The organism is Microbacterium sp. BLY (assembly GCF_017939615.1).
In the GTDB taxonomy this organism is placed as follows: domain Bacteria; phylum Actinomycetota; class Actinomycetes; order Actinomycetales; family Microbacteriaceae; genus Microbacterium.
Genome location: NZ_JAGKSR010000001.1, coordinates 2,639,069 through 2,751,136 on the forward strand (window position 1 = coordinate 2,639,069; position 112,068 = coordinate 2,751,136).

Consider the following 112,068-nt stretch of genomic DNA (forward strand, 5'->3'; position numbering starts at 1 on the left):
CCTGCGGCACGATCCCGAGGGCGACATCGGTGCCGACCAGAGCTTCGGCGACAGCGCGGATCGTGCCGTCGCCGCCGACGGCGATCACGAGGGCGCAGCCCTCCTCCACGACCTTCGCCGCGACTCCCCGACCGGGGTCATCCGGAGTGGTCTCCCCCCAGCGCACATCGGCTTCCTCACCGAAGGCGAGGGTCACGGCCTCCTCGAGGACGTCCCGGTCGGACTTCGTCGGGTTCCAGATCACGCCGATGCGAGGAGAGGTCATACGCTCACTCTGAGCGACGGACGACGATCGTGCAACTCGACCGGCCGTCTAGCCGTAGAAGAGCTGCTCGAAGGTTCTCCGGGCGCGCCGCGTGACGGCCAGATAGTCCTCCTCGAGCGGGGTGGCCGACCGGGGCGGATAGCCGAGAAGGCGCGCCAGGGCATCCAGTTGACGGCGGTCGGCGGGCAGGACGTCGCTCGTCTGCCCGGTGAGCAGCGTGATGCCCGAGCGGAGCCGGCTGGACAGCAGCCACGCCGCCCGGAGCCGGTCCGCGTCGTCCTCCTCGACGAGCGCGGCCTGGACCGCGGCGTCGAGCGCGTGCAGCGTGGATGTCGTGCGCAGCCCCGGAACGTCGGTCGCATGCTGCAGCTGGAGGAGCTGCACGAGCCACTCCACATCGCTGAGGGTCCCCGGTCCGAGCTTGAGGTGACGACGGGGGTCGGTGCCCTGCGGCAGCCGCTCCCCCTCCACACGGGCCTTGATCCGCTTGATCTCCCGGAGGCCCTGGAGATCGACCGTCTCCGGGTACCGGATGCTGTCCGCGAGCTCCATGAACCGTCCGATGAGCTTCGCGCTCCCGGCGACACCGCGCGCACGCAGCAGCGCCTGGGCCTCCCACGACAGCGACCAGCGGCGGTAATACGCCGCGTACGCGTCGATGGACCGCACGATCGGACCGTTGCGCCCCTCGGGCCGCAGACCCGCATCGAGGTCGAGAGGAAGGCGATGATCCGTCAGATGCTCGCGGAGTCCCGCCACGATCCTCGTCGCAAGCTTCTCGGCCCTGCCCGGGTCGACGCCGTTCGCGTCGTACACGTACAGGACGTCGGCGTCGGACCCGAACCCGAGTTCCGCACCCCCGAACCTCCCCATGCCGATGACGGCGAAGTCGAGCGCCGCGTCTTCGGACGGCACGACCTCGCGGAGGACGGCGCGGAGGCCGGCCTGGATCGTCGCATCGGTGATGTCGGTGAGCGCGGTGGCCACCTCCTCGATGGTGACGACGTCGAGGACGGCCGCCATCGCGGTGCGCAGGAGCTCGCGACGCCGCAGGGCCCGGACGGCCCGCAGCGCGTCGGCGACCGTCTCGTGGCGCGTCTGGATCGCGCGGGCCTCGTCGTCGAGCGCCTGCGCGCTCCGCGGACGCAGCCTCTCGGCGCTGTCCAGCCAGGCCACCGACTCCGGGATCCACTCGAGCAGCTCGCCGATGTACCGCGAGGACGACAGCAACCGGGTGAGGCTCTCCGCGGCGCCGGACGAATCCCGCAGCATGCGCAGGAACCACGAGGTGTCCCCCAGCCGCTCGCTGATGCGCCGGAATGCGAGGAGCCCGTAGTCGGGGTCGCTGCCATCCGCGAACCACCGCACCATGACGGGCATCAGGTGTCGCTGGATCGTCGCCTTGCGGCTGAGCCCGCGCGTCAGCGCGCCGATGTGCCGCAGCGCTCCGGCCGGGTCGCGGAAGCCGATCGCGGCGAGCCGGTCGTGCGCCTGCTCCGCCGACAGCGTGCGCTCCTCCTCCGGGAGCCCCGCCACCGCGCTGAGGAGCGGACGATAGAAGAGACGGGTGTGGATCTCCCGCACCTCCCGTCGCACGCTCTCCCAGCGCGCCCACACCCCATCGCCCGTGTCGGCCAGCCGCGAGCTCCGCGCCAGGATGCGCAGTCCCGCCGGGATCTTCGGCATGAGGTGGGTGCGACTGAGGTCACGAAGCTGCAGACGGTGCTCCATGAGTCGGAGCACGCGATAGTCGTCGGCGAAGGTGCCGGCATCGGCGCGGCCGATGTACCCGCCCGCGACGAGCGCGTCCAGGCTCTCCAACGTGCCGCGTGTGCGGAGGGACTCGTCGGTCAGGCCGTGCACGAGCTGCAGGAGCTGGACCGTGAACTCGATGTCGCGCAGTCCGCCCGCTCCGAGCTTGAGCTGATACGGCGCGTCCTCCGGATCGATGTGCTCCATCACCCGCTCGCGCATGCGCTGGACGCTCTCGACGAAGTCCTCCCGTGCCGCGCTCGACCACACCCGCGGCGCCACGGCATCGATGTACGCGGCCCCCAGCGCGGGATCCCCCGCGAGCGGACGTGCCTTCAGGAGCGCCTGGAACTCCCAGCTCTTCGCCCAGCGGTCGTAGTACGCCACGTGGGAGGCGAGCGAGCGCACCAGCGCGCCCTGCTTGCCTTCGGGACGCAGCGCCGCATCCACCTCCCAGAGCGGCGGCTCGACCTCGATGGCGCTGAGATTGCGCATGGTCTCCCTGGCCAGCCGGGTGGCGATGTCGATCGCCCGCGGTTCGGGCAGCACGTCCTCGTCGGCGGTGCCGCCGACGAAGATCACGTCGACATCACTGACGTAGTTGAGCTCCCGGGCCCCGGCCTTTCCCATGCCGATGACGGCCAGACGCACAGCGGCCACGACCTCGCGGGGTGCCGACGGCAACTGCCGGGTCCGCGCGATCGCCAGCGACGCCTCCAGCGCGGCGCCGGCGAGGTCCGCGAGAGCCGCCGCCACCTCCGCGACCACGTCGACGGGATGCACATGGCCGAGGTCATAGGCGGCGATCTCGGCCAGGTTCCGTCGGTAGGCCACCCGGAGGGCGACGATGGTGTCGTCGTCGGCCGCGGCCGCGAAGCCGTCCTCCGCGCCGACGGCGGCGAGGAGCCTTTCGCGCCAGACGTCCGCGCCGGGCAGGGCATCCACCGGTGCGGCGAGGACCGTCAGCTCATCGGGATGGCGCAGGAAGAACTCCGCCAGCCCCACCGAGGCGCCGAAGACGCGCCACACCCGACGCCGCGTGTCTCCGTCATCGACGAGAGCGCGCAGAGCGGACGGATCGCGCCGGGCCACGCGGAGCAGACCGCGGACGGCCGCGTCCGGGTCCGCCGCGACCGCCGCATCGAGCAGCGCCGCACGCGGCACGCCCAGGAGGGTCTCCAGTTCGGCCAGAGACTCCGCGGCCTCGCTCAGCTCGGCGAATCCGAGGCGGGCGAGAGCCGAGAGCGAGACGGAGGCGTCGGGGCGGGCCATGCCGCGCTCAGAGGAGCTCGAGGTTGTTCTTCAGCTCCAGGGGCGTGACCTGGCCGCGGTACGCCTCCCACTCCTTGCGCTTGTTGAGGAGCACGTAGTTGAACACCTGCTCGCCCAGCGTCTCGGCGACGAGCTCGGAGGCCTCCATGTACTCGAGAGCGTGATCCAGGCTCGCGGGCAGCGCCGAGTAGCCGAGCGCGCGGCGCTCCGCATCGCTCAGCGCCCAGACGTTGTCCTCGGCCTCCGGCGGAAGCTCGTAGCCCTCCTCGATGCCCTTGAGACCGGCTGCGAGCATGAGCGCGTAGGCCAGGTAGGGGTTCGCCGCCGAGTCGAGCGCGCGATACTCCACGCGCGAGGACTGGCCCTTGTTCGGCTTGTACATCGGGACGCGGACCAGGGCGGACCGGTTGTTGTGGCCCCACGTGATGAAGCTGGGCGCCTCGTCGCCGCCCCAGAGCCGCTTGTACGAGTTGACGAACTGGTTCGTCACGGCGGAGATCTCGTTGGCGTGCCGGAGCAGGCCCGCGATGAAGTGGCGTCCGGTCTTGGAGAGCTGGTACTTCGCGCCCTCCTCGTAGAACGCGTTCTGATCGCCCTCGAACAGCGACATGTGCGTGTGCATGCCGCTGCCCGGCTGCCCGCTGAGCGGCTTCGGCATGAACGTGGCGTAGACGCCCTGCTCGATCGCGACCTCCTTGATGACCGTGCGGAAGGTCATCACGTTGTCCGCGGTGGTCAAGGCGTCCGCATAGCGGAGATCGATCTCGTTCTGGCCGGGACCACCCTCGTGGTGGCTGAACTCCACCGAGATGCCGAGGTCCTCCAGCATGCGGACGGAGCGCCGACGGAAGTCGTGTGCGGTGCCGCCGGGGACGTTGTCGAAGTAGCCGGCGGAGTCGACCGGCACGGGGCCCTCGGGACCGAACGACGACGACTTCAGCAGGTAGAACTCGATCTCCGGGTGCGTGTAGAACGTGAAGCCCGCATCCGCGGCCTTCGCCAGCGTGCGCTTCAGCACATGCCGCGGATCGGCCACCGCGGGCTGCCCGTCGGGCGTGGTGAGGTCGCAGAACATGCGAGCGGTCGGGTCGATCTCCCCGCGCCACGGCAGCGTCTGGAACGTCGTCGGATCGGGCTGGGCCAGCAGATCGGACTCATAGGTGCGGGTGAGGCCCTCGATGGCGGAGCCGTCGAACCCGATGCCCTCGGCGAACGCACCCTCGACCTCGGCCGGCGCGATGGCCACCGACTTGAGCGTGCCGATCACGTCGGTGAACCACAGTCGCACGAACTTGACGCCGCGCTCCTCGATCGTCCGGAGGACGAAGTCCCTCTGCTTGTCCATGACTACTCTGCGCCCTGGCCCTTCTCCGCACCGAAGCCGCTGGACGGCTTCGCGTCCCAGCCCTGCTCCGCCGCTTCCTCCTCGGCCCAGGCCCGCGACCGCTCCTTGAGCACCTCGGGGGCGCGTCGCGCCTCGGCCTCGGTGTCGAAGGGCCCGATGCGGTCGATCGACGGCGACAGCATGCCGAACTCGACCTCGCCCGTGGCGGAGTTGTACCAGTACTTGTGATCGCCGTCGGTCATGGCTGCTCCTTCTTCCCGCGAGCGGTTGGGGTGATGTCATCGATCCTACTGGCGTGCACCGTGGTCGCTAAGCTATCGGCCATGGCAAAAGCGATCGGCGTCGACATCGGCGGCACGGGCATCAAAGCGGGAATCGTCGACCTCGAACACGGCACCATGGCCTCGGATCGGGTGCGGGTGCCCACGCCCGCCGGCGCGTCGCCCGAAGACGTCCTCGTCGCGGTGCAGACGGTCCTCAAGACGCTCGACGTGCACGAGTCGACCCTGCCGCTCGGCGTGGCGTTCCCCGCGATCGTCAAGCGCGGCAAGACCCTCTCGGCGGCGAACGTGTCGAAGGAGTGGATCGACTTCGATGCCGAGCGGTTCTTCCGTGACGGGCTCGGCCGCAACATCGTCTTCGTGAACGACGCCGACGCCGCCGGCGTCGCGGAGGCCCGCCACGGCGCGGCCCGCGACGTGCTCGGCTTCACGCTCCTCACAACCCTCGGCACCGGGATCGGTTCGGCCTTCATCTACGACGGCGTCCTCCTTCCCAACACCGAGCTCGGGCACCTGAACTTCCGCGAGCACGAATCGGTGGAGACGTGGGCGGCGACGTCGGCCCGGGAACGCGAGGGCCTGAGCTGGGCCGAGTGGGCCGAGCGTCTCCAGGCGTTCTACTCCCACATCGAGTTCCTGTTCAGCCCCGACCTGTTCGTCGTCGGCGGCGGCGTGTCGAAGAACGCGGGCGACTTCCTGCCCCTGCTCGACCTGAAGACGCCGATCGTCCCGGCGATCCACCGCAACAACTCGGGCATCATCGGGGCGGCCTCGCTCGCCGGCGACTGACCCTTCGACAGGCTCCCTTCGACAGGCTCAGGGACCCAGCGGGACGCTCAGGGCCCTTCGACAGGCTCAGGGACCCAAGGGAAGGCCCCGATGACGGGAATCATCGGGGCCTTCCTCGTTCGAGGCGAATGGGCCGACCTGTACGCCGGGTTCTGTTCCGGGGTTCTTCGCCCCTTCGACGGCCATCTCTCTCGGCGACACGTTGCCGTGCCGCTCCAGCGGTCTACCCGAGGACTCGGCGGGCCGCGTCATCATCCTCTGTCTGACCTTGCTCCGGGCGAGGTTTACCTGGCGGGCCGTGTCACCACGGCCCCCGGTGGTCTCTTACACCACCCTTTCACCCTTACCCCTCGCGGGGCGGTCTGCTCTCTGTGGCACTGTCTCGCGGATCACTCCGGGTGGGTGTTACCCACCGCCCTGCCCTGTGGAGCCCGGACGTTCCTCGGTGCGGTTGCCCGCCACGCGACCGTCCAGTCGACCCATTCGCCCCTCCAGTCTACGGGGCCTCACTTCTCCGCGGAGTCCGCGATGCGCAGGTCGAGGGGCACGTCGATCGGGAAGGTGCCGAACAAGCGGGTGGTGGCCACGGCGGCGGCATCGCGGACGGCGTCGGCGGCGGCCTCCGCATGCTCCTGCGGTGTATGCAGGATGACCTCGTCGTGCAGGAAGAACGCCAGGTGCGGCTCCCGCGCGAACGGCCCCGAGGCCTCCGCCGCGCCGAACACCTCGGGGAGCTGCGCCAGGCGGTGGCGGATCTCCGCGAGCCAGATCAGCGACCACTCCGCGGCCGTCCCCTGGACGACGAAGTTCCGCGTGAAGCGCCCCCATTCCCGTGCACGACGCCGCGCGAGCGCGACCACCGCAGGGTCGGCGTCGGCTCCCGTCGCGTCGGCCTGCAGCCGCATCCACTCCGTGGACGGACGCGGCGACGAGCGTCCCAGCCAGGTCGAGACGATGCCGCCGTCCTCGCCCACCCGTGCCGCATCGTCGACGAGCGCCATCGCCCGCGGGTAGACCTTCCGCAGGCGGGGAACGAGTCGTCCGCTGTCGCCGCTGGTGGCGCCGTACATCGCGCCGAGCACCGCGTACTTCGCCTCCTCGCGCGTCGCCACGGCCCCCGACGCCACGACGCCGGCATACAGATCGCCGCCGCGCGCCGCGGCCGCCATCGCCTCGTCGGCCGCCATGGCCGCGAGCATCCGCGGCTCGAGCTGAGCGACATCCGCGACGACCAGCGCCCAGCCGGGATCGGCGCGCACCGCGGGTCGCAGGTTCCGAGGCAGCTGCAGGGCACCGCCGCCCGCCGAGGCCCACCGACCGGTCACCACACCGCCGGGGATGTAGACCGGACGGAAGCGCCCGTCGTGCACCCACTCCGACAACCACGTCCAGCCGTTCGCGCTGAGCAACCGGGAGAGCTTCTTGTAGGCGAGGAGCGGCTCGATCACCGGATGCTCATGCGCGGAGAGCTCCCACTTGCTCGTCGACTCCACCGACACGCCCACGCGGTGCAGCGCACGCAGCAGCTTCGGCTGGCTGTCCAGGTGCAGCGTGGGGTCGTCGAGCAGGGCCCGCACCTCGTCGCCGCGCTCCACCATCCGTCGGGGCAGCCCGCCCGAGGCGGGACGAGCCCCCAAGGTCTCGGTGAGGATCGCGTCGTGCACCCCGGCGTCCCACGGGAGCCCCGCGACGCGCATCTCCTCGGCGATCAGCCCGCCGGCCGACTCTGCGGCGCACAGCAGCGTCAGACGTCCGTCGGCCGCCTCCGCCATCACGGTCCGCTGCGCGCGGTACTGCTCGAGTGCCGCGATGACCGCGTCCTCACCGGACTCCTCGTCGAGGACGTCGAACAGGGAGGGGGTGGTGTCGACCGGGTCGCGGCGCTCCCAGGCGGCGGCAGGGGCCAGCGGCGTGGACACCATGGCCGTGTCGCGGAGGATCGCATGACAGAGGACGAGGTCGTGGCTGCGCCCGATCCGGACGCCCTCGCTGAGCAGCAGAGCGTAGATCTCGGCCGCGCTGCGGATGATCCACCGCGGGGCGTCGGCGGCTTCGACCGCGGCCACCCATCCAGCGAGTTCCGCCGCGGGCAGGAGCGTACGCTGCTGCTCCCCGTCGTGTTCGTCGAGCTCGATCGCGGCGTACTCCCCCGCACCGAGGCCGACCAGCGCGAGGCGTCGCTCCGGGCCCGACGCCGGCGCCGTCACGGGCGGTGCAGGCCGGATGCGCTCACGAAGAGAGTCCCGACTCCTCGGTGCGCACGAGGATGCAGCCGCACTCGGGGCACGAGACGACCTCGTCCTCGGGCGCACGTCGGATCTCGTTGAGATCGGTGCCGGGGAGCATCATGCGGCAGCCTTCACAGGTCCCGCGGGTGAGGAGCGCGGCTCCGGCGCTGTTCGCGGCGCGGCGATCGTACTCCGCGAGAAGAGCCGCGGGAACGGTGGCGGCGACCGCCTCCCGGTCGCGGGCCAGCTGCGCGCCGAGCTCGGTCGCCGCAGCGACGTCGGCCTTGCCCTGCGCGGTGAGGGCACTCCCCTCTGCGGTCGTCGCATCCAGCAGCGCCTGCTGCGCGGCGACGGCGGCGTCGGCCTCCTCGACGCGCCCCATGACGTCGAGCTCCGCGTCCTCGAGGTCGCTCAGGCGCTTGGCGAGGCTGGCGAGCTCGTGCTCCAGGGCCTGCGCCTCCTTGGGGTTGGTGGCCGCCGCGAGGCGCTGGGCGTCACGATCGCGGCGCTGTTCGGCCAGCGCGACATCGGATTCCAGCCGCGAGAGCTCGGTGCGGGCGTCGTCCCTGGCGCCGGTGAGGACCGTGAGCTCACGCAGCTGCTCCTGACGGATGGCGACGAGCTCGGTGATCCGGCTCGCCTGGCTCGGCTGTGCGCGGGCCCGCTCCGCCTGCGCGAAGCGCCGGTCGAGGTCCGCGATGTCGAGCAGGGTGCGCTGGTTCTCCGGGGTGGCGTTCACGCCTTCAAATCTAGTCGCTGCCGGCTCGCCTCCCGCATCATCGGATCTCGCCATCGAGGTAGAACCACGTCCGGTCCTCGCGAACGAAGCGGCTGCGCTCGTGGAGGGAGCCGCGCGCGTCGCCCTGCCGCCAGAAGGCCTCGAACTCGACGACACCCTCCGAGTCGAAGGGTCCGCCGGCCACGCGGTCCAGGATCACCAGCCGCCGCCACTCCAGGTCGTCCTCGAAGGTGACCGTCTCCGGTCGCGTCTCCGGGTGCCAGGTGCGGAGCAGATGCGCCCCGTCCTCGCGAGCGAACGCCGTGTACCGGGAGCGCATCAGCCGCTCGGCGGTCGGCGCCGGAGCCCCGTCGAGGAGCGGGCCGCAGCACGCGGCGAACGTGTCGCCCGAGGCGCAGGGACAGCGGACGGGCTGCGTCATGAGAGCGCGACGATCGAGTTCATGCCTGTCAGCTTCCCGCGGTCGACGGCTCTGCGCCAACTCGCCCTACGCTGGAGGCACGCCGACGCCAGGAGCACCGATGACCACTGTCCCCACTTTCCGCGCCCACAACGGCTTCGCCCTGCCGGCTCTCGGACTCGGCACGTATCGGCTGAACGGCGACGCCGGAGCGGATGCCGTCGCCCAGGCGCTCCGTGCGGGATACCGACTCGTCGATTCGGCCTTCAACTACGAGAACGAGGGATCCGTCGGGCGCGGCGTCGCTGCCTCCGGCGTCCCCCGCTCCGAGGTCATCGTGACGACGAAGCTCCCCGGGCGGCACCATGCCCGCGCGACGGCGACCGCCAGCATCGAGGAGAGCCGCTCCCGCCTCGGCCTCGACGCGACCGACCTGCACCTCATCCACTGGCCGAACCCGAGCCAGGACGAATACGTCGAGGCCTGGGAGGCTCTCGTCGACGCCCAGTCGCGCGGCGTCGTCCGCCAGATCGGCGTCTCGAACTTCCTCCCCGAGCATCTCGTGCGCATCGAACGGGAGACCGGGGTCCGGCCGGTCGTGAACCAGATCGAGGTGCACCCGTACTTCCCGCAGGAGGAGCAGCTCGCCTCCCACCGAGAGCGCGGCATCCTCACCGAAGCGTGGAGCCCGCTGGGGCGGGCGGAGGCCGTCCTCGACGAGCCGGTTGTCCGCGAGGTCGCCGCCGCACACGGGATCACTCCCGCTCAGGCCGTCCTCGCCTGGCATGTGGCACGGGGAACCGTCGCGATCCCGAAGGCGTCGTCCGCCGAGCACCAGGCCGCGAACCTCGCCGCCGCCGCCGTGACCCTCGACGACGCGGAGGTCGCCGCGATCACGGGACTCGGACGCGCGGACGGGCGTCTGTTCGACGGCGATCCCGCCGTGCACGAGGAGTCCTGAGCGCGAGGGCTCAGACGCTCTGCGTGCCGAGCACGCGCAGGAACTCGAGCTTCCCGGCGGCCGCGCTCCCGGGCTGCGCCGTGAGGACGATGAGCGCCTGCGACTCGTCCTCGGTGAACAGTGCCTGGCAGTCCACCTCGATCTCGCCGAGTTCCGGATGCACGATCACCTTGTGCTGCTCGAAGCGACGGGCGACCTCGTGGGCCGCCCACAGCTCCACGAACTCCGCGCTGCGGTCGGAGAGGTCGGCGACGATCTCCCCCGCCCGTGACCGCGCGCCCATGGTGCCGTACGCGGCGCGCAACGCCGCCACCAGCGCCCGTGACTGTCGAGGGTGATCGGCCTCCCGGTATCGCCGCCGTTCCTCCTCCGGTCGCGCAAACCAGCGATAGATGCCGCTCCGGTCGAGCCCGGTCAGACCGCTCGCGTCGCCGATCAGCGCCCGCGAGGCGTCGTTCTGCACCAGCACCTCGTCGAGTGCCGAGACCACGAACGCCGGGGTGTCGTGCAGCCGGTCGAGCACCCGGAGGATGCCGGGACGGACGTAGTCGGTGATCACCGCGCGATCGGGAGCGCTGAGCCCGCTGAGCCGGTAGAGGTAGTCGCGCTCGTCCGAGGACAGCCGCAGCGCGCGGGCGAGAGCGGCGAGGATCTGGGCGCTCGGCTGCGGCCCACGGCGCTGCTCAAGACGCGTGTAGTAGTCCGTCGACATGGTCGCCAGCTGCGCGACCTCCTCCCGGCGCAGCCCGGCCGTCCGCCGACGCGGCCCCTCCGGCAGGCCCACATCGGCGGGACGGAGCGCCTCCCGACGGCGCAGGAGGAAGTCGGCCAGGGCATCGCGATCCATCCGTGCAGTATCCCCCGGACACGGGACCGGATCCAGGGACCGCCGATCCCCCGATCAGCCGTCTCTGGAACGGCGCGGACGCGGCGCCGAGGCTGGGGCCATGGACATCACCGGAAACACCGTCTTCATCCCCGGCGCGACGAGCGGGATCGGTTTGGCGCTGGCCCTCCGACTGCAGGAGCGCGGCAACACCGTGATCGTCGGCGGACGTCGCGAGGACCGACTGGCCGCGATCGCTGCCGCGCATCCCGAGCTCCACACCGTCCGCATCGACACCACTGATTCGACCAGCATCAGCGAGGCCACGGGCGCGGTCCTCGCCGCGCATCCGACGCTGAACGTGCTGATCACGATGGCGGGCATCATGCGCACGGAGGACTGGACGACGCCCGCGGGATTCCTCGCGACCGCCGAGGTGACCGTCACCACGAACATCCTCGGCCCGATCCGCCTCATCGCCGCCGTCATCGAGCACCTGCGTGCCCAGCCCGCGGCGACCATCATGACCGTCTCCTCCGGTCTCGCCTTCGCGCCCCTGAAGGTCACCCCCACCTACAACGCGAGCAAGGCGGCGATCCACATGCTCAGCGAGTCGCTGCGGTTGCAGCTCGCCGGTACGACCGTCGCGGTGCAGGAGCTCGAGCCGCCCGCCGTGCGCACGGATCTCATGCCCGGGCATGCGGAGAACGAGGCCGCTCTGCCCCTGGACGCCTTCGTCGACGAGGTCATGACCCTCCTCGAGACCCAGCCCGACGCGACCGAGATCCAGGTCGAGCGGGTGAAGTTCCTCCGCTACGGCGAGGCGCGAGGCGACTATGACGACGTCGTCGCGACCCTCAACCGCACGGACCCGCACGGACGGTGAACCCCGGTGGGGCGGAGCGCCGCCCCACCGCCGTCATCCCCGCAACGAGGCCGCGACCGTGGTGAGCGCGTCGGCCGACTGCCGCAGCAGGTCGAACTCCCGCTCCGAGAACGACGTCGCCCGGATCGGCGTCGCACCGGCGGCGCTCACGATCGACGGCACGGAGAGGGCCACCCCGTCCAGCCCGTGGAAGTCGCGGAGCACGGTGCTGACGGGCATCACCGCGTGCTCGTCGCGCAGGATCGCCTCCACGATGCGTGCGCTCGACAGCCCGATCGCGTAGTTCGTGGCGCCCTTGCCCTGGATCACCTTGTACGCGGCATCGCGGATGTCGACGGCGATCTCGTCGAGCTCCTCGAGAGTGAAGCGCGGATGGCCGGGGGCCTCCCAGTCGAGGATGGGCACGGTTCCGATCGTGGCCCGCGACCAGAGGGGGAACTCGGTGTCGCCGTGCTCGCCGATGATGTGCGCGTGCACGCTCGCCGTCGAGACCCCGGCGCGCTCCCCCAGCTTCCAGCGGAGCCGAGAGGTGTCGAGCACGGTGCCCGAGGCGAAGATGCGCTCCGGCGGCAGCCCCGTCTCCTGCTGCGCGATGACGGTGAGCACGTCGCAGGGGTTGGTGACGATGACGTAGACGGCGTTCGGCGCGACGGCGAGCAGCTCGGGCATCATGCGTCGGATGATGCCCGCATTGACGCCCGCCAGCTCCGTGCGCGTCTGACCGGGGTTCTGCTTGGCTCCCGCGGTGATCACGACCACGTGCGAACCGGCCGCCACGGAGATGTCGCTGCCGCCGATGATGTCGCTGCTGCCGGTGAACTGCGTGCCGTGTGCGAGGTCGAGCACCTCGGCCTCGACCTTCTCGGTCGCGATGTCGTACAGGGCGACGTGCCGCGCCGAGCCCCGGATGAGCGCCGCATAGGCGACGCTCGATCCGACGCTTCCGGCGCCGACGACGGTGAGCTTCGAGTTCTCGATGATCTCCATGCGCCCATCCTGACAGCGGAGGTCGCGGGACGGGAGGGGTGCAGCCGGGAGAATCGTCGCGCGGTCAGAGCGCCGCGGCCACGGCCGCGGTCGCCGTCGCGTGGGTGAAGCGGAATCCGGTCTGCTGCAGGACCTCCGGTCGGACGTCGGCATCGGGAAGCAGCAGCGAGTCCGCCGCGTCGCCGAGTGCGAGGCGCAGCGCCCAGCGGGGTGCCGCCACCCAGAAGGGACGGTGCATCCGCTCCGCGAGCGCACGGCCGATGTCATTCGCCGTGGCACGCGTCGGGCCCGTGAGGTTGACGGGCCCCGCGATCTTCGCGTCGAGCACGTGACGGATGGCACGGACCTCGTCGTCCAGGGAGATCCAGGGCCACACCTGCGTCCCCCGCCCGAGCGGGCCGGCGACGCCGAACTTCGTCAGCGTGATCATGGGACGCAAGACGCCCCGGCGGTGGATCACGGGAGCGGTGCGCAGCAGTGCGACGCGGGTGTGATCCTCGGCCCGCCGTGCCGCAGCCTCCCATCGGACGGTGAGGTCGGCCAGGAAGGTGCTGCCCGGGCCCGAGTGCTCGGTGAGCACCTCTCCGGGGGCCGACCCGTAGTACCCGACGGCCGACGCCGAGACGAGGGCGGGCGCGTCGGACCGGAGAGCGCGGAGAGCGGTGGTGAGGGTGTTGGTCGCGTCGAGTCGGGACTCGACGAGCTCCCGTCGATAGCTGCGCGTCCACGGCAGGCGGCCCACGCTCGCACCGCCGAGCGCGACGACGGCCTCGGCGCCCGCCACGGCGTCCGGATCGAGCACGGTCTCCCCCGGAGCCCACTCGATCTCGCCGTCGGCCTGCGGAGGGCGCCGCACGAGGGTGTTCACCTCGATGCCGTCCGCCCGCAGCGCCTCGGTGAGCGCGGAGCCGATGAGGCCCGAGGCCCCGCTGATGACGATGCGTCGCCCCATTGCCGCTCCCGTCCGTCGAGTCGAGTCTGCGCTCTACGGTACGCCCTGCCCGGGGTCCCCCTTGACGGGTCGGTTTCGATTCGACCGCCCGGTTAGGTTAGGGTGGCCTAAGTCCACGATCACCCTGTGGATCCCCCTCCCCGAAAGGCTCCGACGTGCCCGTACGCTCCCGCCGCCGCCCCGCCGCCCTGGCGCTCGCTCTGACCGCTTCCGCCGCGCTCCTGCTGACGGCCTGTGCGCCCGCTGGCGCCGACGCCGAGGCGGACACCGAGCCTACGGCGTCCAGCACCCACGCGGTCACCCACGCCCGGGGCACGACGGACGTCCCGGCGGAGGTCGAGCGCGTCGTCACCCTCGAGCCGCTGGAGCTCGACACGGCGGTCGCGGTCGGCATCACGCCGGTGGGGACCGCCGTCGCCTCCAACGTGACGGGCACCCCCGCCTATCTCGGCGCCGACGGCGTCGAGTCCGTGGGCACCGTGCCGGAACCGGACCTCGAGGCGATCGCGGCACTCAAGCCGGATCTCATCCTCGGCACGGAGGCCCGGCACTCCGCGCTCTATGAGCAGCTCTCCGCGATCGCGCCCACGGTCTTCATCGAGACGCAGGCCGACCCCTGGCGCGACAACGCACTGCTCATCGGAGACGCTCTGAACCGCAAGGACGAGGTCGCCGACCTGCTGGCAGACGTCGACGACCGCTGCGCGAGCCTCAGCGACCAGTACGACGTCTCCGGGCAGACGGCGCAGCTCATCCGCCCCCGCGATGAGACGACCCTCAGCCTCTACGGCCCGGTCTCCTTCGCGGGCAGCCTGCTGGAATGCGTCGGGTACACCATCCCGGACCAGGACTGGGCGGACGGCCTCCAGGCCGACATCTCGCCGGAGAACATCCTCGACGCGCAGGCGGATCACGTGTTCGTGACCGCGGCGGACGTCGCGGACGAGTCCGCCGTGCCGGCGGCGATCCGGCAGAACGCGGCGGCATTCCCGTCCGTCACCCTCGTCGACACCGCGACCTGGGTGTCCGGCGTGGGACCGAAGGGCGCGCAGTCGGTGCTCGACGACATCGAGACGCACCTCGAAGCGAGTCGATGACCACTGTCGTCGGAGCGGGGCCCTCCGCGGCCCCGCTCCCGCGCGCGCGGCGGCGGCTGCTCGGCGTCTCCGTGCTGGCCGTCGCCCTGATCGCGGCGGTGAGCCTGTCACTGCTGGTGGGCGCCAACCCGCTGTCCGTCGACGCCCTGCTCGACACTCTGGCGGGGAACGGCACACCGGAGACCGCCTACGTGCTGTACGACCTGCGTATCCCCCGGACGGCCGTGGGTCTGGCAGCCGGAGCCGCCCTGGGCATCGCGGGCGCCCTGATCCAGGCGTTCACCCGGAACCCGCTGGCGGATCCGGGAATCCTCGGAGTCAACGCCGGCGCCGCACTCGCCGTCGCGATCGGGGTCGCGTGGCTGGGCCTCCGTGACACGTCGGCATTCATCTGGCTCGCCTTCCTCGGCGCCCTGATCGTCACGGTCGCGGTGTACCTCGTCGGCTCCGCGGGCCGCGGCGCCGCCGACCCCCTCCGCCTCACGCTGGCGGGGGTCGCTCTGGGCGCCGTGCTCTCCGGGATCACCACCGGCCTCACCCTCACCGACCCGGAGGCGTTCGACACCCTCCGCAGCTGGAACGCCGGATCCCTCCTCGCCTCCGGACTCGACGATCTGGTCGCCGTCCTCCCCTTCCTGGGGGTCGGCGTCGTGATCGCCCTGGCAGCGACGGGCGGACTCAACGCCCTGGCCCTCGGCGAGGACGTCGCGCGCGCCCAGGGCGCGAACGTCGCGCTGCTGCGCACCGGTGTGATCGTCGCGGTCACCCTCCTGGCCGGCACGGCCACCGCCCTCGCCGGCCCGATCGCGTTCGTCGGACTCATGGTCCCCCACGTGATCCGCTGGACCTTCGGCGTCGATCAGCGCCTCATCGTCCCCCTGTCCGCCGTGCTCACCCCGGTGGTCGTCCTGCTGTCCGATGTCGTCGGCCGGGTGATCATCGCCCCCGCCGAGGTGCCGGTCGGCGTCGTGGCGGCTCTGGTCGGCGCGCCGGTGCTGATCGTCCTGGCCCGACGACGGAAGGCGAGCAGCCTGTGACCGCCGCCCCCTTCCCCACGCTCGACTCCGGCCCCCGCCGTGTCCTGCTGAGACTGGGCCCCCTGCAGGTGCCGGTGCGCGTCCGGAGCGTCGTCGTGGGCCTCACGATGACGTCCGCCGGGATCGTGCTGCTCATCCTCTCGCTCGGCCTCGGCTCGTTCCCGCTCGCACCGGCGGAGGTCGTGCGCATCCTCTTCGGCGGCGGCGACAGCATCGACCGCACCGTGGTGCTGGAGTGGCGGCTCCCCCGGGCCCTCGCCGCCCTCGCCGTCGGCGCGCTGCTCGCCGTTGCCGGTGCCCTCTTCCAGACCGTGACGAGGAATCCCCTCGCCAGCCCCGACATCCTCGGCCTCTCCAACGGCGCGTTCACGGGCATGCTCCTGTCCCTGCTCCTCGTGTCGTCGTCCCTCGCGGCGCGCACGACCGGCGCGCTCATCGGCGGGCTCGCGGTCGCGCTCGTGATCTGGCTCCTCTCCGCGCGCGGCGGCATCCAGGGATTCCGACTGATCGTGGTCGGCATCGGCGTCTCCGCGATGCTCGCCTCCCTCAACACCTGGATGCTCCTGCAGATCGAGCTGGAGACCGCGATGTTCGCCTCGGCGTGGGGAGCCGGCTCCCTGAACGGGGTGACCGCCGAGGCCCTCGGAGTCGCACTGGCCGCCGCCGCGCCGGTCGCCGGGACGGCCTTCCTCCTGAGCCCACGCCTTCGGCAGCTCGAACTCGGCGACGACGTGGCCGCCGCGACCGGTGCCCGACCGGGCATCGTCCGCACGGCCGCCCTCCTGATCGGCGTGGTGCTCGTCGCCGCCGCCACCACGGTCGCCGGCCCCGTGGCCTTCGTCGCGCTCGCCGCCCCGCAGATCGCCCGACTCCTCGCCCGCACGCCGTCCCTCTCGCTCGGACTCTCCGCGCTCGTCGGCGCCGTCCTGCTGCTCGCTTCCGACCTCATCGCGCAGCATGTGCTCCCGGTCCCGCTCCCCGTCGGCGTCGTCACCGTGTCCGTCGGGGGCGCCTACCTCGTCCTCATGATCATCCTGGAGATCCGTCGCCGTGCCTGAACCCGAGTCCCCCGCCCGCCTGCGCGCGCAGCGGCTCCGCCTGTCCTACGACCGACGGGACATCGTCCACGACCTCACGGTCGACATCCCGGACGGCTCCTTCACCGTCATCATCGGGGCCAACGCGTGCGGCAAGTCCACTCTGCTGCGCGGCCTGTCGCGCCTGCTGTCGCCGACCGGCGGAGACGTCGTGCTCGACGGACGATCGATCGCGTCCTACCCCGCGAAGGAGGTCGCCCGCCGGCTCGGCCTGCTCCCGCAGAGCGCCACCTCGCCGGACGGCATCACCGCCGGGGACCTCGTCGCCCGCGGACGTTATCCGCACCAGCGCCTGCTGCGGCAGTGGTCGCCCGCCGACGAGGACGCCGTGCAGCGTGCGCTCGCCGCGACCGGGACGACCGACCTGGCGGGGCGCGCCGTCGACGAGCTCTCCGGAGGACAGCGACAGCGTGTCTGGGTCGCCATGGTTCTCGCACAGGACACCGACCTGCTGCTGCTCGATGAGCCGACGACCTACCTCGACGTCGCACACCAGGTCGAGCTCATGGAGCTCTTCGCAGAGCTCAACGAGCAGGGCCGCACGGTCGTGGCCGTCCTGCACGACCTCAATCACGCCGCCCGGTACGCCTCCCACATCGTCGCCATGCGCGACGGGCGCATCGTGGCGGAGGGTTCCCCGTCGGAGGTCATCACGAGCGACCGGGTGCAGGAGGTCTTCGGGCTCGCCAACATGGTCATCGACGACCCGGTGACGGGCGGCCCTCTGGTCGTCCCGCTCCGCGGTGCCCGGGCGGTGTCCACATGAGCGCCGAGCGACCCTGGGCCTACAGCGCGTTCCCCGTCGAGGTGCGTGCGCGCCGAGTGCTCAGCGCGCACTTCGTCCGCCTGACGTTCGGGGGCGACGCCCTGGCGGCCTTCGCCCCGTGGGGTGTGGATCAGCGGATCAAGCTCGTGCTCCCCCTCCCCGACGGGTCGATCGCCGACTTCGGGCTCCTGGACGAGCCGACCCCGCACCCGTCGGAGTGGTACACGCGCTGGAAGGCCCTCCCCGAGGACGCCCGCAACGTCCTCCGCACGTACACGCCGGCCGAGATCCGCCCGGAGCAGCGGGAGATCGACATCGACTTCTATCTGCATGATCCGGCGGGCCCCGCATCAGCGTGGGCGGCCGCGGCGGCCGTCGGCGACACGGCGGTGATCAACGGCCCCGACCGACGCATGGGCTGGACCGGGTACGGCATCCACTGGCACCCGGGTCCGGCGCGGCGGTTCCTCCTCGTCGCGGACGAGACCGCGTTCCCCGCCGTCCGCGGGATCCTGCGAACGCTCGACGACACGCATCGGGTCGACGTGATCCTGGAGTGCACTGATCCGTCCGACGATGTCGTCTCCGCCGACGCACCGGCCTTCGCCCGTGTGATGCGGGTCGCCCGCGGCGACGGCCCCGAGACGGGCGCGGAACGCGCGGTGGCCGCGTGGAGCGCAGCCCACGGTGCAGAGGTGAGGAACGACGCGCACTTCTATGCCTGGGTGGCCGGGGAATCGGGCACGACCACGCGCATCCGGCGTCACCTCACGGCCCAGGTGGGGGTGGCGAAGGAGCAGGTGTCGTTCCTCGGCTACTGGCGCATCGGCGGACCGCTCGTCGGCTGATCGGCCGCGCGCACCCCGAGGATCCGCTGATGTGGGCCCTGCCGGGATCGAACCGACGACATCCACGGTGTAAACGTGGCGCTCTACCAGCTGAGCTAAAGGCCCTGGTGCGCTCAGTCTATCCGGGCGCGGATGCGCACCCGCGTCGTGGAAGAGGGATAGGCTGAGGTCGGCGCGCGTTGTGCACGGCCGACAAGGCTGCCCGTGTCGCTTCCCGTTTCCTTGGCATGACCTGCCAGCTTGACGAAAGGTTCCCCCGTGACCGTCCACGACCAGGATCCGTACTCTCAGGGCCCCCTCGACAGCGATCCGGAAGAGACCGGTGAGTGGCAGCAGTCGCTCGACGAGCTGGTGGACGCCAAGGGCCACGGCCGCGGGCGCGAGATCATGCTCAGCCTGCTCAAGCGCTCCAAGGAACTGCACCTGAACGTGCCGATGGTTCCGACCACCGACTACATCAACACCATCGCCCCGGAGAACGAGCCCGAGTTCCCCGGCGACGAGGAGATCGAGCGCCGCTACCGCGCCTGGATCCGCTGGAACGCCGCCATCACGGTGCACCGCGCCCAGCGCCCCGGCATCGGGGTCGGCGGTCACATCTCGACCTATGCGTCCTCGGCGGCGCTGTACGAGGTGGGCTTCAACCACTTCTTCAAGGGCGCGGACCACCCCGGTGGCGCCGACCAGATCTTCATCCAGGGCCACGCCTCCCCCGGCACCTACGCCCGCTCCTTCCTCGAGGGTCGCCTCACGGAGGACCAGCTCGACGGCTTCCGCCAGGAGAAGTCGCACGCGCCGAACGGCATCCCGTCGTACCCGCACCCGCGCCTGATGCCGGAGTACTGGCAGTTCCCGACGGTCTCGATGGGTCTCGGCCCGATCAACGCCATCTACCAGGCGATGTCGAACAAGTACCTCGAGAACCGCGGCATCAAGGACACCTCGCAGTCGCACGTCTGGGCCTTCCTCGGCGACGGCGAGATGGACGAGGTCGAGAGCCGCGGACAGCTCCAGGTCGCTGCGAACGAGGGCCTGGACAACCTGACCTTCGTCGTCAACTGCAACCTGCAGCGTCTCGACGGCCCGGTGCGCGGCAACGGAAAGATCGTCCAGGAGCTGGAGTCGTTCTTCCGCGGCGCGGGCTGGAACGTCATCAAGGTGGTCTGGGGTCGCGAGTGGGACGACCTGCTCGCCCGTGACACCGAGGGCGCGCTGCTCAACCTCATGAACGTCACCCCCGACGGTGACTACCAGACGTACAAGGCCGAGTCCGGCGCGTACATCCGCGAGCACTTCTTCGGCCGGGACGAGCGCGCCGCCGCGCTCGTCAAGGACTACTCCGACGACGACATCTGGAACCTCAAGCGGGGTGGCCACGACTACCGCAAGGTGTACGCCGCGTTCAAGGCCGCGACCGAGCACAAGGGCAAGCCGACCGTCATCCTCGCGAAGACCGTCAAGGGCTACGGGCTGGGCCCGCAGTTCGAGGGCCGCAACGCGACCCACCAGATGAAGAAGATGACGCTGGACAACCTCAAGACGTTCCGCGACGCGATGCACATCCCCATCACGGACGCGCAGCTCGAGGAGAACCCGTACCTGCCCCCGTACTACAACCCGGGACCGCAGGACGAGACGATCCAGTACATGCTCGAGCGCCGCAAGGCCCTCGGCGGCTTCCTCCCGGAGCGCCGCTCGACGCACGTCGGCCTCTCGCTCCCCGAGGAGAGCGCCTACGCGCTGCCGAAGAAGGGCTCGGGCACGCAGGAGATCGCCACCACCATGGCGTTCGTCCGCCTGCTGAAAGACCTGCTGCGCTCGAAGGAGTTCGGTCACCGCATCGTGCCGATCATCCCGGACGAAGCGCGCACGTTCGGCATGGACGCGTACTTCCCGACCGCGAAGATCTACAACCCCAACGGCCAGCACTACACCTCGGTCGACCGGGAGCTGCTGCTCGCCTACAAGGAGAGCCCGCAGGGCCAGATCGTCCACGTCGGCATCAACGAGGCGGGGGCCCTCGCGGCGTTCACCGCCGCGGGCACGTCGTACGCGACGCACGGCGAGCCGCTGATCCCGATCTACATCTTCTACTCGATGTTCGGCTTCCAGCGCACCGGCGACGCCCAGTGGGCGGCCGGCGACCAGATGGCCCGCGGGTTCATCATCGGCGCCACGGCCGGCCGCACCACCCTCACGGGTGAGGGGCTGCAGCACGCCGACGGGCACTCGCACCTGCTCTCCTCCACCAACCCGGCGACGGTCTCCTACGACCCGGCGTACGGCTACGAGATCGCGCACATCATGCGCTCCGGCCTCGAGCGGATGTACGGCGGTCAGCACGAAGACCCGAACGTCATGTACTACCTCACGGTGTACAACGAGCCGATGGTGCAGCCCGCCGAGCCGGCGGACGTGGACGTGGACGGCATCGTCCGCGGCATCCACCGCGTCTCCGTCGGCGAGGGCAACGGCCCCCGCGCCCAGCTCTTCGCCTCCGGCGTCGGTCTGCCGTGGGCCCTCGAGGCGCAGGAACTGCTGAAGAACGACTGGGGCGTCGTCGCCGACGTGTGGTCGGTCACCTCGTGGACCGAGCTGCGCCGCGACGGCCTCGCCGCCGACGAGCACAACTTCCTCCACCCGGAGCAGGAGCCGCGCACCGCGTACCTCACGCAGAAGCTCCAGGGCGCGGAGGGTCCCGTCGTCGCGGTCAGCGACTTCATGCACGCCGTGCAGGACCAGATCCGCCCGTGGGTCCCGAACCGTTTCGCCACGCTCGGCGCCGACGGCTTCGGATTCTCGGACACGCGCGCCGCGGCCCGCCGCTTCTTCAAGATCGACGGCCCGTCGATCGTCGTGCGCACGCTGCAGGCGCTGGCCGAGGAGGGCAAGGTCGACCGCGGCCTGTCCGCGCAGGCCATCGAGAAGTACCGCCTGCACGACGTGAACGCCGGCACCAGCGGCAACGCAGGCGGCGAAAGCTGAGCCCTCGGTGACAGCTGCCTCCGCCGCCGGCATGGACAAGGCCGCCACGCTCACCTGGTTGCGCCGGATCTCCGGTGACATCGCCACGGTGACGATCAAGCGGCTGGAGGACACCCTCCCCTGGTACGCCGACATGCCACCGGCCCGCCGCTCCGCGGTCGGGCTGGTGGCGCAGGCGGGCATCACCTCGTTCATCCAGTGGTACGACGACCCCACGTCCACCCCGTGGATCGCGGCCGACATCTTCGCCGCCGCTCCCCGGGAGCTGCTGCGGAGCGTGAGCCTGCAGCAGACGCTCCAGCTCATCCGCGTGACGGTCGAGGTCACCGAGGAGCGCGTGGCCGGGAAGGGCGAGCATCTCCGCGAGGCCATCCTGCTGTACTCGCGCGATGTCGCCTTCGCGGCGGCGGACGTCTACGCCCGTGCGGCGGAAGCCCGCGGGCTGTGGGACGCCCGCCTCGAGGCACTCGTCGTCGACTCGATCCTCACCGGCGAGGCCGATGAGGAGCTGCCGAGCCGTATTGCCGCGCTCGGCTGGCACGGACACGGCGAGGTCGCCGTCCTCGTAGGGACCACGCCCCCGCAGTTCGATGTCGACCTGGTGCGCCGCACCGCGCGGAAGCTCGCGGTCGACGTCCTCATCGGCGTGCAGGGCTCCCGGCTCGTCCTCGTGCTCGGACGTGCCAGGGGCGAAGGCCAGGAGGGCGAGGACGAGGAGCTCGGGTTCCAGGAGATCGCGACCCGTCTGGAGCCGTCGTTCGGCCCCGGCTTCGTCGTGCTGGGGCCGGAGGTCGCCGCCCTCGTCGACGCCAGCCAGAGCGCCCGTGCTGCGCTTGCGGGATTCGCCGTCGCCCGCGCCTGGCGGGGCGCACCGCGTCCCGTCGAGGCGGATGATCTGCTCCCCGAGCGCGCCCTCGCCGGTGACCCGCTCGCGAAGCAGACCCTCATCGAGCGCATCTACCGCCCGCTGCAGTCCCACTCGACCGATCTCGTCACGACGCTGTGGAGCTACCTCGACAACGGCCGTTCCCTCGAGGCCACGGCCAGGGAGCTCTTCGTGCACCCGAACACGGTCCGCTACCGCCTGAAGCGCGTCAGCGAGGTCATCGGCTGGGATGCGACGGGGCCGCGTGAGGCCCTCATCCTCCAGACCGCCCTGATCCTCGGCTCCATCGGAGCCGCGGATCAGGTGCGCCGTCGCCCGTCGGTGCGCCGCCCCCCGCGGTGATCCGCCGGCGCCCTCTGTGCGCCACACACAAGGGTTTCGCGCAATCTTGTGATGGATCATCCACCGTTCTGGCGTGATCGTTGGCAGACTGGGTGGGTGATTGTCGTCGTCTGCCCTGGACAGGGCTCGCAGACCCCCGGATTCCTCGCCCCCTGGCTCGAGCTCGACGGAGTGGAGGAGCGACTGGCCGCCTACTCGGAGGCCGCGGAGGTCGATCTCCGCGCCCACGGCACCGAGTCGGACGCGGACACCATCCGCGACACCCGTGTCGCGCAGCCGCTCATCGTCGCCGCCTCGCTTCTCGCGGGCGACGCCCTGGTGGCGGCCGCGGGCCGTCGCGCGGACGGCCTCGCCGGGCACTCGGTCGGCGAGATCGCCGCACTGGTGGGCAGCGGTGTCATCGACGCCACGACCGGCATGCGCCTCGTCGGCATCCGCGGACGGGCGATGGCCGACGCGGCCGCGCAGACCCCGACCGGGATGAGCGCGGTGCTCGGCGGCGACGAGGAGACTCTTCTCGCCCGCCTCGCCGAGCTCGGCCTCGCGCCGGCGAACTTCAACGGCGGCGGGCAGATCGTCGTCGCGGGTCCTCTCCCGGCCCTCGCCGCCCTCGCCGACGAGCCCGTCAAGGGCACCCGTGTGGTCCCGCTCCAGGTCGCCGGAGCCTTCCACACCGACTACATGGCTCCGGCTGTGGCCGCGCTCCGCGACGCCGTCGCCGACGTACGACCCCACGACCCCGAGATCACCCTCTGGACCAACCGCGACGGGTCCGCCGTCGCCGACGGCGGGACTGCACTCGACTACCTCGTCGACCAGGTCTCCTCCCCCGTCCGCTGGGATCTCTGCATGGCCTCCTTCGCTGACGCCGGCGTGACCGGCGTGATCGAACTCGCCCCCGCCGGTGCCCTCGTCGGCCTCGCCAAGCGCGGCCTCCGCGGCGTGCCGAGCGTCGCCGTCAAGACCCCCGAAGACCTCGATGCCGCCGTCGCGCTGCTGAACGGAGAAGCCGCATGACCGCCTCGCTCGCCCAGATCGCCGGGCCCGCCTACACCCGTATCTACGCCTTCGGTGCCGCGCGCGGCGAGAACGCCGTCCCGAACGAAGACCTCGTCGGACCGATCGACTCCAGTGACGAGTGGATCCGTCAGCGCACCGGCATCATCACCCGGGTGCGTGCCGACAAGGAGACCGACGCGATCGATCTCGCCGCCGACGCCGCCGCCGAGGCGATCGAGAAGTCCGGAGTCGCGGCCGACCAGGTCGATCTCGTCATCGTCGCGACGATCAGCAATCCGAAGCAGACGCCGTCCGTGTCGGCGATCGTCGCCGACCGCGTCGGCGCCAACCCGGCCGCGGCCTACGACATCAACGCCGCCTGCGCCGGCTACGCCTACGCCGTCGCACAGGCCGATGCCCTCATCAAGGCCGGTGCCGCCCGCTACGCCCTCGTCATCGGCACGGAGAAGCTGTCCGACGTGGTCGACCCGACCGACCGCAGCATCTCGTTCCTCCTCGGCGACGGCGCCGGCGCGGCGCTCATCGGTCCGAGCGACACGCCCGGAATCGCGCCGGCCGTCTGGGGCAGCGACGGGTCCAAGGCGGACGCCGTCGGCATGAACGGCACCCTCACCGACTTCCGCGACGGCGTGGTGCCGTGGCCGACGCTCCGCCAGGAGGGCCCGACGGTCTTCCGCTGGGCCGTCTGGGAGATGGCGAAGGTCGCACGCGAGGCGCTGGAGAAGGCCGGGATCCAGGCCTCCGACCTCGCCGCCTTCATCCCCCACCAGGCGAACATGCGCATCATCGACGAGTTCGCCAAGCAGCTCGGCCTGCCGGAGACGACCGTCATCGCACGCGACATCGAGACCACCGGTAACACGTCGGCCGCCTCGATCCCGCTCGCGAGCCACCGCCTCATGGCCGAGCATCCGGAGCTCTCCGGTGGCCTCGCCCTGCAGATCGGCTTCGGCGCCGGCCTCGTCTTCGCCGCCCAGGTCGTCGTCCTCCCCTGAAGACGCGCCGACCTTCCCTAGACTGTTCCACGGTTCCGAATACAACCCGTAAGAAAGAGGAAGACCACCATGGCTTTCACCAACGATGAGGTCCTCGCCGGCCTCGCAGAGCTGATCACCGACGAGACCGGCATCAACGCCAGCGAGGTCGCCCTGGAGAAGTCGTTCACGGACGACCTCGACATCGACTCGATCTCGATGATGACGATCGTCGTCAACGCCGAGGAGAAGTTCGGCGTCACCATCCCCGACGACGAGGTCAAGAACCTGAAGACCGTCGGCGACGCCGTCAACTTCATCGTCGCGGGCCAGGAGTAATCCCGGCAGGATGCCACCCTCGCACCTGCGAGGTGTGGCATCCTCCGGCCCTGCCCATCCCCCGCACGAACTCGTTTCGACAAGGAACCACACCCCATGACCAAGCGCATCGTCGTCACCGGCATCGGCGCCACCTCCGCCATCGGCGGGACGGCTCCGGAGAACTGGACCAATCTGCTCGCCGGTGCCTCCGGCGCCCGCACGATCGAACACGACTGGGTGCAGGAACACGACCTGCCCGTCACGTTCGCCGCCTCCGCGATCGTCCGCCCCGAAGAGGTCCTGCCGCGCCACGAGGCGAAGCGTCTCGATCCCTCCTCGCAGTTCGCGCTCATCGCGGCCCGCGAGGCCTGGGAGGACGCCGGATCGCCCGAGGTCGCCCCGGAGCGCCTGGGTGTCGACTTCGCGACCGGCATCGGCGGCCTGTGGACCCTGCTCGACGCCTGGGACACGCTGCGCGAGAAGGGCCCCCGCCGCGTCATGCCGCTGACAGTGCCGATGCTGATGCCGAACGCGGCCGCCGGCAACCTGTCGCTGCAGTTCGAGGCCCGCGCCTATGCGCAGACCGTGGTGAGCGCGTGCGCCTCCAGCACCGAATCCATCATCCACGCCTTCCACCACCTGCAGGAGGGCCTGGCCGACGTCGTCATCGCCGGTGGCACCGAGTCGGCGATCCACCCGATCACCATGGCCGCCTTCGCCTCCGCGCAGGCGCTGTCGCGCCGCAACGACGACCCGGCGCACGCGTCCCGGCCCGGGGCGATCGACCGCGACGGCTTCGTCATGGGCGAGGGCGCCGCGGCTCTCATCCTCGAGACGGAGGAGCACGCCAAGGCCCGCGGTGCCAAGATCTACGGCTACGTCCTCGGCGGCGGTGTGACGGCCGACGCCTACCACATCACCGGCAACGACCCCGAGGGCAAGGGGGCGGCGCGCGCCGTCGTCCAGGCGCTCGAAGAGGCCGGGATCACTCCCGAGCAGGTCACGCACATCAACGCGCACGCGACCTCGACCCCGGTCGGCGACCCGAACGAGTACGTCGCGCTCAAGAACGTCTTCGGCGACAGGATCGACGAGATCCCCGTCTCGGCCACGAAGGCGTCCACCGGACACCTGCTGGGCGGCACCGGGGCGCTGGAGGCCATCTTCTCGATCCTCGCTCTCCGCGACCGCGTGGCACCCCCGACCATCAACATGACCGAGCCCGACCCGGAGGTGCCGTTCCGTCTCTCCGGCGAGCCGGCTCCGCTCGGTGACGGCCCGCAGATCGCGATCAGCAACTCGTTCGGCTTCGGCGGCCACAACGCGGTGCTCGTGCTCGGCGGAGTCGACTGACCGACGCGGTACGCCGCAAGAAGGCCCCCGGGACGCGGTCCCGGGGGCCTTCCTCGTGCGCGGCGCGGGTCGCGCTCGCCCTTCGACAGGCTCAGGGAGCCAGGGGGGCGCGCGCCGACACGGCGAGACGCTGCGACCGCTCCCGGCGGCGGCGTTCGATGCGCGGGAGGAACACGCCGATCAGCGGGCCCACCCCGAAGGCGAACAGCACCGTGCCGACACCGACCGGGCCGCCGAGAAGGAAGCCGATGAGCAGGACGCTCCCCTCGATCACCGTGCGCGCCAGCCAGACCGGCCAGCCGGTCACGCGGACCAGCCCGGTCATCAGGCCGTCGCGCGGACCGGGACCGAAGTCCGCCGCGATGTAGAGCCCGGTCGCGAAGGCCAGCAGGACGAGGCCGAACAGGAACATGGGCGCGCCCACCCACACCGACGACGGCGCCGGGAGCAGGAGGAGCGTGAGGTCGGCGAACGGGCCGATGAGCAGGGCGTTGAGCAGCGTGCCGAGCCCGACCCGCTGGCGCAGCGGGATCCAGAGCACCAGGACCACGATCGAGATCAGCACCGTGACGACCCCGTAGCCGAGCCCCGTCCACCGGGCGACGCCGAGGGACAGGACGTCCCAGGGGGCGACGCCGATCCCTCCGCGCACCATGAACCCAAGGGCCACCCCGTAGAGGAAGAGGCCGCCCACCAGCTGCCCGAGGCGCTCGACGAGGTCACGGCGGCTGGTCGCGGTGAAGGGAAGGAAGACGGCACGCAACAGCATCCCTCCATCGTGGCCTGCGAGCCGCGTGGCCGAGGAGGACCAGTGCAGGAAAAGTGGCCTGCGCATCCGAGGCCACTTTGCGGCAGGCTGGACGCATGTCCTCACGACTCGTCACGCAGCTCGGCACGCAGGAGCACGGCGACGCCTCGGCGTCCGGCCTCGCCGACCGCATCCGGGCACTGATCCTCGACGGCCGGCTCACCGTTGGCGAGCGTCTCCCGAGCGAGCGTGCCCTCGCGCTCGAGCTGCGGCGCTCCCGCTCCACGATCACCCGCGCCTACGGCCTGCTGGAGGCCGGAGGCTACGTATCCCGACGCCAGGGCGGCAGCACCCGCGTCACCCTCCCGCACGGACCCGTCGTCGCCGGCCACGACCGGGACGACGATGCGATCGACCTGTCCATCGCCTCAATGGACTCGACCCCCGGCCTGTACGACGCCACCGTCCGGTCGCTCCCCCGACTGGCCGCCCTCCGCGGCACCAGCGGCTACTCCCTGCAGGGGCTCCCCGAGCTGCGTGCCGCCGTCGCCCGGCGGTTCACCGAACGAGGGGCGCCGACCACGGCGGAGGAGATCATGATCACGTCCGGCGCGCTCAACGCCGTGAACCTGATCCTGACGGCGATCGGCCGCCGCGGCGAGCGGGTGCTCGTCGAGCAGCCGACGTTCCCGCACGCCCTCGAAGCCCTGCACCGTCACGGATACCGCCTGCTGCCGACCCCGGTCGACACCGACGGCTGGGACGTCCGCCACCTCACCGACACGCTGCTGTCGGCCCGGCCGCACGTCGCGTACCTCATCCCCGATTTCCACAACCCCACCGGCGCGACCCTGCCGGACGGGGAGCGCTCCCGGGTCGCCACGACGGCCCGGAACACCGGCACGCACCTGATCGTGGACGAGACGACGGCGGAGCTGGACATCGACCGTGGCGCCGCACCGACGCCCCTCGCTGCGCACGGCCCCGGCGTCATCACCGTCGGGTCGATGTCGAAGATCGCGTGGGGCGGCATGCGCATCGGCTGGATCCGCGCCGAGCGGTCGATCATCGCCCGCCTCCTGGCCGTCCGCCCCTCCTTCGAACTGGGGACGGCACTGCTGGAGCAGTGCATCGCGGTGGAGCTGCTCGACGACGTCCCGGCGCTGACCCGGCACGTCCGGCGGCGTCTCACCGCAGGGCGGGAAGCGGTGGCAGAGGGGATCGCGGGGATCCCGGGGATGCGGATGCCGGAGACGCCCGGCGGTCTCTCCGCCTGGATCGATCTCGGCGCTCCCCTGTCGACGACCCTGTCGCTCGCCGCGCGGGAACGAGGACTCATCCTCCCGCCCGGACCGCGCTTCACGACCGGCGGCGTGCTGGAGCGCCGCCTCCGGGTTCCGATCACACTTCCGCCCGAGCGGGCGGCGGAGGCGATGACGCGCCTGGCACACGCCTGGGCGGACGTGCGCGGCGGTGGAGTGAACGCCGTCGACGACCTCGCCCACGCCGCCGTGATCTGACGGGCGCAGACGAAGACCCCGCCCGATCACCCGGGGCGGGGTCTTCGTCGAGCGGAGCGGGGATTCGTCTTCTCAGCGTCCGGGAGAAATCACCGGCCTCCGATACTCACGCCTCCCGCGCTCCCGGTCTCAGCGGTCGGTCATCCGACCTTGTGGAGCCAGACGACGCGCGCGTCGTCGCTGGCGTGGCGGAAGGGCTCGAGCTCCTCATCCCAGGCGGAGCCCAGGGCGATGTCGAGCTCGCGCTGCAGCTCGACGGCGTTGCCCGCGGCGATCTCCATCGCGTAGCGGATGCGGTCCTCGCCGATGACGATGTTGCCGGCGGCATCCGTCTGCGCGTAGTGGATGCCGAGATCCGGCGTGTGCAGCCACCGACCGCCGTCGCTGCGGGGCGTCGGGTCCTCGGTCACCTCGAACCGCAGGTGCTCCCACCCGCGGATCGCGGTCGCGAGAGCAGCGCCGGTACCGACCGGACCATCCCAGTAGAACTCGGCGCGGCGCGCGCCGGTCAGGACGGGCTGCTCGGTCCAGTCGAAATTCACCGCACGCCCGATAGCGCGACCCACCGCCCATTCCAGGTGCGGGCAGAGCGCGCGAGGCGCCGAGTGGATGAACACCACTCCGCGTGCGTAAGCCGTCGCCATGATCTCTCCGTTTCATCAGGTGCGTCTTCCCCTACGACCTGAACCACGAAGTGGCGAGAATATGCGGTTGTGCGCCCATTCTCGCGGAGATCCCAGGAAATCACAAGCGTGTGATTCCACGACGAAGGCCCCGGTCCGCGGACCGGGGCCTTCGGGCGCTTCGACGAGCTCAGCGACCCAGTATCGGGGCGCTCAGCGACCCAGCTCAGGCCTCGCTCATGGCCTGCTTGACCTGCTGGCCCTTCGCGGCGTAGTAGGCGGCACGAGCGGCGTCCTTGCGGGCCTGCTCCGCATAGCCGAACTCGAGCACGTCCTGTGGGACCTCGACGTTCGGGACGTCATCGGTGCCGTGGTACTTCTCGATGTAGGCGTCGAGCTCAGGACCGGAGGTCCACGAGGTGATGAGGCAGTAGCGCGGGTCGGTGCCGTTGTGGGTGGCCGCGTGCCACAGGCGCTGCGTGTCGACGATCAGCTGCGCACCGGCCGGCAGGGCGATGCGGTACTCGATGCTGGGGTCCGTGCGGTTCTCGCGCAGGACGAAGTAGCTGTCCTTGTCGTCCGTCAGGTTGAAGAAGCCGCGCACGACCCATCCGGTGCCGTCGGGGTTCAGTCGGTTGTTGTCGTCCTGGTGGAGGTTGTACAGGCAGTCGCCGTACGGGGTCGGCTGCAGCTCGATGATGCGGCAGCGTCCGACGTTCGCACCGGGCTCCTGCGCACGGCGCGTGAGGTTCGGGGCCTTGGCGGTCTGCTCGTCGATCCAGACGCCGTCCTTGTCGGTGCGCGGCGGCTTGTGGTTCCAGAAGCCGTTGCACTCGATGTCGCCGAAGGCGCTGGCGAGGGGCGCGAACCGGGTGTCGCCCGAGGACTTCCAGTCGACGTACTCGACGTCGAGCCATTCCTTGGGGTCGGCCTCCTGGTCGTAGCTGTCGAGGACGACGAAGCCCTTCTCCTCCAGCGCTGCGGACTTGATGTATCCCATGATCGAGTCATGATCCTTTCATCGGGGGCCAGCACGTTTTAACAGGCCCTGATAAGGCAAGCCTAACAGCGGGCCCTCCCGCTCCCCCGGAGGGTCGCCGTGGATATCCGAATAGACTGGGCGGGGCACCCGGCGCGTCCGCGGCGCCTGTCGCTACGGGAGGACGAGACACCAGCATGAGCACCGCGACCAACGTCGAGGCGACGGCAGTCAACACGATCGAATGGCTCGCGGCGGGACGCACGACGATCGTCGTCCCCGTCTACCAGCGCCAGTACCGGTGGGATATCGGCGGCTGCGAGCGTCTCCTCTCCGACGTCCGCGCGGTGGCGGCCGAGGACGACGCGCATCGCCACTTCATCGGCTCCATCCTGTCGGCCGAGGACGGCGCCGGTGCAGACGCCGACCTCATCCTCATCGACGGTCAGCAGCGCCTCACGACGCTCATGCTCCTGGTCGCGGCACTGCACCACTCCGTGCGCGACCGGAACCCGGAGCTGGCCGCTGACCTCGCCCGCGTGCTGGTCCGCGCCGACGACCCCGAGCGCACGAAGCTGCGTCCGCATGATGCCTGGGCCGACCTCTACGAGTCGGTCGTGCTCGACCGCCGCGATGACCTCGACCGCGAGTCGCGCTTCGACGACAACTACGCGTTCTTCCGCAGCCAGATCCATGCCGATGAGGTGCCGCTCATCTGGCAGGGACTGCAGCGCCTCGAACACGTGTCGATCACCCTCGGCGCGCAGGCGAACGCGCAGCAGATCTTCGAGAGCCTCAACTCCACGGGCGAGCCGCTGCGCGACCACGAGCTCATCCACAACTACATCCTCATGGGTCTCACCCACGCCGAGCAGCGGGACGTCGAGGAGCGCTTCTGGCTGCCCATCGAGCGGCACACCGGGGAGGCGATCGGGGCGTTCTGGCGCCACTACCTGGTCCTCGTGACGGGACGCGAGGTCGCCGCGAACGGCGAGCACGGCGTGTACAGCGCCTTCCGCCAGTCGTTCCCGCGCGTCGACGTCGCCCACCTCCAGGCCGACGCCGAGACGTGGCGGCACTATGCGGAGATCTACGGCATCCTCCTCGATCCGACGAAGGAGCAGGACCCCGAGATCGCGCGGCAGCTGCGGTACGTGAACACGTTCGGACGCTCCTCGTATCCGCTGGTCATGAGCGCCTACAGCGATCACGCACGCGGCCTCATCGACCGCGCTCAGCTCCTCGAGACGCTGGAGTGGCTGCAGGCGATGTTCCTGCGCCGTGCGCTCGTGAACCTTCCCGCCGAGCGGCTCATCGCTCGGCTCTGCCGCGCCCGTCGCGACGGACACGACGCGCTCGCCCGTGCCATCGCGCGCATCACCCCGTCGGACGAGCGGGTCAGCGCCGTGCTCAAGTACAGCGAGCTGCCGTATCCGGCCTACGTGCTCGGCCGGCTCGAGGGCGTCGACGATGTGGCCGGCTTCGACGTCGAGCACATCGTGCCCGCTGTCCCCGGGGACGCCTGGTCCGGAGACGGCCGGCGCCCCTGGAGCGAGTACTCGGAGGACGAGCAGAACAGCCATCGCGCCCTCGCTCCGACACTCGGCAACCTCACGCTCTTGGAGCAGGCGCTGACCGAGCGCGTGTTCGGCGCCTCGTTCCCGGTCAAGCGCGACGAAGCCTACGCATGCAGCGCCGTAGCGGCCACGCGCACCCTGGCGTCGGTGGAGGCCTGGGGCACCGCGGCGATCACCGCGCGGACGGTGACCCTGACCGCCGACCTCGTTCGCACCTGGGCGCGTCCCGCCCTGCCGGAGATCGATGACGACGGCCTCACGCCGATCCTGGACGCCGTCCGCCGCCGCGGCTGGCCGGCGGGGTGGGAGCGCGAGTTCGACTACGTCGAGTACCGCGGCGAGCGGTGGGAGGTCTACGACGTCAAGCACCTGTTCAACCGGGTGTTCCGCCGCGCCTGGACCGACACCACGGAGGCCGCCCTGGCGTACTGTGCGACGCACGGCGGACCGATCTACCGCGACAAGGCGTGGAAGGGGCAGTGGGACGACCTCGACGAGACGCACTTCCTCTACATGGGCTGGGATTCGAACTACATGATGACGGCCGTCCAGGGCGTCCTCGACGCGTCGGGGATCGCCGCCGAGGTCTTCGTGAAGTACTCCTACATCGGGAATGTGATGTGACCATGACCACCGTCATCCGCCGCCGCCTGCTCGACCTCGCGATCGAGGAGCACACGCTCACGGTCCCCCTCGTCTGGGACGACCCGACGGACACCCGCACGATCGACGTGTTCGCCCGCGTCGTCGCCCGGGAGGGAAGCGAGACCCTCCCCTATCTGGTGTTCCTGCAGGGCGGGCCGGGCCACGAGGCGCCGCGCCCCTTCCACTCCTCCACGGCTCCGGCCTGGCTCGACCAGGCGCTGGCGCACTACCGCCTCGTCCTCCTGGATCAGCGCGGCACCGGGCTCTCCTCCCCCGTCGGCGACGACGACCTCGCACGGGGCGCCGACGCGGTCGCCGAACATCTGACGCACCTGCGTGCCGATGCCATCGTGCGCGACTGCGAGGCGCTGCGGGAGCACCTGGGGGCGTCGACGTGGAGCGTCCTCGGGCAGTCCTTCGGCGGGTTCACGACTCTGGCCTACCTGTCGACCCATGCCGATTCGCTCGACGATGTCTTCATCACCGGAGGCCTCAGCACGGTCGAACGCGACCCGGACGAGGTCTACGCCCTCTGCTACGACAAGATGCGCGGGGCATCCGAGCGGTACTACCGGCGCTTCCCGGAGCACCGCGACGCCATGCGACGCCTGATCGATCTCGCGGACGCCGGTGAACTCGTCCTTCCCGACGGCGAGGTCGTGTCGCGTTCCCGCCTGCGCTCGGTCGGCTCCGCTCTCGGCACCGACGACGGCTGGCAGACGGTCTGGTCGCTGCTCGAACGCGACCCGGCATCCAACGCCTTCCGGCACGACCTCCAGCACGCGATGCCCTTCGGCGGCCGCAACCCGCTGTACTACGCCTTCCACGAGTCGAGCTACGCGAACGGACACGCCACGCGGTGGTCGGCGGAGCGCGTCGAGCCCTCGGACTTCCGCGAAGACCCGACCCTGTTCACGGGCGAGCACATCCGCCGCGAGTGGGCCGACACCGTCCCGGCGCTGCGGCCGTGGCGCGATGTCACCGCGATCCTGGCGGAGCACCCCTGGCCGCGGATCTACGACACCGCCGCCCTCGCCGATTCCCGAGCCACCGGCGCGGCCGCCGTCTACGTGAACGACGTGTACGTGCCTCTGGAGTTCTCGATGGAGACCGCCCGTCTCCTCCCCGGCGTGACGCCCTGGGTGACGAGCGAGCATGAGCACAACGGCCTGCGGACCGGACCCGTGCTGGAGCGGCTGATCGAGCTGGCCCACGGACGCCGCATCCGCTGACCTCCGCCGCGCGACGGGTGCCGCCGGCGCGCTCCGCGATCTATCCTGGTGCCATGGAGCATCTGCTCGGGTGGACCACGATCGTCCTCGTGCTCGGCACGGGGCCGGTGCTGTTCTTCGTGGGCATCCGGCATTCCCTCTCCCGTCGCCCGGTCGAGGAGAAGTACGAGCAGGCGGGGTCCGGAGGGCTGGTCGGTGTCTTCGACGCGGTGTGGTCGCCCACCGCACACGAGGCCGGCCAGGAGCGGGATCGGCAGACCCGGCGCACGGCCCCGGCGCCGACACCCGGGGATCCGCCGGGCCGCATCGAGCGCGGACGCATCGTCATCGACGTCTGAGCGACTCGTCCAGCCCGGACATGACGAAGGCCCCGCACTCCGAGGAGTGCGGGGCCTTCGTGGGCGGTCTTACTTGGAGGAGCCGCCGAAGCCCTTGAAGCGCTGGTTGAACTTCTCGACGCGGCCGGCCGAGTCCATGATGCGCTGCTTACCCGTGTAGAAGGGGTGCGAGGCCGAGGAGATCTCGACGTCGATCACCGGGTACTCCATGCCGTCCAGCTCGATCGTCTTGTCGCTGGTGACGGTGGAGCGGGTGAGGAAGGTCTCGCCCGAGCCCAGGTCGCGGAACACGACAGCCTTGTAGTCGGGGTGAATGTCAGTCTTCATGGGATTCCTTTGTTGCTGCCCTGGATTGTGCCAGGGACGAGGGAAGTCTGCGGTGCCGAACGCACCAAGGGTCGATTCTATCAGTACTTCGACGAGCTCAGTAACCCAGCGGGGACCGAGGTCAGTGACCCGACGGAACCGAGGTCAGTGACCCATCGGAGCCGAGGTCAGGAGGCGGCGCGGGCCGAGTAGCGTCCGCCCTCGCTGCTGAGCGCGATGGGCATGCCGAACGTCTCGCCGAGAGCCTCCGCCGTGAGGGTGTCGGCGATCGGGCCGGCCGCGACGACAGCGCCGTCGCGGATCAGCAGCACGTGCGTGAACCCCACCGGGATCTCCTCCACGTGGTGCGTCACCATGAGCATCGCGGGAGTGGTCGGCGCCGACGCGTAGCCGCCCAGCAGGGCGAGCAGCTCTTCACGCGAACCCAGATCGAGCGACGCGGTCGGCTCGTCGAGGAGCAGCAGCTCCGGGTCGGTCATGACGGCGCGTGCGATCTGCACGCGCTTCTGCTCGCCGTCGCTCAGCGTGCCGAAGGTACGGTCGGCGAGGTGCGCGAGACGCCAGTCCCCCAGAACGCGCAGCGCGCGGCGCTCGTCGATGTCCTCGTAGCTCTCGTTCCAGCGTCCGAGCACCGAGTACGCCGCGGTGAGAACCGTGTTGAGCACCGTCTCGTCCCGCGGGATGCGCTTGGCCATCGCCGTCGACGCGAAGCCGATCCGCGGCCGGATCTCGAAGACGTCCGTGCGTCCGAGCGTCTCGCCGAGGACGGTGACGGTCCCCGACGTCGGGTGCATCAGCGTGTCGGCGAGCTGCAGCAGGGTCGTCTTGCCCGCGCCGTTCGGCCCGAGGATCACCCAGCGCTGATCGTCCGAGACCTGCCAGGTCACGTGATCGATGATGTTGCGCCCCTCTCGGCGCACGACGACGTCGGTGAACTCCAGAGCGATCGGCATACCGAAAGCCTATCGGCTCACGCCGACACCTCCGCGTAGAGCGCGCGGGTCTCGTCGGCGATCGCCCCCCAGCTGAACTGCGCGCGCGCCCGCTCCCGGCCGGCGTCTCCGTACGCGCGCGCCCGGACCGGGTCCGTCGCGACCTCGGTGAGCACCGCCGCGAGATCGTCGACGAAGCGCTCCGGATCCGTCGGAGTGCCCGTGCCGTCCTGCACCTGCTCGATCGGGACCAGCCGACCCGTGACGCCGTCGTCGACCACCTCGGGGATGCCGCCGGTCGCCGTCCCCACGACGGCCGCACCGCAGGCCATCGCCTCCAGATTGACGATGCCGAGGGGTTCGTAGACGGAGGGGCAGACGAAGGTGGTCGCCGCGGCCAGGATCGCCGACAGCTCGTCCCGTGGCAGCATCCGCTCAATCCACACCACGCCCTCTCGGGTCTGCTGCAGCAGCCGCACGCCCTCCTGCACCTCGGCCATGATCTCCGGGGTGTCCGGGGCACCGGCACAGAGGATGAGCTGCACCTCCGGCGGCAGCAGGCGCGCCGCCTGCAGCAGGTACGGCAGCCCCTTCTGTCGCGTGATCCGACCGACGAACACCACCGAGGGCCGGTTCGGGTCCATGCCGATGGAGGACAGGAACGCGGCATCCTGCACGGGCCGCCAGCGCTCGACGTCGATCCCGTTGTGGATGACGCGGACGCGGGCGGGATCCACCTGCGGGTAGCTGCGCAGGATGTCGGCGCGCATGCCGGCACTCACCGCGATCACCGCGGCGGCGTTCTCGTAGGCGAGCTTCTCGATCCCGCTGGAGACCGCGTAGCCGCCGCCGAGCTGTTCGGCCTTCCAGGGCCGGAGGGGCTCGAGACTGTGCGCCGTGAGCACGTGCGGGATGCCGTGCAGCTGGGAGGCCAGGTGCCCGGCGAAGTTCGCGTACCACGTATGACTGTGCACGACGTCGGCACCGGCGATCGCCGACACGATCTCCAGATCCGTGCCGAGGGTCTGGAGCGCGGGGTTGGCGGCGGCGAGACTCTCGGGTGCACGGTACGAGAACGTGCCCTCCTCGTCGCGCGGCGCACCGAAGGCGCGCACCGTCACATCGATGTCGCGGCGCAGTGCGGAGACGAGCTCGGCGACGTGCACACCCGCGCCTCCGTAGATCTCCGGCGGATACTCCTTGGTGATCATCTCGACTCGCATGCTTAGACGCTATCGAGCGGGTTGTCCAGATGCTAGTTCCCCGCGCCGCGCGGGATCTATGGTGGAGCCATGTCCGCTCCAAAGAAGGTCTTCGGGATCATCCTCGCCGGCGGCGAGGGCAAGCGACTCATGCCGCTGACGGCCGACCGCGCCAAACCCGCCGTCCCGTTCGGCGGGCAGTACCGCCTGATCGACTTCGCCATCTCGAACCTCATCAACTCCGGGCTGAGACAGATCGTCGTCCTGACGCAGTACAAGTCGCACAGCCTCGACCGGCACATCTCGCAGACCTGGCGCATGTCCGCGCTGCTCGACTCCTACGTCGCGTCGGTCCCCGCTCAGCAGCGTCTCGGCAAGCGCTGGTTCTCGGGCTCCGCTGACGCGATCCTGCAGAGCATGAACCTCATCAACGACGAGAAGCCCGACATCGTCGTCGTTATCGGTGCCGACCACGTCTACCGCATGGACTTCCGGCAGATGCTCGAGGCGCACATCGAGTCCGGGGCGAAGGCCACGGTCGCCGGCATCCGCCAGCCCCTCGCGCTCGCCTCGCAGTTCGGAGTGATCGACGCCGACCCGGAGTCCGGGCGCATCCGCCAGTTCCTGGAGAAGCCGACGGATGCGACGGGACTCGCGGACTCCCCGCACGAGGTGCTGGCATCGATGGGCAACTACATCTTCGACACGGACGCCCTCATCGCGGCCGTGGAGGCCGACGGGGAGCTGCCCACCTCCAGTCACGACATGGGCGGCGACATCGTGCCCTACTTCGTCGACCGCGGCGAGGCCGGCTACTACGACATGAAGCAGAACGAGGTGCCGGGGTCGTCGCCGCGCGACCGCTCCTACTGGCGTGACGTGGGGACGATCGATTCGTTCTTCGACGCCCATCGGGACCTCATCTCGACCCTGCCGATCTTCAACCTCTACAACATGGAGTGGCCGATCCACTCGCAGGCGGTCAACTCCCCGCCGGCGAAGTTCGTCCGCGACTCCGTCGGGCGGATCGGCAACGCCATCGACTCGATCGTCTCGCTCGGCTCCGTGCTCTCCGGTACGCACCTGGAGCGCAGCGTCGTGGGCCCGTGGACCCTCGCCGGCGGCGGCTCGACCATCACGGACTCCGTGGTGTTCGATCACGTCCATGTCGGCCAGGGCGCACGTGTGCATCGGGCGATCCTCGACAAGAACGTCGTCCTCGCCGACGGCGCCACGGTCGGGGTGGACAGGGAGCGCGACCTCGCCCGCGGGTTCACGGTGACGGAGTCGGGGATCACGGTCGTCGGCAAGGGCGTGTTCATCGAGCGCTGAGGCGGCGCGCGTCATGCGGCGCGGGGGCTCGCCCTCCGATCGATAGGCTCGATGGCGTGACCACCGCGCGCTTCCTCGTCGTCCTCGATGCCGACTCCACGCTCATCCGCAACGAGGTGATCGAACTCCTCGCCGAGGAGGCCGGCCGCCGGGCCGAGGTGCAGGCGGCCACCGAGGCGGCGATGCGGGGCGAGATCGACTTCGCGACCAGCCTGCGCTCGCGAGTGGCAGCGCTGTCCGGAGTACCCGTCGAGGCGTTCTCCCGTGTGCGGGCGCGCATCGAACCGACCCCCGGTGTACGGGAGCTCACTGCCGCCGTGCACGCACGCGGCGGCGTGGTCGGGGTCGTCTCCGGCGGGTTCCACGAGATCCTCGACGACGTCGCCCCCGCGCTGGGCGTCGACCGCTGGCGCGCCAATCGCCTCGCGGTCGCCGACGGCGTGCTGACGGGGCAGGTGGACGGCGACATCGTCGACGGCGCGGCCAAGGCCCACTGGCTGCGCACCTGGGCGGACGAGCTCGGGGTGGCGCCGCATGCGACGATCGCGATCGGCGACGGCGCGAACGACCTCCCGATGATGGCCGTCGCCGGCGCCGGCCTCGCCTTCAACGCGAAGCCGACCGTCCGCGAGTCCGCGAGCCTGGTGGTCGGTCCGGTCGATCTCGGCGCGGTCATCCCCCTGCTCCCCTGAGGGAGCCGGCGGGGTCAGTGCCCCATGCCGAGTCCGCCGTCGACCGGGATCACCGCACCGGAGATGTACCCGGCGTCGTCGCCGGCCAGCCATGTGACGACGCCCGCGACCTCGTCCGGCGTCGCGAAGCGTCCGGCGGGGATGTTCGCCTTGTACTGCTTCTGCGTCTCCTCCGGGAGCTCCGCCGTCATGTCGGTCTCGATGAAGCCGGGCGCGACGACGTTCGCCGTGATCCCCCGTCCGCCGAGTTCGCGCGTGAGGGAACGCGCGAAGCCGACGAGTGCGCTCTTGGACGCGGCGTAGTTGGTCTGGCCCGCGGAGCCGTACAGGCCCACGACGCTGGAGATGAGGATGACGCGGCCGAATCGCGCGCGCAGCATTCCCTTCGACGCACGCTTGACCACCCGGAACGTGCCCCCGAGGTTCGTGGCCACGACACTGTCGAAGTCGTCCTCGCTCATGCGCATGAGCAGCGTGTCCTTGGTGATCCCGGCGTTCGCGACGACGATCTCGACCGGTCCGAGCTGCTGCTCGACCTCTGTGAACGCGGCATCGAGCGCCGCCGCGTCCGTGACGTCGGCCCGGACCGTCAGGGTGCCTTCGGGGCCCTCTCCGCTGCGAGCCGTCACCGCGACACGGTAGCCCTCCCGGACGAATCGTTCCGCGATGGCACGGCCGATGCCGCGATTGCCACCGGTGACGAGGACGACGCGCTCCGCGCTCATGGGAAACTCCTGGGTCTGGGGTCGAGGGCCGGGGTTCCGAGCCGTGAACGATCCTATCGACGCCGCCGGCTCACCTCCGACGGTGGTTTGACAGACGCCGACCCTCCTGGGAGCCTGAGGGCGACGAAAGGCATCAGCGTGAGCGACCCCCGCACTCCCGGCCCCACGGATCCGTTCGGCGAGCACACCCCGAGCGTTCCCACCGCACCGGCCCCCGCCCCCGGGTACCCCGGCGCCACCCCGGCGTACGCGCCTCCGCCCGCCGCCGGCCCTCCGTCCTCCCCGCAGCAGGGGTATCCGTCGGCGCCACCGGCGTACGGCGCCCCGCAGACCTACGCCGTCGCACAGCCGTATGCGGCCCCTCCCGCGCGGCCGTCCAGCGGGCTCGCCATCACCTCCCTCGTCTGCGGCATCGCCGGTGTGGTGCTGTTCTGGGCGGTGCTGCCGATGCTCGCCTCGATCGCCGCCGTCATCACCGGGCACATGGCACTCGGGCAGATCCGTCGCTCCCCCGGGCTCGGCGGTCGCGGCATGGCGATCGCCGGACTCATCCTCGGCTACATCATGATCGGCGTGCTGGTCTTCACGATCGTCTCGACGCTCATCAGCCTGGTCGTGTTCGGGGCCTTCACCCTGCCGTTCGTCTTCGCCCGCTGACACCCCGGCGGGCACGCCGATGTCGCCGCAGCGGCGTAGGCTGGAAGCATCGTGAAGAACGCACGTCGAGTCCCGGCCGTCACCTCACTGCCGCAGTCCCCGCGGGATGAGGGCGACCATCGTGTGCGCCGATACGCCCTCACGATGACGATCCGCATCGTCTGCTTCGGGCTGATGTTCTTCGTGCAGCCGTTCGGCTGGTGGACCTGGGTCTTCGCCTTGGCCGCCGCCGTGCTCCCGTACATCGCCGTCGTCTTCGCCAACGCCGGAAGCGACAGCACGGAGACGGCCGCCGAGTCGCCGATGCGCGAGATCGACGCGCCGCCGACGGCGGCGCCCGCCCCCGAGGTCGCTCCTGACGTCATCACCATCCGGGAAGGCCGCACGGAGCGATGAGCGAGCTCATCTGCTCGCGCGCCGGCTGCCGGAGCGCGGCCACCAAGCAGGTCGTCTGGCGCAACCCGCGCATCCACGCCGCCGACCGCGAGAAGATCTGGCTCGCGTGCGACGAGCACGTCGGCTTCCTCCACGACTACCTCGCCGCCCGGGACTTCCCGGTGTCGGTGCGAGACGGGGTGCCCTCATGAGCAACCGCCTGACACGGTGGGCCGTGTACGTCCTGATCGCCATCGGGTTCGCCATCGCCTGTGTGTTCCTGTCGAACTGGCAGTTCGAGCGCAATGAGTCCCGCGCGGAGCAGATCGCGCTCGTGGAGCAGAACTACGACGCCCCGGCCGTCCCCCTCTCCGAGGTGGTCGCGGACGACGCGCTCGACCCCGGGGACGAATGGCGACCGGTCACCCTCGTCGGCGAGTATCTCGCCGACGAGCAGCTCCTGGTGCGCAACCGCCCGCACGGCGGCACCAGCGCCTTCGAGGTCCTCGTCCCGTTCCGCGACCAGGACGGACGCGTCCTCATCGTCGACCGGGGCTGGGTCCCCCCGGGCGAGGGGCAGCTCCCCGACGCGGTGCCGGCGCCGCCCGCCGGCGAGGTGACGGTCACGGTGCGGCTGCGTCCCGGCGAGCCCCTGCCCGCGTCGGGCCGCGGAGCGCCGGAGGGCCAGGTGCCCACCATCCACCTTCCGTCCATCGCCGACCGGGTGGGGGACGATGTGATCACCGGCGCCTACGGGCGTCTGGTTGATGAGCAGCCCGCCGCCGATGCCGCACTGGGCGGCTTCGACTCACCGACCGACGACCCCGGGCCGCACCTCTCCTACGCGATCCAATGGATCCTCTTCGCCATCATGGGCTTCATCTTCATCGGGTACATCATCCGCACGGAGATCGTGAAGCATCGCGAGGAACTGGAGGGCAAGCCGGCAGCGGTGAAGGCCCCGAAGCGCCGCGACCGCGACGCGGACGTCGAGGACGAGCTGCTCGACGCGCGGTGACTCCCCCGCAGATGCGGGATCGGAAACGGGCCCGCCGGACCGCCTGCGCGCACCTTTTCGATCTCGCGTGGTGGTGTCGGGGCGTCACTGACCGGCGGGAGCGGAGCCGGTGACGGTGTGCCGCCACCCGCGGCCCGCCGCCTCGTAGACGATCCGCGCATGGTTCCGGTCGGTCGACCCCTGCCAGAACTCGACACGCGTCGGCACCACCCGCCACAGCACCCAGTCCCCCGGTCGCAGTCCCGCGCGTGCGCTCTCGGAGCGGGCGGCGAGATCGGCGTCGCTCTCGGCTGCCGATGCCTCCGCCACTGTTCCCCGCACCCGCACCGCGCGCCGCTGCGGTTGCCACCAGAGGTTCAGCGCCGCGGCCGGACGAGCGGCGATCTGCGCGGCTTTCCCGGACGACCGCGTACTGGCGAACGCCCAGCCGCGCGCATCCACGTCCTTGAGGATCAGCGTGCGCGCGTCCGGGATGCCGTCCGTATCGACCGTCGCCAGGGTCGCGGCGTGCGGTTCGGGGACGCCGGCAGCGGCCGCCACGCGGAGCCAGTCCCGGAAGAGCAGGACCGGATCGTCGGGAAGGTCGTCCAGGTGCAGCGGCGGCGGCGTCCCGGTGAGGGTGGGCTGCGCACGCAACCACGCCGCGAGCTCCGAGGGAGGAAGGATCGGGTGCGCCGCCATCCTCCGACTATGGCACGACCCGCTACGCGAGTTCGATGAGGTCCTGGTACTCCTGGCTCCAGATGTCCTCGACGCCGTCGGGCAGGATGAGGACGCGCTCGGGGTTCAGCGACTGCACGGCCCCGGGGTCGTGCGACACGAGCACCACGGCGCCCTCGTAGTGGGCCAGGGCCCCGAGGATCTCCTCGCGGGAGGCGGGATCGAGGTTGTTCGTGGGCTCGTCGAGCAGCAGCAGGTTCGCGGACGACACGACCAGCGTCGCCAGCGAGAGCCGGGTCTTCTCGCCTCCGGACAGCACACCCGCGGGCTTGAGCACATCGTCGCCGGTGAACAGGAACGATCCCAGGACCTTGCGGGCCTCGGTCTCGGTGATGTGCGGCGCCGCCGACACCATGTTCTCCAGCACCGACCGGCTGACGTCGAGGTTCTCGTGCTCCTGCGCGTAGTAGCCGACCTTGAGGCCGTGGCCCGGCTCGAGCTGACCGGTGTCGGGCTGGTCGACACCCGCGAGCATGCGCAGCAGCGTCGTCTTGCCCGCACCGTTGAGACCCAGCACGACGACCTTGGAACCGCGGTCGATCGCGAGGTCGACGTCGGTGAAGATCTCCAGCGAGCCGTACGACTTCGACAGCCCGGAGGCCATGAGCGGCGTCTTGCCGCAGGGGGCCGGCTTCGGGAATCGCAGCTTCGCGACGCGGTCCTCCTGACGCACGTCCTCCAGCCCGGAGAGGAGCTTCTCGGCACGCGCGAGCATCTGATGCGCTGCCGCGGCCTTCGACGCCTTCGCACCGAATCGGGCCGCCTGCTGCTGCAGGGTCGTCGCCTTCTTCTCGGCGTTGGCGCGCTCCTTCTTGCGGCGCTCCTCGTCCGCGGCGCGCTGGCGGAGGTAGTTCTTCCAGTTCATGTTGTAGATGTCGATGACCTGGCGGTTGGCGTCGAGGTAGAACACCCGGTTGACGGTCTCGCCGACGAGCTCGACATCGTGGCTGATCACGATCAGCCCGCCCTTGTAGTTCTTGAGGAACTCGCGCAGCCACACCACGCTGTCGGCGTCGAGGTGGTTGGTGGGCTCGTCGAGGATCATCGTCTGCGCGTCGGAGAAGAGGATGCGCGCGAGCTCGATCCGGCGCCGCTGGCCGCCCGAGAGGGTCGACAGCGGCTGGTCGAGGATGCGGTCCGGAAGCGAGAGGTTGTGCGCGATGGACGCGGCCTCGGCCTCGGCCGCATAGCCGCCCTGCGCCTCGAACTTCTCCGTGAGCGCCCCATAGCGCTTCATCGCCTTGGCCGCGACCGCGGGGTCGTCGGAGCCCATCGCGAGCGAGGCCTCCGTCATCCCGAGGTTGAGCTGTCCCAGGCCACGGGCGTCGAGGATCCGGGTGCGGGCGAGGTCTTCCGGATTGCCCGAACGCGGGTCCTGCGGCAGGTACCCAAGCTCGCCGGAACGGGTGACCGTGCCGCCGGAGGGCAGCACGTCGCCCGCGAGCACCTTGGTGAGCGTGGTCTTGCCCGCACCGTTGCGTCCGACGAGGCCGATCTTGTCGCCGTCGGACACACGGAACGAGACGTTCTCCATCAGCAGGCGCGCGCCAACGCGGATCTCGAGGTCGTGCACGGCAAGCACAGCGGACGTCCGTTCGTTCGGGAGGAGGATGGTGGCCGATCGGCCAGCCTCCCAGTATATGCCGCTGTGGCGGGCCCGACGGTCGCCAAGATCCCTCTGCAGGGTGACGGCCGCGATACCCGGGAGTGATGCCCCACCCGACACCCGCTGCCTACGGTGCTCGAGTGGACATCCTCAACGACCTCATCCTCCAGGCGATCGCCTCCCCGTGGCTCTATGCGGTGCTGTTCGCCGTCACCGTGATCGACGGGTTCTTCCCGCCGGTCCCCAGCGAGACGGTGCTCGTCGCCGCAGCGGCCGTCGCCGCGTCCACCGGCGACGGGAACATCCTGCTCCTCGGGGCGGTGGCCGCCGTCGGGGCGGCGATCGGCGACAACGTCGCCTTCCTCATCGGGCGCCGCCTCGTCACCACCAGGTACGCGTGGATGCGACGTCCCCGCGTGGCCGCGGCCTTCGACTTCGCCCAGCGCGCCCTGGACCGCCGCAGCGCCACCCTGATCCTCGGCGCCCGGTACATCCCGATCGGACGCGTCGCGGTCAACATGTCCGCGGGCGCGCTCGGGTTCGCCTGGCGTCGCTTCCTTCCGCTGAGCCTCATCGCCGGGGTGAGCTGGAGCGTGTTCAGCCTCGCGATCGGACTGCTCGCCGGTGCGTGGCTCCGCGACCAGCCTCTGCTCAGCGCGGGGCTCGGCATCCTCGTGGCACTCGTCGTCGGCGTGGTGATCGATCGGATCGCCGCGCTGCGCCGCCGCCGTGCGCCCGTCCCCCACCTGGCAGGATGAGACGCATGGCACGCCGCCGAGAGCGCACACCGCGCCCGCCCCGGATCAGCCGTCGCACCGGCGCCCTCGTGGCGCTGATCGCGGCGGTCGTCGTGCTGTACGCACTCGTCGTCCCCCTGCAGACGGTGCTGACCGGAACCCCGTTGCCCCTCACCTTCCTGCTCGGCGCCGCCCTCTGTGCCGCGCCCCTGCTCGCCCTGTCCCGCCCGCGCTCGGCCATCGTCGTGTTCACCGCCGGCGCCTTCTCACTGCCGCTGCTCGTCGAGCCGGAGCGCGCGATCGAATCGCCGTGGCCCTGGTCCGTGCCGGCGCTGCTGACCTTCGTGCTCTTCGTGGGGGTGATGTCGTTCGTCCACGGCGCCCGACTCGGCGCGCTCGCCCTCGTGATCGGTGCGCTCACCTCGCTGACCGCCCCGCTGCTCCGTCCCGACATGGTGGCGACGCCCGTGAGCGCGGGCAGCGCCACCGCCGACCTCATCGTGACGGCCTCGGTCGCGACGGCGATGTTCCTCATCGCCATCCTCGTCGCCGGTCGTGTGCGGGTCGCCGCCGAGCTGACGCGGGAGAAGGAGCACAGCGCGCTGGAGGAGTCCCGCCGCGCACTCGTGGAGGAGCGCACGCGGATCGCCCGTGAACTGCACGATGTCGTGGCGCACAGCATGTCCGTGATCCAGGTGCAGGCCTCGACCGCACGGTATCGGATCGTCGGCCTCGATGACGCCGCGGCTGCCGAGTTCGACGACATCGCGGCGACGGCGCGGTCGTCCCTCACCGAGATGCGTCGGATGCTGGGCGTGCTCCGCACCGAGGACCAGCAGGCCGAACTGGCCCCGCAACAGGGAGTGGACGATGTTCCCGCCCTCGTCGACACCGTCCGCCGCGCCGGCGTGGAGGTGGGACTCGTGCTCGAAGGGCTCGAGACCGCGGCTGCAGCGGGCCCCGGCGTGCAGATCGCCGCTTTCCGCATCGTGCAGGAGGCGCTGAGCAACGCCGTCCGGCACGCCCCCGGTGCGCGCGTCTCCGTGCGACTCCGCGCCGACGCCGTGAACCTGCTCATCCGGGTGTGGAACGCCGCTCCCCCGCGTCCGGCGGAGGCGCACGCCGGCGGTTACGGCCTGCGCGGCATGCGCGAGCGCGCCGAGCTGCTCGGCGGCAGTCTCGCGGCCGGCCCCTCGGAGGACGGCGGCTGGTCGGTCGACGCGACGCTGCCGCTCTCCGCGCCCACTCCCGTGCTCGCCCCCTCCGCCTCCGCGGAAGACAAGGAGACCCCGTGATGATCAGCGTGCTCATCGCCGACGACCAGGCGATGGTCCGCGCCGGTTTCGCCGCCCTGCTGGACGCCCACGACGGGATCCGTGTCGTGGGGCAGGCGGCCGACGGGACGCAGGCCGTCGCGCTGTCCGCGCGTCTCGACCCCGACGTCATCCTCATGGACGTCCGGATGCCGGAGCTCGACGGCATCGAGGCGACGCGCCGCATCCTCGGCCCGGCGTATCCCGCCGCGCACGTGCCCCGCATCCTCATGCTCACGACGTTCGACATCGACGACTACGTCTACGACGCACTGGCGGCGGGCGCGAGCGGGTTCCTCCTCAAGGACGCACTGCCGGAGGAACTCGTGCACGCCGTGCGCGTGGTCGCGGGCGGCGATGCACTGCTGGCGCCCAGCGTCACTCGGCGCATGATCGAGCAGTTCGCCGGTCGCCGTCCGCCGACCGCTCGGTCGGCATCCGTGCTCGCCGAGCTCACGGATCGGGAGCGCGAGGTGCTCGTCCTGATCGGCAAGGGCCGGTCGAACACCGAGATCGCCGCCGACCTCTTCATCGCCGAGCAGACGGTCAAGACGCACGTCGGCAAGGTGCTCGCCAAGCTCGGTCTCCGCGATCGCGTGCACGCGGTCATCCTCGCCTACGACACCGGACTGGTCGAGCCCTCCCCCTGAGTCACCCCTCCGTAGGGGTCGACACAGCACCGCAGGGTGATGTCCGGCCGTCCACCGCGTCCATAGCCTCCGAGGACACCGTTCCCAGGAGGACTCATGGTCATCGCCGCGGCTCCGCGCCTCAGCACCCCCGCCCCCGCTTCCGCCCCCGCCGCTCACCGCGACACCGGGATCGACCTCGTGCGGGCACTCTGCGTGCTCGGGGTCGTCCTGCTCCACGCCATCATGGTCGGGGTCACCATCACCGACGGGGCTCCGGTGTTCGCGAACGCGAGCGACGGCACGGGCTGGATCGCGCCGCTGAGCTGGCTGCTCCAGGTGATGCCGCTCTTCTTCGTCATCGGAGGGTTCTCCGGGCTCCTCGCCTACCGTCGCCTCCGGACCCGCGGCGGCAGCGCTCGCGTCTTCGTGGCCGGGCGCCTGCACCGACTGCTGCGCCCCGCGCTCCTCACCGTCGCCGCCGTCGGCGTCGCCCTCGCCGTCCTCACCGTCCTCGGTGTGGCGCCGGAACTCATCGCGATCGCCGGATTCCGGTACGGACAGCCGCTGTGGTTCCTCGGGGTGTTCCTGCTGTGCCAGGCGCTCCTTCCCGCTTTCGTCGCGCTGCACGAACGCGCCCCGCTGCGCACCATCGGCATCCTCGCCACCTGCGCCGTGGCGGTCGACGTGCTGCGGGCGACCAGCGGCATCGACGCGGTGGGCTTCCTGAACCTCGCGTTCGTCTGGCTGACCATGCAGCAGCTCGGGTTCTTCCTCGCGGACGGTCGCGTCGACGCCCTGCACCGCCGACTCCGCGTCGCGATCGGCGGCGGCGCTCTCGGGCTCCTTGTCGGCCTGTTCCTGCTCGGCGTCTACTCCCCCGACCTGATCGCCAACATCAATCCGCCCACGGGCGCCCTGCTGCTGGTCGGACTCGTCCACACGATGCTGTTCTCCCTGCACCGGGAGCGCATCGGGCGACTCAGCCGGCGTGCGCCGGTCGCCGCCTTCACCGCGTTCGTCACCCGCCGGACGATGACGATCTACCTCTGGCACATGCCGGTGCTGCTGGGCATGGCCGGGACGACCGCCGCCGTCGCGCTCCTCAGCGGCCTCTCGCTGCCTCCCGTGGACAGCGCCGAATGGTGGGCGGTGCGGCCGTTGTGGCTGCTGACGGCCGTGGCTCTCACCGCCCTCGTCGCCGTCCGCGTCGACCGGTTCGAGAACCGGCCCTCCCCCGAGGCGACGACGTCGCGCCGCCGTCTCGCGCTCGGTACCCTGTCGGGTCTCGGCGGGGTCGTGCTGCTGCTCGTCCTCGGGACGACCGTCTCCACCGCCGCCATCGCCGTCCTCCTGCTGGTCGCCGCACTGCGCCTCGCCGGACGCTCCCCGCTGCGGCCTCTCCCGGCCTGAGGCTCAGCCGATGCCGCGGGCAGCGAGGGCGTCGCCGACGCGATCCGCATGCCGGAGCGTCGTGACGAGCAGCGGGACCGCCGCCCGCACCCCCAGCCGCACGCCGCGCGCCCGCTCGGCCTCGCGGATCCGGTGCGCGAAGCCCTCGACGATCGGCACCATGGTGAGCGTGAGCGAGACCGCGAACGAGACGGCGTCCGTGTCCACGCCGAGCCGACGAAGCGGCCGCAGCAGGCGCTTCAGCACGGCCAACAGTTCCGACATGGCCGTCGTCCGCGTGAGGAGAGCGGCGAGGAGCAGCAGCGCCGCCACCCGCCCCGTGCTCACCCACGCCGCAGCGGGCGACACGAAGATCCCGAGCGCGATCGCGAGGACAACGAGCACCGCGCGCACCCGCCACAACTCGACGCCGGCGGTGACGAGGGGCACGCCGCCGAGGGGATAGAGGCCCAGCACGACCACGAGCGACACGGCGATGCTGACGGGCCCGTGCGGGACCAGCGTGAGCGCGAGAGCAGCGATGGCCAGGCCGGCGAGCTTCGCACCCGCCGGCACACGGTACAGGAGGCCGGTGCCGGATCGCGGTGCCGGAATCATGCGCACATCTCCCGGTACCGGGCGACGACGCGCCGCGGCTCCCCCTGCCCGACGACGCGCCCCCCGTCGAACAGGATCGCGACGTCGCAGCGTGCGGCGAGTTCGAGATCGTGGGTGACGATCAGCACCTGCGCCTCCTGCGCGAGCAGCAGGTCGCCGATCCGGCGGGCGTTGCGCAGGTCGAGGAGGGTGGTCGGCTCGTCCGCGACGATGAGGGCGGGTTCCGCGAGGAGGACTCCGGCGAGAGCGAGCATCTGCTTCTGCCCTCCCGAGAGCCCGGTCGCCGGGACATCGGCATGCGCGCCCAGCCCGTGCCGCTCCAGCGTCTCCCGGACGAGCACCGCGACCTCGTCCCGCGGTCGCCCGCGGAGCGACAGCGCGAGGTCTTCGGCGGGGGTGGGCAGGAGGATCTGGGCATCCGGGTCGGTGAAGACGAATCCGACGCGACGCCGCACCTGGGCACGATCCCGGGCGACGTCGAGGCCGTGGACGGTCACAGTGCCGGAGGTCGGCGTCATCAGCCCGTTCAGGAGGCGGGCGAAGGTCGACTTCCCCGAGCCGTTCGCGCCGATCACGGCGATGCGCCGGGCGTCGAGGTCCAGGGACACGTCCTCCAGCAGGACGCGGTCGTCGACGGCGACCTGGACGGTCTCCAGACGCAGGGTCCTCGATTCCGCCGGCCGCGGGGTCGCCCCTGCGGTCGCCGCCGGTAGCCATCGTCGCACATCCACTCCTGAACACCGTTCACCTGAACGCCGTTCACTATAGTGGGGACATGACCCCAGAGACGACTCCGGCCCGGCACGACCGGGAGAGCGTCTCGCGGGCCGCGCTCGTCCTCCTCGACGAGGTCGGCCTCGCCGATCTCTCCATGCGGCGCATCGCTGCGCGGCTCGACGTGCAGCCGAGCGCGCTCTACTGGCACGTCGCCAACAAGCAGGAGCTGCTCGCCGACCTCGCCGACCGGATCACCGCCGTCGTGCCCTCCGGCGACCGCGGGGTCCTGGCCACCGCCCGCGCGCTGCGCGACGCGCTCTTCGCCTACCGGGACGGTGCCGAGCTGGTACTCAGCACCTACGCCCTCCAGCTGGGCTCCGCGCAGGCACAGGACGCACTCACCGCCGCTCTGCGCGCCGAGGGCGCCACCGACGCCGAGGACCGCGGGGCGGCGATCCTGCACTTCGTGCTCGGCCACGCGACACTCGTCCAGCAGAGGATGCATGCCGACAGCCACGGCGCGCTACCCCCCTCCGCGGACGCCGACGTCACCGCCGGCCTCGACCGGGTGTTCGACCTGGGCGTGATCGCTCTCGCCGGCGATCTCAGCGCACCGGCGACTCCGCGGCGTGGCCCAGCCTGAGACCGGGCACCGCCGCCAGCAGCACGAGCCCGATCCCGACGGCGAACACCGCGCTGAACGCGTCCGCCCCACCGCCGAGCGACGCCACCGCGAGTCCGGCCAGGGCGATCGCGACCGCCGACCCGGTCGCATCGGAGATCGACAGCGCCGAGGAGTTGAAGCCCTGGTTCGTCTCGTCCGAGTAGGCGAGGGTGAGCACCGTGAGGCGGGGATACAGCAGCCCCATGCCGCCGCCGGCGAACGCCCAGCCGACCACGACGATCAGCGGGGTGATTTCGAAGAGCGCGGCGGAGAGCACGCAGAGCAGCGCCACGAGGAGCCCGCCGAGGCTGATGACCGTGATCCGGTGGTTGCCGAGTCTCTCGCCGTACCGGCCCTGGAGAGCGGACGCCCCGGCCCACGCGAACGCGGCCATCATCAGGGCGATTCCGGCCCACGTCGCGGTGAACTCGTACTTCCGCATCAGCAGGTACGGGATGTAGGCCTCGGAGGCGAAGAAGGCACCCGCCGCGACACCCCGCATGAGCACGACGCTCGGCAACCCGGGCCCCGCCCGCAGGGTCCTCCGCGGGAGCAGCGGAAGGACGGCCACGCCGATCGCGAGCAGAGCGCCGACCGCCACGGGCCAGCCGATGCGGGGTTCGAGGTCGGCGGAGAGACCGATCACCACCGCGAGCACGGCCACGACGACCGCGAGGAGCAGCCGGACGACCAGGGCACGGCGATCCTGCGGTTCGCCGTGCCCGAGGTCCACTCCACGCAGCCGGATGGCGATCATCACGAACGCCAAGGCGGTCAGCACGGCGACGCCCAGGAACGCCCAGCGCCAGTCGAGGTACTCAGCCACGGCGCCGGCCAGGAACGGCCCGATCATGGAGGGCACCACCCAGGCGGCGGCGAAGGCCGCGAACACGCGTCCGTGCAACTCGGGCGGATACAGGCGGGCGACCACCACGTAGAGCGCGACGGTCTGGCCGCCCGTGCCGAGTCCCTGCACGAGTCGGCCGACGAGGAACTGCGGCATCGTCGTGGCGAACCCGGAGATCAGCAGACCGAGGATGAAGAGGCTCACCGCCACGTACAGGGCACCCCGCGGTCCGCGGGCATCCGACCATGCACCGGTCGCGACCATGCCGATGACGCTGGTCGCCAGCGTGCCGGCGAAGGCGACCGCGTACAGCGCTTCGCCGTCGAGGGCGTCACTCACGATCGGCATCACCGTGGTGACCGCGAGGGCCTCGATCGCGGCGAGGAAGATGAGGGCGACGGCCCCCAAGGTCACCCAGACCCGGTGGCGGTCCCAGATCGTGGCGGCCGGCTTCGGCGCCGTCATCGCTCGTCGAGCGCGGCGATCCGCTCGATGGCCTCGGTGAGGATCTCGGGGCTCGTGCCGAAGTTCAGGCGCACGTATCCGGCGCCCTCCTCCCCGAAAGCCGGACCGAAGTGCAGGGCCACCTTCGCCTCGCGGAGGATCCGGCGAGCCGGGTTGTCTCCCCAGCCCAGGGCGGACAGATCGATCCAGGCCAGGTACCCCGCGTCCGGGAGGCGGTAGCGGGACGCCGGCAGGTGCCGGGCCAGCAGATCCTCCAGCAGGACGCGGTTCTCGTCGAGGGTGCGCAGGAGCCCGTCCAGCCACGCATCGCTCTCCTCCGAGAACGCCGCGACGGCCGCGAGCAGCCCGAACTGCCCCGTCCGCCACTCGACCTCGACCGGGAGGTCTCGCACGACCGCCGTCGTCTCCTCCGTCGCGGTGACCATGAGCGCGCACTTCAGTCCGGCCAGGTTGAACGCCTTGCTCGCGCTGACCACGGCGTATCCCACCCGGGCCGCCGCGTCGCCGGCGGCGAGGAAGGGCGTGAACCCCGCTCCGGGCTGGGCGAGAGGAGCGTGGATCTCGTCCGAGACGACGGTCGCACCGAACTCCTCGGCCAGCTCCGCCAATGCGGTCAGCCTCTGTCTGTCGTGCACCGTCCCCGTGGGGTTGTGCGGGTTGCAGAGGAGCATCGCCGTCGCGCCCTCCTCGAACGCCGCGCGGATGCCGTCGAGGTCCAGCTCCCACCGGGTGCCCGTGTCGCGCAGCGGCACGCGCTGCACCTCGGCACCAGCCTCGGCGACGAGGTCGTAGAAGGGCGGGTAGACCGGCGGCGTGACGACGACGCGCTCCCCCGGCTGCGTGACGCGGCGGAGGATCTCGACGATGCCCATGCTCACGTCCGCCGTGCTGCGCATCCGCGCCGGGTCGGGACGCCAGCCGAAGCGACGCTCCGCGAATCCGGCGTACGACTCCGCGAGCGGCGTCCGGGAGGCGATGTACCCGGTGTCACCGAGGTCGAGCGCCCGCTGCAGCGCCGCGGTGATGGCAGGAGCGAGCGGGAAGTCGGTCTCCGCCACGAAAAGCGGCAGCACGTCGGCGGGATACTCCCGCCACTTCTCGCTGGTGCGCTCGCGCAGCTCCGACAGCGGCAGGGCCTTCACCGACAGCATTACGTCCTCCCGAGGTTCTCTCCCCGCAGCGATGCGGAGACGTCGAAGCGGGCGTGCTCGGCACGCCCGCTTCGTCTGGTGGTCCGGAGACCGGAGCGATCAGATCGCGAAGCCGAGCGCGCGCATCATGTCGCGCCCGTCATCCGTGATCCGCTCGGGTCCCCACGGCGGCATCCACACCCAGTTGATGCGGAAACGGTCCACGACGTTGTCCAGGGCCTGCGCCGTCTGGTCCTCGAGGACGTCCGTGAGCGGGCAGCCCGCGCTGGTCAGCGTCATGTGGATGACGAGAGCGTCGTTCTCGTCATCCCAGGCGAGGTCGTAGATGAGTCCGAGGTCGACGACGTTGATCCCGAGCTCGGGATCCATCACGTCCTTGAGGGCCTCGGTGACCGCGTCGTACTTCTCGTCCGTCAGGGTCGCTGTCATGCGATCAGCCTACGCCTCGATGGGGGCGGAGGGGTCGAGGAACCGGTCGTAGCCCTCGTTCTCCAGACGGTCGGCGAGCTCGGGACCGCCCTCCTCGACGATCTTGCCGGCGACGACGACGTGGACGTAGTCGGGGCGGATGTAGCGGAGGATGCGGGTGTAGTGCGTGATGAGCAGCACACCGAGGCCGGTGGACTCCTTCGCACGGTTGACGCCTTCGGAGACGATCTTCAGCGCGTCCACGTCGAGGCCGGAGTCGGTCTCGTCCAGCACCGCGAACTTCGGCTTGAGCACCTCGAGCTGGAGGATCTCGTGGCGCTTCTTCTCGCCGCCCGAGAAGCCCTCGTTGACGTTGCGCTGTGCGAACTTCGGGTCCATGCGCAGGTTCGCCATGGACTCCTTGACGTCCTTGGTCCACTGCCGGATCGACGGCGCCTCGCCGTCGAGAGCGGTCTTCGCGGTGCGCAGGAAGTTCGTCACCGTGACGCCGGGGATCTCGACCGGGTACTGCATGGCGAGGAACAGGCCGGCGCGGGCGCGCTCGTCCACGCTCATCGCCAGGACGTCCTCACCGTCGAAGGTGATGGAGCCGGAGGTGACCGTGTACTTCGGGTGGCCGGCGATCGTGTACGCCAGCGTGGACTTGCCGGAGCCGTTGGGGCCCATGATGGCGTGGGTCTCACCGGTGTTCATGGTGAGGGTGATTCCGTTGAGGATCGGGGTGGTCCCCGCCTCGGTCTCGACCGTCACATGCAGGTCGCGGATCTCGAGAACAGACATTCTTCAGACTTCCTTCGTCACAGCGGGATCGATGAGCACGTCGTCGCCGTCGATCTCGACGACGTAGACCGGGACGGGCTCATATGCGGGGAGATTCTGGGGCTTTCCGGTGATCAGGGAGAACGCCGAGCCATGAGCCCAGCACTCCACCGTGTCGCCTTCCACGAAGCCCTCGGACAGCGAGATGTCGCCGTGGGTGCAGGTGTCGCCGATGGCGTGGATGACACCTTCGCCGTCCTTGATGACCGTGATCGGCACACCGTCGGGCTCGACGCGCAGCGGCGTGTCCTGCTCCAGGTCGGAGACGCCGCAGACGCGCTGCGCGGTCACGCGTCCACCTCGGCGAGCTCGGCCTCGATCGCGGCCAGCAGCTCCGACTCCAGGTCGGGGATGCCGAGGCGCAGCACGATGTCGGTGAGGAACCCGAGGACCACCAGCCGGCGGGCTTCGTCCTCCGGGATGCCGCGGGCCTGGAGGTAGAAGAGCTGCTCGTCGTCGAAACGGCCGGTGGCACTCGCGTGCCCCGCGCCGACGATGTCGCCCGTCTCGATCTCCAGGTTCGGGATCGAGTCGGCGCGCGCGCCCTCGGTGAGCACCAGGTTGCGGTTGGCCTCGTACGAGTCGGTGCCGGTGGCGTCGGCCCCGATCAGCACGTCGCCGATCCAGACGCTGTGGGCGCTCTCGCCCTGCAGCGCGCCCTTGTAGAGCACGTCGCCGGTCGTGTGCGGGCCCTTGTGGTGCAGGTAGACCTGGCTCTCCAGGTGCTGACCGGAGTCGGCGTAGGAGAGCCCGTAGAGGTAGCCCTCGGAGCCCGCGCCCGCGAGCTCGACGCTGGGATTCACCCGGACGACGCCGCCACCGAAGCTCACCACGAAGTGCTTGAGCGTGGCATCCGCCGCGACCCGCGCCTGGTGCGCGGCCGCGTGCACCGCGTCGTCGTCCCACTGCTGGACGGAGACGACGGTGAGCTTCGCCCCGTCGCGGACGATGATCTCGACGTTCTGGGCGTACTGCGCCGAGCCCTTGTGCTGCAGCACCACCGTGGCGGCGCTGTGCTCGAGGGCCTCGATCACGATGTGGGCGTCGGCCCGGTGGTCGGCACCGGTACCCGTGAGGGACAGGAAGATCGGTGCGGCGACCTCCTCCTCCCGCGGGATGCGGATGTGCAGGGCCTCGGAGGCCCCCTGCCAGGCGACGGCGGCGGTGATGTCCTCCGCGAGGAAGACCTCGCCGCGCGGTGCGGTGCCGATCGCGAGCGGCGCGGCGACGTACTGCTCGCCGGACGGGAAGGAGTACCGCACGCCCTCGTCGCCCTCCGCGGTGCGGAACAGCGGCGTGAGCGCGGCCACCGGCGTGTGCTTCCAGTTCACCTCGCGGCCGGTCGGCGTACCGAAGTCATCCGGGTCGAACGAGTGCGGCCGCTCGGAGCGGGTCTGCACCGGGACGAATCCGGCATCCGCCACCTGGGCGGCCGGGTCGATGTGCGCGTTCGTGTGCTGCGCCTCGCTGGGCGCTGTCGTCGAGGCCGCCATTTAGCCGACCGATCCTTCCATGCCCATCTCGATGAGCTTGTTCAGTTCCATCGCGTACTCCATGGGCAGCTCTCGCGCGATCGGCTCGATGAAGCCGCGCACGATCATCGCCATCGCCTCGTCCTCGGGCATGCCGCGGGACTGGAGATAGAAGAGCTGCTCCTCGCTGACCTTGGAGACCGTGGCCTCGTGGCCGAGCTGGACGTCGTCCACCCGGATGTCGATCGCCGGGTAGGTGTCGGAGCGCGACTTCGTGTCCACGAGCAGCGCGTCGCAGCGCACCGTGTTGGCGGAGTGGTGCGCGTTCGCGTCCACCCGCACCTCACCGCGGTAGCCGGCGCGGCCGCCGCCGCGGGCGATCGACTTCGAGACGATCGACGACTGCGTGTACGGCGCCATGTGGATCATCTTCGCGCCGGCGTCCTGGTGCTGACCGGGGCCCGCGAAGGCGACGGAGAGAGTCTCGCCCTTGGCGTGCTCGCCCATCAGGTAGATGGACGGGTACTTCATCGTCACCTTGGAGCCGATGTTGCCGTCGACCCACTCCATGGTCGCGCCCTCGTGCGCCACGGCACGCTTGGTGACCAGGTTGTAGACGTTGTTCGACCAGTTCTGGATCGTCGTGTAGCGCACGCGGGCATTCTTCTTCACGATGATCTCGACGACCGCCGAGTGCAGGGAGTCCGACTTGTAGATCGGAGCCGTGCAGCCCTCGATGTAGTGGACGTAGCTGTCCTCGTCGGCGATGATCAGGGTCCGCTCGAACTGGCCCATGTTCTCGGTGTTGATGCGGAAGTAGGCCTGCAGCGGGATCTCGACGTGGACGCCCTTGGGGACGTACACGAACGAGCCGCCCGACCACACGGCGGTGTTCAGTGCGGCGAATTTGTTGTCGCCGGCCGGGATGACCGTGCCGAAGTACTCCTCGAAGAACTCGGGGTGCTCGCGCAGCGCCGTGTCGGTGTCCATGAAGATGACGCCCTGCTGCTCCAGGTCCTCGCGGATCTGGTGGTAGACGACCTCGGACTCGTACTGGGCGGCGACGCCGGCCACGAGACGCTGACGCTCGGCCTCGGGGATGCCGAGGCGCTCGTACGTCTCCCGGATCTCCTCGGGGAGGTCCTCCCAGCTCTGCGCCTGCTTCTCAGTGGAGCGGACGAAGTACTTGATGTTGTCGAAGTCGATGTCGCTGAGGTCGGCGCCCCATGTCGGCATCGGCTTGCGGCCGAAGAGCTGATAGCCCTTGAGGCGGGTCTTCAGCATCCATTCCGGCTCGTTCTTGAGGGCCGAGATGCCGCGGACGACCTCTTCGGAGATGCCGCGTTTGGCGACGGCACCCGCAGCATCCTCATCGTGCCAGCCGAATTCGTACACCCCCAGACCATCGAGCTCCGGGCGGTCGATCAGCACATCCGACATGCAACACTCTCCTCACAGGTCCCAAACGGTGTCATCCGCCCCGACACACCTGATCCCCGTCGAGTCTGCGGGAGCGGGTGCCGTTGGTGGGGCCCTCATCACGGGCGCTTCCATCGCGCCTAAACTGTTGACGATGCTTCAGCGCGGTCAGCGCTCATCGCAACAATCCGATTCTACAGGTTCCGCCTGACGGACGGGCCGTGCGCCACGTCTTCGACGGGCCGGAGGACTTATGCCCGAGACGACCATCCCCGCCCCCTCGACGACCAGGGCGACCGCCTCCCCCCGCTCCGCGGTGTGGGGCCGCGCGCTCACCGTCTTCGCGTGGCTGTCGTTCCTCAGCGAGACGATCATCATCGGCACCGGCGGTGCCGTGCGGCTGACCGGCTCCGGCCTCGGCTGCACCGAGTGGCCGCTGTGCACGCCCGAGTCGCTCGTCCCAATCGTCGAAGTGCAGGGCATCCACGGCATGATCGAGTTCGGCAACCGGCTGATGACCGGCGTCGTCGGGATCATCGCGATCGCCGTCGTCCTGCTGGTCCTGCACACCATCAGCGGGCGCCGCGCCCTCATCAGCGCCCTGTGGTTCGCGGTCGGCGGTCTCGCCGGCGCGGCCGTCGCCTTCGCCCTGGTCTCGCTCACCGACTTCCCGGCGTTCCCCGTCGCCTCCGCCGTGCTCCTGGTCGCGGTGATCGCCGCCGCGGTCCACTCCGTGCGCACGACGCCCGCCCGACGGGATCTCGTCCTCCTCGCCTGGCTCGTGCTGATCGGCGTCGTGGCGCAGGCTCTCGTCGGCGGCATCACCGTGCTCACCGGCCTGAACCCGTTCATCGTCGGGTTCCACTACACGTCGTCGCTGCTGCTCGTCTGCATCACCGCCGCGTTCCTCGTGCGGCTGGCGACTCCGGAAGGACCGCGCGAGCGGGCCGTCCCCGTCTGGTTCGCGATCGTGACACACGTCACCGGCCTCGCCCTGGCCGTGACCATCCTGTTCGGCGTGCTGACGACCGGATCGGGTCCGCACTCGGGCGACGCCGATGTGCTGCGCCGCGGCTTCGATGCCACGGTGCTCGCGCACGTGCACTCCTGGCCGGGCTACATCCTCGCCGCGCTCGTGCTCTTCCTGACGGTGTCCGCCTGGGTGCTCCGCCTGGAGCCGCGTCGCTGGCTGCTCGTCCTCGTCGTCGCGATCATCGTGCAGGTGGTTGTCGGCGTGTGGCAGGCCAGGGAGGGACTGCCGCCGGTCCTGGTGGGTATCCACATGGTTCTCGCGTCGCTCTCCGCTGCGACCTACACGGTCGTCGTGCTGCACCTGAAGCGCACTGCGGACGTCGCCGTCCCCGCCTGAGGCCGCACAGACGATCCATAGCCCGCGCACCGGGCGCTCATCACCGCGTCGGCCATCGTGGTCGACATGAACAAGACACTCACCCGCAGCGCCGGGTTCTGGCTCCTCATCGTCGTCTCCCTCGCCGCGGTCGGGGTCGGCGGCTGGATGATCGCCGGACAGGTCGGCACGATGACCACGACCCTGATGGACGGCACCGCCACCGGTGTCGAGGTGTACGTCGGTCAGTCGCTCGTCGTCGTCGGCGCGGTCGTCCTCGGCGCGGGTCTGGTGGGCCTGCTCCTGTCGCTCGGCCTCGTCGCCGCGCGCACGCTGGTCGCCTCCCCCATCGCCGCTGCGCCGATCGTCGAGCGCGAGGAGCCGATCGTCCAGGACGAGGCGGTCGAGACGGTCTCAGTCCCGCGCGAGGAGCCCTCTCTCCCGGCCACCGACACCGAGCCGCAGATGGAGACGGAGCCGGCGTCCGCCGACGCGCAGGGCGACGAGGATCAGAAGGGCAGCAGCGGGTCGATCGCCACGGCGACGAAAAGCAGCGTCAGGTAGGTGATCGAGGCGTGGAAGACCCGCATCGGCCGCGCCTCGGTCCCCCGCACCGCCTGGTTGTACAGGCGGTGCGACTCGTAGATGAACCAGCCGCCGAAGACGAGGGCGGAGACGGTGTAGACGAGACCCATGCCGGCGATCGGCACCAGCAGGAGCGAGCAGGCGACCGTGGCCCACGCGTACAGGATCACTTGGAGGCCGACCTGCGAGGCGTTGCGGGTGACCCCGAGCATCGGCACGTCGACGTCGTCGTAGTCGTCCTTGTACTTCATGGACAGCGGCCAGTAGTGCGGCGGCGTCCACAGGAACACGAGCAGGAAGAGCACGAAGGCGGGCCAGTCGAGGGACTCGGTGACGGCCGACCAGCCGATGAGCACCGGGAAGCAGCCGGCGATGCCACCCCAGATGATGTTCTGCTCCGTGCGGCGCTTGAGGATCATCGTGTAGATCACGACGTAGAAGAAGATCGCGGATGCCGAGAGGAGCGCGGTGAGCCAGTTCGTGGTGAACCAGAGCCACACGGTCGAGACGATCGCGAGCGTCCACGAGAAGATCAGGGCACCGCGCGGGCTCACCTCGCCGGTCACGAGCGGCCGGTTCTCGGTGCGATGCATGTGCGCGTCGATGTCGCGGTCGAGGTACATGTTGAACGCACCGGCGGAGCCGGCGCTCAGCGACCCGCCGATGACGGTCGCCAGGACCAGCCAGAGGTCCGGGAGGCCGCCCTGGGCGAGGAACATGACCGGAACGGTCGAGACGAGGAGGAGTTCGAGGACTCGGGGCTTCGTCAGAGTGACGTAAGCGCTCACCGTGCGACCGATGGACGACTTCCGTACGGTCTGATCAGACATCGTCGAGATCTCGATCGCCTCCTCCGCGCGCGTTACCGGACAACCTCTCCAGTGTATGACACGCCGTGACGTCATCCGCGCCCGCCGACCCCCTGCCTGCCGGACCGTCCCCGCTATGCTGAGACCACTCGCGCGCCCGGTGCTGCGCACACACCCGTCCGTCTTCGCGACGATGCGGGATGCGCCAGGGAAGTTGCGGATGCGCCAGGGAATACGGGCGCCCTCGAAACTGTCGGAAAGGGCATGAACGTGTCGGAATTGCAGTGGGACGAGATCGATCGACGTGCGGTGGACACCGCCCGGATCCTGGCGGCCGATGCGGTCGAGAAGGTCGGCAACGGTCATCCCGGCACGGCGATGAGCCTGGCTCCCGCCGCGTACCTCCTCTACCAGCGCGTGCTGCGGCATGACCCGACGGACACCGATTGGCTGGGCCGCGACCGTTTCATCCTGTCCGTCGGCCACTCCTCGCTGACGCAGTACGTGCAGCTCTACCTCGGCGGGTTCGGCCTCGAACTCGACGACCTCAAGGCGCTCCGCACCTGGGGTTCGAAGACCCCCGGCCACCCCGAGTACGGCCACACCAAGGGCGTGGAGATCACCACGGGCCCGCTCGGCCAGGGCCTCGCCTCCGCGGTGGGCTTCGCCTACGCCGCCCGGTACGAGCGCGGCCTGTTCGACCCGGACGCCGCCGCGGGCACCAGCCCGTTCGACCACTTCGTCTACGTGATCGCGGGTGACGGCGACCTGCAGGAGGGTGTCACCAGCGAGGCCTCCTCGCTCGCAGGACACCAGCAGCTCGGCAACCTCATCGCGATCTACGACTCCAACCAGATCTCGATCGAGGACGACACGAACGTCGCCTTCACCGAGGATGTGGCCGCCCGCTACGAGGCGTACGGCTGGCACGTGCAGACGGTGGACTGGAAGAAGACCGGCGAGTACGTCGAGGACGTCGCCGAGCTGCACGCCGCGATCGAGGCCGCGAAGGGCGAGTCCGACAAGCCTTCCCTCATCATCCTCAAGACCATCATCGGCTGGCCGGCACCCGGCAAGCAGAACACCGGCAAGATCCACGGCTCGGCCCTCGGCGCCGACGAGCTGGCGGCCACCAAGAAGGTCCTCGGGTTCGACCCCGAGCAGAGCTTCGTCGTCGCGGACGACGTGCTGGCCCGCACCCGCGGGCTGGCGGAGCGCGCCGCCGAGGCGCGCGCCGCCTGGCAGGAATCGTTCGACGCCTGGGCCGCCGCGAACCCCGAGCGCAAGGCCCTCCTCGACCGCGTCGAGGCGCACGAGCTCCCCGCCGACATCGCCGACGCCCTCCCGGTCTTCGAGGCCGGCAAGGACGTCTCGACCCGCGCTGCCTCCGGCCAGGTCATCAACGCGCTGGCCGCGCAGCTTCCCGAGCTCTGGGGCGGGTCGGCCGACCTCGCCGAGTCGAACCTCACCACGATCAAGGACGCCCCGTCGTTCATCCCGGCGGAGTGGTCGACCCACGAGTGGTCGGGATCCCCCTACGGCCGGGTGCTGCACTTCGGCATCCGCGAGCACGCCATGGGCGCGATCGTCAACGGCATCGTCCTGCACGGCCCGACCCGCGCCTTCGGCGGCACGTTCCTCATCTTCAGCGACTACATGCGTCCGGCCGTGCGCTTGGCGGCGCTGATGAACGTGCCGAGCGTCTTCGTCTGGACGCACGACTCCGTCGCCCTCGGCGAGGACGGCCCGACGCACCAGCCGATCGAGCAGCTCGCCACCCTGCGCGCGATCCCGAACCTGGCCGTGGTCCGCCCCGCGGACGCGAACGAGACCGCCGCGGTCTGGCTGGAGATCCTGCGTCGTCACGAGGGTCCGGCCGGTATCGCCCTCACCCGTCAGAACATCCCGGTGTTCCCGCGCGGCGAGGGTGAGGCCTCGGGCGACACGTTCGCCTCCGCGACCCAGGCGGCCAAGGGCGCGTACGTGCTGGCCGAGGCGCCCAACGGCACCCCCGACGTCATCATCGTGGCCACCGGCTCCGAGGTGCAGCTCGCCGTGAACGCGCGCGAGACGCTCGCTGGCGAGGGCGTGAACGTCCGTGTCGTCTCGGCCCCCTCGCTGGAGTGGTTCGCGGAGCAGGACGAGGCGTACCGCGAGAGCGTGCTGCCGTCGTCCGTCACCGCCCGTGTCTCGGTCGAGGCCGGTTCCGTGCTCACCTGGCGCGGCATCGTCGGCGACCGCGGTCGCTCGGTCGGCATCGACCACTTCGGCGCCTCCGCCGACTACAAGACCCTCTTCGAGAAGTTCGGCATCACCACCGAGGCCGTCGTCGCGGCCGCCCGCGAGACCATCAAGGAGAACGCATGAGCACCCCCACCGCCCAGCTCGCCGCCGCCGGCGTCAGCATCTGGCTCGACGACCTCTCGCGCACCCGCATCTCCTCCGGCAACCTCGCCGAGCTGATCGCGTCGCGCAACGTCGTGGGCGTCACCACGAACCCGACCATCTTCGCCAACGCGATCACCGACAAGAACGACACGTCGTACGACGCGCAGGTCTCCGAGCTCGCCGCGTCCGGCGCCTCTGCCGAGGACGCCGTGTTCGCCGCGACGACCCAGGACGTCCGTGCCGCACTCGACGTCTTCCGCCCGGTGTGGGAGGAGTCCGGTCACGTCGACGGCCGCGTGTCGATCGAGGTCTCCCCCGATCTCGCGCACGACACCGACGGCACCGTGGCGCAGGCCAAGGAGCTGTGGGCGCAGATCGACCGGCCCAACCTCCTCGTGAAGATCCCGGCGACCAAGGCCGGACTCCCCGCCATCGCCGAGGCCATCGCGAACGGCATCAGCGTCAACGTCACCCTCATCTTCAGCCTGGAGCGCTACGCCGAGGTCATCGAGGCGTACCTCACGGGACTCGAGCGCGCGAAGGAGGCGGGCATCGATCTGTCCACGATCCACTCCGTGGCGTCGTTCTTCGTCTCGCGCGTCGACACCGAGACCGACAAGCGCCTGACCGCCATCGGCACGGACGCCGCCACCGCGCTGAAGAGCAAGGCCGGCCTCGCGAACGCCCGCCTCGCCTACGAGCTGTTCGAGAAGACGTTCGCCGAGAAGCGCGCGCAGGACCTCCTCGCCGCCGGCGCCAACGTCCAGCGTCCGCTGTGGGCGTCGACGGGCGTGAAGGACCCGGCGCTGCCGGACACCCTCTACGTGACCGAGCTCGTGGCGGACGGCGTCGTGAACACGATGCCGGAGAAGACGCTCGAGGCGACGTTCGACCACGCCGTCGTCACCGGCGACACCATCACCGGCGGCTACGAGGAGGCTCGCGAGGTCTTCGCCGGGCTCGCCGAGGTGGGCGTCGACTTCGACGCCGTCACCCAGGTGCTCGAGGAGGAGGGCGTCGCGAAGTTCATCGACTCCTGGCACGACCTGCTCACCCAGGTCGCCGAGGCGCTGGAGGCACAGCGATGACCTTCGCCATCCACGCCTCCGGCGCCGCACGCGTCGCCATCGAGGAGACGGTGCCGGCCCTCGTGCACGACCTCGTGGCCTCCCGCATCACGAGCGGCGACGCCACGCTCTGGGGTCCGGCCGCCGAGGCCGAGGCCACGGTGCGCCTCGGCTGGGTGGAGGCCGTGTCGGTCTCCCGGCCGCTCGTCGCCGAGATCATCGCTCTGCGCGAGGAGCTCGCCGCGAAGGGCGTCACCCGTGTCGTCCTCGCCGGCATGGGCGGCTCCTCGCTCGCTCCCGAGGTCATCGCGCAGACCTCCGGCGTCCCGCTCACGATCCTCGACTCCACGGCACCGGGTCAGGTGCTCGCCGCTCTCGACGAGGGCCTGGCCGACACCGTGCTCGTCGTGTCGTCGAAGTCGGGCTCGACGGTCGAGACGGACTCGCAGCGGCGGACGTTCGAGGCCGCATTCCGCGACCTCGGCATCGACCCGACGGAGCGGATCGTCGTCGTCACCGACCCGGGTTCGCCCCTCGACGCCTCCGCCCGTGAGGCCGGCTACCGGGTCTTCAACGCCGACCCGAACGTGGGCGGCCGGTACTCCGCGCTGACGGCCTTCGGTCTCGTGCCGTCGGGACTCGCCGGCGTCGACATCGCCGAGCTCCTCGACGAGGCGGAGGCCTCGATGCTCGAGGTGGCCGTGGATTCGGCCGACAACCCCGCGCTCCGTCTCGGCGCCGCGATCGCCGCCACCAGCCCCCGGCGCGACAAGCTCGGCCTGATCACCGACGGCACCCACATCAAGGGGCTGCCGGACTGGATCGAGCAGCTCATCGCCGAGTCGACGGGCAAGGAGGGCACCGGCATCCTCCCGGTCGTGCTGCTCCCCGTCTCCCCCGAGCTGGACCCGGTCCCCGCCGACCTCCAGATCGTGCGCCTCGTCGACGACGCCAACGAGTTCCACCTGCACGAGCGGTACGAGGGCGAGATCCTCGTCAGCGGCACCCTGGGCGCGCAGTTCATCGTCTGGGAGTACGCGACCGCGATCGCCGGGCACCTCCTCGGCATCAACCCGTTCGACCAGCCCGACGTCGAGTCGGCCAAGGTCGCCGCCCGCGGTCTCCTCGACGCCCGCCCCGAGCCCACCGCTCCGGCGTTCGTCGAGAACGGCGTCGAGGTGCGGGTCTCCGACCCCGCCCTCGCCGCGTCGGGAACCGTCGAAGGCGTGCTGGACGCCCTGTGGGCACAGCTCCCCGCCGACGGCTACGTGTCGATCCAGGCGTACGTCAACCGGCTCGAGGTGCCGCAGCTCCAGGGCCTGCGCGAGCTCGTCGCCGCCGACTCCGGGCGCCCGACGACGTTCGGCTGGGGACCGCGCTTCCTGCACTCCACGGGGCAGTACCACAAGGGCGGCCCCGCCCAGGGCGTGTTCCTGCAGATCCTGGAGCGGACGGACGTCGATCTGGAGATCCCCGACCGCCCCTTCACGTTCGGGCAGCTCATCCAGGCGCAGGCCGCCGGCGACGCGGGCGTGCTCGCGGACCACGGACGGCCGGTCGTCTCGCTGACGATCACCGAGTCCTCGGACGACGTGCTCGCCCTCTTCGAAGCCGCACAGAAGTAACCGCAGGAGAGCCTCCACCGATGTCTGTACCCATCTCGCGCGGACACAACCCGCTGCGCGACCCCGATGATCGCCGTCTCAACAGGATCGCGGGGCCCAGCGCCCTCGTGATCTTCGGCGTGACCGGTGATCTGTCCCGCAAGAAGCTGATGCCCGCGGTCTACGATCTCGCCAACCGCGGGCTCCTCCCCCCGGGCTTCGCGCTGGTCGGGTTCGCCCGGCGCGACTGGGAGGACCAGGACTTCGCGCAGGTCGTCTACGACGCCGTCAAGCAGCACGCGCGCACGCCGTTCCGCGAGGAGACCTGGACGCAGCTGCTGCAGGGCATCCGGTTCGTCTCCGGGGAGTTCGACAACCCGGACTCGTTCCGGAAGCTGCGGGAGACCGTCGAGAAGCTCGATGTGGAACGCGGCACGATGGGCAACCACGCCTACTACCTGTCGATCCCGCCGAAGGACTTCCCGCTCGTCGCGAAGCAGCTCAAGGACTCGGGCCTCGTGGGTGAGGATGCGGACGACGATGAGCGCTGGCGGCGCGTCGTCATCGAGAAGCCGTTCGGACACGACCTCGAGTCGGCACGCGCGCTGAACGCGGCCCTCGAGGTGGCGTTCCCCGCCGACTCGATCTTCCGCATCGACCACTACCTCGGCAAGGAGACGGTGCAGAACATCCTCGCGCTGCGCTTCGCGAACGAGCTGTACGAGCCGATCTGGAACCGGAACTACGTCGACCACGTGCAGATCACCATGGCCGAGGACATCGGGGTGGGCGGTCGCGCCGGGTACTACGACGGGATCGGCGCCGCACGCGACGTCATCCAGAACCACCTGCTCCAGCTGCTCGCGCTCACCGCGATGGAGGAGCCGATCAGCCTCTCCGCCGAGCACCTGCGCGCCGAGAAGGAGAAGGTACTGGCCGCCGTGCACGTGCCGGACGACCTGTCGCTCGCCACCGCGCGCGGGCAGTACGCGGGCGGCTGGCAGGGCGGCGAGAAGGTGACCGGCTTCCTCGACGAGGAGGGGATGAACCCCGAGTCGACGACCGAGACCTACGCGGCCATCAAGCTCGAGATCGACACCCGCCGCTGGGCGGGCGTGCCCTTCTACCTGCGGACGGGCAAGCGCCTCGGACGCCGCGTGACCGAGATCGCTGTGGTCTTCAACCGCGCACCGCAGCACCTGTTCGGTCGTGGCAACGCCTCGGAGCTCGGCCAGAACGCGCTCGTCATCCGCGTGCAGCCCGACGAGGGCGTCACGATCCGGTTCGGATCCAAAGTCCCGGGCAACGGGACCAACGTCCGCGACGTCACGATGGACTTCGGCTACGGCCACGCGTTCACCGAGGCGAGCCCGGAGGCGTACGAGCGGCTGATCCTGGACGTCCTGCTGGGCGACCCGCCGCTCTTCCCCCGGCATGAAGAGGTCGAGCTCTCCTGGAAGATCCTCGACCCGGTGGAGAAGTACTGGGCCGCCCAGGGCGGTCCGGTGGAGCAGTACGCGCCCGGCTCGTGGGGACCGGCTTCGGCCGACGACCTGCTGGCCCGCGACGGACGAGTCTGGAGACGCCCGTGATCATCGACCTTCCCGACACGACCGTCAGCCAGGTCGCGAAGCAGCTCGTCAAGGTGCGCGAGGAGGGCGGCGCCGTCGCCCTCGGTCGCGTCCTCACGCTCGTCATCTCCGCGCGCAAGGGCGTCGCGGAGGCGGCGATCGACGCCGCGAACGATGCCTCCCGCGAGCACCCCATGCGGGTGATCGTGTTGACCACCGGCGACGGCGAATCCCGCCTCGACGCGCAGATCCGCGTGGGCGGCGACGCCGGCGCGAGCGAGGTCGTCGTGCTGCACGCCCACGGTGATGCCGCGAGCAACGAGGAGAGCCTGCTCACCGGCCTCCTCCTGCCCGACGCCCCGGTCGTGGCATGGTGGCCCGACGAGGCCCCGACCTCCCCGGCGACCTCGCCGCTCGGCCGCATCGCCCAGCGCCGGATCACCGACGCCGCCACGTCCCCCGACGTGCGCGACCGGCTCGCGCTCCTCGGCCGCACGCACGCCCCGGGCGACACCGATCTCGCGTGGACGCGGCTCACCCACTGGCGCGAGCAGCTCGCGGCCGTCCTCGACCAGCCTCCGTACGAGACCATCACCGCCGTGGAGGTGCGCGGCGCCAGCGCCTCGCCCTCGACCGCGCTGCTCGCCGCGTGGCTGCAGATGGCGTTGGACGTCCCCGTCCGCTGGTCGTACGAAGACCCGGAGCACTGGCAGGAGGGCATCAAGTCGGTGCGTCTGACCCGCGAGTCCGGTGACATCCTGCTCGAGCGCCCCTCGCCCGGCGTGGCCGTCCTCACCCAGCCGAACCAGCCCGACCACGATCTCCACCTGCCGCGGCGCACGCTGCGCGAGTGCCTCGCGGAGGAGCTGCGCCGGCTCGACCCCGACGTCCTGTACGGTCGAGTGATCACGGAGGGCTGGGAGAAGCTCGGCCCGCCCGAGACAGGAGAGTGACGTCGATGCCGGGATCGTCCGCAGAGAAGCGGGTCGTGGTCGAAGCCACCCCGACTGCTCTCGCCCTCCGGGTCGCCGATCGCTTCCTCACCCGCGTCCGGGCGCGCACGCGCAACGGCCGTCTCGCTCACATCGCGTTGACGGGCGGGTCGATGGGTGGTGCCGTGTTGAGCGCCGTGCGTCAGAATCCGCGCGCCGCGGAGATCGATTGGTCCCTCGTCCACTTCTGGTGGGGTGACGAGCGCTATGTGCCGCAGCACGACGGAGACCGCAATGCCCTCCAGTCCCGACAGGCGCTCCTCGACCACATCGCGGTCCCCGCGGAGAACCTGCACGAGGTCGCCGCGTCCGACAGCGGACTCAGCCTCGACGAGGCCGCAGCGGCCTATGCCGCGGAGCTGGCCCGCTTCGGCACCGACGAGCACCCGTGGCCATCCTTCGCGGTCTGCTTCCTCGGCGTCGGACCCGACGGCCACATCGCGTCGCTGTTCCCCGACCGCGAGGAGGTCACGGTGACCGACTCCGCGGCCCTCCCCGTCCGGGACTCCCCCAAGCCGCCGCCCGAGCGCGTGACGCTCACTCGTCCCGTGCTCAACGCCTCCAAGCGCGTCTGGCTCGTCCTCACCGGTGCCGACAAGGCCTCGGCGCTGGGCCTCGCCCTCGCCGGCGCGAGCTACACGAGCGTCCCCGCCGCGGGGGCGAAGGGGCGCAAGCGCACCGTCTTCTTCGTGGACGAGGCGGCGGCGGCCGAGGTCTCCCCCGACCTCATCGATCAGGCTTACTGAGCGTCGGGGTCGCGCGGCTCCCGCGCGTCCGGCTGCTCGGCCGGAGACGTCGGGCGCGGAGCCGACGGCGGGGCCGGGTCGCTCCCGCGCGTGATGCCGAGGTCCTGGCTCTCGCTGAGGACCTGCGGGTGGTAGCGCGCGAGGCCGACGACGCCCCACACGGCGATCCCGCCCGCGATCGCGAAGATGATGAAGACCCACCACGGCGCGGCTTCGGCCTCCCCCAGCACGAGCATGCCGATGAGCACGGCCACCATCGGGTCGACGACGGTGAGACCCGCGATCACGAGGTCGGGCGGTCCGGAGCTGTAGGCCGTCTGGACGAAGTAGGCCCCGACCGCGAAGGCCGACAGCAGCGCGAGCAGGCAGATCGCGGTGATCCACTCGAACTGCCCCGCCTCGATGCGCTTGATGATGACTTTGGCGAGGGTGGCGACGAAGCCGTAGAGGATGCCGGCGGCGATGATGTAGAACAGCGCACGCATGCGGTGACGGAGGATCAGCCAGCTGGCTCCCAGCACGATGATCACGACGAGCAGGAGCGCGAGGATGACGAACAGCTCCCGGTCGGTGACCTCCTTCTCCGTGGCATAGATCGCCGCGAAGAACACGAAGAGGAAGATGCCGCCGACGCACGCCACGATGGCGGTCATCGACTGCTTCGTCGGCGAATGGCCGGAGATCCGGGCGTTGAGGAGGGTGGTGATGACGAGCGCGATGGCACCGAGCGGCTGCACGACGATGAGGGGCGCCTTGACGAGCGCGGCGAGCTGACAGATCACGGCCAGCCCGAGCATCAGCGTCCCGAGGATCCAGGACGGACGCGTGAGCAGGCGCTTGAGCTGATCGAAGCTGAGGCCTGCGGTGCCGTCGGCGCCGCTCAGGCGCTCGACCTTCTCGACGCCGCGGTGCTGGTACTGCGCCCCGAGGGACATGAACACCGCACCGGCGAGGGCCAGCGGGATCCCCAGGAGCAGCCCGGGGTTCTGGAACGCTCCGACCAACTGGTCGCCGACGTCCTCGACCGTCCCCATCCACACCCCTGCGCTCACAGTACGACCCTACCCGCAGAGTGGCGCCGACTAGGGTTGTGACGTGGCTGTCCTTCCGATTCGCATCATGGGCGATCCCGTCCTGCACTCCCCCGCCTCCCCCGTCGAGGCGATCACGGACGAGGTGCGCACCCTCGTCGCCGACATGTTCGAGACCATGGACGCCGCCCCCGGCGTCGGTCTCGCCGCTCCGCAGGTGGGCGTACCGCTGCGCATCTACACGTACTCGTACGTGGACGACGACGACCGGCCCTGGCGCGGCGTGCTCATCAATCCCGAACTGTGGATGACGCCCACCGAGCCCGGTGCCCCCGACCCGGAGCTGGAGTCGGAGGGGTGCCTGTCGTTCCCCGGGGAGCGCTTCCCGCTGCGACGCGCGGATCGGGTGCGCGTGACGGCCACGGATCTCGAGGGCGCTCCCGTGAACATCGAGGTCGACGGCTGGCGTGCGCGGATCATGCAGCACGAGTTCGACCACCTCGACGGCGTGCTCTACATCGACCGCCTGTCGGACTCCGACTGGAAGACCACGCAGAAGATCGCGCGCAAGCGCGGGTGGGGTCGTCCGGGGGCGAGCTGGCTGCCGGGAGTGGACGATCTGGAAGGCTGACTGCGTTCAGCCGGCGCACAGTATTCTTCGAGTTGCGTCATAGACTCCGGGCACTATAGCGTGTTCGCGGCGGGGATATTCAGCATGCCCCGTGACTCGCTTTGAAGGGGTATTCCATGATGAAGTCGCGCACCCGTCGCGCACTCGTGCTCACCGGTTCGGCCGTCGCCGTCTCGCTCGCCCTCACCGGCTGCAGCGCGATCAACAGCATCCTCGGCGGAGGAAGCGCCGACGCCACCCGCGACGAGAAGACCGGCCAGGTCACCGAGAGCGCCAACATCGACGTCTTCTCGGTCAAGCTCGGCGACTGCATGCTCGAGACCGGCTCCGGGATGCTCACCGACGCGAACGTCGTGCCGTGCGCCGAGCCGCACGACGAAGAGGTCTTCTACGAGATCAAGATGGAGGACGGCGAGTACTCCGAGGACGCCATCAGCGCCGCGTCCGAGGGCTGCATCGGCGACGCCTACACCTCGTTCGTCGGCGTCAGCTACCAGGAGTCCGCTCTCGACGTCACCACCCTGACGCCGAGCAAGGACTCGTGGGAGCAGGCCAACGACCGCGTGATCCAGTGCATCATCGTCGACCCGGCCGGCCAGGTCGAGGGGTCGCTGAAGGGCGCTGCGCGCTGATCCGACCGCGTCACTGCGAAGGGCTCCGCCACGAGGCGGGGCCCTTCGTCGTTCCCCCTCCCGGTCGTCACCCGTCGGCGGCGCGCAATGCGAGCCAGGCGGCGACGCGGTCGTCCGGATCGGAGAGCGACAGCCCGAGGAGATCCTCGATCCGCCGGATACGGGCCGTCAGCGTCTGACGGTGGATCCGCAGGCGGGCCGCGCTCTCGCTCCACGCGCCGTGGGACGCGAGGAAGACCCGGAGCGTGTCGAGGAGTTCGGCCGACCGCTCCGCACCGCGCAACGGGTCGAGGAGGCGGGCCAGCCGACCGGTCTGGTCGGCGTCGAGAGCGCCGAGCACGAACGACACCGTCGGGATGGCCTCATACCGGACGACGCGTTCGCCCCCGGTGCGCGCGGCCTCGCACGCGTGCCGCGCCTCATCGATGCTGCGCGCGAGCACGTCGGTGCCCGCCGGACGACCGAGCCCGAGATAGAGCGTCGAGGCGAACGCCCTGGCCCGGTGCGCGATCTCTTCTGCATGGTCCTCGCGCACCACGCCGTGGACCACGCCGCGCTGCGAGGTGAAGACGTGCTCGGCGCCGAGCTCGTCGAGCCAGAGCGCCAGGAGATGCTCGACGTCGACGCCGCTGGTGCGCGACGCCAACGCGAAGCCCCTCAGCACGCGCTCGTGCACGCCCCAGCGCCGGAGCAGGCGGGTCGCCTCGTCACCGCCGTGGCGCACGGTCTCGAACATCATCGAACGGCCCAGGCGCTCCAGGTGGCTGCTGTCCCGCGTCCGCATCAGGAGGTCGAGCAGCGCCGCGGCCTGGGAGCTGAGCTCCCGCCCGCGTCCCGAGCTGTCGTTGCGCGGCGCGGTCACCAGCTGCGCACTGATGTCCTGGCCCGGTCCGACCGGATGCACCTGCAGGGCACGATGCCGCACGCGCACGGGGCGTCCGACGGCGACGGCGATGGCATCGTCGATGTGCAGGCTTCCGGCGCCGGCCGTGGTGATCACCTCGCCGTGGCGATCCAGCAGGACGGCCCATCCGTCGATGCGATGCGCCAGCTCCGCGATGACGCCGGTGATGCCGCTGCGGCGCGCGGCGAGCGTCAGCACGCGCATGGCCGAGGTGATGGCCCGCGCCTCGGCGGCCTGGTCGACGGCGAGAAGGGAGGTCAGGGTCGGCCCGAGGAGCGACGGTGCCGTCGGCGCTCCGACCATCGCGGTGATACCGGCGGCCTGCAGGACGCTGCGAAGGCGCGGACCGTCGGCGCTGGTGACCACCACGGCCTCCCGCAGGGCACCGAGACGGTCGTGATCGGCGTCGACGATCGCATGCTCCTCGGCGATGACGAGGGTCGCATGGAGCGCGTCCACGGGCGGGCCGAAGGACGCGAAGTCGAGGACCGCGTTCACGGGGCGTCCGTCGGGAACGGCGCCGGGCAGCAGCGCGGCGCGGAGGGAGCGGGCCACGGAGGCGACATCACGAGCCACCCCCTGATCATACAAGTTGTCGAACGCGCCGTTACCTATTCACACATCTGTCGGATGCCGAGGGGTTCCGCTCTCTCCTAGCATCGTCCGCATCCCCACTTCCCGAAGGATGTCATGAAAGCTGTTGTCTTCCGCGACCCGCAGTCGCCCATCGAGTTCGTCGACGTCGACCTCGCCCCGCCCCGCGCCGGAGAGGTCCGCGTGCGCATCGCCGCGGCCGGCGTGTGCCACTCCGACCTCCACGTCAAGCGCGGCGAGTGGGATGCCGCCGCTCCCCTGGTCATGGGCCACGAGGGTTCGGGCGTCGTCACCGAGCTCGGCGAGGGCGTCACCACGCTGGCCGTGGGCGACCACGTCGTCCTGAGCTGGGTGCCCCCGTGCGGCGAGTGCCGGTACTGCCGAGCCGGACACGAGGCCCGGTGCCAGAAGGTCGCGACCGTCGTCGCTCCCCTCGGCGTGCTCTTCGACGGGACGTCGCGTCTGAGCCGCGACGGCGAGCAGCTGCACCACTACCTCGGCGTCTCGTCGTTCGCGGAAGAGGTCGTCGTCCCGGCCTCCGGCGCGGTCAAGGTGCGCGATGACGCGCCGCTCGACGTCATCGCCGTGGTCGGCTGCGCCGTCGCGACCGGTGTCGGCGCCGTCCTGAACACCGCCGCCGTCGAGCCGGGGTCGACCGTCGCCGTGATCGGCTGCGGCGGCGTCGGGCTGAACGTCGTCCAGGGCGCCCGCCTCGCCGGTGCCGAGCGCATCGTCGCGATCGACGTGCGTCCCGAGAAGACGCAGATGGCCCTGCAGTTCGGCGCGACCGACCGCATCGACGCCTCGCAGGGCGACGCCGTCGCCCAGCTCCGGGAACTCATCCCCGACGGCGTCGACTACGCCTTCGACGCGATCGGCCGGACCAGCACCACCGAGCAGTCCATCCAGATGCTCGGTCTGGGCGGCGCCGCCGTCATCGTCGGACTCCCGCCGACCGGAGCACGCGCCTCGTTCGAGCCCCTCGTCCTCGCCGAGGCCGACCAGCGCATCCTCGGCTCCAACTACGGCTCGGTGCGGCCGTCGATCGACGTGCCCGCCCTGGTGGACCGCTACATGGACGGCCAGCTGAAGATCGACCCGCTGATCTCCGGGCGCCGCCCGCTCGCCGAGGCCGCCGCGGCCCTTGACGACCTCGAGGCCGGCTCCGCCCTCCGCACCCTCCTCATCCCCTGACCGCCGTCCGCGGTCGCCCCCCCCCCTGAAACCCGAATCCAGGAGAACCATGTCAGACACCGTCGTCGCCCCGCCTGGCGCCCCGAAGGACGCCGGTCTCCGCACCGGCGTCATGAGCGGGCCGGAGCTCGCCGCCCAGGCCATCGCCAACATCGCCCCCAGCGCCGTCATCGCCTTCACCGCGGCGGCCATCTTCCTCGGCGCCGGCAACGGCACCATCTACGCCTTCGCCCTCGCCACGATCGTGATCCTGTGCGTCGGCTACTGCGTGGTGGTGTTCGCCCGCAAACACGCATCCGCGGGGTCGCTCTACACGTACGTGTCGAAAGGCCTCGGCCCGTTCGGCGCCTTCCTCGCCGGCGTGACCCTGCTCATCGGCTGCTTCGGAATCGCCGCGGCCTCCCTCAGCGGCTCGGTCAGCTACATGGCGCAGTTCCTGAGCATGCTCGGCCTTCCGGCCCAGGGCCTCGGCTGGGACATCGGCCTCGCCATCGTGCTCGGCGGCCTCGCCACGCTGTTCACGATCCGCGGCATCCGCCTGTCCGCGCGGGTATCGCTCGTGCTTGAGCTCATCTCCGTCGGCATCATCCTCGTGCTGCTGATCGCCGCCCTCGCGTGGGCCGGGCCGGCCGCCTGGGATCCCGCGCAGGTGCTCGCCACCGGCTCCTCGTTCCAGGGGGTCGCGTCCGGCATGGTGCTCGGCATCCTCGGCTTCGTCGGCTTCTCGTCGGCGGATGCCCTGGGGCGTGAGGCGAAGGAGCCCTACAAGGCGATCCCCCGCGCCATCATGTGCAGCGCCCTCGGTGTCGGCGTCCTCTACGTGTTCGCCGCCTACACGCAGATCGCCGTGCTCGGTGACGACCTCGCCACCGCCGCGAGCCCGCTGGAGAGCATGTCCGCCCTCATCGGGATGCCGGGCTGGTTCGCCGCCGTCCTGACGTTCGGGGTCTCGGCCTCGTTCTTCGCGGTCGTCGTCGCCCCGCTGAACGTGATCGGACGCATCGTCTACGTGATGGGCAAGGAGGGCGTGGTCGCGGAGCGGTTCGGCCGGACGCACGAGCAGCACCTCACCCCGCATCGCGTGCTCATCATCGCCGGGGCCGCGGCGGTCACGGTCGACATCGTGCTGCTGCTCGCCGGCGCCGCGACCGGTGACATCCTCGTCTGGGTCAACACCTGGGGCACCTACGGCTACATGGTCGCGTACGCCCTCGTCGCCATCGCCTGTGTCGTCTACACGCAGCGGGCGAAGATGCGGAACGGACTCGTGAAGGTGTGCGCGACGGTGGCCGTCGTCACGATGGCGTACGTCTTCTTCGCGAACGTCTGGCCGGTCCCGGCCTTCCCGTACAACGTGATCCCCTACGTGTTCCTCGCGGCCGTCGCCCTCGCCCTGACCCGGTACGCGTGGCTCGCCCGCCGCCGCCCGGACGTCATCGCCCGGATCGGCAACACCGAGACGAGCGCCATGGAGGGCGTCGGCTGATCGCCCCCACCCGTACGAAGAGCCCCTCCGTCCGGAGGGGCTCTTCGCGTCCCGGGCACCGCCGGAAACAAGCCCCGGACATGAGAGAAGCCCCCTCCGAGGAGGGGGCTTCTCTCATTGGCTCCCCGGCTTGGACTCGAACCAAGAACCTGCCGGTTAACAGCCGGCTGCTCTGCCAATTGAGCTACCGAGGAATGTGCACCGCTGTGCGGGCAACTCGTCCAGCTTAGCAAACTCCGGAGCGTGCTCGTGACACCGGGGCGCCTTTCGCGGCCGTCGGGCGTGTCGCGTTCAGCGGCGGGAATCGGACTCCGCGTTGGGCACCCAGAGCAGGTCCTTGCCCACCCCGCGCGCCACCACATGCCCCCCGCGGAGCATGAGGGTCTCCGCGTTGAGCTCGCGGATGAAGTCGGCGTCGTTGGTGACGAGGAGAGCCGCCATGCCCTCCTCCTTGCGGCGTCGGGTGATCGCGTCGAAGACGACGGGTCGGACCTCGAGGTCGAGGTTGGCGAGGATCTCGTCGGCGATGAGCACCCGGGGCTCCAGGACGAACGACCGGGCGATCGCGACCCGCTGCCGCATCCCCGCACTGAGCTCGTACGGGAACTTCGCCGCCGTGCCGAGCGGCAGATGGAGTTCGTCGAGGAGCGTCGCCACCCGGATCGACAGCGCGCGCGTGTTGACGCGCCGCTCGCGGATGAGGATCGGCTCGGCGATGATCTCGTTGACCGTCAGTCGCGGCGGGAGATCGGCGCCCGCCCCCTGCGGCACGAAGCCGGTGCGGTACGTGAGCAGCCGGTGCTTGCGACCGGGACGACGGATGTCGACCCCGCACACCTGCGCGCTGCCGCCCACGACCCGGACCGAGGGGTCGGTCGACCCGGCGAGAGCGGCGACGAGCGTCGACTTGCCCGAACCCGTGGGGCCGGCGACGCAGATCAGACCGCCGGGCGCGAGCGAGAAGGTCACCCCGTCGACGGCGCGATTGGGCGTCCCGTGGCCGATCCGGTCGATGACCAGATCCGAGCACTCGATGGCGTTCGGGGATTCGGGCGTCCGGGGCATGTGTCCATCCTGCCGTCTCGCGTGCCGCCGCTCCGGTTACGACTCGGCGAAGAACCGCTGGCGCTCCACGTCGATGTCGCGCAGCCGCACCCGCAGCGCACGCCCGCCATCCGAATCCGCGGGGACACGCTGCACGGCACCCAGGAGCTCCTGCTTCTCGTGCTCCAGCTGGCGCAGCACGAGGCGCCGGGCGAGGTCGGTCGCGGAGGCCACGGCCCCCGCCTCGTCCCGCGCGGGGAACGGCGTCATCAGGAGTTCACCGGCGAGCGACCGATAGGGCTCGCGCACGCTGTTGACCGCGTCGGTCACCCATCCGGGCCGGCTGCGGTCGGGAGCGGCCGCGACCGCCTCGCGCACCGCATCGAGTCCCGGCGTGCGGAACGGCTCGGCGAGGGCCCGCGTCAGCAGCGCCGCGTCGACCTGGTGTCCGTACTGCAGAGCCCCCATGAGCGCATCGCGCTCCACGGCGACGTCAGGCGAACGCGGGAGGCTCGCCAGCGTGACGGCGGCCACGACCGGGGCTCCCGTCGCGGGATCGACGCGCGGGGCGGACTCGCGACGCGTCGGCGGCGTGGTCTGGGCGCCGCGCGCGGCGCGTTCGACCTCCCCGTGCACCTCCGTCGGATCCATGCCGAGCCGCCGGGCGAGCACCCGTTCGTAGCCCGGACGCAGCAGTCGGTCCCGGATCTCGGCGACGATCGGCGCCGCGGCGCGCAACGCGCCGACCCGCCCCTCCACGGTGGCGAGATCGAAGCCCGCGAGCTTGCGGTCGATCGCGAACTCGAACATCGGCTGCTTGGCGTCCATCAGCCCGCGCACCGCCGCGTCCCCGCGTTGCAGCCGGAGGTCGCACGGGTCGAGGCCGTCCGGTGCGACCGCGACGAACGTCTGCGCGTTGAACCGGTCGTCCTCCGTGAACGCCCGCAGCGCGGCCTTCTGCCCCGCCTCGTCGCCGTCGAAGGTGAACACGACCTCGCCGGATGCGTTGTCGTCGCCCATGACCCGGCGGAGGACCTTGATGTGCTCCGCGCCGAAGGCGGTGCCACACGTCGCGACCGCCGTCGTCAGGCCCGCCAGGTGGCAGGCCATCACGTCGGTGTACCCCTCCACGACGACGACGCGACGAGGGTCGCCGCGGGAGATGTCGCGCTTGGCGAGATCGAGCCCGTAGAGCACTTGGGCCTTCTTGTAGATCGGCGTCTCCGGGGTGTTCAGGTACTTCGGGCCCTGATCGTCGTCGAAGAGCTTGCGGGCGCCGAAGCCGATCGTCTGCCCCGACACATCCCGGATCGGCCACACCAGGCGCCCACGGAACCGGTCGTACACCCCGCGTTGCCCGGTCGAGACGAGCCCGGCGGTGCTCAGCTCCTCACGCGTGAAACCCTGCGCGGTGAGGGCCTTGAGCATGCCGTCCCAGCCCCGCGGGGCGAAGCCGACACCGAAGTGCGCCGCCGCCCCCGCGTCGAAACCGCGCTCACCGAGGAACCGGCGCGCGGCCTCGGCGTCCGGCGACAGCAGCTGGGAGCGGAAGAACTCCGCGGCGGCGGTGTTCGCCGCATAGAGGCGGCTGCGGCCGCTCGTCTCCGGCGCCGCGCCCCCGTCCTCGTAGTGCAGGGTGTAGCCGATGCGCCCGGCGAGCCGCTCGACCGCCTCCGTGAAGCTCACGTGATCCATCGCCCGCAGGAACGAGTAGACGTCTCCCGACTCCCCGCAGCCGAAGCAGTGGTAGTACCCGACCTGCTGACGCACGTGGAAGCTGGGGCTCTTCTCGTCGTGGAAGGGGCACAGGCCCTTGAGCGAGCCGACCCCCGCGGACTTCAGGGCGACGCGCTCCCCGACGATGTCGGCGATGTTCGTGCGGGCCTTGACCTCGTCGACGTCGGCCTGCCGGATGCGGGGCATCAGTGCACGCCTTCAGCGACAGGGCGCCTCTCGACAGGGGTCCGCGCGCCGGGGCGCGCGTGACGCGGCGTCCAGATGCCGACCTCCGCGGGGTCGATCTCGCCGACCAGCCGGTTGTGCCAGTCGATCGCGCTCTGGTCCGTCAGACTCGCGATCTGATCGACGACGACCCGCGCCCGCTCCGCATCGCTCTCCGCGGCGACGAAGTCGGCGGCGAATGCCGGCTCCAGCACATCGGCCCCGGCCGACCAGAGGGTGTCGGTCGACCACAGGGCGTCGGCCAGGCGCTTGAGCACCCGGCGCTGCTCCTTGTACACGCCCTTTCTCGCGTCGATCGTGACGATCGCCTGCCCCATGATCCCCTTGAGGACGGCGATCTCGACCTCGACGACCCGCGGCACGATGACGTGGGCGTTGTAGCGGACCAGGGCGGTCCCCCCGAAGGCGTCACGCGTGGCGGAGACCGCCGCACGGGCGAACCGGCCGATGAGATCGCTGGTCAGGTTCTTGAGGCGGGCGAGGTCCTGCCGGGAGCGGTCGAACGAGGCGAGCCACATCGGCTGCGAGGCGAGCCGGTAGAGCGCGTCGGCGAGCTCGTCGCGGGTGAAGTCGTAGCCCACCCACTGCTGGATCCGGCTGAGCAGCGCCTCGTGCGCCGCCGGGTCGGCCAGCTGGGCGACGTCGACGTAGCCGTTGACGATCGCGTCCTCGAAGTCGTGCACCGAATACGCGATGTCGTCGGACAGATCCATGATCTCGGCCTCGATGCAGCGCAGGCGCCCCGGCGCCCCCTCGCGCATCCACCGGAACACCGCCTCGTCCTCCGGGTAGACGCCGAATTTGAGCCGTCCTCCGGGGTCGGGCACGGGGCTGTCGACCGTCCACGGGTACTTGCAGGTCGCGTCCAGGCTCGCGCGGGTCAGGTTCAGTCCCACCGAGGAGCCGTCGGCGTCGAGCACCTTCGCCTCCAGGCGGGTGAGGATGCGCAGCGACTGGGCGTTGCCCTCGAAGCCCCCGATCGCCTCGGCCCACTCGTTCAGCGCGCGCTCGCCGTTGTGACCGAAGGGCGGATGGCCGAGGTCGTGGCTCAGACATGCCGTGTCGACGACGTCGGCCGAGACACCGAGCGCCGCCGCGAGCTCCCGGCCGACCTGCGCCACCTCGAGCGAGTGGGTCAGGCGGTTGCGGGCGAAGTCCGCCGTGCTCGCCGGGCTCAGCACCTGGGTCTTGGCCGCGAGCCTCCGCAGCGCGGCGGAATGCAGCACCCGGGCGCGGTCGCGGGCGAAGTCGTCGCGCTCGGAACGGTGGGTCTCCGCGAAGAAGCGCTCCGCGTCGCGCACGTCATAGCCGTCGGCGCGAGAGCCGACCCGGGGGTCATCCGCCACTGTTCTCGATCTCCGCTCCACGCATCATCTCCGAGGCCGACGACGCGAGCTCGCGCGACTCCAGCCACTTCTCCGGGAGGGCCGTCCGCTTCGGATGCCCCGCGCGTCCGCGCTGGCCCTCCGCGTCGGCACCGGGGTACGGGGCCGAGCGATCCAGTCGGCCCAGGAGATCGTCGATCTCCTGCAGACTCGACGCCGTCGCGAGGCCCGTCCGGATGTCGCCGCCCACCGGATAGCCCTTGAAGTACCAGGACACGTGCTTGCGGATGTCGCGGCACCCGCGATCCTCGTCCTCGAAGAACTCGACGAGGAGTTCCGCGTGCCGCCGGAAGGCATCCGCGACGAAGCCGAGCGTCGCGTCGACCGTCTTGCCCTCTCCCCCGAAGGCGAGGGCGAGCTGACCGAAGAGCCACGGGCGTCCGAGACAGCCGCGGCCGACCACGACGCCGTCGCAGTCGGTCTCCGCCATCATGCGCACCGCGTCGTCGGCCGACCAGATGTCGCCGTTGCCGAGCACCGGGATGCTGGTGACGGCCTGCTTCAGCTCGCCGATCGCACTCCAGTCCGCGTGGCCGGAGTAGAACTCGCTCGCGGTGCGGGCGTGCAGCGCGACCGCGGCGGCCCCCGCGTCCTCCGCGGCGCGGCCGGCGTCGAGGAACGTGAGGTGGTCGCGATCGATGCCCTTGCGCATCTTGACGGTGAGGGGGATGTCTCCCGCGGCCTTGACCGCCTGATCGACGATGTCCGCGAAGAGCCTCGACTTCCACGGCAGGGCGGCGCCGCCGCCCTTGCGGGTCACCTTCGGCACCGGGCAGCCGAAGTTGAGGTCGATGTGGTCGGCGTGATCCTCCGCGACGATGATGCGCACGGCCTCCGCGATCGTCTTCGGGTCGACGCCGTAGAGCTGGATGGAACGCGGCGTCTCCGACTCGTGGTGCCGGATCAGACGCATGGTCGTCTCATTGCGCTCGACCAGCGCGCGGGATGTGATCATCTCGCTCACGTACAGGCCGGCGCCGTACTCCCGGCACAGACGCCGGAACGCCGTGTTCGTGATGCCGGCCATGGGCGCGAGCACGACCGGCACGTCGAGGTCGATCGGGCCGATGCGGAGGGGGCGGGCGGGGGCGGTGGCGACAGTCATGACGTGTCCATTCTCCCAGACCCGGAGCCGGTGGGGATGCGGCGACCTAAGCTGTGCATATGACCGATTCCGCGCTCCGTTCCATCCCCTTCACCGACGCCCAGGGGCAGGAGAAGACTCTGGACGATCTCGGCGCCGACGTGGTGCTCGTGGTGAACGTCGCCTCCAAGTGCGGCCTCACCCCGCAGTACGAGCAGCTCGAGGAGCTGCAGCGCCGGTTCGGCGACCGCGGTTTCACCGTCGTCGGGTTCCCGTGCAACCAGTTCTTCGGTCAGGAGCCCGGGTCGGTCGACGAGATCCTCGAGTTCTGCTCCACCACGTACGGCGTCTCGTTCCCGGTGAACGACAAGGTCAAGGTCAACGGCAAGAACGCCGCCGAGCTATACAAGGCGCTCAAGGAGACTCCGGACGCCGGCGGCAAGGCCGGGCGGGTCGAGTGGAACTTCGAGAAGTTCCTCGTGCTGCCCGACGGCGACGTGCTGCGGTTCCGCCCGAAGCAGAAGCCCGACGCGCCGGAGATCGTCGAGGCCATCGAGGCGGCACTCACCCGCTGAACCCGGACCGTTCACCTGCCGGTCCCTCCGTCGACACTTCGCCTCCCTAGTCTCGCCGCGGCGATACGCGCCCGGAGACGAAGGAGACCACGCATGCCCGACCGACTGCCCCTCAGCCGGCGAACAGTCCTCACCGCGGGAGCGCTCGGCGCGCTCGGCACCGCGCTCCCCCTCGGCACGACTGCCGCCACGGCGGACACGGTCGCGGCCGCGCCCGGTGCGGGCCCCGCACGCGCCCTGCGGTTCCGCGCCGCCGGCACGTTCCGCGTCGTCCAGTTCAACGACACCCAGGACGACGAGCGCACGGACCGCCGCACCGTCGAGCTGATGGGGAAGGTGCTCGACCGGGAGAAGCCGGACTTCGTCGTCATCAACGGCGACGTCATCACGGGCGGATGCGAGACGAGGCTCGCGGTGAAGCAGGCGATCAACAACGTGGTCAGCCCGATGGAGTCCCGCCGCATCCCGTGGGCCGTCACGTTCGGCAACCACGACGAGGACTCGCTGCCGCAGTCCGGCGTCGACGAGGCGGGGATGCTGAAGATCTACCGCTCCTACGAGTACAACGTCAACGCCGAGAACACCCGCGGGGTGACGGGCACGAGCAACACGATCGTGACGATCGGCTCCGCGGCGAAGAAGAACCGCGAGGCGTTCGCCCTCTGGCTGATGGACTCCGGCCGTTACGCACCGGACGCCATCGCCGGACAGGACTTCGCCGGCTACCCGGCATGGGATTGGCTGCGCATGGACCAGGTGGCCTGGTACCGCGACCAGTCCCAGCGGCTGGAACAGCGTCGGGGGCGCAAGGTCCCGGGCCTCATGTTCCTGCACATCGCGCTCTGGGAGCATCGGTTCATGTGGTGGGGCGGAGTGAACACCCGCACGGCAGCCGATGCCGCCCGCGGCAAGGCCCGCCACGGCATCGTCGGGGAGCGCAATGAGGATGAGTGCCCCGGGCCGTTCAACTCGGGGATGTTCAACGCGATCCTCGAGCGGGGAGACGTGAAGGGCGTGTTCGTCGGGCATGACCACGTCAACGATTACATGGGCGACTACTACGGCGTCCTGCTCGGCTACGCTCCCGGAACCGGCTTCGGTGCGTACGGCCTCGACGGCGCGGAACGGAACCGCCTGCGCGGCGCCCGCGTCTTCGAGCTGACGGAGACGGGCGACGAGGTCGCGATCGCGACCCGCGTCGTCTACGCCCGGGACCTCGGCATCGACCTCACCGCGAACGATCAGCCGATGGAGCCGCTGCCGCTGGCTCCGCGTCAGCAGCGTCTCTGAGGGCGGACGGCGACGACGGCGGGGACCCCGACCCGGGTCCCCGCCGTCGTCCGTCGGCCGGTGTCAGGCCTCGACCGCGTCAGCGCGCTGCGACCACAGGTCGCGGATCACGTTCTCGAACGCGGCCGGCGGCTGGGCGCCGCTGATGCCGTACTGCCCGTCGACCACGAAGAACGGCACACCCTGGATCCCGTAGGCGCGGGCCTGGGCCTGGTCGCGCCGCACGTCGGGGAGGTACTGCTCGCTCTCGAGTGCGGCGCGGGCACGGTCGGCGTCGAGTCCGACCTCGGCGGCCAGCGCCACGAGGTCGTCGATGCGCCCCACGTGCTTGCCCTCCGTGAAGTACGCGGACATGAGCCGCTCCTCCATCTCGTGCTGTCGGCCCTCCGCCTTCGCGAAGTGGAGCAGTTCGTGCGCCTTCACCGTGTTCGTGTGCTGCAGGAGGTCGAACCGGTACTGCAGTCCGGCGTCGGCGGCGACGTTCGTGACGTTCGCCAGCATCTGCTCGACCTGCTCCCGCGGCATCCCCTTGTGACCGGCGAGGAAGTCGACCTCGTCGCCGTGGAAGTCGACGGGCGTGTCCGGCGAGAGCTCGAACGAATGGAACGTGACGGTGACCTGCGGGGCATCCTCGTCGGCGGCGACCGCTTCGAGACCCTTCTCGAGGTTGCGCTTGCCGATGTAGCACCAGGGGCAGGCGATGTCGGACCAGATGTCGATGGAGATGGGTTCAGTCACACTCGGAGCAACCACCGATCGTCCCGACGTATTCCGTCGTTAGAATCCTCTGATGCTCTCCGCCGACGACCCCCTCCCCTTCCGCCCGCAGCGCGTCCTCGTCGCCGGCGTGACCGGATCGGGAAAGACGACGCTGGCCGGACGGCTCGCAGCCCTGTGGGATCTGCGCCACGTCGAGATCGATGCGCTCTTCCACGGTCCGGAGTGGACGCCGCGTCCGGAGTTCCTCGACGACGTGCGCGCGTTCGCGGCCGAGGACCGCTGGGTGACCGAGTGGCAGTACACGAGCAAGGGCACCGACGCGATCCTCACGCCTCGCGCACAGCTCGCGGTCTGGCTCGACTACCCCTGGCCGGTCGTGCGGACGCGCCTCCTCCGGCGCACGCTCCGGCGCAGCGTCATGCGCACCCGGTTGTGGAACGGCAACGTCGAGAAGCCCATCTGGCGGATGCTCCGGGGCACGCCGGAGGAGAACATCCTCGCGTGGCAGAAGGCCACGCTGCACAAATGGGCCGAGCGCTTCCCCGAGGTGCAGGAGCGCTTCCCGCACCTCGTGATCGTCCGTCTGACGCACCCGCGCGAGACGGAGCGGTGGTTGCGCGCTCAGGCCGAGGTCGGGGTGTCCACGGCACCGCCGAAGCGCCGGTCGCGCGAGAGGTAGACGCCGATCGCCCGCCACAGCTCCTCCCGCGAGAAGTCCGGCCACAGCGTGTCGAGGAACACCATCTCCGCGTAGGCCGACTGCCAGAGCAGGAAGTTGGAGGTGCGCTGCTCGCCGGAGCTCCGCAAGAACAGGTCGACGTCCGGCATGTCCGGCACATACAGGTGACGACGGATCATCTTCTCGCTGATCGCGTTCGGCTTCACCCGGCCCGCGGCGACGTCCGCGGCGATGGCCCGCATCGCGTCGACGAGCTCCACCCGACCGCCGTAGTTCACGCACATGGTGAGGGTGAGCACGTCGTTGTCGCGGGTCAGCTGCTCGGCGTACTGGAGCTCCTTGATGACACTGCCCCAGAGCCGCGGCTTCCGCCCGGCCCACCGCACCCGCACGCCCCACTCGTTGAGCTGATCGCGACGGCGGTGCAGCACATCGCGGTTGTACCCCATGAGGAAGCGGACCTCCTCCGGGGAGCGTGCCCAGTTCTCGGTCGAGAACGCGTACACGGAGAGGTGCTTCACCCCCGCTTGGATCGCTCCGGCCACGACGTCGAGCAGCACCTCCTCCCCCGCCTTGTGCCCTTCGATGCGGCTGAGACCGCGCCGATTGGCCCAGCGGCCGTTGCCGTCCATGACGATCGCGACATGTTCGGGCACCGCGGGGAAGGCCGGCGGATACACACCGGTCCAGTCGAGCGGCCGGTAGGCCACGGCGTCCTTGTGCGTGTAGGGCTTCGGGCTCACCGTGCTCCTTCTCCGGGGGTGGACGAGACATGCGCGAGCGACCGGATGCCGCGCTCCAGGTGCCACTGGGCATAGGCCGCGACGAGGCCGGAGGCCGCAGCCGTGTCGGCGTGCGGTGCGGCGTCGATGAGGTCCCAGTCACCGCGGATCAGTGCCCGGAGCAGCGTGAGGGTCTTCTCGGCGATCCGAGGACTTCCGGCGGGGGCGTCCGCCTGGCAGACCAGCCCGCCGAGCTGCGCGACGAAGACCGTGTGGGGGCCGGGCGCCCCGCAACGGGCGCAGTCGTCCAGCGACGGCGCCCATCCGGACAGCGACATGACCCGCAGCAGGTACGAATCGAGGATGCTGCGCGGGGCATGCTCCCCCCGGGACAGGGCGCGGAGGCCGCCGACGAGGAGGAGGTACTGCTCCGGGGTGGCCTCGGCGTCGCTGAGCCGATCCGCCGTCTCGACCATCGCGTTCGCGGCGGTGAAGCGGTCGTAGTGCGCGGCGATGTCCGTGCCGTAGGCGCCGAGCGACTCGGCCTGCTGCACGATGTCGAGCGAGCGCCCTTCGTAGAGCTGCACGTCCGCGACCATGAACGGCTCCAGCCGGGAACCGAACTTCGAGGAGGTGCGGCGCACGCCCTTCGCGACCGCGCGCACCTTGCCGTGCCGTCGGGACAGCATCGTGACGATGCGATCCGCCTCCCCCAGCTTGTGGGTGCGCAGGATCACCACTTCGTCTCGGTAGGTGGGCACCCTTCGATTATCCTCCGTGCGGGACAATGGACGCGTGACCGAACCACTCTTCACCATTCCGCTGTGGGCGGACCTCCTCGGCGTGGGGCTCGGCGGGGTGCAGGGCGCGATGTTCGCCTCGGGTTTCCAGGGCCAGCAGCGGCTGGACTGGCTCGGGGTCGCCATCATCGGGATCATGATCGGGATGGGCGGCGGCCTCATCCGCGACATCCTTCTCGGGCAGACCCCCGCCACCCTGCAGAACCAGTGGTACCTCGTGACCGCGGCAGGCGCGGCCCTGGTCGGCATGCTGCTGGGCGGGTTGTTCACCCGCCTGAACGCGGCCATCGTGGCGCTCGACGCCGTGGTGATCGGCATGTTCGGGGCCTTCGGCACGAGCAAGGCGCTCGCCTTCGGCATCCCCGCGGTTCCCGCGGTCTTCATCGGCGTGTGCGCCGCGGTCGGCGGGAGCGTCCTCCGCGACATGCTGATGGGCCTGCCGACCGCGATCATGCACGTCGGGTCCCTGTATGCGGTCGCCGCGGCCGTCGGCTGCACCTTCATCGTGGTGGCGAGCGGCCTCGGCATGGCGATCCCGCTCGCTGCCGTCATCGGGATCGTCGTGACCGCCGTCATCCGGATCCTGGCGGTCATCTTCGACGTCTCGCTGCCGGAGCAGCGACGCCTCCACCGCCGCAAGGTCGCCGTGGAGACCGGCACGATCGGGATCATCCGACCGAAGAGCTGACCCCCTGCGTTCGGATCGCGCGATCGGTCGTGTTCCGCGGGCGGATACGACCAATCGCGCGACTCGGAACGGGTCAGACCGCGGCGAGCTCCTGCTGGCGGGTGCGGATCGAACGGTTCACGCCGGACACGATCGCCTTGAGCGACGCCGTCGAGATGTCACCGTCGATGCCCACGCCCCACAGGCGCTGGTCGCCGACCTGCAGCTCGACGTACGCGGCCGCCTGCGCGTCGCCGCCGGCGCTGAGAGCATGCTCGACGTAGTCGTACACCGTGATGTCGAAGCCCTGACCACGCAGCACCTCGACGAACGCGGCGACCGGACCGTTGCCGTTGCCCGAGACGGAGACCTCCTGGTCATCATCCCGCAGCACGACGTCGAGCACGACGTCGCCGGACATGTCGCTCCGGGTCTGCGTGGCGAGCAGCTCGAAACGCCCCCACTTCGCCTCGGTGTCGGCGGCGGGGAGGTACTCGTCGGTGAAGATCGACCAGATCTGCTCGCTCGTGACCTCGCCACCCTCGGCGTCCGTCTTCGCCTGGACCACGCCGGAGAACTCGATCTGGAGCTTGCGCGGCAGATCGATCGCGTGGTCCGACTTCAGCAGGTAGGCGACGCCGCCCTTGCCCGACTGGGAGTTCACGCGGATGACGGCCTCGTAGGAGCGACCGAGGTCCTTCGGGTCGACGGGGAGATACGGCACGGCCCATTCGATGTCATCGACGGTGACGCCCTGCGCCTCGGCCTTGGCGGCCATGGCCTCGAAGCCCTTCTTGATCGCATCCTGGTGCGATCCGCTGAACGCGGTGAAGACCAGGTCGCCCGCCCACGGGCTGCGCTCCGGCACCGGCAGCTGATTGCAGTACTCGACGGTGCGCTTGACCTGGTCGATGTCGCTGAAGTCGATCTGCGGGTCGATGCCCTGCGTGAACATGTTGATGCCCAACGCGACGAGGTCGACGTTGCCCGTGCGCTCACCGTTGCCGAACAGGCACCCCTCGATGCGGTCGGCCCCGGCCATGTAGCCGAGCTCCGCCGCGGCGATCGCCGTGCCGCGGTCGTTGTGCGGGTGCAGCGACAGGATGACGTTCTCGCGGTGGTGCAGATGACGACTCATCCACTCGATCGAGTCGGCGTAGACGTTCGGCGTCGCCATCTCGACGGTCGCCGGCAGGTTGATGATCACCTTGCGGTCCGGCGTCGGCTCGAAGATCTCGATGACCTGGTTGCACACGTCGGCAGCGAACTCGAGCTCGGTGCCGGTGTAGCTCTCCGGCGAGTACTCGTAGTAGACCTGCGTGTCGGGGATGGTCTTCTCGAACTTCCGGCACAGGCGGGCGCCCTCGAGCGCGATGTCGATGATGCCCTGCATGTCGGTGCGGAAGACCACCTCGCGCTGCAGCACGCTCGTGGAGTTGTACAGGTGCACGATGGCCTGCTTGGCGCCGGCGATCGCCTCGTAGGTGCGGGCGATCAGATGCTCGCGCGCCTGCGTCAGGACCTGGATCGTCACGTCATCGGGGATCAGGTTCTCCTCGATGAGCTGACGCACGAAGTCGAAGTCGGTCTGACTCGCGGACGGGAAGCCCACCTCGATCTCCTTGTAGCCCATGCGGACGAGGAGCTCGAACATGACGCGCTTGCGCTCGGGGGACATCGGATCGATGAGGGCCTGGTTGCCGTCGCGGAGATCGACCGCGCACCAGCGAGGTGCTTCGGTGATGCGGGCGTCGGGCCAGGTGCGGTCGGGCAGGTCGACCGAGATCTGCTCGTGGAACGGCCGGTACTTGTGGATCGGCATCGCGGAGGGGCGCTGAGTGTTCTGCATGATGGGCTACTTCTCTTCGTCGATAGGGACGGGCCAACACAAGCGCCGCGACGAGGAAGGCCCTAGTGTCAGGACTCGTCGCGGCAGCTAAGAAGAAGCAGACCGCCGAAAGGCATGTGGTCATGCTAGCAGGCTCGCCGCGGGCGTTGCGACGTGGCGAGACGATGCGCGCTCCGACGACACTGGTGGATATGAGCTCTTCGCGTGTCTGCCGCCCTGTCGCCCTCGGTGCGGTGGCGGCGCTGCTGCTCCTGACCGGCTGCACCTCGGGGCCCGGGTCATCCGCGCCGCCGACGAGCACGACCGTCCCCTCGGACATGCGTCTGGAGGAGGCCCGGCCGCAGCCGCCGGAGGGGCGGGTGATCGGCACGGGCACCGTGCTCGACCGGTCGGGGTCCGCAGAGCTGTGTCTCGGCGCGGTGCGCGAGTCCGATCCCCCGCAGTGCGACGGCGTGGCACTGGACGGCTGGACCTGGGACGGGGTGGACGGCGGCGAGGTGTCCGGAGAGACACGCTGGGGCGCCTATGCGGTGACCGGGAACTGGGACGGCGAACGACTCACCGTGACCGCGCCGCCCGCCCTCCTGGCGCTCTACGATCCGCCGGCCCCGGAGGATCCGACGGGCGGAGTGGACGGCACGAGCACCCCGGACGAGCAGGACCGGGTGCAGAACGACATCAGCGGACGCCTCGGACCCGCCGCGCTGTCCGTCTCGACCGACCGCGGCTACGTGTGGCTCCAGGTCGTGTGGGACGACGGGACGGTGCAGGACGCCGTCGACGCCGAATACGGCGACGGGGTGGTCATCGTCACCTCGGCGCTGCGTGAGATCGACTAACCCTCCGGGAGCAGCGCGAGCTTGCCGCCCGGATGCCCGGTCGCCAGAAGACGATGCGCGGCCGGGGCATCCGCGAGGAGGAACGTCCGCGCCAGCGGCACCACCAGGTCGCCGTTCTGCGCGAGGGCGATGAGCTCGCCGCGCACCTCATCGCGGAACCGAGCGCTGTCCGGCATCGACCCGGCGATCGCGAGGAAGCCGTCGGCGGAGGCTCGCGCCGGATTCGCGATCGTGACGATCCGGCGTCGGTCCGGCACGACGGCCAGCGAGACGTCGATGGCCTCGTCCGTACCGACCGCGTCCAGGGCGGCGGCGATCGGCCCGTCCGCCTCCGCGCGGACGCGTTCCTCGAGTCCCGCCCCGTACGCGACGGGGATGCCGCCGAACCGTCGCACCTCATCGAAGCGCTCGGGACGGGCGGTGCCGATGACGCGGACGTCGCGCAGTCGCGCCTGCTGCAGCACGCTGACGCCGACCGCTCCCGACGCGCCGTGCAGGAGGACCGTGTCCCCGGGCGACGCTCCCGTGACGGCGAGCATCTCGGCCGCGGTGGTGCCCACGAGCAGGAGGTTCGCCGCCTCGGGATGGGACAGGGTCGTCGGCTTCGCGAACACCTTCGCCGCCGGCACGGTCAGCGAGCTCGCGTAGCCGCCCTGGACGCGGAACGCGACCACCTCGTCGCCCAGCTCGGCGTCACCGGAGCCGATGCGGGTGGCGGGCCCGATCGCCACGATCTCCCCTGACACCTCGTAACCGATCGGCACGGGCAGCTCGACCCCGGCGCGCGGCGCCGCGACGTGCTTCGCGTCCGCCGGATTCACCCCGGCCGCACGCACCCGGATCGTGACCTCGCCTTCCCCCGGCGCGGTGGGCTCGTACTCCTCGAACGCCCACGAGTCGGGAGCGCCCCACGACCTCGCCACCCAGTGCAACGCCATGATCCCGTCCTCCGCCGTCAGAGGAAGCACCGGATGTTGTCCGACGAACCGGAGACGTTGCTCCACGAGTTGGCGGACACGGTCGCACGGACGGTCGACCCGCTGCGCACCTGCAGGTACCCGGAGGTCCGCGCGTTCGCGGCGGACCTCGTCGTGAACGACGACGGGATCGTGATGGTCGTGCAGCTTCCCCAGCTGAGCATCGAGCCCAGGCGGTTGAGCTCCCGGTAGGCGCAGATCCGACCGGTCGCGCAGTTCCCCACCGCGCGCGTCGTCACGCCACTGCCATCGGGGCGCGCGGTGTACTCCATGTCGAGCTCCGGCCACACGGCGGTGCCGGCATCGATCACGACGCCGCCGGGCACCTCCTCGAGGATCCGCACCATCAACGGGTCGAGTGGCTCCTCCGCCGCGGTGGCGGCCGCCGGGGCACCGGCACCCGCCAGGAGCACGGCCAGCAGGACCGCGACGGCACCGCGCAGCCGGCTCATGGCCGCGCCTCCTCGTCCACTTCCCACATCCGATAATCGACGACCGCTCCTGCCGGGAAGACGCCGTCGTCCTTGAGGACCGTGCGTTCGAGACCGACGATCCGCCCGGTGTCGCGGGACACCAGCAGGTCGTCGCGCACGACGCCGTCCGCCGAGATCACCCGGATCCCGGCGACCGGGCGTCCGAGGCGATCCGTGGACATGCCCAGCGCCTCTGCACCGCCGGCGTCCTCCAGGAGCGCCAGCAGTTCGGCATGCTGGGCGTTCGTGAGGGTCCATTGCCCGAACACGGACGTGATCGCCGTCACCACCTCGAAAGCCGTCGGATCCTCCGGCATGTCGAAGGCGACGAGGAGAGCCCGGACATCGGCTCCGGCGTCACCCGGCGCCTCGACGACCGGTGCATCGAACTCGCCCGGAGCGAGGACGACGTGGGAGGCCACCTCCCCCGTGCTCCGCACCTCGGCCTCGCCGTTGGCGACGGCATCGGTGGGGTCATAAGGCTCGCCGTCGATGGCGACCGCCTCACCCGATAGGTCCGCGTTCCAGGTGAATGTGGCGAACTGCGGGACGATCTCCGCCTGCGCGGTGTCCACCTCGACGTTGTACGACCAGAACGCCGTACGCGACGTCCGCTCGGGTTCCGCAGGAGGGGTGAACACCTCCAGGTCGGCCTCCGCCGCCGCCACCGTGTCGCTGAGCGATCCGGCCTCCTCGAACACCAGCGGTGACGGCGTGCCGGCGACCGCGGCGCCCGGGGGCACGAGCACGCCGAACGCGACGGCGGCCGACGCGGCGACCGCGGTCAGTCCCGCGCCCCACCCCGTCATCCGTGCGCGACGACGACGGCGCTGCGGCGCGCGGGTCAGGGTGACGATGCGGTCACGGACGGCCGCGGCGCGTGGATCGGGCTGTGCATCGCGCGGAGTCCGCGCGGGATCGGCCTCGACGAGCACACGCTCGAGCAGGGCAGTGTCAGACATCACGCATTCCCCGTCCCCTCCAGTCCCAGCGTCTCCCGGAGCCGATCCTCGGCCCGGGTCAACGTCTTCCGCACTCGGGACTCAGAAGCGCGCAGCAGCTCCGCGATCTCCCCCACCGCGAGTCCATCCCAGTACGTGAGCATGATGATACGCCGCTGGAGCGGAGTGAGGACACCCAAAGCTCGCAGCACTTCGCTGCGACCGAAGCGACCCGGCGCCTCCGGATCCCCCGAGAGGCCGGCGTGCACCGCCTCGATCGCCTGACGGGCGGCATCGGGGCGCCGCGACCGTGCCCGCAGACGGCGGTCCGTCTCGCGCAGCAGCCACACCTTCCCCGGGGGCCGCGCCGGCCGCAGCCGCGTCCAGGCCGCGAGGAACACCTCCGACACGATCTCGGTCACCTCGTCGTCGTCGCCGACCACGCCCTCGATGTGGTGGCGCACCGTCGCCCAGTGCGCGTCGAACACTCGTCTGAAGACCTCGCTCCGCAGCGCGTTCGGGTCTCCGCTGCGGCCGCTCATGTCGGTGGGGCCGGCGGTCTCCCCGCCGCCTCCGACGTCGTTCTGCCCGGCATGTCAGAACCCGAGTCGCCCGAGCTGTTTGGGATCGCGCTGCCATTCCTTCGCGACCTTCACATGGAGCCCGAGGAACACGCGGGTCCCGAGCAGCTCCTCGATGCCGGTGCGAGCGCGCGCGCCCACATCGCGCAGCCGCTTGCCCTTGTGGCCGATGATGATCGCCTTCTGGCTGTCGCGCTCGACGACGATCGAGGCGTGCACATCGGTGAGGTCACTGTCCTCGCGCGGGGCGATGTCGTCCACCACGACCGCGATCGAGTGCGGAAGCTCGTCGCGCACCCCGTCGAGCGCGGCCTCACGGATGATCTCGGCGACGCGGTCCTCGACAGACTCGTCCGTGGTGACGCCCTCCGGGTACAGCGCCGGCCCCTCCGGCATGAGCAGCAGGATCTCGTCCGCGAGGACCTCGAGCTGGTCCCTGGTCAGGGCCGACAGAGGGATCACGGCCGCCCAGTCCTCGCGCAGGGAATCGACCTCCATGAGGCGCTCGGTGATCTCATCCCGTCCGGCCGCGTCGGTCTTCGTGACGATCGCGATCTTCTGGGCGCGGGGATAGCCGTCCAGCGAGGCGGCGATGCGACGATCACCCGGACCGACCTTCTCGGTCGCCGGCACGCAGAAGCCGATGACGTCGACGTCGCCCAGCACCTGCTCGACGAGGTCGTTCAGTCGCTCGCCCAGGAGCGTGCGCGGCTTGTGGATGCCGGGGGTGTCGACGATGACGAGCTGCCCGTCCGGACGGTTGAGGATCCCCCGGATGGCCCGACGGGTGGTCTGCGGCTTCTCGCTGGTGATCGCGATCTTCTCGCCGACGAGGGCGTTGGTCAGCGTCGACTTGCCCACGTTCGGCCGCCCGACGAAGGTCACGAACCCGCTCCGGGTGTCTTCAGTCATCGCGCCGTTCTCCTTCATCCTGCGCATCGTCGGGCTCAGCCGCCCGCTCCACGAACACGGTGGCGATCCCGCGGCCCCGCCCGCGCGACGCCCCGCCGGTGAGCACGAGTCCGTGGACGGTCGCCGTGGCGCCGGGCTGCGGCACCTGTCCGAGCGTCTTGCCGAGCAGGCCGCCGATGGAATCGACGTCCTCATCCTCGAGCTCCACCCCGAACAGGTCGCCCACGTCCTCCAGCGAGAGCCGGGAACTGACGCGGTAGCGGCCGTCGCCCAGGTCGACGAACTCCGCGGACACCTGATCGTACTCGTCCGAGATCTCGCCCACGAGCTCCTCGATGAGGTCCTCCAGCGTCACCAGTCCCGAGATGCCGCCGTGCTCGTCGATCACGAGGCACACGTGCACGGCATCGCGCTTCATCTGCTGCAGCAGCGTCTCCGCGCGCATCGACTCGGGCACGAAGGTCGCCGGTCGTGCGATCGGACGGATGGAGGCCGCACGCCAGGCGCTGTCGTCGCGATACGCGAACTGCACGAGGTCCTTGAGATACAGCACCCCGACGACGTCGTCGGCCTCGTCGTCGACGACGGGCATCCGGGAGACGCCGCGGTGCAGGAACAGCGACATGGCCTCGTCCGTCGTGGCCTCCGCGCCGACCGTGACCATCTCGGTCCGCGGCACCATCACCGCGCGGACGAACTGGTCGGTGAAATCGAAGACCGAGTGGATGAGGTCGCGGTCGTCCTCCTCGATGAGATCGTTCGACGCGGCCTCGTCGACCATGCTCAGCAGCTGGTCCTCGCTCGAGAACGAGCTGCGCCCGGTCCCCGGCGTCACCCGATTGCCCAGCACCACGAGACCCTGCGCGATCGGGCCCAGGATGATGCGCAGTCCGCGGACGATGTTCGCACTGCCCCGGATCATGCCCTCGGCGTGCTGGTGCCCGAACGTCCGCGGACTCGCGCCGACGAGGACGAACGTGATGCCCGTCATGAGGATCGCGGCGGCGAGCATCGCCCACCAGATGTTGTCGAAGACGAGCGTGAACGCGACGGTGACGAGCACCGCTGCCGTGACCTCGGCGAGGACGCGGATGAACGCCACGGCGTTCACATGCGGGTCGGGGTCCACAGCGATCCGTGCCAGAGCCTTCGCCCGCCGGCCCTCGGTCGCCATGTCGGCGAGACCGGCCCGCGAGGTCACCGCGTACGCGGCATCGATCGCGGCCATGAGGCCGCCGAACGCCACCAGCAGCACGGCGGCGACGAGCAGCAGCAGCTCCGTCATCGCCGGCGGCGCTCGGACGCGGCGAAGCCCTGGATGAGCTGCCTCTGCAGCCCGAACATCTCCCGCTCCTCGTCCGGCTCGGCGTGATCGAAGCCGAGAAGGTGCAGCAGACCGTGCGTGGTGAGCAGGATCAGCTCGTCCATGAGGGTGTGACCGGCCGCCTGCGCCTGGGTCTCCGCAACCTGCGGGCAGAGCACGATGTCTCCGAGCAGCCCGGGAGGCGTCGGGCGGTCCTCGGTGCCGGGCCGGAGCTCGTCCATGGGGAAGCTCAGGACGTCGGTCGGTCCCGGCTCGTCCATCCACTGCACGTGCAGCGCCTCCATGGCGCCCTCGTCGACCAGGACGATGGCCACCTCGGCGTCCGCGCTGACGTGCAGCTGCGAGAGATTGAAGTCGGTCAGCCGCTGCAGCACGGTCTCGTCGACGTCGATCGCCGACTCGTTGTTGATCTCGATCATGAGAGCCCTCGTTTCGGCATGCGATCGCGTGGTCCTGGTCGCTGGGCACCGCGCCGCTCGGCGCGGTTCGCGAACTCGTGGGCCTGCTCGCGCTCGGCCCGCTGCGCCACACGCTTCTCGTCGTACTCGCTGTAGGCGTCGACGATGCGACCGACCAGGGAGTGACGGACCACGTCGTCGCTGGTCAGACGCGAGAAATGGATGTCGTCGATCCCGTCGAGCACCCGGGTGACCAGACGAAGACCGGAGGCGCCCTGCGGGAGGTCGACCTGCGTGATGTCGCCGGTGACGACCATCTTCGTCCCGAACCCGAGACGGGTCAGGAACATCTTCATCTGCTCGGGCGTGGTGTTCTGCGCCTCGTCGAGCACGACGAACGAGTCGTTCAGAGTGCGCCCGCGCATGTAGGCGAGGGGGGCGACCTCGATGGTGCCCGTCGCCATCAGGCGCGGCACGATCTCCGGATCCATCATCTCGTTGAGCGCGTCGTACAGGGGCCGCAGGTATGGGTCGATCTTGTCGGTGAGCGTGCCGGGAAGGAAGCCCAGACGCTCCCCCGCCTCGACGGCCGGACGCGTGAGGATGATGCGGGTCACCTCTTTGCGCTGCAGCGCCTGGACCGCCTTCGCCATCGCCAGGTAGGTCTTGCCCGTTCCCGCCGGACCGATGCCGAACACGATCGTGTTCTCCTCGATCGCGTCGACGTACTCCTTCTGCCCGAGCGTCTTGGGACGGATCACCTTGCCACGGGTCGACAGGATCGCCTCGCCCAGCACCTCGCTGGGGCGGGGTCCTCCCTCCTGCCGCAGCATGCGCGCCGAGCTGGACACGTCGCTCGGGGCGAGATCGTGCCCGGCCTTCGTCATCGCGAGCAGCTCGTCGACGAGGCTCTTGGCCGCGGCCACAGCTCCGGCCTCACCGGTGAGGGTGATCTCGTTGCCGCGGACGAGCACCTGCACGTCACGGTGCTCCCGCTCCAGCATCCGCAGCAGCCGGTCCTGCGGTCCCAGCAGCTGCACCATCGCGACGCCGTCGGCGTAGAGCCGTTCGGTGACGGTTTCCTGATCGTCAGAAGCCAACGAGCTTGTTCTCCTCGAGGTTGCCGAGCACATGGGCGTGCACGTGGAAGACGGACTGCGCGACGCTCGCGCCGTTGTTGAAGATGAGGCGGTACTCGCCGTTCGCGTGCTCGTCAGCGATGCGCTTCGCGGCGGCGACCATCTCCGCCAGGAGCGTCGGGTCTCCGGCCGCGAGCTCGGTGACGTCGCGATACTCCTCGGTCTTGGGGATGACGAGCACGTGCAGCGGCGCCTGCGGATCGATGTCGCGGATCGCGAAGACGCGACCCGTGTCGAGCAGGATCTCGCCCGGGATGTCCCCGGTGAGGATGCGCGTGAAGATCGAGGGTTCGCTCATGCCTTCAGCTTACCGGGGGGACGGTCGCGACGGCCGGTCACCAGCGGCCGAGGGCCACCGACAGCACGGCGATCGCTGCGGGACCCGCCGTGGAAGTGCGCAGGACGGAGTCGCCCAGCAGGACACGCTCCGCTCCCGCTGCGCTCAGCTTCTCAAGCTCCTCCGGAGAGATGCCCCCTTCCGGGCCGACCACGAGGACGACATCGCGATCGTCGGGGACGAGGGCGGAGAGTCGCACCGGGGCGGTCGGGTCGAGGAGGAGCACGCGCTGCGTCGCTGCGCGCGCGACGAGCTGCGACGTCGATTCGGGAGCGGCCACCTCGGGCACCCACGCCCGGTGCGCCTGCTTGGCCGCCTCACGGACGATCGTCGCCCAACGGGCGCGGCCCTTCTCCGCCTTGGGCCCCTCCCAGCGCGACACGCTGCGCGCCGCCTGCCACGGCACCACCTCGTCGACGCCGAGCTCGCACGCGGCTTGCACGGCCAGCTCGTCGCGATCACCCTTCGCCAACGCCTGGACGAGCACGATCCGCGGGCGCGGCGCGTCGTGCGCAGCGCGCTCGGCGATGCGCACGTCGACGCGCGTCGGTGAGACCTGCTCCGCGACGCCGGTGAGCCAGAGGCCGCGCCCGTCGCCGACCGTGACGGCCTCGCCCATGCGGAGTCGTCGGACGACGGCGGCGTGCTTGGCCTCAGCACCGGTGAGGGTGACGACGCCGCCCACCGCGGCATCGGACGCGGACTCGACGAGGAAGTGCAGGGCCACGATCAGTGCGTGCGGAAGCGGTCGCGGAGCTTGGAGAACAGGCCCTGCTGGAACTGGGCGAGCTGCGGAGACGGCGCCTTGTTCTTCTTCGCGAAGTCCTCGATCAGCCGCCGTTCCGCGGAATCGAGCTTCGTGGGTGTCACCACCTGCACACCGACGCGGAGGTCGCCGCGCTGGGTCCCCCGGAGCGGCGTGATGCCCCGCCCCTTGATGGTGAGCACGTCCCCGGACTGCACGCCCGGGCGGATCTCGAGATCGACCTCGCCGTCGAGGCCCTGGATGGAGGTCTCGGTGCCGAGGATGGCGTCGGTCATGGAGACCTCGAGCGTGGCGAGGAGGTCGTCGCCGTCGCGACTGAACGCCGGGTGCGGGTTGACCGTCACCTCGACGTACAGGTCGCCGTTCGGGCCGCCGGCCCGCCCGACCTCACCGGAACCGGGCAGCTGCAGACGCAGTCCCGTCTCGACGCCGGCCGGGATGTCGAGCGACACGGTGCGGCGGGACCGGACACGGCCCTGCCCGCCGCAGGTGCCGCACGGGTACGGGATCGTCGTGCCGTAGCCCTCGCAGGTGCCGCACGGCTGGGAGGTGACGACATTGCCGAGCAGGCTGCGCACCTGACGCTGCACGTGACCCGTGCCGCCGCAGATGTCGCAGGTCACCGGCGAGGTGCCCTCCTGGCAGCAGGATCCCTGACATGTCTCGCAGAGCACCGCGGTGTCGACCTCGATGTCGCGATGCGCCCCGAAGACGACGTCGCCGAGATCGAGCGTGACCCGCACGAGGGCGTCCTGCCCGCGCTCGCGCCGCGATCGCGGACGTGCGCCGCGCCCGCCGCCCTGCGCGGCACCGAAGAACGTCTCGAAGATGTCCCCGAAGCCACCGAAGCCGCTGAAGTTGTTCGCCCCGTCGCCTCCGCCCATGTCGTAGCGGCGTCGGGACTCCTCGTCGCTGAGCACGTCGTACGCGTGCGTGACGAGCTTGAACTGCTCCGCGGCCTCCTCTCCCGGGTTGACGTCCGGGTGCAGCTGTCGCGCCAGGCGCCGATACGCCTTCTTGATCTCATCGGTGGAAGCGTCCCGGGACACCCCGAGAACCTCGTAGTGGTCCGCCACAATCGCCTTTCTGCGTGTGTTTCCGTGGGGGCCGCGTCAGCGGCCCGCCTCGTCGTCGTCGAGCATCCGCGACAGGTAGCGGGCGACCGCCCGCGCCGCCGCGAGGTTGCTCGGATAGTCCATCCGGGTCGGCCCCATCACCCCGACCCGCGCGGTCCCGGAGGGCGCCGCGTAGTTGCTGGCCACGATGGATGCCTCACCCAACCCGAAGGAGGCGTTCTCGGTGCCGATGCTCGCCGCGAGCCCGTGCTCGTCGGCCTCCATCTCGCTCATCAGCCGCAGCAGCGTCACCTGCTCCTCGATCGCCTCGAGGAGCGGATGGATGCTGCCGCGGAAGTCCTGCTCGCGCCGCGCGAGGGTGGCCGCGCCGGCCATCACGAGGCGCTCCTGGCGGAAGCCCCCGAGCTCGTCGATCACGACAGCGGCGAGCGTGCGGAGCACCCGGTCCTGGGACGTCTCCTCGGCCGCGAGGAGGGCCTGCAGCCGGTCCGAGGCCGCCGCGATCGCCTGCCCGGTGATGAGCGACGACAGCCGAGCGCGCAGCACCGCGAGGTCGGCCTCATCGATCGTGTCGGGCAGCATGGTCATCCGCTGGGAGACCCCGCCGGCGTCCGTCACGAGGACGGTGAGGAGCCGGTTCGGGGCGAGAGTGACGAGCTCGACGTGCGTCACGTGGGCGCGGGCGAACGACGGGTACTGCGCGAGCGCCACCTGCCCCGTCAGCTGGGTGAGCACCCGCACCGTGCGCGCCATCAGATCGTCGAGGTCTGCGGGATCGGTCAGGAACGACTCGATCGCGGAGCGCTGCGCCGGGGACAGCGGACGCAGCTGGGCGAGGTGGTTGACGAACACCCGATAGCCCTTGTCCGTCGGCACCCGACCCGACGAGGTGTGCGGCGCCGTGATCAGCTCCTCGTCCTCCAGCTGCGCCATGTCGTTGCGGATCGTCGCGGCGGACACCCCGAAGGAATGACGATCGACGATGGAGCGGCTGCCGACGGGCTCGTGCGTCTCGACGTAGTCCTGCACGATGGCACGGAGAACCTGCAGCCCTCGCTCTGTCACCATGGGATTCCCCTTCCCGCCGACCGTTGCTGGCACTCTGATGCCCTGAGTGCCAATCCTACCTCGTGCGACCGCAAGATCTCCGAAGAGCGGACGGCCCGGTGCACCGCCTCAGTCGGTGAGTTCTCGCACGACCGCGTCGGCGAGGAGACGGCCGCGGAGCGTCAGCTGCACACGTCCGCGGATCGCCGCCGGCGCGTCGATCAGCCCGTCGGCGATGAGTCCGGCGACGCGGTCCCTGTTGTGCTCCGGGACGTCCGACACGGCGATCCCTTCGCGGATGCGGCTGAGGAGCAGGATGCGCTCCAGGGTCCGCGCCTCCGGATCGGGTCGTTCCCGCCCGGCCGCCGGCGACGCGGCGGCCGCGAGCCGCTGCGCGTACGCCGCGGGGTGCTTGACGTTCCACCACCGGAGCCCGGCCACATGGCTGTGGGCCCCGGGGCCGAAACCCCACCAGTCGCTCCCCCGCCAGTACGCGAGGTTGTGCCGGGAACGCTGCCCGTCGCTGCGCGCCCAGTTGCTGACCTCGTACCACTCGAAGCCCGCGGCGGCGAGACGCTCGTCGGCCATCTCGTACATGTCGGCCTGCAGGTCGTCGTCCGGCGTCGGGACCTCGCCGCGACGGATCTGGCGCGCGAGCTTGGTGCCGTCCTCGATGATGAGCGCGTACGCCGAGATGTGATCGGACTCCAGGGCGAGCGCCGCGTCGAGCGACGCCTCCCAGTCGGCGAGCGACTCACCCGGTGCACCGTAGATGAGGTCGACGCTCACGGCGAGCCCGGCCTCCTTCGCTGCGGCGACCGCAGTGCGGACGTTGTCCGGCCGGTGCGTCCGGTCGAGGGCGGCGAGGACGTGCGGGACGGCGGACTGCATGCCGACGGACAGCCGCGTGACCCCCGCCTCGGCCAGGGTGCGCGCCACCTCGGGCGTGACCGTGTCGGGATTCGCCTCGACCGTCACCTCGGCTCCGGGCGCGAGCCCGAACGCCGCGGTCGCCGCGCCGAGCATCCGTGCGAGATCACCGGCAGGCAGCAGCGTCGGCGTTCCACCGCCGAAGAACACGGTGTCCATCGGCCGCAGCGCTCCGGCCTCGTCGAGCACCCGTCGTGCGAGCGCGATCTCGCCGATCAGCGTCGAGGCGTAGTCCTCCTGCCGCGCGCCGCGGAGCTCGCCCGAGGTGTAGGTGTTGAAGTCGCAGTAACCGCACCGCACCCGGCAGAAGGGCACGTGGAGGTAGGCGGAGAAGGGTGTCTCCGCGGAGACCGGGAGATCGTCGGGGAGTCGCCCGTCGGCAGGCGCCGGATCCCCCAGCGGAAGAGGTCCCGCCATCACACGGGGGTCGCGTAGAGCGGAGAGATCGCGCGGAGGTAGCGCGCGAACAGCTCGCGGCGACGGCGCTTCATGAGCGCCGGGAGCACGCGGTAGAGCAGGGTGTTCGGCGCATCGAAGGCCCGGACCGTGAACCACACCTCGTCGTTGTCCTCGCGCCAGTCCACGTCGAAGGACTCCTCGCCGCTGACGACCGAACCGCCCACGGTGCCCAGCACGAATCCGATCCGCCGGGTCTCCTCGGTGACGGAGATCACCCGCAGCTCGGCGTCGGCGCGCATGCCGCCCACACGGCCGCGCAGGTGCAGCGTCATCCCCGCACCGACGAACGGCATGCCCTCGGCGTCGTAGCGCGGTTCGACATCGCGCTTGCTGGGCGCGATCGGATTGCCCTCGGCATCGAAGCTCACACCGGCGTAGGCGGGCCCCGGGGCGGGACGGACGTCCTCCACGGAGAGCCCGGCGGCGCGCTGCGCCGTCCACGACAGCAGGGCTTCGCCGGCGGTCTGGAACCGCTCCTCGCCACTGCCGATCCGCCACGATTCCTCCGCCGGGACACTGCGCTCCGGCGGGTACTGCATCAGATCGGGGGCGTGGGTCGCACCCACGGCCGCATAGTCCACCGTGTCGTCTCGGAAAGTCCCGCGCCGCATGTGATCCAGCCTACTTGGGCTTCCCTGAGCGAACACCCCCCGCGCCGCACGCCGTCACATCCCCCGGAGAAGGCCGGGCCCCTGAGCCCGCCGAAGGGCCCCACACGGCTGGGTCGAAGGGCCCCAGCCTGGGTCCCTGAGCTTGTCGAAGGGCCCCACACGTCTGGGTCGAAGGGCTCCTCCACAACGCTGGGTCCCTGAGCTTGTCGAAGGGAACCCCCACACCCCGGGGAAACCCGCACGCCCCTCCGCCATGATGGCCCGATGCCATGGACCTACATCCTCGAATGCCGCGACGGCAGCTTCTACACCGGCAGCACGAACGGTGACCTCGAAGCCCGCGTCTGGGAGCACAACAACGACGACGCGTTTGGGAGCACAACAACGACGACGCGTTCGCCGCGAACTTCACTCGCCGACGGAGACCCGCGGTGCTCGTCCACGCGGAGCACTTCGACACCGTCGACGCGGCCTTCTTCCGGGAGAAGCAGATCCAGGGGTGAAGCCGTCGGAAGAAGATCGCACTGATCGAGAGCCGTGGGGAGGATCTGCCGTCGTTGTCGAGGTCGTACGGCGCGCTTCGACAGGCTCAGCGACTCAGCGAGAACACCACGCTTCGACAGGCTCAGCGACCCAGCGACGACTGACGCGCTTCGACAGGCTCAGCGACCCAGAGATGGCGGGCTCAGCGACCCAGAGACGGCGGGCTCAGCGACCCAGAGATGGCGGGCTCAGCGACCCAGAGACGGCGGGCTCAGCGACCCCGCGCGGGCTACCCGGGGAGAGCGGGCTACTTCTTGTCCTTGGTCTCCACGTCGCCGGAGAGCGCGGCGATGAACGCCTCCTGGGGGACCTCGACGCGACCGACCATCTTCATGCGCTTCTTGCCCTCCTTCTGCTTCTCGAGGAGCTTGCGCTTGCGGGTGATGTCACCGCCGTAGCACTTCGCGAGCACATCCTTGCGGATCGCGCGGATGGTCTCGCGGGCGATGATGCGGGCGCCGATCGCGGCCTGGATCGGCACCTCGAATTGCTGACGCGGGATGAGCTTGCGCAGCCGCTCCGCCATCATCGTGCCGTACGCGTACGCCTTGTCGCGGTGCACGATCGAGCTGAACGCGTCGACCTTCTCGCCCTGGAGGAGGATGTCGACCTTGACGAGGTCGGCCTCCTGCTGCCCGGAGGGCTCGTAGTCGAGCGACGCGTAGCCCTGCGTCTTGGACTTGAGCTGGTCGAAGAAGTCGAACACGATCTCGCCGAGCGGCATGTTGTAGCGCAGCTCGACACGCTCCTCGGAGAAGTACTCCATGCCGAGCAGCGTGCCGCGACGCGACTGGCACAGTTCCATGACGGTACCGACGTAGTCCTTGGGCAGCAGGATCGCGGCCTTGACCATCGGCTCCGACACCGAGCCGATGCGCCCGTCGGGGTACTCGCTCGGGTTCGTCACCGTCACCGTCTCGCCGGTGTCGCTCGTGACGACCTCGTAGATCACGCTCGGGGCGGTGGTGATGAGATCGAGCCCGAACTCGCGGGCGAGCCGCTCCGTCACGATCTCCAGGTGAAGCAGGCCGAGGAAGCCGCAGCGGAAGCCGAAACCGAGGGCGACAGAGGTCTCCGGCTCGTACTGCAGCGACGCGTCGGACAGCTTCAGCTTGTCGAGCGCCTCCCGCAATTCGGCGTAGTCGCTGCCGTCGATCGGGTAGATGCCTGAGAACACCATCGGCTTCGGGTCGGTATAGCCGGGGAGAGCCTCGGCGGCGGGCTTGCGGGCGTTGGTGATCGTGTCGCCGACCTTCGACTGCCGCACGTCCTTCACCCCGGTGATGAGGTATCCCACCTCGCCGACGCCGAGGCCCTTGGTCGGGGTCGGCTCGGGGCTGGACACACCGACCTCGAGCGCCTCGTGGTTCGCGCCGGTCGACATCATCTGGATGCGCTCGCGGGGCGAGAGACTGCCGTCGACCATGCGGACGTACGTGACGACCCCGCGATAGGCGTCGTAGACCGAGTCGAAGATCATGGCGCGGGCCGGGGCCTCCGCGTCGCCCACCGGCGCCGGGATCTCCTGGACGATCCGGTCGAGCAGATCCTCCACGCCCATGCCGGTCTTGCCGGACACCCGCAGCACATCCTCCGGCTTGCCGCCGATCAGCGACGCGAGCTCCTTGGCGTACTTCTCCGGGTCCGCGGCGGGCAGATCGATCTTGTTGAGGACCGGGATGATGTGGAGGTCGTTCTCCAGCGCGAGGTACAGGTTGGCGAGCGTCTGGGCCTCGATGCCCTGTGCGGCGTCCACGAGGAGGATCGCGCCCTCGCAGGCGGCCAGCGACCGCGACACCTCGTAGGTGAAGTCGACGTGACCGGGCGTGTCGATCATGTTGAGCGCGAAGACGTCGTCTGTCCCCGGCGTCTCGCCGACGGCCCACGGCATCCGCACCGCCTGGCTCTTGATCGTGATGCCGCGCTCACGCTCGATGTCCATGCGGTCGAGGTACTGGGCCCGCATGTCCCGCTCCGCGACCACACCGGTGATCTGGAGCATGCGGTCGGCCAGGGTCGACTTGCCGTGGTCGATGTGGGCGATGATGCAGAAATTACGGATCTGCGCAGCCGGCGTCGCGGCAGGCTGGAGCGGGGTGAGAGCGCGTGGGGACATGTCCCGTCGATTGTACGGTGAGGGCCCTCGTAATCCCCATTCCGGCGTATCGGTGATAGTCTCCCGAAGTTGCCCGGGATCAATCCGTGACACCGGATCCCGTAAGCGATACGACTCCGTCACAGACTCCGTGAGGGCTGTCGCGTCGCGCGGAAACGGCGGATGACACCCGATCATCCGCCCGGCTCAGCGTTGCGTCGGCAGACCCCGAGCGCGTCTGGAGAAGAGAAAGACTATTCCCCCTTGATCAAGTACCTCGCGCGCCGTGCCCTCGGCTGGCTGCTCATGATCGTGGTCGCGACGAACCTCACCTACTTCCTCGCGTGGGGCTTCCTCGATCCGCGCAGCAACTACGTGGGTCGTCGTCCTCCGCTCACTCCGGAGCAGATCGACAACGTCCTCGTCCCCCGCAACCTCAGCGACACGGTCCCGCTGATCGAACGGTGGTGGAACTGGTTCTCGGGAATCCTGCTGCGGTGGGACTGGGGCGTGAGCCCGACGGGCCAGTCGGTGAACGAGCAGGTCGCCTACCGCATGTGGGTGAGCGCGGAGCTCGTCCTCGGCGCCACGATCATCGCCGCCGTGCTCGGAGTGTGGCTCGGTGTCTACACCGCCTCGCGCCAGTACAAGCTCGCCGACCGCATCGGCCAGGCGACGTCGATCATCACGATGAACATCAACATCATCGTCGCCGGTCTCGCCGTGGTCCTCCTGGCGATCTCGCTGAACGAGTGGACCGGCATCCGCATCTTCTACGTCACCGGCTCGTCGAGCCCTGGCGTCACCGGGTTCTTCCCGACGATCATCGACGCTCTGCAGCACGTGACGCTGCCGACCATCGCCCTCGTGCTCGTCGGTTACGCGCAGTACCACTTCCTTCAGCGCTCCCTGCTCCTGGACAACATCAACGCCGATTACGTCCGCACGGCGCGCGCCAAGGGGCTCACGAAGGCCAAGGCCATCCGCAAGCACGCGCTGCGCACCTCCCTGATCCCCGTCGCCACCCAGGTCGCCTTCACGATCCCGACGATCTTCACCGGCGCGATCCTGACCGAGACGATCTTCGCCTGGCAGGGCATGGGGCGTTACTTCCTCGACACCATCAACCAGAACGACATCAACGGTGTCGTGGCGGTCGCCGCCTTCGGCGCCGTTCTGACCGCGATCGGCGCCGTCCTGGCGGACATCATCGTGGTCATCCTCGACCCGCGAGTGAGGGTGAGCTGACAATGACCACCGAAATGATCGATCCCCTCGTCGAGCCGCCCGTCGGCCCCCCGCAGCCGGCTGACAAGTCGCTCTCCAAGTGGACGCTGTACACGCGCCGGTTCCTGCGCAACAAGCCGGCGGTCGGCGGCGTCGTGGTGCTGTTCGTCCTGATCCTGTTCGCGACGCTCGGTCCGCTGCTCTCCCGCTACACGGTCAGCGACATGGACTTCCTCGCGCTGAGCTCGCCGCCGTCGGCCGAGCACTGGTTCGGAACCAACGGCGCCGGAAACGACACGTACACGCAGACCGCGATCGGCCTGCAGCGCTCCCTCATGATCGCCATCACCGTGTCCGTCGGCACCACGATCCTGTCGGCCCTCGTCGGCACCGCCGCCGCCTACTTCGGCGGATGGTTCGAGCGCATCGCGCTGCTGGTGATCCACTTCATGATGGTCGTGCCCACGTTCCTCATCCTCTCGGTCATCTCGAACGACTCGGGCGGCGTGTGGTGGGTCATCGCCCTGGTCATGATCTTCGTCTCCTGGTTCTTCCCGGCTCGGATCATCTGGACCATGGCCCTGTCGCTCCGTGAGCGCGAGTACGTGCAGGCCGCGCGCTACATGGGGGTCCGCGGCGGACGCATCGTCCTGCGGCACCTGGTCCCCAACATCGGCTCGCTGCTGGTGATCAACTTCACCCTCGGCATCGTCGCGGCCGTGACCACCGAGACCGGGCTGTCGTTCATCGGCTTCGGCGTCAAGATCCCCGACGTCTCCCTCGGCTCGCTCATCGGCGAGGGCAGCACGACCATCACGAGCTCGCCCTGGCTGTTCTACTTCCCGGCCCTCGTCCTCACTCTGCTCACCGTCTCGATGGCTCTCATCGCCGACGGTCTGCGGGACGCCCTCGATCCCACCTCGGCTGCTGGAGGCCGCGCATGAGCCCTATCCTCTCCGTCCGCGACCTCAACGTCAGCTTCGCGTCCGAGGCCGGCCGCGTGCACGCCGTCCGCGGCGTCTCGTTCGACCTGGAGGCCGGGAAGACCCTCGGCATCGTCGGGGAGTCCGGGTCGGGCAAGTCGGTCACCTCGCTGGCGGTGATGGGCCTGCTCGACGAGAACGCCAAGGTCTCCGGCTCCATCATGTTCGACGGCCAGGAGCTGATCGGCAAGACGGACGGACAGCTCTCCGCGATCCGCGGCAACGGCCTGTCCATGATCTTCCAGGACCCGCTGACCTCGCTCACCCCCGTGTACACGATCGGCACGCAGCTGATCGAGGCACTGACCGTGCACCGCAACCTGAGCGGCAAAGAGGCCAACGCCCGGGCGATCGACCTCCTCAAGCTCGTCGGGATCCCCGAGCCGGAGAAGCGCATGAAGGCCTTCCCGCACGAGTTCTCGGGCGGCATGCGCCAGCGTGTGGTCATCGCCATCGCGATGGCGAACGACCCCAAGCTGATCATCGCCGACGAGCCGACCACGGCCCTCGACGTGACCATCCAGGCGCAGATCCTCGACCTCATCGAGAAGGCGCAGGACGAGACCGGCGCGGCCGTGATGATGATCACGCACGACATGGGTGTCGTGGCCCGCACCGCCGACGACGTCATGGTCATGTACGCGGGCAAGCCCGTCGAGCAGGCCCCCGTCAGGGAGCTGTTCCACAAGACCCGGATGCCGTACTCGATCGGCCTCCTCGGCGCGATCCCGCGTGTGGACAAGGCCGAGAAGGAGCCGCTGACCCCGATCAAGGGCAACCCGCCGCTGCTCATCGATCTTCCCGATGCGTGCCCGTTCGCGGACCGCTGCCCGATCGTGATCGACGCCTGCCGCACGAAGGAGCCCGAGCTCCTCCCCGCGCACACCGGCAGCACGGCGGACCACCGCGCGGCGTGCATCCGTGCGGACGAGATCGAGGATGGCGGCATGCTCGGCGGCCTCCCCGTGTACCCCGTGCGCGAGGTCCCCGAGAGCGACCTCACCCGCCTCCCCCGCGAGGAGCGGCCGGTGACGCTCGAGGTGAGGAACCTCACCAAGACGTTCCCGCTGCTCAAGGGCGCGTTCCTCAAGCGCAAGGTCGGCGAGGTCCATGCGATCAAGGGCATCAGCTTCGACGTGCGCGAGGGCGAGACGATGGCCATCGTGGGCGAGTCGGGGTCCGGCAAGACCACGACGCTGCTGCAGATCATGGACATGGTCAAGCAGACCGAAGGCGACATCGTGATCGCCGGCACGAGCGTCAACGACATCCGCAGCCACAAGGTCGAGCGCGCGCTGCGCCGCGACATCCAGATCGTGTTCCAGGACCCGATGGGGGCCCTGGACCCGCGCATGACCGTCGCGGACATCATCGCGGAGCCGCTGACCGCGATCGGCACCCCCAGCAGCGAGGTGCACCGCCGCGTGGGCGAGCTCATGGATCTCGTCGGGCTCAACCCGGCGCATCGCGACCGCTTCCCTCAGGCGTTCTCCGGTGGCCAGCGGCAGCGCATCGGCATCGCCCGCGCGCTGTCGACGAACCCGAAGATCGTGGTCCTCGACGAGCCGGTCTCCGCGCTCGACGTGTCGATCCAGGCCGGCGTCATCAACCTGCTCGACGAGCTGAAGGTGAAGCTCGGGCTGTCGTACCTCTTCGTCGCCCACGACCTGTCGGTGGTGCGTCACATCGCCGACCGCGTCGCGGTGATGTACCTCGGCGACTTCGTCGAGCACGGCGATGTGGACGAGGTGTTCGACAACCCGCAGCACCCGTACACCAAGGCGCTGCTGTCGGCGATCCCCGTTCCCGACCCGGACATCGAGCGCACGCGACAGCGCGTGGTCTTCGACCCGGAGACGATGAGCACCAAGCCGGCGACGGTCTGAGCCGGTCGAGCTCGCGACCTGTGGTCACCGTCCGATAACGGTTAGCCGGTATTCACCGCCGGGCGCCGTACCGGTATGCGGCTCGAACTATTCTTCCCTTTATGACACGCCGTAAGGCGAAAGGAGCACCATGAAGCAGTACAAGCTGATGGGAGCGCTGGCATTCACCGGCGTTCTCGCACTCGCGATCAGCGGGTGCGCTGCCGGTAACGGCGGCAGTGGCGACAGCGGCGACAACGGCGAAGCAGCCGAGGTCGAGATGGCGAACTACAACCCGCAGCCGCGCGAGAACCTGAAGGAGGGTGGCGAGGTCAACTTCGCCATCCGCGAGGTCCCGCCGCAGCTGAACTCGTTCAACAGCGACGGCAGCGCGGACACCGCGCGTATCGCCGCGTGGTACATGCCGCAGATCATCCTGATGGAGCCGGACGGCACGCAGTACAAGAACGACAACTACCTGTCGGAGTGGAAGAACGAGGTCAAGGACGGCAAGACGGTCCTGACCTTCACGTTCACCGACGAGGCCCACTGGAACGATGGCACGGACATGGACTGGACCGCCATCGACGCCACGTGGAAGGCCAACCGCTCGTACGACGAGGGCTTCAACCCGAACGCGACCGACGGGTACAAGGAGATCGAGTCCGTCGAGCAGGGTGACACCCCCAAGACGGCCATCGTGACCTTCAAGGGCGAGTTCGCCTGGCCGCAGATGCCGTTCAACGGTGGCGTCATGCACCCGGCTCTCGCCGACCCGGCCGTCTTCAACGAGGCCATGATCGAGAACCCGCACCCCGAGTGGGGCGCCGGCCCGTACACGATCGACGAGTTCGACGCGAACAAGGGCTACGTCTCCTTCAAGCCGAACCCCGAGTGGTGGGGCGACGCCCCGCTCCTCGACAAGGTCACGATGACCGGCATGGACACCCAGGCCGGCGTCAACGCCTTCAAGAACGGCGAGGTCGACATGGTCGAGACGGGCTCCCAGGAGCTCATCGACCAGGTGAAGGACGTCGACGGCGCTGTCGTGTACCGCGCGCAGCAGACCGCCAACACGATCCTGCAGGTCGACTCCACGAAGCCGCAGTTCGAGGACGTCAAGGTCCGCGAGGCGTTCTTCAAGGCGATCAACATCGATCAGCAGAAGCAGATCGCGTGGAACGGCCTCGGCTACGAAGAGGAGCCGGCCGGTTCGCTGACGCTCTTCTCGTTCCAGCCCGGGTACACCGACTCGATGAAGGCCGCCGGCTGGAAGTTCGATGTCGAGGGCGCCAAGAAGCTGCTCGACGAGGCCGGCTGGACCGAAGGCTCCGACGGCATCCGTGAGAAGGACGGCGTCAAGCTCTCCGTCGTCTACCCGATCTGGAGCGACTCGGCCACGGCGAAGGCGCTCGCGCAGTCGCTGCAGGCCCAGGAGAAGGAGGTGGGCATCGACGTCAAGGTCGAGGTTCGCCCCGCCAGCGAGTTCTCTTCGGACTACACGTCGAAGAACTGGGACGTCTCCGGCCTCCGCTTCACCTCGTCCGACCCGTTCGGTGCCGCCTGGTTCTGCCAGCTGTACTGCTCGGACTCCGGTCTGAACCTGTCGGGCGTCGGCGACGCCGAGCTCGACGCGGAGATCAAGGACAAGGTCGAGTCGCAGACCGACCCCGAGGCGCAGACCAAGGCCGCCATGGAGCTCGAGCCCGAGATCTACAAGCGCTGGGGTCTCATCCCGCTGTACAACGGCCCGCAGATCTACACGGTCAAGGAAGGCCTCGCCAACCTGACCCCGGAGCCCTACGTGGGTCTGGATCTGTTCGGCATCACGCCGGTCGAGAACGTCGGCTGGGAGAAGTAACTCCCTCTGACACGACTCGTGTCGAAGCGGGGTCGGTGGTTCATCCACCGGCCCCGCTTTCCTTATGCTGAAGGCGTGACCGTCCAGACCGTCCTCGTGCACGGCATCCGCACGTCGGCGACCATGTGGCGGCCGCAGGTGGAGTACCTGGAGGCGCACGGGAATCCCGTGACGGCGGTCGATCTGCCCGGTCACGGCAGCCGGATGTCGGAGGACTTCACCCTCCACGAGGCACTGCACACGATCGACGCGGCCGTGCGCGCCGCCGCCGAGAAGGGCCCCGTCCTCCTCGTCGGCCATTCCATGGGGGGACTCCTCTCCCTCGCCTACACCGGCGGCGCGGAACCACCGCCCGTCGACGGACTCGTCGCCGCCGCGTGCACCTCGCTCCCCCGCGGCGCCGGCCTGCGGGCGTACCGGCTGTTCGCCCGGGCCGTCGACTCCCTGCCCGACCGCGGGATGTGGCTGACGCGGCGGATGCTCGCCGCGACGATCCCGGAGGAGAACCGCGGCGACTTCGCCGCCGGCGGGTATGCGCTCGACATCCAGGACGAGACGCTTCGCAGCCTCGCCGCGCTCGACGTCGCCGCCGCGGTCCCCCGCATCCGGGTGCCCCTCTGGTTCGTGAACGGTCAGTACGACCAGCTACGGCTGAACGAACCCCTCTTCCGACGCCTCGCCCCGGAGGCGGAACTCATCGTCGTCCCGCGGACCACGCATCTGCTCACCGCCATGCGTCCTCGTGTGTTCAACGCCGTCCTCGCACTCGCCATCGCCACGCTCGAGCAGCGCGACGCGTCAGGCTGAGGTCGCGCGCGGCGTGGCGGCGGCGGTAAGCGCGCCTCCGACGAGCGACAGGACGGCGGCCGCGAGGAAGACGAGCCAGAACCCGCCGGCCAGGGCGACAAGACCGGCGCCGAGCACCGGGCCGATGAGCTGCCCGAGCGCCGCCGTCACGTTCACGATGCCCAGGTCGCGGGCATGGTCCTGCTCGTCTGGCAGCAGGTCGGCCGCGAACGCGAGCCCGACCGTCGAGAAGGCGCCGTAGCCGAGGCCCATGAGCGCCGCCGCCACGAGCGTCATCTCGAAGGTGGGGACGACGACGATCACCACGCCGGACGCCGCCTGCACGACCGTCGCCGCCACCGCGATCCGGCGCCGCTCCCCCGTGCGGTCCGACGCGATGCCGGTCACCACCGAGGCCACCACCACGAAGACGGTGTAGACGATGATCAGCAGGAGGAGGTTGTCCTGAGCGGTCCCCCTCTCCTGCCCCAGACCGTGCAGCAGGAAGAAGAGGAAGAGCGCGGTGCCGAGAGCGTTGCCGACATTGGTGACGAGCCGGCCCGAGAGCATCCACGCGAAGTCGCGGTCGCGGAGCGACGCCAGACGCGGTCGCCCGATGCGTTGCGGACGCAGAGCCTCCGTGCTCGGAGGATCGGGCAGCAGCAACGCCGCCGCCCCACCGATCACGACGATGACGCCCGCGAGGAGGAGGTAGCCGGCGACGATGTCGAGGCCGAGGAGCACGACCACTCCCACACCGAGCACGATGCCGACCGCCTGGCTCGACCCGACGGCCGCCGACGCCGCGCCGCGCTGAGTCGTCGGCAGCTGGTCGGCGATGAGCGCGGTGAACGCGGCCGAGGAGACCGCGACGCCGATCGAGACGCCCACCCACCCGGCGCCGACCGCCCACGGCCCCGAGGCGAAGCCGGTGAGCACGAGACAGAGCGCGGTGAGCCCGACGCCGCCCAGTGCCCACGGGCGACGCCGATGCGCGCCGGCACGGGCACGGTCGGACAGGGCGCCCGCGAGCGGTCCCGCCACGACACCCGCGAGGCCCCCCACGCCCAGAACGATCCCGGAGGACACGACACCGCGGATCCAGTCGTCCTCGGGGGTGTCCAGCTGCAGCGGGAGGAGCAGCTGCACCGGGGTCAGCTGCACGGTCCAGATCGCCAGCCAGGCCAGCGTGAACAACGACATCCAGCGGAGCCCCGCTCGGCGGGTGCCGCTGCCGGGCGCGCCCCTCATGCGGATGCCGCCGAGGTGCGGCGGGACGAACGCGCACGCGCGATCAGGTCGCGATACCAGCCGTACGACGCCTTCGGCGTGCGAGCACCCGTGGCGAAATCGACGTGCACCAGACCGAATCGCTGCGTGTAACCGTCGGTCCACTCCCAGTTGTCGAGCAGCGACCAGACCGTGTACTCCTCGACGGGCACACCGGCCTCGATCGCCTCCCCCACCGCGTCGATGTGGGCGGCGAGGTAGGCGATCCGATCGGCGTCATCGACCGGGCCGGCGGTGTCCGGCTCCGGGAACGAGGCGCCGTTCTCCCCGATGATGACGGGCGGCATCCGGGGATGGCGGGCGCGCAGATCGATCAGGAGGTCGCGCAGCGCGGAGGGCATGATCGGCCACTCGGGCCCGAAACCGGTGACGGGGAGGCCCGGCGTGGGAACGATCTCGAACGGGATCGCGGCTCCCGGCGCGGCAGCGGTGACGGTGGTCGGGTTGTAGAAGTTGACGCCGTAGAAGTCGACCGATCCGGCGATGCGGGCGAGGTCGTCGCCGACCACCGGCAGCGCGGGCAGGCCGAGCGTCTCCAGATCCGGCGTCGTCCCGGAGAGGAGCGGTTCGCTGAACAACCGGTTGTGCATCAGGTCGTACAGCAGCGCGGCCCGACGGTCCTCCTCCGTGTCACGGAGCGGAAGTACCCAGGTGTGGTTGTTGACGAGCCCGACGCGGGCGCTCCCCCTCGCCCGCAGCGCCTCGGCGGCCCCGGCATGCGCGAGCAGTTGATGGTGGGCGGTCGGAAGCGCTCCGAAGAGGAGCTGCCGCCCGGGCGCGAGGGTGCCGACGGCGTACCCCTGCAGGGTGGTCATGGCGGGTTCGTTGATCGTGTACCAGTCCGACACCCGGTCGCCGAGACGGTCGGCGACGACGGCCGCGTACTCGGCGAACCGTTCCGCGGTGTCGCGGTTCAGCCAGCCGCCCTCCTCCTCGACGACGCTCGGCAGCTCCCAGTGGTAGAGGGTCGGGAAGGGGGTGACCCCGGCCGCCAGCAGCCCGTCGACCACGCGGGAGTAGTGATCCAGCGCAGCGGCGTTCCCGCGGCCGCGCCCGTCCGGCTGCACGCGCGCCCACGGGATGGAGAAGCGGTAGCGGTCGACCCCGAGGCCCGCGACCGCGGCGATGTCGTCCTCCACGCGGCGATAGCTGTCGCACGCCGGGTCGGCCGTCGAGCCGTCGCGGATGCGTCCCGGCTTCGCGATCTCGTCGTCCCAGATCGACCGCCCGCCGCCGTCCGCGTGGCGGGAGCCCTCGATCTGCAGGGAGGAGGTGGCGGCGGACCACCGGAGTCGCGCGGGGGCGGGCCGGTCCGGGATGTGGGGGGTCATCGGGCTCCTGACGTCATCGTCGTTGAGAGAGATTCTGCACCCGGTGTCGCCTCTCGCGCGACGGCGTCTCGCGACGATCCGGCCGTTTCGCACGATCCGGCCCGGTACTGGTAGACTCGACTCTTGGCTTGCGTGTGGGTTCTTCCCTCACGACCGCCGTGCAGCAGCCCTCTTCTGCTGCCGGCACTCCGAATAACTCCTGTACAGAAAGCGTCCACACGTGGCAAACATCAAGTCGCAGATCAAGCGCAACAAGACCAACGAGAAGGCTCACGAGCGCAACAAGGCCGTGAAGAGCGAGCTGAAGACTCTCGTCCGCCAGACCCGCGAGGCCGTCGCCGCCGGCGACAAGGCCGCCGCCGAGAAGAACCTGAAGAAGGCCTCGGTCAAGCTCGACAAGGCCGTCAGCAAGGGTGTGCTGCACAAGAACCAGGCGTCGAACCGCAAGTCGGCGATCGCCAAGCAGGTCTCGGCTCTCTGAGCCTCTGACTTCCGGAAAGCCCGTCTCCTCGCGAGGCGGGCTTTCTGCTGTTCCCGGATACCGGCGAAGGTCAGCCGCCGAACGGCTCGCGTGTGGCGATGACCGTCA

Annotated in this window: 110 protein-coding genes, 2 tRNA genes and 1 other RNA gene (2 of these 113 only partly in view); 53 read left to right on the plus strand and 60 right to left on the minus strand. The window is 70.3% G+C overall.

What is annotated here, in order from left to right; all coding sequences use genetic code 11:
• The 4 genes in view from KAF39_RS12915 to KAF39_RS12930 are tightly spaced (at most 48 nt apart) and all read right to left on the minus strand, a layout consistent with a single transcriptional unit that may run on beyond the window.
• Positions 1-265, minus strand: the 5' end (the start) of a protein-coding gene (locus tag KAF39_RS12915) for a diacylglycerol kinase family protein (RefSeq protein WP_210677612.1). 656 nt of this gene lie to the left of the window's left edge; the window shows 265 of its 921 coding nt (coding positions 1-265); it begins with the start codon at positions 263-265; its stop codon lies beyond the left edge, outside the window.
• 48 nt (positions 266-313) lie between these two features.
• Positions 314-3,289, minus strand: coding sequence for a bifunctional [glutamine synthetase] adenylyltransferase/[glutamine synthetase]-adenylyl-L-tyrosine phosphorylase (locus KAF39_RS12920; RefSeq protein WP_210677613.1), 2,976 nt, complete (start codon positions 3,287-3,289; stop codon positions 314-316).
• A 7-nt stretch (positions 3,290-3,296) separates the two neighbouring features.
• The gene (gene glnA / locus KAF39_RS12925) at positions 3,297-4,634 is read right to left on the minus strand and encodes a type I glutamate--ammonia ligase (RefSeq protein WP_149085426.1); all 1,338 of its coding nucleotides are present in this window, start codon (positions 4,632-4,634) and stop codon (positions 3,297-3,299) included.
• Between the two features lie 2 nt (positions 4,635-4,636).
• Positions 4,637-4,876 carry an SPOR domain-containing protein gene (locus KAF39_RS12930; protein ID WP_149085427.1) on the minus strand — a complete coding sequence of 80 codons (240 nt, stop codon included), beginning with the start codon at positions 4,874-4,876 and terminating at the stop codon, positions 4,637-4,639.
• Between the two features lie 81 nt (positions 4,877-4,957).
• On the opposite strand from KAF39_RS12930, the gene ppgK reads away from it, so the two are divergent.
• Entirely contained in the window at positions 4,958-5,704 is a 747-nt protein-coding gene (gene ppgK / locus KAF39_RS12935) for a polyphosphate--glucose phosphotransferase (protein ID WP_210677614.1), read from the plus strand.
• 125 nt (positions 5,705-5,829) lie between these two features.
• On the opposite strand, the gene rnpB is transcribed toward ppgK, so the two are convergent.
• The 4 genes from rnpB to KAF39_RS12955 form a co-directional block, all read right to left on the minus strand.
• Positions 5,830-6,186: RNase P RNA component class A (rnpB, locus tag KAF39_RS12940), an RNA gene on the minus strand.
• Positions 6,187-6,210: 24 nt separating this feature from the next.
• On the minus strand, positions 6,211-7,911 hold the full coding sequence (locus KAF39_RS12945; RefSeq protein ID WP_210677615.1) for a bifunctional 3'-5' exonuclease/DNA polymerase: 1,701 nt from the start codon (positions 7,909-7,911) through the stop codon (positions 6,211-6,213).
• A gap of 22 nt (positions 7,912-7,933) precedes the next feature.
• Positions 7,934-8,671, minus strand: coding sequence for a zinc ribbon domain-containing protein (locus tag KAF39_RS12950; protein ID WP_210677616.1), 738 nt, complete (start codon positions 8,669-8,671; stop codon positions 7,934-7,936).
• Positions 8,672-8,708: 37 nt separating this feature from the next.
• Positions 8,709-9,092, minus strand: a complete 384-nt coding sequence (locus KAF39_RS12955; RefSeq protein ID WP_210677617.1) for a YchJ family protein — start codon at positions 9,090-9,092, stop codon at positions 8,709-8,711.
• Positions 9,093-9,192: 100 nt separating this feature from the next.
• Between KAF39_RS12955 and KAF39_RS12960 the strand changes: the two genes are divergently transcribed.
• Entirely contained in the window at positions 9,193-10,032 is an 840-nt protein-coding gene (locus tag KAF39_RS12960; RefSeq protein WP_210677618.1) for an aldo/keto reductase, read from the plus strand.
• Positions 10,033-10,042: 10 nt separating this feature from the next.
• On the opposite strand, the gene KAF39_RS12965 is transcribed toward KAF39_RS12960, so the two are convergent.
• Positions 10,043-10,879, minus strand: a complete 837-nt coding sequence (locus KAF39_RS12965; RefSeq protein WP_210677619.1) for a helix-turn-helix transcriptional regulator — start codon at positions 10,877-10,879, stop codon at positions 10,043-10,045.
• A gap of 100 nt (positions 10,880-10,979) precedes the next feature.
• Between KAF39_RS12965 and KAF39_RS12970 the strand changes: the two genes are divergently transcribed.
• The gene (locus KAF39_RS12970; protein ID WP_210677620.1) at positions 10,980-11,744 is read left to right on the plus strand and encodes an SDR family oxidoreductase; all 765 of its coding nucleotides are present in this window, start codon (positions 10,980-10,982) and stop codon (positions 11,742-11,744) included.
• A gap of 33 nt (positions 11,745-11,777) precedes the next feature.
• Here KAF39_RS12970 and KAF39_RS12975 read toward each other — a convergent pair whose 3' ends face one another.
• Together KAF39_RS12975 and KAF39_RS12980 are read right to left on the minus strand one after the other, a co-directional pair.
• On the minus strand, positions 11,778-12,731 hold the full coding sequence (locus KAF39_RS12975) for an L-lactate dehydrogenase (protein WP_210677621.1): 954 nt from the start codon (positions 12,729-12,731) through the stop codon (positions 11,778-11,780).
• A gap of 64 nt (positions 12,732-12,795) precedes the next feature.
• A complete protein-coding gene (locus tag KAF39_RS12980) occupies positions 12,796-13,683 on the minus strand; it encodes a TIGR01777 family oxidoreductase (protein ID WP_210677622.1) in 888 nt (295 codons plus the stop codon).
• Between the two features lie 155 nt (positions 13,684-13,838).
• On the opposite strand from KAF39_RS12980, the gene KAF39_RS12985 reads away from it, so the two are divergent.
• Genes KAF39_RS12985 through KAF39_RS13005 form a run of 5 tightly spaced genes read left to right on the plus strand, consistent with a single transcriptional unit; the run spans position 13,839 to position 18,528 of the window.
• Positions 13,839-14,780 carry an ABC transporter substrate-binding protein gene (locus KAF39_RS12985; protein WP_210677623.1) on the plus strand — a complete coding sequence of 314 codons (942 nt, stop codon included), beginning with the start codon at positions 13,839-13,841 and terminating at the stop codon, positions 14,778-14,780.
• Positions 14,777-15,817 carry an iron ABC transporter permease gene (locus KAF39_RS12990; protein WP_210677624.1) on the plus strand — a complete coding sequence of 347 codons (1,041 nt, stop codon included), beginning with the start codon at positions 14,777-14,779 and terminating at the stop codon, positions 15,815-15,817. The genes KAF39_RS12985 and KAF39_RS12990 overlap by 4 nt, the downstream gene beginning before the upstream one ends.
• The gene (locus tag KAF39_RS12995) at positions 15,814-16,875 is read left to right on the plus strand and encodes an iron chelate uptake ABC transporter family permease subunit (protein ID WP_307805213.1); all 1,062 of its coding nucleotides are present in this window, start codon (positions 15,814-15,816) and stop codon (positions 16,873-16,875) included. The genes KAF39_RS12990 and KAF39_RS12995 overlap by 4 nt, the downstream gene beginning before the upstream one ends.
• Positions 16,868-17,680, plus strand: a complete 813-nt coding sequence (locus KAF39_RS13000; RefSeq protein ID WP_210677625.1) for an ABC transporter ATP-binding protein — start codon at positions 16,868-16,870, stop codon at positions 17,678-17,680. The genes KAF39_RS12995 and KAF39_RS13000 overlap by 8 nt, the downstream gene beginning before the upstream one ends.
• Positions 17,677-18,528, plus strand: a complete 852-nt coding sequence (locus tag KAF39_RS13005) for a siderophore-interacting protein (protein ID WP_210677626.1) — start codon at positions 17,677-17,679, stop codon at positions 18,526-18,528. The genes KAF39_RS13000 and KAF39_RS13005 overlap by 4 nt, the downstream gene beginning before the upstream one ends.
• Positions 18,529-18,560: 32 nt before the next feature.
• On the opposite strand, the gene KAF39_RS13010 is transcribed toward KAF39_RS13005, so the two are convergent.
• Positions 18,561-18,633 (minus strand) — tRNA-Val (locus KAF39_RS13010).
• A gap of 153 nt (positions 18,634-18,786) precedes the next feature.
• On the opposite strand from KAF39_RS13010, the gene aceE reads away from it, so the two are divergent.
• The 6 genes from aceE to KAF39_RS13040 all read left to right on the plus strand — a co-directional run bounded on the left by aceE (position 18,787) and on the right by KAF39_RS13040 (position 26,409).
• Positions 18,787-21,513, plus strand: a complete 2,727-nt coding sequence (gene aceE / locus KAF39_RS13015; RefSeq protein WP_210677627.1) for a pyruvate dehydrogenase (acetyl-transferring), homodimeric type — start codon at positions 18,787-18,789, stop codon at positions 21,511-21,513.
• Between the two features lie 31 nt (positions 21,514-21,544).
• Positions 21,545-22,741: a CdaR family transcriptional regulator gene (locus KAF39_RS13020; protein ID WP_210678066.1), complete on the plus strand. Its 1,197-nt coding sequence runs from the start codon at positions 21,545-21,547 to the stop codon at positions 22,739-22,741.
• A gap of 96 nt (positions 22,742-22,837) precedes the next feature.
• On the plus strand, positions 22,838-23,758 hold the full coding sequence (locus KAF39_RS13025) for an ACP S-malonyltransferase (RefSeq protein ID WP_210677628.1): 921 nt from the start codon (positions 22,838-22,840) through the stop codon (positions 23,756-23,758).
• Positions 23,755-24,756 (plus strand): beta-ketoacyl-ACP synthase III, encoded by a 1,002-nt coding sequence (locus KAF39_RS13030; RefSeq protein ID WP_210677629.1) that lies wholly within the window; start codon positions 23,755-23,757, stop codon positions 24,754-24,756. Before KAF39_RS13025 ends, KAF39_RS13030 begins: the two co-directional genes overlap by 4 nt.
• Before the next feature lie 69 nt (positions 24,757-24,825).
• Entirely contained in the window at positions 24,826-25,074 is a 249-nt protein-coding gene (locus tag KAF39_RS13035; protein ID WP_017202249.1) for an acyl carrier protein, read from the plus strand.
• A gap of 96 nt (positions 25,075-25,170) precedes the next feature.
• Positions 25,171-26,409, plus strand: coding sequence for a beta-ketoacyl synthase (locus KAF39_RS13040; protein WP_210677630.1), 1,239 nt, complete (start codon positions 25,171-25,173; stop codon positions 26,407-26,409).
• Positions 26,410-26,500: 91 nt separating this feature from the next.
• On the opposite strand, the gene KAF39_RS13045 is transcribed toward KAF39_RS13040, so the two are convergent.
• Positions 26,501-27,178: a YitT family protein gene (locus KAF39_RS13045; RefSeq protein WP_210677631.1), complete on the minus strand. Its 678-nt coding sequence runs from the start codon at positions 27,176-27,178 to the stop codon at positions 26,501-26,503.
• Positions 27,179-27,273: 95 nt separating this feature from the next.
• Between KAF39_RS13045 and KAF39_RS13050 the strand changes: the two genes are divergently transcribed.
• Positions 27,274-28,677 (plus strand): PLP-dependent aminotransferase family protein, encoded by a 1,404-nt coding sequence (locus KAF39_RS13050; RefSeq protein ID WP_210677632.1) that lies wholly within the window; start codon positions 27,274-27,276, stop codon positions 28,675-28,677.
• Positions 28,678-28,817: 140 nt separating this feature from the next.
• Here the strand turns inward: KAF39_RS13050 and KAF39_RS13055 are convergent, their stop codons facing one another.
• Positions 28,818-29,321 (minus strand): DUF3145 domain-containing protein, encoded by a 504-nt coding sequence (locus tag KAF39_RS13055; protein ID WP_025103621.1) that lies wholly within the window; start codon positions 29,319-29,321, stop codon positions 28,818-28,820.
• Between the two features lie 205 nt (positions 29,322-29,526).
• Positions 29,527-30,300 (minus strand): hypothetical protein, encoded by a 774-nt coding sequence (locus tag KAF39_RS13060; RefSeq protein ID WP_210677633.1) that lies wholly within the window; start codon positions 30,298-30,300, stop codon positions 29,527-29,529.
• Positions 30,301-30,476: 176 nt separating this feature from the next.
• On the opposite strand from KAF39_RS13060, the gene KAF39_RS13065 reads away from it, so the two are divergent.
• Genes KAF39_RS13065 through KAF39_RS13075 form a run of 3 tightly spaced genes read left to right on the plus strand, consistent with a single transcriptional unit; the run spans position 30,477 to position 34,071 of the window.
• Entirely contained in the window at positions 30,477-32,480 is a 2,004-nt protein-coding gene (locus tag KAF39_RS13065) for a DUF262 domain-containing protein (protein WP_210677634.1), read from the plus strand.
• The gene (locus tag KAF39_RS13070) at positions 32,477-33,733 is read left to right on the plus strand and encodes an alpha/beta fold hydrolase (RefSeq protein ID WP_210677635.1); all 1,257 of its coding nucleotides are present in this window, start codon (positions 32,477-32,479) and stop codon (positions 33,731-33,733) included. The genes KAF39_RS13065 and KAF39_RS13070 overlap by 4 nt, the downstream gene beginning before the upstream one ends.
• A gap of 53 nt (positions 33,734-33,786) precedes the next feature.
• Positions 33,787-34,071: a hypothetical protein gene (locus tag KAF39_RS13075; RefSeq protein WP_126893090.1), complete on the plus strand. Its 285-nt coding sequence runs from the start codon at positions 33,787-33,789 to the stop codon at positions 34,069-34,071.
• Between the two features lie 69 nt (positions 34,072-34,140).
• On the opposite strand, the gene KAF39_RS13080 is transcribed toward KAF39_RS13075, so the two are convergent.
• The 3 genes from KAF39_RS13080 to glgA form a co-directional block, all read right to left on the minus strand.
• Entirely contained in the window at positions 34,141-34,398 is a 258-nt protein-coding gene (locus tag KAF39_RS13080) for a type B 50S ribosomal protein L31 (protein WP_210677636.1), read from the minus strand.
• 167 nt (positions 34,399-34,565) lie between these two features.
• Complete coding sequence (locus KAF39_RS13085; protein ID WP_210677637.1) at positions 34,566-35,351, minus strand: ABC transporter ATP-binding protein; 786 nt, start codon at positions 35,349-35,351, stop codon at positions 34,566-34,568.
• Between the two features lie 17 nt (positions 35,352-35,368).
• On the minus strand, positions 35,369-36,553 hold the full coding sequence (gene glgA, locus KAF39_RS13090) for a glycogen synthase (RefSeq protein WP_210677638.1): 1,185 nt from the start codon (positions 36,551-36,553) through the stop codon (positions 35,369-35,371).
• 69 nt (positions 36,554-36,622) lie between these two features.
• On the opposite strand from glgA, the gene KAF39_RS13095 reads away from it, so the two are divergent.
• Both KAF39_RS13095 and serB read left to right on the plus strand, forming a co-directional pair.
• Positions 36,623-37,864, plus strand: coding sequence for a glucose-1-phosphate adenylyltransferase (locus KAF39_RS13095; RefSeq protein ID WP_062634342.1), 1,242 nt, complete (start codon positions 36,623-36,625; stop codon positions 37,862-37,864).
• Between the two features lie 56 nt (positions 37,865-37,920).
• A complete protein-coding gene (gene serB / locus KAF39_RS13100) occupies positions 37,921-38,556 on the plus strand; it encodes a phosphoserine phosphatase SerB (RefSeq protein WP_210677639.1) in 636 nt (211 codons plus the stop codon).
• 14 nt (positions 38,557-38,570) lie between these two features.
• Here serB and KAF39_RS13105 read toward each other — a convergent pair whose 3' ends face one another.
• Positions 38,571-39,281 carry a beta-ketoacyl-ACP reductase gene (locus tag KAF39_RS13105; protein WP_210677640.1) on the minus strand — a complete coding sequence of 237 codons (711 nt, stop codon included), beginning with the start codon at positions 39,279-39,281 and terminating at the stop codon, positions 38,571-38,573.
• Between the two features lie 138 nt (positions 39,282-39,419).
• Between KAF39_RS13105 and KAF39_RS13110 the strand changes: the two genes are divergently transcribed.
• From KAF39_RS13110 to KAF39_RS13125, 4 genes are read left to right on the plus strand one after another with little or no spacing between them, the layout of a single operon-like run.
• Positions 39,420-39,938: a DUF4190 domain-containing protein gene (locus KAF39_RS13110; RefSeq protein ID WP_307805214.1), complete on the plus strand. Its 519-nt coding sequence runs from the start codon at positions 39,420-39,422 to the stop codon at positions 39,936-39,938.
• Between the two features lie 51 nt (positions 39,939-39,989).
• Complete coding sequence (locus KAF39_RS13115) at positions 39,990-40,334, plus strand: DUF3099 domain-containing protein (RefSeq protein ID WP_210677642.1); 345 nt, start codon at positions 39,990-39,992, stop codon at positions 40,332-40,334.
• The gene (locus KAF39_RS13120; RefSeq protein ID WP_210677643.1) at positions 40,331-40,525 is read left to right on the plus strand and encodes a hypothetical protein; all 195 of its coding nucleotides are present in this window, start codon (positions 40,331-40,333) and stop codon (positions 40,523-40,525) included. Before KAF39_RS13115 ends, KAF39_RS13120 begins: the two co-directional genes overlap by 4 nt.
• The gene (locus KAF39_RS13125; protein ID WP_210677644.1) at positions 40,522-41,331 is read left to right on the plus strand and encodes an SURF1 family protein; all 810 of its coding nucleotides are present in this window, start codon (positions 40,522-40,524) and stop codon (positions 41,329-41,331) included. Before KAF39_RS13120 ends, KAF39_RS13125 begins: the two co-directional genes overlap by 4 nt.
• An 84-nt stretch (positions 41,332-41,415) precedes the next feature.
• On the opposite strand, the gene KAF39_RS13130 is transcribed toward KAF39_RS13125, so the two are convergent.
• Positions 41,416-42,012: a pyridoxamine 5'-phosphate oxidase family protein gene (locus KAF39_RS13130; RefSeq protein ID WP_210677645.1), complete on the minus strand. Its 597-nt coding sequence runs from the start codon at positions 42,010-42,012 to the stop codon at positions 41,416-41,418.
• Positions 42,013-42,034: 22 nt separating this feature from the next.
• The gene (locus KAF39_RS13135; protein WP_210677646.1) at positions 42,035-43,633 is read right to left on the minus strand and encodes an ABC-F family ATP-binding cassette domain-containing protein; all 1,599 of its coding nucleotides are present in this window, start codon (positions 43,631-43,633) and stop codon (positions 42,035-42,037) included.
• A 164-nt stretch (positions 43,634-43,797) separates the two neighbouring features.
• Here KAF39_RS13135 and KAF39_RS13140 point away from each other — a divergent pair, with 164 nt between their 5' ends.
• The 4 genes from KAF39_RS13140 to KAF39_RS13155 all read left to right on the plus strand — a co-directional run bounded on the left by KAF39_RS13140 (position 43,798) and on the right by KAF39_RS13155 (position 47,749).
• The gene (locus tag KAF39_RS13140; RefSeq protein ID WP_210677647.1) at positions 43,798-44,415 is read left to right on the plus strand and encodes a DedA family protein; all 618 of its coding nucleotides are present in this window, start codon (positions 43,798-43,800) and stop codon (positions 44,413-44,415) included.
• Between the two features lie 5 nt (positions 44,416-44,420).
• On the plus strand, positions 44,421-45,689 hold the full coding sequence (locus tag KAF39_RS13145; RefSeq protein WP_210677648.1) for a sensor histidine kinase: 1,269 nt from the start codon (positions 44,421-44,423) through the stop codon (positions 45,687-45,689).
• Positions 45,686-46,357 (plus strand): response regulator transcription factor, encoded by a 672-nt coding sequence (locus KAF39_RS13150; RefSeq protein ID WP_210677649.1) that lies wholly within the window; start codon positions 45,686-45,688, stop codon positions 46,355-46,357. Before KAF39_RS13145 ends, KAF39_RS13150 begins: the two co-directional genes overlap by 4 nt.
• 96 nt (positions 46,358-46,453) lie before the next feature.
• Complete coding sequence (locus tag KAF39_RS13155; RefSeq protein WP_210677650.1) at positions 46,454-47,749, plus strand: acyltransferase; 1,296 nt, start codon at positions 46,454-46,456, stop codon at positions 47,747-47,749.
• A gap of 3 nt (positions 47,750-47,752) precedes the next feature.
• Here the strand turns inward: KAF39_RS13155 and KAF39_RS13160 are convergent, their stop codons facing one another.
• Positions 47,753-48,346: a CbiQ family ECF transporter T component gene (locus KAF39_RS13160; protein ID WP_210677651.1), complete on the minus strand. Its 594-nt coding sequence runs from the start codon at positions 48,344-48,346 to the stop codon at positions 47,753-47,755.
• Positions 48,343-49,071: an ABC transporter ATP-binding protein gene (locus KAF39_RS13165; RefSeq protein ID WP_307805215.1), complete on the minus strand. Its 729-nt coding sequence runs from the start codon at positions 49,069-49,071 to the stop codon at positions 48,343-48,345. The genes KAF39_RS13160 and KAF39_RS13165 overlap by 4 nt, the downstream gene beginning before the upstream one ends.
• 50 nt (positions 49,072-49,121) lie before the next feature.
• Here KAF39_RS13165 and KAF39_RS13170 point away from each other — a divergent pair, with 50 nt between their 5' ends.
• On the plus strand, positions 49,122-49,706 hold the full coding sequence (locus tag KAF39_RS13170; protein WP_210677652.1) for a TetR family transcriptional regulator: 585 nt from the start codon (positions 49,122-49,124) through the stop codon (positions 49,704-49,706).
• Here the strand turns inward: KAF39_RS13170 and KAF39_RS13175 are convergent.
• The 7 genes from KAF39_RS13175 to sufB form a co-directional block, all read right to left on the minus strand.
• Complete coding sequence (locus tag KAF39_RS13175) at positions 49,669-51,039, minus strand: MFS transporter (protein WP_210677653.1); 1,371 nt, start codon at positions 51,037-51,039, stop codon at positions 49,669-49,671. The genes KAF39_RS13170 and KAF39_RS13175 overlap by 38 nt on opposite strands.
• On the minus strand, positions 51,036-52,190 hold the full coding sequence (locus KAF39_RS13180; RefSeq protein WP_210677654.1) for a MalY/PatB family protein: 1,155 nt from the start codon (positions 52,188-52,190) through the stop codon (positions 51,036-51,038). Before KAF39_RS13180 ends, KAF39_RS13175 begins: the two co-directional genes overlap by 4 nt.
• A gap of 99 nt (positions 52,191-52,289) precedes the next feature.
• A complete protein-coding gene (locus KAF39_RS13185; RefSeq protein ID WP_017202280.1) occupies positions 52,290-52,619 on the minus strand; it encodes a metal-sulfur cluster assembly factor in 330 nt (109 codons plus the stop codon).
• A 9-nt stretch (positions 52,620-52,628) separates the two neighbouring features.
• Positions 52,629-53,399 carry a Fe-S cluster assembly ATPase SufC gene (sufC, locus tag KAF39_RS13190; RefSeq protein ID WP_025103648.1) on the minus strand — a complete coding sequence of 257 codons (771 nt, stop codon included), beginning with the start codon at positions 53,397-53,399 and terminating at the stop codon, positions 52,629-52,631.
• Between the two features lie 3 nt (positions 53,400-53,402).
• A complete protein-coding gene (locus tag KAF39_RS13195; protein ID WP_210677655.1) occupies positions 53,403-53,729 on the minus strand; it encodes a non-heme iron oxygenase ferredoxin subunit in 327 nt (108 codons plus the stop codon).
• Positions 53,726-54,931 (minus strand): Fe-S cluster assembly protein SufD, encoded by a 1,206-nt coding sequence (gene sufD, locus KAF39_RS13200; protein ID WP_210677656.1) that lies wholly within the window; start codon positions 54,929-54,931, stop codon positions 53,726-53,728. The genes KAF39_RS13195 and sufD overlap by 4 nt, the downstream gene beginning before the upstream one ends.
• The gene (gene sufB, locus KAF39_RS13205) at positions 54,932-56,350 is read right to left on the minus strand and encodes a Fe-S cluster assembly protein SufB (protein WP_210677657.1); all 1,419 of its coding nucleotides are present in this window, start codon (positions 56,348-56,350) and stop codon (positions 54,932-54,934) included.
• Between the two features lie 232 nt (positions 56,351-56,582).
• Between sufB and KAF39_RS13210 the strand changes: the two genes are divergently transcribed.
• The gene (locus KAF39_RS13210) at positions 56,583-57,698 is read left to right on the plus strand and encodes a heme A synthase (RefSeq protein ID WP_210677658.1); all 1,116 of its coding nucleotides are present in this window, start codon (positions 56,583-56,585) and stop codon (positions 57,696-57,698) included.
• A 66-nt stretch (positions 57,699-57,764) separates the two neighbouring features.
• On the plus strand, positions 57,765-58,241 hold the full coding sequence (locus KAF39_RS16060) for a hypothetical protein (RefSeq protein ID WP_246878308.1): 477 nt from the start codon (positions 57,765-57,767) through the stop codon (positions 58,239-58,241).
• On the opposite strand, the gene KAF39_RS13220 is transcribed toward KAF39_RS16060, so the two are convergent.
• Positions 58,187-59,092, minus strand: a complete 906-nt coding sequence (locus KAF39_RS13220; protein WP_210677659.1) for a heme o synthase — start codon at positions 59,090-59,092, stop codon at positions 58,187-58,189. The genes KAF39_RS16060 and KAF39_RS13220 overlap by 55 nt on opposite strands.
• 249 nt (positions 59,093-59,341) lie before the next feature.
• On the opposite strand from KAF39_RS13220, the gene tkt reads away from it, so the two are divergent.
• The 6 genes from tkt to pgl are packed head-to-tail and all read left to right on the plus strand — an operon-like array spanning position 59,342 to position 67,439.
• A complete protein-coding gene (gene tkt / locus KAF39_RS13225) occupies positions 59,342-61,438 on the plus strand; it encodes a transketolase (protein WP_210678068.1) in 2,097 nt (698 codons plus the stop codon).
• Positions 61,435-62,547, plus strand: a complete 1,113-nt coding sequence (tal, locus tag KAF39_RS13230) for a transaldolase (protein ID WP_210677660.1) — start codon at positions 61,435-61,437, stop codon at positions 62,545-62,547. Before tkt ends, tal begins: the two co-directional genes overlap by 4 nt.
• Complete coding sequence (locus KAF39_RS13235; protein ID WP_210677661.1) at positions 62,544-64,151, plus strand: glucose-6-phosphate isomerase; 1,608 nt, start codon at positions 62,544-62,546, stop codon at positions 64,149-64,151. The genes tal and KAF39_RS13235 overlap by 4 nt, the downstream gene beginning before the upstream one ends.
• Before the next feature lie 20 nt (positions 64,152-64,171).
• Positions 64,172-65,722 (plus strand): glucose-6-phosphate dehydrogenase, encoded by a 1,551-nt coding sequence (zwf, locus tag KAF39_RS13240; protein ID WP_210677662.1) that lies wholly within the window; start codon positions 64,172-64,174, stop codon positions 65,720-65,722.
• The gene (locus KAF39_RS13245) at positions 65,719-66,654 is read left to right on the plus strand and encodes a glucose-6-phosphate dehydrogenase assembly protein OpcA (RefSeq protein WP_210677663.1); all 936 of its coding nucleotides are present in this window, start codon (positions 65,719-65,721) and stop codon (positions 66,652-66,654) included. The genes zwf and KAF39_RS13245 overlap by 4 nt, the downstream gene beginning before the upstream one ends.
• A 5-nt stretch (positions 66,655-66,659) precedes the next feature.
• Positions 66,660-67,439 (plus strand): 6-phosphogluconolactonase, encoded by a 780-nt coding sequence (gene pgl, locus KAF39_RS13250; RefSeq protein WP_210677664.1) that lies wholly within the window; start codon positions 66,660-66,662, stop codon positions 67,437-67,439.
• Here the strand turns inward: pgl and KAF39_RS13255 are convergent.
• Positions 67,433-68,473 (minus strand): DMT family transporter, encoded by a 1,041-nt coding sequence (locus tag KAF39_RS13255; protein WP_246878730.1) that lies wholly within the window; start codon positions 68,471-68,473, stop codon positions 67,433-67,435. The genes pgl and KAF39_RS13255 overlap by 7 nt on opposite strands.
• 61 nt (positions 68,474-68,534) lie before the next feature.
• Here KAF39_RS13255 and def point away from each other — a divergent pair, with 61 nt between their 5' ends.
• Both def and KAF39_RS13265 read left to right on the plus strand, forming a co-directional pair.
• Positions 68,535-69,101 carry a peptide deformylase gene (def, locus tag KAF39_RS13260; RefSeq protein WP_210677665.1) on the plus strand — a complete coding sequence of 189 codons (567 nt, stop codon included), beginning with the start codon at positions 68,535-68,537 and terminating at the stop codon, positions 69,099-69,101.
• 116 nt (positions 69,102-69,217) lie between these two features.
• On the plus strand, positions 69,218-69,733 hold the full coding sequence (locus tag KAF39_RS13265; protein ID WP_210677666.1) for a septum formation family protein: 516 nt from the start codon (positions 69,218-69,220) through the stop codon (positions 69,731-69,733).
• Between the two features lie 67 nt (positions 69,734-69,800).
• Here KAF39_RS13265 and KAF39_RS13270 read toward each other — a convergent pair whose 3' ends face one another.
• Entirely contained in the window at positions 69,801-71,213 is a 1,413-nt protein-coding gene (locus tag KAF39_RS13270; protein WP_210677667.1) for a PucR family transcriptional regulator, read from the minus strand.
• Positions 71,214-71,327: 114 nt separating this feature from the next.
• Here KAF39_RS13270 and KAF39_RS13275 point away from each other — a divergent pair, with 114 nt between their 5' ends.
• Together KAF39_RS13275 and KAF39_RS13280 are read left to right on the plus strand one after the other, a co-directional pair.
• Positions 71,328-72,425 carry an alcohol dehydrogenase catalytic domain-containing protein gene (locus KAF39_RS13275; RefSeq protein WP_210677668.1) on the plus strand — a complete coding sequence of 366 codons (1,098 nt, stop codon included), beginning with the start codon at positions 71,328-71,330 and terminating at the stop codon, positions 72,423-72,425.
• A 49-nt stretch (positions 72,426-72,474) separates the two neighbouring features.
• Entirely contained in the window at positions 72,475-73,911 is a 1,437-nt protein-coding gene (locus tag KAF39_RS13280) for an APC family permease (protein ID WP_210677669.1), read from the plus strand.
• 118 nt (positions 73,912-74,029) lie between these two features.
• On the opposite strand, the gene KAF39_RS13285 is transcribed toward KAF39_RS13280, so the two are convergent.
• The 5 genes from KAF39_RS13285 to dusB form a co-directional block, all read right to left on the minus strand.
• A tRNA-Asn gene (locus KAF39_RS13285) sits at positions 74,030-74,105 on the minus strand.
• Between the two features lie 97 nt (positions 74,106-74,202).
• The gene (locus KAF39_RS13290; protein ID WP_210677670.1) at positions 74,203-74,976 is read right to left on the minus strand and encodes an ATP-binding cassette domain-containing protein; all 774 of its coding nucleotides are present in this window, start codon (positions 74,974-74,976) and stop codon (positions 74,203-74,205) included.
• Between the two features lie 36 nt (positions 74,977-75,012).
• Positions 75,013-76,878, minus strand: coding sequence for a DNA primase (gene dnaG, locus KAF39_RS13295; protein WP_210677671.1), 1,866 nt, complete (start codon positions 76,876-76,878; stop codon positions 75,013-75,015).
• On the minus strand, positions 76,878-78,263 hold the full coding sequence (locus KAF39_RS13300) for a deoxyguanosinetriphosphate triphosphohydrolase (protein WP_210677672.1): 1,386 nt from the start codon (positions 78,261-78,263) through the stop codon (positions 76,878-76,880). Before KAF39_RS13300 ends, dnaG begins: the two co-directional genes overlap by 1 nt.
• Complete coding sequence (gene dusB / locus KAF39_RS13305) at positions 78,253-79,407, minus strand: tRNA dihydrouridine synthase DusB (protein ID WP_210677673.1); 1,155 nt, start codon at positions 79,405-79,407, stop codon at positions 78,253-78,255. The genes KAF39_RS13300 and dusB overlap by 11 nt, the downstream gene beginning before the upstream one ends.
• A 59-nt stretch (positions 79,408-79,466) precedes the next feature.
• Here dusB and KAF39_RS13310 point away from each other — a divergent pair, with 59 nt between their 5' ends.
• Positions 79,467-79,961: a glutathione peroxidase gene (locus KAF39_RS13310; protein WP_101845385.1), complete on the plus strand. Its 495-nt coding sequence runs from the start codon at positions 79,467-79,469 to the stop codon at positions 79,959-79,961.
• Between the two features lie 93 nt (positions 79,962-80,054).
• The gene (locus KAF39_RS13315; RefSeq protein ID WP_210677674.1) at positions 80,055-81,251 is read left to right on the plus strand and encodes a metallophosphoesterase family protein; all 1,197 of its coding nucleotides are present in this window, start codon (positions 80,055-80,057) and stop codon (positions 81,249-81,251) included.
• A gap of 63 nt (positions 81,252-81,314) precedes the next feature.
• Here KAF39_RS13315 and KAF39_RS13320 read toward each other — a convergent pair whose 3' ends face one another.
• A complete protein-coding gene (locus KAF39_RS13320) occupies positions 81,315-81,989 on the minus strand; it encodes a DsbA family protein (protein ID WP_210677675.1) in 675 nt (224 codons plus the stop codon).
• 52 nt (positions 81,990-82,041) lie between these two features.
• Between KAF39_RS13320 and KAF39_RS13325 the strand changes: the two genes are divergently transcribed.
• Positions 82,042-82,650: an AAA family ATPase gene (locus KAF39_RS13325; protein WP_210677676.1), complete on the plus strand. Its 609-nt coding sequence runs from the start codon at positions 82,042-82,044 to the stop codon at positions 82,648-82,650.
• On the opposite strand, the gene KAF39_RS13330 is transcribed toward KAF39_RS13325, so the two are convergent.
• Both KAF39_RS13330 and recO read right to left on the minus strand, forming a co-directional pair.
• The gene (locus KAF39_RS13330; RefSeq protein WP_210677677.1) at positions 82,593-83,393 is read right to left on the minus strand and encodes an isoprenyl transferase; all 801 of its coding nucleotides are present in this window, start codon (positions 83,391-83,393) and stop codon (positions 82,593-82,595) included. The two genes, KAF39_RS13325 and KAF39_RS13330, sit on opposite strands and share 58 nt — an antisense overlap.
• Complete coding sequence (gene recO, locus KAF39_RS13335) at positions 83,390-84,133, minus strand: DNA repair protein RecO (protein WP_210677678.1); 744 nt, start codon at positions 84,131-84,133, stop codon at positions 83,390-83,392. The genes KAF39_RS13330 and recO overlap by 4 nt, the downstream gene beginning before the upstream one ends.
• Before the next feature lie 34 nt (positions 84,134-84,167).
• Between recO and KAF39_RS13340 the strand changes: the two genes are divergently transcribed.
• Entirely contained in the window at positions 84,168-84,860 is a 693-nt protein-coding gene (locus KAF39_RS13340) for a trimeric intracellular cation channel family protein (protein ID WP_210677679.1), read from the plus strand.
• Positions 84,861-84,933: 73 nt separating this feature from the next.
• On the opposite strand, the gene leuA is transcribed toward KAF39_RS13340, so the two are convergent.
• The gene (gene leuA / locus KAF39_RS13345; protein WP_210677680.1) at positions 84,934-86,688 is read right to left on the minus strand and encodes a 2-isopropylmalate synthase; all 1,755 of its coding nucleotides are present in this window, start codon (positions 86,686-86,688) and stop codon (positions 84,934-84,936) included.
• A gap of 191 nt (positions 86,689-86,879) precedes the next feature.
• On the opposite strand from leuA, the gene KAF39_RS13350 reads away from it, so the two are divergent.
• On the plus strand, positions 86,880-87,527 hold the full coding sequence (locus KAF39_RS13350; protein ID WP_246878310.1) for a hypothetical protein: 648 nt from the start codon (positions 86,880-86,882) through the stop codon (positions 87,525-87,527).
• Here the strand turns inward: KAF39_RS13350 and KAF39_RS13355 are convergent.
• The 14 genes from KAF39_RS13355 to KAF39_RS13420 all read right to left on the minus strand — a co-directional run bounded on the left by KAF39_RS13355 (position 87,524) and on the right by KAF39_RS13420 (position 99,498).
• Positions 87,524-88,465: an NADP-dependent oxidoreductase gene (locus KAF39_RS13355; protein ID WP_210677682.1), complete on the minus strand. Its 942-nt coding sequence runs from the start codon at positions 88,463-88,465 to the stop codon at positions 87,524-87,526. The two genes, KAF39_RS13350 and KAF39_RS13355, sit on opposite strands and share 4 nt — an antisense overlap.
• Before the next feature lie 17 nt (positions 88,466-88,482).
• A complete protein-coding gene (locus tag KAF39_RS13360; RefSeq protein ID WP_210677683.1) occupies positions 88,483-88,956 on the minus strand; it encodes a hypothetical protein in 474 nt (157 codons plus the stop codon).
• The gene (locus tag KAF39_RS13365) at positions 88,953-89,939 is read right to left on the minus strand and encodes a hypothetical protein (RefSeq protein WP_210677684.1); all 987 of its coding nucleotides are present in this window, start codon (positions 89,937-89,939) and stop codon (positions 88,953-88,955) included. The genes KAF39_RS13360 and KAF39_RS13365 overlap by 4 nt, the downstream gene beginning before the upstream one ends.
• Complete coding sequence (locus KAF39_RS13370; protein ID WP_210677685.1) at positions 89,939-90,460, minus strand: RNA polymerase sigma factor; 522 nt, start codon at positions 90,458-90,460, stop codon at positions 89,939-89,941. The genes KAF39_RS13365 and KAF39_RS13370 overlap by 1 nt, the downstream gene beginning before the upstream one ends.
• Positions 90,461-90,514: 54 nt before the next feature.
• Positions 90,515-91,411, minus strand: coding sequence for a GTPase Era (era, locus tag KAF39_RS13375; protein ID WP_210677686.1), 897 nt, complete (start codon positions 91,409-91,411; stop codon positions 90,515-90,517).
• Positions 91,404-92,696, minus strand: a complete 1,293-nt coding sequence (locus KAF39_RS13380; RefSeq protein WP_210677687.1) for a hemolysin family protein — start codon at positions 92,694-92,696, stop codon at positions 91,404-91,406. Before KAF39_RS13380 ends, era begins: the two co-directional genes overlap by 8 nt.
• Positions 92,693-93,154, minus strand: coding sequence for an rRNA maturation RNase YbeY (gene ybeY / locus KAF39_RS13385; protein WP_210677688.1), 462 nt, complete (start codon positions 93,152-93,154; stop codon positions 92,693-92,695). Before ybeY ends, KAF39_RS13380 begins: the two co-directional genes overlap by 4 nt.
• Positions 93,151-94,176, minus strand: coding sequence for a PhoH family protein (locus KAF39_RS13390; protein ID WP_246878735.1), 1,026 nt, complete (start codon positions 94,174-94,176; stop codon positions 93,151-93,153). The genes ybeY and KAF39_RS13390 overlap by 4 nt, the downstream gene beginning before the upstream one ends.
• A gap of 46 nt (positions 94,177-94,222) precedes the next feature.
• The gene (locus KAF39_RS13395; protein ID WP_210677690.1) at positions 94,223-94,570 is read right to left on the minus strand and encodes an HIT domain-containing protein; all 348 of its coding nucleotides are present in this window, start codon (positions 94,568-94,570) and stop codon (positions 94,223-94,225) included.
• 37 nt (positions 94,571-94,607) lie between these two features.
• Entirely contained in the window at positions 94,608-95,336 is a 729-nt protein-coding gene (locus KAF39_RS13400; protein WP_210677691.1) for a 16S rRNA (uracil(1498)-N(3))-methyltransferase, read from the minus strand.
• A gap of 2 nt (positions 95,337-95,338) precedes the next feature.
• Complete coding sequence (dnaJ, locus tag KAF39_RS13405; RefSeq protein WP_210677692.1) at positions 95,339-96,451, minus strand: molecular chaperone DnaJ; 1,113 nt, start codon at positions 96,449-96,451, stop codon at positions 95,339-95,341.
• Between the two features lie 36 nt (positions 96,452-96,487).
• On the minus strand, positions 96,488-97,519 hold the full coding sequence (hrcA, locus tag KAF39_RS13410) for a heat-inducible transcriptional repressor HrcA (protein WP_210677693.1): 1,032 nt from the start codon (positions 97,517-97,519) through the stop codon (positions 96,488-96,490).
• A 108-nt stretch (positions 97,520-97,627) separates the two neighbouring features.
• Positions 97,628-98,845, minus strand: coding sequence for a radical SAM family heme chaperone HemW (gene hemW, locus KAF39_RS13415; RefSeq protein WP_210677694.1), 1,218 nt, complete (start codon positions 98,843-98,845; stop codon positions 97,628-97,630).
• Positions 98,845-99,498: a DUF1990 family protein gene (locus KAF39_RS13420; RefSeq protein WP_210677695.1), complete on the minus strand. Its 654-nt coding sequence runs from the start codon at positions 99,496-99,498 to the stop codon at positions 98,845-98,847. The genes hemW and KAF39_RS13420 overlap by 1 nt, the downstream gene beginning before the upstream one ends.
• A 264-nt stretch (positions 99,499-99,762) precedes the next feature.
• Between KAF39_RS13420 and KAF39_RS13425 the strand changes: the two genes are divergently transcribed.
• Positions 99,763-100,026: a GIY-YIG nuclease family protein gene (locus KAF39_RS13425; protein ID WP_246878311.1), complete on the plus strand. Its 264-nt coding sequence runs from the start codon at positions 99,763-99,765 to the stop codon at positions 100,024-100,026.
• Between the two features lie 262 nt (positions 100,027-100,288).
• On the opposite strand, the gene lepA is transcribed toward KAF39_RS13425, so the two are convergent.
• On the minus strand, positions 100,289-102,157 hold the full coding sequence (gene lepA, locus KAF39_RS13430) for a translation elongation factor 4 (RefSeq protein ID WP_210677696.1): 1,869 nt from the start codon (positions 102,155-102,157) through the stop codon (positions 100,289-100,291).
• A 243-nt stretch (positions 102,158-102,400) separates the two neighbouring features.
• Between lepA and KAF39_RS13435 the strand changes: the two genes are divergently transcribed.
• The 5 genes from KAF39_RS13435 (at position 102,401) to KAF39_RS13455 (ending at position 108,879) form a co-directional block, all read left to right on the plus strand.
• Positions 102,401-103,384, plus strand: coding sequence for an ABC transporter permease (locus KAF39_RS13435; RefSeq protein WP_210677697.1), 984 nt, complete (start codon positions 102,401-102,403; stop codon positions 103,382-103,384).
• A gap of 2 nt (positions 103,385-103,386) precedes the next feature.
• Positions 103,387-104,307 carry an ABC transporter permease gene (locus KAF39_RS13440; RefSeq protein WP_246878312.1) on the plus strand — a complete coding sequence of 307 codons (921 nt, stop codon included), beginning with the start codon at positions 103,387-103,389 and terminating at the stop codon, positions 104,305-104,307.
• Positions 104,304-106,232, plus strand: a complete 1,929-nt coding sequence (locus tag KAF39_RS13445; RefSeq protein ID WP_210677698.1) for an ABC transporter ATP-binding protein — start codon at positions 104,304-104,306, stop codon at positions 106,230-106,232. Before KAF39_RS13440 ends, KAF39_RS13445 begins: the two co-directional genes overlap by 4 nt.
• Before the next feature lie 130 nt (positions 106,233-106,362).
• Positions 106,363-108,072, plus strand: coding sequence for an ABC transporter family substrate-binding protein (locus KAF39_RS13450; RefSeq protein WP_210677699.1), 1,710 nt, complete (start codon positions 106,363-106,365; stop codon positions 108,070-108,072).
• 75 nt (positions 108,073-108,147) lie between these two features.
• The gene (locus KAF39_RS13455; protein ID WP_210677700.1) at positions 108,148-108,879 is read left to right on the plus strand and encodes an alpha/beta fold hydrolase; all 732 of its coding nucleotides are present in this window, start codon (positions 108,148-108,150) and stop codon (positions 108,877-108,879) included.
• Here KAF39_RS13455 and KAF39_RS13460 read toward each other — a convergent pair.
• Both KAF39_RS13460 and KAF39_RS13465 read right to left on the minus strand, forming a co-directional pair.
• Complete coding sequence (locus tag KAF39_RS13460; RefSeq protein ID WP_210677701.1) at positions 108,871-110,061, minus strand: MFS transporter; 1,191 nt, start codon at positions 110,059-110,061, stop codon at positions 108,871-108,873. The two genes, KAF39_RS13455 and KAF39_RS13460, sit on opposite strands and share 9 nt — an antisense overlap.
• A gap of 44 nt (positions 110,062-110,105) precedes the next feature.
• The gene (locus tag KAF39_RS13465; protein WP_210677702.1) at positions 110,106-111,479 is read right to left on the minus strand and encodes a glycoside hydrolase family 1 protein; all 1,374 of its coding nucleotides are present in this window, start codon (positions 111,477-111,479) and stop codon (positions 110,106-110,108) included.
• 220 nt (positions 111,480-111,699) lie between these two features.
• Here KAF39_RS13465 and rpsT point away from each other — a divergent pair, with 220 nt between their 5' ends.
• Positions 111,700-111,960, plus strand: a complete 261-nt coding sequence (gene rpsT / locus KAF39_RS13470; protein WP_210677703.1) for a 30S ribosomal protein S20 — start codon at positions 111,700-111,702, stop codon at positions 111,958-111,960.
• A gap of 70 nt (positions 111,961-112,030) precedes the next feature.
• Here the strand turns inward: rpsT and holA are convergent, their stop codons facing one another.
• Positions 112,031-112,068, minus strand: partial view of a DNA polymerase III subunit delta gene (holA, locus tag KAF39_RS13475; protein WP_210677704.1) — the 3' end only. It continues 1,000 nt past the right edge of the window; 38 of the gene's 1,038 nt are visible here — the last part of the coding sequence; its start codon lies off the right edge, out of view — the gene reads right to left on this strand; its stop codon occupies positions 112,031-112,033.

Excerpts from the sequence above, each read along its gene's own strand:
- KAF39_RS12920 (WP_210677613.1), bottom strand. The coding sequence starts at position 3,289 with ATGGCCCGCCCCGACGCCTCCGTCTCGCTCTCGGCTCTCGCCCGCCTC.
- glnA (WP_149085426.1), bottom strand. The coding sequence starts at position 4,634 with ATGGACAAGCAGAGGGACTTCGTCCTCCGGACGATCGAGGAGCGCGGC.
- KAF39_RS12930 (WP_149085427.1), bottom strand. The coding sequence starts at position 4,876 with ATGACCGACGGCGATCACAAGTACTGGTACAACTCCGCCACGGGCGAG.
- ppgK (WP_210677614.1), top strand. The coding sequence starts at position 4,958 with ATGGCAAAAGCGATCGGCGTCGACATCGGCGGCACGGGCATCAAAGCG.
- KAF39_RS12955 (WP_210677617.1), bottom strand. The coding sequence starts at position 9,092 with ATGACGCAGCCCGTCCGCTGTCCCTGCGCCTCGGGCGACACGTTCGCC.
- KAF39_RS12960 (WP_210677618.1), top strand. The coding sequence starts at position 9,193 with ATGACCACTGTCCCCACTTTCCGCGCCCACAACGGCTTCGCCCTGCCG.
- KAF39_RS12965 (WP_210677619.1), bottom strand. The coding sequence starts at position 10,879 with ATGGATCGCGATGCCCTGGCCGACTTCCTCCTGCGCCGTCGGGAGGCG.
- KAF39_RS12970 (WP_210677620.1), top strand. The coding sequence starts at position 10,980 with ATGGACATCACCGGAAACACCGTCTTCATCCCCGGCGCGACGAGCGGG.
- KAF39_RS12975 (WP_210677621.1), bottom strand. The coding sequence starts at position 12,731 with ATGGAGATCATCGAGAACTCGAAGCTCACCGTCGTCGGCGCCGGAAGC.
- KAF39_RS12980 (WP_210677622.1), bottom strand. The coding sequence starts at position 13,683 with ATGGGGCGACGCATCGTCATCAGCGGGGCCTCGGGCCTCATCGGCTCC.
- KAF39_RS12990 (WP_210677624.1), top strand. The coding sequence starts at position 14,777 with ATGACCACTGTCGTCGGAGCGGGGCCCTCCGCGGCCCCGCTCCCGCGC.
- KAF39_RS13005 (WP_210677626.1), top strand. The coding sequence starts at position 17,677 with ATGAGCGCCGAGCGACCCTGGGCCTACAGCGCGTTCCCCGTCGAGGTG.
- KAF39_RS13020 (WP_210678066.1), top strand. The coding sequence starts at position 21,545 with ATGGACAAGGCCGCCACGCTCACCTGGTTGCGCCGGATCTCCGGTGAC.
- KAF39_RS13030 (WP_210677629.1), top strand. The coding sequence starts at position 23,755 with ATGACCGCCTCGCTCGCCCAGATCGCCGGGCCCGCCTACACCCGTATC.
- KAF39_RS13035 (WP_017202249.1), top strand. The coding sequence starts at position 24,826 with ATGGCTTTCACCAACGATGAGGTCCTCGCCGGCCTCGCAGAGCTGATC.
- KAF39_RS13040 (WP_210677630.1), top strand. The coding sequence starts at position 25,171 with ATGACCAAGCGCATCGTCGTCACCGGCATCGGCGCCACCTCCGCCATC.
- KAF39_RS13045 (WP_210677631.1), bottom strand. The coding sequence starts at position 27,178 with ATGCTGTTGCGTGCCGTCTTCCTTCCCTTCACCGCGACCAGCCGCCGT.
- KAF39_RS13050 (WP_210677632.1), top strand. The coding sequence starts at position 27,274 with ATGTCCTCACGACTCGTCACGCAGCTCGGCACGCAGGAGCACGGCGAC.
- KAF39_RS13055 (WP_025103621.1), bottom strand. The coding sequence starts at position 29,321 with ATGGCGACGGCTTACGCACGCGGAGTGGTGTTCATCCACTCGGCGCCT.
- KAF39_RS13060 (WP_210677633.1), bottom strand. The coding sequence starts at position 30,300 with ATGGGATACATCAAGTCCGCAGCGCTGGAGGAGAAGGGCTTCGTCGTC.
- KAF39_RS13065 (WP_210677634.1), top strand. The coding sequence starts at position 30,477 with ATGAGCACCGCGACCAACGTCGAGGCGACGGCAGTCAACACGATCGAA.
- KAF39_RS13075 (WP_126893090.1), top strand. The coding sequence starts at position 33,787 with ATGGAGCATCTGCTCGGGTGGACCACGATCGTCCTCGTGCTCGGCACG.
- KAF39_RS13080 (WP_210677636.1), bottom strand. The coding sequence starts at position 34,398 with ATGAAGACTGACATTCACCCCGACTACAAGGCTGTCGTGTTCCGCGAC.
- KAF39_RS13085 (WP_210677637.1), bottom strand. The coding sequence starts at position 35,351 with ATGCCGATCGCTCTGGAGTTCACCGACGTCGTCGTGCGCCGAGAGGGG.
- glgA (WP_210677638.1), bottom strand. The coding sequence starts at position 36,553 with ATGCGAGTCGAGATGATCACCAAGGAGTATCCGCCGGAGATCTACGGA.
- KAF39_RS13095 (WP_062634342.1), top strand. The coding sequence starts at position 36,623 with ATGTCCGCTCCAAAGAAGGTCTTCGGGATCATCCTCGCCGGCGGCGAG.
- KAF39_RS13105 (WP_210677640.1), bottom strand. The coding sequence starts at position 39,281 with ATGAGCGCGGAGCGCGTCGTCCTCGTCACCGGTGGCAATCGCGGCATC.
- KAF39_RS13120 (WP_210677643.1), top strand. The coding sequence starts at position 40,331 with ATGAGCGAGCTCATCTGCTCGCGCGCCGGCTGCCGGAGCGCGGCCACC.
- KAF39_RS13125 (WP_210677644.1), top strand. The coding sequence starts at position 40,522 with ATGAGCAACCGCCTGACACGGTGGGCCGTGTACGTCCTGATCGCCATC.
- KAF39_RS13130 (WP_210677645.1), bottom strand. The coding sequence starts at position 42,012 with ATGGCGGCGCACCCGATCCTTCCTCCCTCGGAGCTCGCGGCGTGGTTG.
- KAF39_RS13145 (WP_210677648.1), top strand. The coding sequence starts at position 44,421 with ATGGCACGCCGCCGAGAGCGCACACCGCGCCCGCCCCGGATCAGCCGT.
- KAF39_RS13155 (WP_210677650.1), top strand. The coding sequence starts at position 46,454 with ATGGTCATCGCCGCGGCTCCGCGCCTCAGCACCCCCGCCCCCGCTTCC.
- KAF39_RS13160 (WP_210677651.1), bottom strand. The coding sequence starts at position 48,346 with ATGATTCCGGCACCGCGATCCGGCACCGGCCTCCTGTACCGTGTGCCG.
- KAF39_RS13170 (WP_210677652.1), top strand. The coding sequence starts at position 49,122 with ATGACCCCAGAGACGACTCCGGCCCGGCACGACCGGGAGAGCGTCTCG.
- KAF39_RS13175 (WP_210677653.1), bottom strand. The coding sequence starts at position 51,039 with ATGACGGCGCCGAAGCCGGCCGCCACGATCTGGGACCGCCACCGGGTC.
- KAF39_RS13180 (WP_210677654.1), bottom strand. The coding sequence starts at position 52,190 with ATGCTGTCGGTGAAGGCCCTGCCGCTGTCGGAGCTGCGCGAGCGCACC.
- KAF39_RS13185 (WP_017202280.1), bottom strand. The coding sequence starts at position 52,619 with ATGACAGCGACCCTGACGGACGAGAAGTACGACGCGGTCACCGAGGCC.
- sufC (WP_025103648.1), bottom strand. The coding sequence starts at position 53,399 with ATGTCTGTTCTCGAGATCCGCGACCTGCATGTGACGGTCGAGACCGAG.
- sufD (WP_210677656.1), bottom strand. The coding sequence starts at position 54,931 with ATGGCGGCCTCGACGACAGCGCCCAGCGAGGCGCAGCACACGAACGCG.
- sufB (WP_210677657.1), bottom strand. The coding sequence starts at position 56,350 with ATGTCGGATGTGCTGATCGACCGCCCGGAGCTCGATGGTCTGGGGGTG.
- KAF39_RS13210 (WP_210677658.1), top strand. The coding sequence starts at position 56,583 with ATGCCCGAGACGACCATCCCCGCCCCCTCGACGACCAGGGCGACCGCC.
- KAF39_RS16060 (WP_246878308.1), top strand. The coding sequence starts at position 57,765 with ATGAACAAGACACTCACCCGCAGCGCCGGGTTCTGGCTCCTCATCGTC.
- KAF39_RS13220 (WP_210677659.1), bottom strand. The coding sequence starts at position 59,092 with ATGTCTGATCAGACCGTACGGAAGTCGTCCATCGGTCGCACGGTGAGC.
- tal (WP_210677660.1), top strand. The coding sequence starts at position 61,435 with ATGAGCACCCCCACCGCCCAGCTCGCCGCCGCCGGCGTCAGCATCTGG.
- KAF39_RS13235 (WP_210677661.1), top strand. The coding sequence starts at position 62,544 with ATGACCTTCGCCATCCACGCCTCCGGCGCCGCACGCGTCGCCATCGAG.
- zwf (WP_210677662.1), top strand. The coding sequence starts at position 64,172 with ATGTCTGTACCCATCTCGCGCGGACACAACCCGCTGCGCGACCCCGAT.
- pgl (WP_210677664.1), top strand. The coding sequence starts at position 66,660 with ATGCCGGGATCGTCCGCAGAGAAGCGGGTCGTGGTCGAAGCCACCCCG.
- KAF39_RS13255 (WP_246878730.1), bottom strand. The coding sequence starts at position 68,473 with ATGGGGACGGTCGAGGACGTCGGCGACCAGTTGGTCGGAGCGTTCCAG.
- KAF39_RS13265 (WP_210677666.1), top strand. The coding sequence starts at position 69,218 with ATGATGAAGTCGCGCACCCGTCGCGCACTCGTGCTCACCGGTTCGGCC.
- KAF39_RS13275 (WP_210677668.1), top strand. The coding sequence starts at position 71,328 with ATGAAAGCTGTTGTCTTCCGCGACCCGCAGTCGCCCATCGAGTTCGTC.
- KAF39_RS13280 (WP_210677669.1), top strand. The coding sequence starts at position 72,475 with ATGTCAGACACCGTCGTCGCCCCGCCTGGCGCCCCGAAGGACGCCGGT.
- KAF39_RS13290 (WP_210677670.1), bottom strand. The coding sequence starts at position 74,976 with ATGCCCCGGACGCCCGAATCCCCGAACGCCATCGAGTGCTCGGATCTG.
- dnaG (WP_210677671.1), bottom strand. The coding sequence starts at position 76,878 with ATGCCCCGCATCCGGCAGGCCGACGTCGACGAGGTCAAGGCCCGCACG.
- dusB (WP_210677673.1), bottom strand. The coding sequence starts at position 79,407 with ATGACTGTCGCCACCGCCCCCGCCCGCCCCCTCCGCATCGGCCCGATC.
- KAF39_RS13310 (WP_101845385.1), top strand. The coding sequence starts at position 79,467 with ATGACCGATTCCGCGCTCCGTTCCATCCCCTTCACCGACGCCCAGGGG.
- KAF39_RS13315 (WP_210677674.1), top strand. The coding sequence starts at position 80,055 with ATGCCCGACCGACTGCCCCTCAGCCGGCGAACAGTCCTCACCGCGGGA.
- KAF39_RS13325 (WP_210677676.1), top strand. The coding sequence starts at position 82,042 with ATGCTCTCCGCCGACGACCCCCTCCCCTTCCGCCCGCAGCGCGTCCTC.
- leuA (WP_210677680.1), bottom strand. The coding sequence starts at position 86,688 with ATGCAGAACACTCAGCGCCCCTCCGCGATGCCGATCCACAAGTACCGG.
- KAF39_RS13350 (WP_246878310.1), top strand. The coding sequence starts at position 86,880 with ATGAGCTCTTCGCGTGTCTGCCGCCCTGTCGCCCTCGGTGCGGTGGCG.
- KAF39_RS13355 (WP_210677682.1), bottom strand. The coding sequence starts at position 88,465 with ATGGCGTTGCACTGGGTGGCGAGGTCGTGGGGCGCTCCCGACTCGTGG.
- KAF39_RS13360 (WP_210677683.1), bottom strand. The coding sequence starts at position 88,956 with ATGAGCCGGCTGCGCGGTGCCGTCGCGGTCCTGCTGGCCGTGCTCCTG.
- KAF39_RS13365 (WP_210677684.1), bottom strand. The coding sequence starts at position 89,939 with ATGTCTGACACTGCCCTGCTCGAGCGTGTGCTCGTCGAGGCCGATCCC.
- KAF39_RS13370 (WP_210677685.1), bottom strand. The coding sequence starts at position 90,460 with ATGAGCGGCCGCAGCGGAGACCCGAACGCGCTGCGGAGCGAGGTCTTC.
- era (WP_210677686.1), bottom strand. The coding sequence starts at position 91,411 with ATGACTGAAGACACCCGGAGCGGGTTCGTGACCTTCGTCGGGCGGCCG.
- KAF39_RS13380 (WP_210677687.1), bottom strand. The coding sequence starts at position 92,696 with ATGACGGAGCTGCTGCTGCTCGTCGCCGCCGTGCTGCTGGTGGCGTTC.
- ybeY (WP_210677688.1), bottom strand. The coding sequence starts at position 93,154 with ATGATCGAGATCAACAACGAGTCGGCGATCGACGTCGACGAGACCGTG.
- KAF39_RS13390 (WP_246878735.1), bottom strand. The coding sequence starts at position 94,176 with ATGGTGCAGCTGCTGGGACCGCAGGACCGGCTGCTGCGGATGCTGGAG.
- KAF39_RS13395 (WP_210677690.1), bottom strand. The coding sequence starts at position 94,570 with ATGAGCGAACCCTCGATCTTCACGCGCATCCTCACCGGGGACATCCCG.
- hrcA (WP_210677693.1), bottom strand. The coding sequence starts at position 97,519 with ATGGTGACAGAGCGAGGGCTGCAGGTTCTCCGTGCCATCGTGCAGGAC.
- hemW (WP_210677694.1), bottom strand. The coding sequence starts at position 98,845 with ATGGCGGGACCTCTTCCGCTGGGGGATCCGGCGCCTGCCGACGGGCGA.
- KAF39_RS13420 (WP_210677695.1), bottom strand. The coding sequence starts at position 99,498 with ATGCGGCGCGGGACTTTCCGAGACGACACGGTGGACTATGCGGCCGTG.
- KAF39_RS13425 (WP_246878311.1), top strand. The coding sequence starts at position 99,763 with ATGCCATGGACCTACATCCTCGAATGCCGCGACGGCAGCTTCTACACC.
- lepA (WP_210677696.1), bottom strand. The coding sequence starts at position 102,157 with ATGTCCCCACGCGCTCTCACCCCGCTCCAGCCTGCCGCGACGCCGGCT.
- KAF39_RS13440 (WP_246878312.1), top strand. The coding sequence starts at position 103,387 with ATGACCACCGAAATGATCGATCCCCTCGTCGAGCCGCCCGTCGGCCCC.
- KAF39_RS13445 (WP_210677698.1), top strand. The coding sequence starts at position 104,304 with ATGAGCCCTATCCTCTCCGTCCGCGACCTCAACGTCAGCTTCGCGTCC.
- KAF39_RS13450 (WP_210677699.1), top strand. The coding sequence starts at position 106,363 with ATGAAGCAGTACAAGCTGATGGGAGCGCTGGCATTCACCGGCGTTCTC.
- KAF39_RS13460 (WP_210677701.1), bottom strand. The coding sequence starts at position 110,061 with ATGTCGTTGTTCACGCTGGCCTGGCTGGCGATCTGGACCGTGCAGCTG.
- KAF39_RS13465 (WP_210677702.1), bottom strand. The coding sequence starts at position 111,479 with ATGACCCCCCACATCCCGGACCGGCCCGCCCCCGCGCGACTCCGGTGG.